This is a genomic window from Paenibacillus sp. FSL H8-0548 (assembly GCF_038630985.1).
Classification (GTDB): domain Bacteria; phylum Bacillota; class Bacilli; order Paenibacillales; family Paenibacillaceae; genus Pristimantibacillus.
The window spans coordinates 4790938-4906280 of the sequence record NZ_CP152049.1 but is presented as its reverse complement, the minus strand read 5'-3'; the positions used below and the strand labels follow the sequence as shown (position 1 = coordinate 4906280).

Sequence of the window (115343 nt, the reverse complement as noted above, 5' to 3'; positions counted from 1 at the left end):
AAAAGCTTCATCAAATGCTCGCAGGACAATTTGGATTGCCTCTTTATTGGAACAGGCCTGTAGAGCGAATTATGAACAAGCAGCCGCTGATCGTTGATGAACAGCTGCCCGTAGAGCTTGTATCTCAGCTGGCAATGGCCAGGGATTTCTCTCAGCTCTATGACGTAGTCCTGATTACCAAAGAAGGACAGATGGCAGGAGCGGCCTCCATCCGCTCGATACTGGAGTGTATGACAACGCTGCGGACAGAAGCGGCAAGAACAGCTAATCCACTCACAGGTTTGCCTGGCAATGAGGAGATTCAGCATGAGCTGCAGCGCCGCATTGGACAAAAAAAGCCGTTCGCAGTCATTTACGCGGATCTTGATTATTTTAAATGGTATAACGATTTTTTTGGCTTTGGTCTGGGTGATGATCTGATTCGCTATGTTGCAGATCTACTGCGCCGGGAAGTCGGTCCGCACGGCGTCGAAGGGGATTTTGTCGGGCATATCGGCGGTGATGATTTCATAATGGTGACATGCGCAAAATCGGCGGAGCGTCTATGCCAATCGTTAATCATCAGATTTGAAGAGGGAATTAAAGCTTTTTATGGCGGGGTTGAAGTAACGACAGTTGAAGATCGACATGGCAACCTCATTGAGCAGCAGGGCGTGACGCTCTCTTTGTCGCTCATGCTGTGGGACGGCGAGGTGCCGCTGGCAGCGGAGGATATTCCGAGATTAGCAGCTAAACTGAAGAAGCAAGCCAAGGCGCTCAAAGGAAGTGTCTATGTCATGGATCAAATAACAGGAATGCATCATGGAGGGGAACGAGCGTAACGTGAGACAACTTCAGGAATTAAAGCAGCTAAAGGACGAAGGAGACGGGTCTCCAAGCCATCTCGGCATGATTTATATGTCATGGGAGATTTCCACTGCCAATCAGAGGGGCAGCGTTGCTGCTTTCCAGCAGCAATGGCGCAGTTTTGTCGAGAGCGAAGTGGAAGCATTATTCAGAGACTCCGCTCTGTATGAAGGTATGGTTTGGATAAAAGGGGATCTGTTTATTCACATCAGCCTGCCGGCTGGATGCCCATCATTTCTAGAGGGATGGCTGCTTGAGTTTGCCCATAAGCATACAGAGGCGTGGGAACAGCAATTTATACATAGAGTAAATCACGAGGCTAAGCTTCAAGAAGAGGGATTGCTTCACGTTGGTGTTGCAGTCTCTGAAGCGGACGGGGCTATAGCAGATGAGCTGAGTCGGTATGGTGTGATGAAAAAGGCGGTTTTGCACGGTCAAACCGCTGGCGCGATGAAACGAAGCTTGAAGCGTCGGGCACTCGAGCGCATGATCAGGAAAAAGCTCATCTATCCTGTTTACCAGCCGATTGTGTCACTGCGCAGACCAGGTGAAATCTTTGGTTACGAGTCGCTGACGCGGACAGAGGATCGAGAGTGGTTTCCAGGACCTATGGAGCTGTTTCAATTTGCCGAGCAAGAAGGGTTAACCTACGCGCTCGACAGGCTGGCAAGAGAGAAAGCGATAGACGGCTGTATTCCGCTCAAGGAGGAGCAGAAGCTGTTTATAAACGTCATGGCGCAAATTATGGAGGATCCTAGCTTCTCTCCAGGGCAGACGCTTAGCCTGCTTGAGCAGCATCAACTATCGCCGCATAAAGTCGTATTTGAAATAACGGAACGAAGCTCGATTGCCGATTTTGGGTCGGTGAAGCGAGCACTGGAGCATTATCGAAGCCAAGGCTATCAAATTGCGATAGATGACGTAGGCGCAGGTTATTCGTCGCTGCAATCGATCATTGAGCTTCGTCCGGATTACTTGAAGGTTGATCGGTCTATTATTCAAAACATCGATCTCGACGAGATGAAGGAGCATATTCTGTATACCTTAATCCAGCTGGCAGCCAAAATGGATATTGCGATTATCGCTGAGGGGATCGAGCGCGAAGAGGAGCTTGCCAAATTGCGTGAAATGGGAATTGATTATGCACAAGGATATTTGTTAGGCAGACCGGCTGCATTTGGTTAAATGTCAGGATCATAAATGGAAAAGGGCTTTCCTTTTAGCGGCGATGCTTGGGAAAAGCCCTTTTTGTGGTATACTTAGCGGTATCAATGTTACATAAAGAAGGTGTTGATTCCCTATGGAAAAATGGATGCTAATTGATGGAAATAGTATTGCATATCGCGCGTTTTTCGCAATGCCGCCGCTCACTAATTCTACTGGCCAGCATACGAATGCGATATTTGGTTTTACAACGATGCTGCTTAAGCTGCTCGAGCAGGAGAAGCCGACCCATGTGCTTGTCGCGTTCGATGCAGGCAAAATCACATTTCGCCACGAAGGCTACACCGAATATAAAGGCGGAAGACAAAAGACGCCGTCCGAGCTGTCAGAGCAATTCCCAGTACTTAAGGAGCTGCTGCATGCGTTCAGCATTGCGCAGTTCGAGCTTTCCGGCTATGAGGCTGATGACATCATCGGCACATTGACAAAGGCAGCTGATGAGAAGGGCGTCGAGACGATCGTCGTTACTGGCGATAAGGACATGCTCCAGCTTGCTTCAGACAAGGTGACCATAGCCGTTACTAGGAAAGGCGTCAGCGAGGTCGATATTTATACACCAGCAGCGATTCAAGAAAAATATGGCCTTGTACCGATGCAAATCATTGATTTAAAAGGTCTAATGGGCGATACGTCCGATAATATTCCTGGAGTGCCGGGCGTAGGCGAGAAAACCGCGTTAAAGCTGCTGCATGAGCATGGCTCAGTGGAAAGTGTTCTAGAAAACTTGGACAAGCTGAAGGGCAAGCTGAGGGAAAATATCGAGAATCATAAGGATGACGCCACGATGAGCAAGAAGCTGGCGACGATATTCCGCGAGGTGCCCTTTGAGAAGAGCATGGAAGAGCTTCGTTACGATGGCTACGAGGACAAGAAGCTGGCGGATGCCTTCCGCAAGCTTGAATTTAAGTCTCTTATCGAACGGCTGCAGCTAGGCGAGGATGCAGGCGATATGGAGGAGCAGGCGCAGGCTGCGGCGGCGGAGCTGAATATCCAGCTCATTGAGTCAGAGCAGGATGCTGCTGTATTGGAGCAGCTGCTCGCGCTGCTTGCTCAGTCAGACAAAAATGGGCTGTATGTGGAAGCGATAGGTGAAAATCCTCATCATGCTGAGCTGATCGGCCTCGCGATTGCTACTGAATCTGCCGTATTTGCGTTTCCATACTCGGTATTGAAGCAGCCGTTCGCTGCTGGGCTCCGGAGCTGGCTGGAACAAGCGGACAAGCCGAAGTACGGCTTTGACCTACATAAAATTGAGCTTGCGCTCAAGTGGAGCGGGATCAGCTTTGAGGGTTCAGCTTTTGATGTTCAACTAGCAGCCTACTTGCTTGACCCAACTGAAGCGAGCCAGACGCTAAGCGGAATTAATGATAAACAAGGGCTGTCTATCTTGCCATCTGACGATTCGGTTTATGGCAAAGGCGCAAAATTCAAAGTGCCTGACGCTGAGACCTTATATCGGCATTTGGCGCTCAAAGCAGAAGCGGTTCGCCTGCTTGTTCCGTTATTAACGGAGGAGCTTAGCAAGACGGGAATGAGCAAGCTTTATTTTGACATGGAGCAGCCATTGTCCCGCATTCTTGCAGGTATGGAGTTTCTGGGCATTAAGGTTCAGAAGGAAGAGCTGGAGGCGCTAGGACGCGATCTTGAGCGGCAGCTAACGACCATCATTAGTGACGTATACAAGCATGCTGGCACAGAGTTTAATATTAGCTCGCCTAAGCAGCTTGGCGACATATTGTTCGATAAGCTCGGCTTGCCTGCCAAGAAAAAGACAAAAACAGGCTACTCCACAGACGCTGAGGTGTTGGAGGAGCTAGCACCCTATCATGAGATCATCCCGCTTATATTGCACTATCGCCAGCTCACTAAGCTGCAGTCCACCTATGTAGAGGGACTGCTCAAGGAGGTGCGCAAGGAGACGGGGAAGGTTCACACCTATTATCGGCAAACGATCGCGGTAACAGGCCGGTTAAGCAGTCAGTTTCCTAACCTGCAAAATATTCCGATTCGCCTTGAGGAAGGGCGTCAGATTAGAAAAGCTTTTGTTCCGTCTGAGCCAGGCTGGTTTATTCTTGCAGCCGACTACTCGCAGATCGAGCTTCGCGTACTGGCCCATATTGCTAATGATGAGAATATGAAGGAAGCGTTCATTCAGGATATGGATATCCATACGAAGACCGCGATGGATGTATTCGGCGTGACGGCTGATCAAGTAGATTCCAATATGCGGCGTTCCGCGAAGGCGGTTAACTTCGGTATTGTGTATGGCATCAGCGATTTCGGACTTTCTCAGAACCTCGGCATTACGCGCAAAGAGGCTGGCAAATTCATCGAGGACTACAAGGAAGTTTTCAAGGGCGTCCGTCAATATATGAGTGATATCGTTTTACAAGCTCGCCAAGATGGTTACGTGGCGACGATGCTGGAGCGAAGACGTTATTTGAATGATATTAATGCTTCCAACTTTAATCTGCGTTCCTTCGCAGAGCGTACGGCAATGAATACGCCGATTCAAGGAACTGCGGCAGATATTATTAAGCTAGCGATGGTGCATATGGATGCGGCGCTGCGCGAGAGAAATTTGAAGAGCCGCATGCTGCTGCAGGTACACGATGAGCTCGTGTTTGAAGTTCCTGCGGATGAGCTTGAGCTCATGAAGACGCTCGTGCCCGAGGTCATGGCCGGAGCGCTTAAGCTGGACGTTCCGCTGAAAGCGGATATGAGCTACGGTGACAATTGGTATGAAGCAAAGTAACCCATTTACGGGCGATTTCAGGTATAATGGTTGTTGAGGTGAGGAGAAATGCCTGAACTGCCAGAGGTAGAGACCGTAAAACGAACATTAATCGAACTTGTAGCGGGAAAACGAATTCAATCGGTATCCGTTAGACTCCCGCGTATTATACAGCGTCCAGTAGAGCCTGAACAATTTGCGGATGCCCTTGTCGGACATACGATCGAAACGGTTGAACGGCGCGGCAAATTTTTGAGAATTATTTTGGATGGATTGGTTCTTGTATCGCATTTGCGCATGGAAGGGCGCTATGGTGTATTTCCTTCTGAGGAGACGGTGGAGCGTCACACGCATGTGATCTTCCATTTTGAAGATGGGACGGATCTGCGTTATAAGGATGTGCGCCAGTTCGGCACGATGCATCTATTCAAAGTAGGAGAAGAGCTTGCGCTGCCTCCGTTAAACAAGCTGGGCATTGAACCGCTTGAGCCTGGCTTTACGGTGGATGTACTGCGCAGCAAGCTTGCGAAGCGAGCGTCTAAAATTAAGCCGCTGCTGCTCAATCAAGAATATATTGTCGGGCTTGGCAATATCTATGTCGATGAGGCTTTGTTCCAAGCGCGTATTCATCCGGAACGCACGCCGAATACACTTAAGCCAGCAGAATGGAAACGACTGTACGAAGCGATTCGTGCAACATTGGAGCATGCAGTAGAAGCGGGTGGATCATCCATTAAATCTTATGTGAACGGGCAAGGCGAGATGGGCATGTTCCAGCATCAGCTGCTCGTTTACGGCAAGAAGGATGAGCCGTGTCCAGCTTGTGCAAGACCGATCCAAAAGTTCACGGTCGGAGGCAGAGGAACGCATATTTGCAGTAAATGCCAACCGTTTGCAGACGCTAAGGCATTGAAAGCATAGCAGGAAAAAAAGGCAATTAAATCTCGACAAGCACAGACAAATACTCCCCGCATATGATAAGTGTGTTACGGTCATTAGGCGGATGACTACTCGCAGCGATTTTGGTGAGTGGTGCAGCCGCTGTGCGGGGAGGGACTTAATAATTGTTCGCGCATGTTGTTTCTCTATTAGTGCTTGCGTTTGCCGTTAGTTTAGATGGATTTGGTGTCGGTGTTACGTATGGATTGCGGCGAATACGAATTCCACTGCTCTCTGTTATCATTATCACTTTGTGCTCTGGTCTCATTATTTTTTTGTCGATGCAGGTTGGCGGCTGGCTGACTGGATTTCTTACCGAGTTCGTTGCGCGTCTTATTGGGGCATGCGTGCTCATCCTGATTGGTTGCTACGCACTGCTGCAGCTTAGACGCGGGAAGCAAAATAATGAGATCAAAGAGGGTACAGGGCAATCTGATCAACAAAGAACAGCGGAGCGGAGTACGAAGCCGCAGGCCCAAGAGATCGCCAGCACAGCGCTTGTTGTCATGGTAGAGCTGAAGCGTCTAGGGCTTGTCATTCAAATTCTTCGGACACCACAAGCGGCAGATGTCGACAAATCAGGTACGATATCCGCATCGGAAGCCGTTATGCTAGGAGTTGCGTTGTCGCTGGATGCGTTTGGAGCAGGTCTTGGAGCCGCATTGATTGGATTGCCTTCCTTATTGACTGCTTTGACGATCATGGCAGCCAGCGCATTGTTTCTCGTAGGAGGCATTCGATTTGGCTTTCGGTTCTCTGCTTGGCGAGGCATGCAAGCATTATCTATCGTGCCAGGTGTATTATTAATTGCGATGGGAATTATGAAGCTGTTATAAATTGAGGTGAAATGGATGATAATCGGATTAACCGGCGGTATTGCCAGCGGTAAAAGCACAATCGCACAAATGCTCGTAGAACGCGGTGCACTGCTGGTCGATGCCGATCAAGTTGCAAGGGAAGTCGTTCTTCCGGGTGAACCAGCATTAGAGGCGATTGCCTCTACGTTTGGACAAGCTGTATTGGAAGAGGACGGTTCGCTTAACCGAAAGGCACTTGGGGAGATCGTATTTAAGGACAAAGCCTCGTTAGCGAAGCTTGAAGCGATTACCCACCCTGCTATACGCTCAACTATGCAGAATCGATTACATAGCTATTCGGAGCAGTTTCCTAACCGTTTAGTCGTTGCGGATATACCGCTCTTGTATGAAACGAAGCAGGAGAACCTATATGAGGGTATAATGGTTGTATATGTTCCAGCTGAGGTACAGCATGCACGTTTAATGGAACGCAATCAATTGTCTGAGGAAGAAGCCCGCCGCCGGGTAGCACTGCAAATGAATATTGAGCAGAAGCGTCAAAAAGCGGATTGGGTGATTGATAATAGTGGGACTTTTGAACAGACAGAGATGCAGGTACAGCAATTTATGAAAAGCCAGAGCTTGCTATGAGAGTACTGCAGAAGAAAAGAGTTCTGCTCATACTGCTGCTCGGTCTTATGACTATTTTGTTTCTTAAATCAGATTGGCTCGCCGTTTGGATGTATCCTGTGCACTTTAAGGAAGACATTCGTGCAAGCGCCTCAAATTACGGCGTGGAGCCTCATTTGGTAGCTGCGATTATACGGAGTGAAACCAATTATAAGACAGGTAAGGATTCGAAAAAGGGCGCGCTTGGACTCATGCAAATAATGCCAGAAACGGCTGATTGGGTTGTGCAAAAGGCTGGCTTTAACGAGGTAAATGAGGACATGCTTCGAAATCGTGCGGATGTCAGCCTTCAGGTCGGCTCATGGTATTTGAAATCTTTGGATCAGCAGTTTGATCAAAATAAAGTTGCAGCTGTAGCTGCTTACAATGCTGGCCCTGGAAACGTTCGGAAATGGCTTGACTCGGGTGTATGGGACGGTAAAATGGAATCAGTAAAGCAAATTCCATTTGGAGAAACCAGACATTATGTAAAACGGGTATTCTACTACTATAATAAGTACAAGGATCTATATCCGAGCCTCTAATTTGCTGCTTTGCACCAACAACAACGAAAACAATATGAAGCCTTGGAAGCCCGCCACTTCGTGGGCGGGCGTACCAAAGCTTCCGTTATTCATACAACAAGTAATTAATCATTATTTGTATTGACCTGCAAGAGATTGCTCGGCAATTTGTACCAGGCGACGGGTAATAGATCCACCGATCGAGCCTGCGTCTCTTGTAGCCATGTTGCCGTAGTATCCGTCTTGCGGAATTGCGATGCCTAGCTCTTGAGCAACTTCATATTTCAATTGATCAAGGGCAGCTGTCGCTTGTGGCACTACCAGTTGGTTACTGCTGCGGGATGCGCTCATGTATGTTCACCTCCTTGCGGTTGGTAAAAGTATTATGTGCAAAAATCAAAACTTCATTACAGGAATTAGTTGGAAATCAAAAATATTTAAGAATGCCCGTTTTCAGAGGCTTTTGAAATATAGGTAAGTGTGAATTTTGCATTCATACTCCGCCTATACTTTGGGAAGAAATTTCTTGTCCTTAGATGAGGACGACGTAGTCGTTTCTTCTTACAACCCAGAAAGGAGGCTGACGCAGCATGAAATGTCCATATTGCGATTTTGCCGGAACAAAAGTATTGGATTCCAGACCTGCAAACGAAAACAAATCGATTCGTCGACGCCGTGAATGCGAAAAATGCAGTCGGCGCTTCACTACCTTTGAAATGATTGAAGAAACGCCTCTGATTGTGATCAAAAAAGATGGCAGCCGTGAAGAGTTTAGCCGAGACAAAATATTGCGTGGTCTTATCCGCGCCTGTGAGAAACGTCCTGTGCCAGTTGAGCGCTTGGAGGTAATCGTATCTGAGGTGGAGAAGGAGCTGCGCACAACGGCGCATGCCGAGGTAGACAGCAGCGATATCGGTTCGATTGTCATGAATGAGCTTTATCCGGTCGACGAGGTAGCTTACGTCCGTTTCGCATCCGTATATCGTCAATTCAAAGACATCGATATGTTCATGAAGGAGCTCAATAATCTGCTCTCCAAACACCCGCTGAACGGCATGATAGATAAAGATTGACAGTTCTAGCAACCTTGTGCTAAGATCAATCTTGTCGTCATTTAGTGCTTTAGCTCAGTTGGCGGTCCAGAGTGGTAGGTTACAATTCCCGATAAGAATTGACTACCGACATAAAGAATTACGGGGGCTTAGCTCAGCTGGGAGAGCGCTTGCATGGCATGCAAGAGGTCAGCGGTTCGATCCCGCTAGTCTCCACCAAATCGATGATAATACGCTACCTTCGGGTAGCTTTTTTTTGTGTGGAGATGTAGAGCTGGAATTGAACCGCTTTGCGGGGGCGCTCGTGCCGCGCGCACGGAGCTCTGAAAAGCTGGAACCTTTTAGAGTGATACTAAATGGATTTTATGTAGTTAGTTTGGACGTTTTATTGATTTATTAGGTTACTAAATGGAAAATCTACATTTAGATTTGAGTATTTCGAATGAAATGGTACATTTTGATCAAACTAGTTGGACAAAATCCATTTAGTTATAGGAATGTTCCGCCCAAGGATATACTAACTGTAGGAAATCCATTTAGTTATCTCCACCAAATCGATGATAAAACGCTACCTTCGGGTAGCTTTTTTTGATTTGTTGGAGATGTAGAGCAGGAATTGAACCGCTTTACGGGGGCGCTCGTGCCGCGCGCAGGGAGCTCTGAAAAGCTGGAACCTTTTAGAGTGATACTAAATGGATTTTATGTAGTTAGTTTGGACGTTTTATTGATTTATTAGGTTACTAAATGGAAAATCTACATTTAGATTTGAGTATTTCGAATGAAATGGTACATTTTGATCAAACTAGTTGGACAAAATCCATTTAGTTATAGGAATGTTCCGCCCAAGGATATACTAACTGTAGGAAATCCATTTAGTTATAGCGGGTAGAGTGGAAAACTAGAAAATCCCGCACCCGCACCCGCACCCGCACCCGCACCCGCACCCGCACCCGCACCCGCAACATTCTAATCTTCAATTAAACTGTAGGTTACCATAAGCCACTATCCAATCCTTGCCGTGTTAATTCATAATATAGAACTCGTTGCCCTGTCCCGTGATAAATCGGTAATAACCAACCCTTCTTACAAAGTCGTTGCAGATGCCCTAATGCTGTTCGATGATCGATTGAGAAATGTCTAGAGATATCGATGGGTCGAATCGGACGAGCTAGAAATATAGCGAATCGAATGATCTCTTGATCTGCGAAATATACTCGTTCTACCTTTGAATTCACTGATTCGAATCGACTGAGCACCGTGCGGAGTAGATAAATACAGAGCTCTGGTCGATGAGCTACATCATCGTAGGCAAACGAAATGACATGAAACCCCATGCCTTTAAGAAACGTTTCTCGATTTAGCTCATTACAATACTTTTTGCGATCCATATTAGTCACATGCTCTCCGAAGCCCTTAATTTCTATGAGAATTCTCCATGATTCCGGCATAATCAAATAATCTGCAAAGTAGGGTCTACCCCGCCAATCTAATACCTCATATTCCGGATGCAAATGATCGAAATGACCTTTCATTGGCCACCATATATTTTTTGCGAATAGTTCTTCTGCATGCTGATGTCCTCTTTCCAGTCTTCCCCTCCTTTCACCCGAGCGACGGTCCAAGTGATATTGGATAAATGCCGAATGCGCTTCAAGGAATCCTTTCATCCCCACCAACTCCTTATTAGAAATAAAAAAACGCCCCCAAACCATCAAAAGATGGATGAGGACGTTCTTCGTCACATGGAATTATTATACAATGGTCTTGGGAATTTTAACATCATATTTTTAAGTTGTAAGAAATCCATTTTTGTAGGAAATTCATTTAGATGAGCTTGCGGAAGGGTATCTTATAAATACCGTATCCGCATCGACACTATTGTCAATAAAGCATTGGTTGTTTTGAAATTCCCTATGTGTGGAAAGATTAAGATTTGATTTATCAAAAACAACAAATTAGTAATTTTATTACTTCCTTATATGTAGTAAGAGAACACTAATGGAAACGTTTCACATGCACGACCGTTGGCAATTGCTAATAAGGAAGCGCATCGCTAGCAGCGACTCATCTGTCCGTTAGTTTTTATTTTCAGCTGATATTGAAATGATCGAAACGGTAAGTTTTCTCCCGATACAAACAAGAATTGCTTTTCAATCAATGGATGCAGGATACAAGGACAAGTGAAAAGCACGTTCCACCTCTATTGATTTACATGGAATTCAACATGTTCGCACGCTGATGTGATGACAAAAAAATATTTTTTCGTCAATTGAAAAACCGCGAAGGCTCGATGCTTCGCGGTTTTTAGCTAATTAACGACAGAATCTTTCATTATTCATTTATTGGTCGTTGATACAATGTAAGACGGTGGCAAAAGTACAGAAAGGAGATAAAATATGAAAAAATCAGCTTTTTTCCCATTGCTTGCTTTGGTTATTTGTTGGACGTCCCTATCGCAGGTCCCATATGCGTATGCGCTCAAGGAGGGCAATTATACGTATACGACTGACGGCCAGCATGCAACAATTACGGATTTCCCTAGAGGTGCTGCCGTGGATATTATTATTCCGAATAAATTGGGAGGATTACCGGTCACTGCAATTGGAGAAACGGCATTTTATATTACCGATATCACAAGCGTGGTTTTTCCGAACAGTCTGACGAGTATTGGCAATGATGCATTTGGATATAACTTTCTCACGAGTGTGGACTTCCCGGAAAACTTAACAAGTATTGGCGAAAGAGCATTTCAAAAAAATATGCTTACCACCCTTGTTCTCCCTGATAGTGTCACAAGCTTAGGACAGGAAGTATTCAAAGATAATTTGCTCACAAGCGTGAACCTATCGAACAATTTGACAATGATTAGTGATTTTGCTTTTAGAAACAACCTGCTCACAAGCGTAGTGATCCCTGATAGTGTAACGAGTATTGGGGGTTACGCATTCCGTTATAACAATTTATCAAGCGTGTCGCTGCTAAGCAGATCGACAGTCATTGATCCACTCGCATTCAACAACAATCAAGCAATTCCGGCCGATTTAAAGATTTTTGGTTTCTCAGGTTCAGTCGTACAATCTTTTGCGCTCAGCAAAGGGTTCACATTTGTTGATAGTACAGCTTTATTCGATGCGATGACTACGTCAAAGCAGTTGCTAAAAAATCATTTGCCAGGCACAGATATCGGACAAGTGTCGTCGGAGTATTATCATGATTTGATGGATGCACTTGACAATGCTGAGCTATTTGTCGATTTGATCACTTTTGCAACTACAGTTTCCGATTTGAATGGCGCTGCCGCCGATTTGAACGCGATGATTCAGGCATTCTCCAATGAAATCGTTACTGCCGACGTAACCGCATTGGAAGCGCGGATTGCAGAGGCGAATCAGGTGTTGACAGATCATCCGGAAGGTACGGAAGTAGGAGAGACGTCGGGTGCGGCTAGAGCGATTTTGCAAGCGGCAATTTCGGCTGGGCAAGGCATAGCAGACGATTCGGCGAATCAAACTCAGAATCAGCTGGATACGGCTGCCGCTAGTTTGAGCGCTGCGGTAGAAGTATTCGAAGGAGCGATTATTCAAGCTGGCGATGCTGCCGCATTGGAAGCGCGGATTGCAGAGGCGAATCAGGCGTTGATGGATCATCCTGAAGGTACGGAAGTAGGAGAGACGTCCGGTGCGGCTAGAGCGATTTTGCAAGCGGCAATCTTGGCTGGGCAAGGCATAGCAGACGATTCGGCGAATCAAACCCAGAATCAGCTGGATACGGCTGCCGCAGCTTTATATGCCAGTCTGGAGCAGTTTGAAGCATCTTGGATCGAATTGGTGTTGATAGTGCCTGCTGAAGATCTTTATGGAAACAGCGGGGTATTACGCTTTACTTTGAAGTACGCTTATGATGTAATCGTTACTGGTACGCCAAGGGTTCCACTCATCATTGGTACTGGTGATGCGTCCGAAATCGTCTACGCCCTTTATTCGGGAGTACGCGGAGTGCCAATGAACGAGCTTTCCTTCTCATACGAAGTATCGGAAGGACTCGCGGACGAGGATGGCATTGACATCGCTCCGCGACTGGATCTCCCAACCGGCTCGAACATTGCGATGTTGAACGGTGACACTGCTTCACTTGCGTATACCGCTGTGGATACGAGTGGAATTCGCATTGTATCGATTTCGCCAATTCTTACTTTAGTCGCTGGAGAGAACGGCGGTTTGGGAAAAGACGTAACGGTAACTGAAAACATATTTGGGATTGCGGTAGGCAATACGTTGACGAATCTTGCTTGGATGAAGGAAAGTCATGGTATAAATGATTTTGTGGATGGTGCTGGAACTGCTATCTTAGCCGCGAAGAAATTCAGCGTCACCTCGAATGGCGTCTACACTGTCTATGCCAAGGATTTGGCAGGCAATGAATCGGTTAAAGAGATCGCCATTACTGACATCGGGCCTTCATCTCCCGGTTCGGTTTCTGGGAATCAAGGAACCGTTGCCCCGGACACGGCTACCATTATGCTCGGCGGCATCCGTACGGAGGTAAGTGTTACGACTGAGCTGACGGCTGACGGACAACTCGTGAATGTGCTTCACTTGACAACGGAGCAGTTGACCAAGTCGCTGAGCTCTGGCCAAACAAATGTCTTTATTGTCGTTGATGGACTTGGTCCAGCAGTTAAGGTGAGTATGCCAACTGAGTTTCTTCAGAGTGTGAGGTACGAACAACCTGATGCTGGCGTTCAGGTGACGGTGAACGGAAACCGCTTGTGGATTCCGTTCCGCGTAATCGGGAACATGCCTAAGGAAGGAAACCTTGCGACAACGATTATCCAGGTGTCCGATGCGGCAAATCTTTCCTTGCAGGAAACGATCAAAAAACAAGGTGCCGTTCCATTGCTTGAGCAGCCGATCCTGATTTCGCTGGACATTGACGGTCAGGCCGTTAGCGATTGGCGCGGTATCTACGTACAACGGAAGAGTGACCAGTTGGCTGCGGTCGATTCGGACAAAGCAACGGTCGTATGGATAGATGCGAAAAACAAGATGCATTTTGTGCCTTCATCATTTGCAAGCGATGGAACCGTGACCATCCATGTGGTTCAAGGCGGTGTATATACGGTCATTCAATCTGATCGAACGTTCTTGGATTTACGCGAACATTGGGCGCAAAAGGATATCGAGCTGCTGGCGAACAAGCTGATCATAGACGGTTTGCCTGATGGAAGGTTTTATCCGGAAAATACGATCACTCGCGCTGAATTCGCAGCGTTGCTTGTACGAGCGCTCGGATTATCCGAGGCAAGCGCAGGCGAACCGTTTACGGACGTGACAGCGGCGAATTGGTACGCCGGATCGGTAGGCACGGCGCAGCGAGCAGGCTTGATCACCGGTTATGAAGACGGCTCATTCCGTCCAAATGCCAGCATCACCCGAGAACAGATGGCTGTTATGATCATAAGAGCAATCTCGTTCGCTGGGAAAATGATACCGACAGAGAACACAGATACGCTGCTGTCATTTGCCGACGGAGCTGAAATTTCCAATTGGGCGACCGATGCGACGGAGCAGTTGGTCGGAATCGAAATCATTCAGGGAATGACGGGTACGACATTTGCTCCCAAAGCGAGTGCCTCCAGAGCGCAAAGCGCCGTGATGCTTAGGCGAATGCTTCTATACTTGCAATATATTAATCCATAAGGAATACAAATTTTTGCCGCCTGAGAGTTGATGTAGGTTGTTTTTGGTTGACAAGAGGCTTGGTATATTACAGGAGTACGCAGCAGTCTAAAGCTAAGTGGATCCGCTTGGTGCAGGAATGTATCTCATCGCTGCCAGTGGAGAGATGAGGTCGTCGGTTCGTTCCCCCCAGGTCCACTAAATAAACCATTCAAGTCCACGATTAATTTCGTGGACTGTTTTTTTGTTCATATCTACATGTTCAATAAACTTCTTTCAAAAGCTCAAAAACTTCTTCTATCGTGAGGCCAAAGGATTTGTAATATAAAGTGTCAATAACCATCTACTAATATAGAACGGGCTAGAAGAATGAAGGAAAAAAATGAGAAAGGAACGCGATGAATTAGCGTCTTTGCTTTATTAAGTTCATCTGAACAGGATCAGTCCTAGTCTAAAGCCTAGGTTCTGACACTTCCTAAGACGGTTATGTCACACAAATAAGGCAGATATAATGGAATTATAACTTAAAGCGTGACTTATGAAGCCAAAGGAAGTGTTTGAAGATGAAGGCAATAGAAGCGAATGCAAAAGCAACGACAGGTAAAGTGAATTGGGTGCTTTTTAATCCCAAAACCTATGCAACGATCCTCTATTTATTGCTATCCCTCCCGTTAGGGATTATCTATTTTACAGTAGCGATAACAGGGCTTGTACTATCAATCGGTTTAACTCCAATCTTTATCGGAATACCGTTATTTTTTGGAGTAGCTAAGCTGTTGAATGGGATTGTAAGTTTTGAACAAAGCATGATTAGACAAATTTTAGGTTTACCAACTCCTCCTTTTTCGAATACTTACAATCATCAGTCTGAAGCTGGGCAGAACTGGTTGATGCGAATGGTGAGAGGATTTGACGGTGGGCTGTTCATTCGAAATCTGCTGCTCATATTACTAAGGTTTGTAACAGGCATTGTATTCTTTGTTATTATGGTAACGGTGATTTCACTAGGACTAGGATTTATTGCTCTTCCAGTCGTGCACATCATTTTAATGAATGAAATACAGCTGGATATTTTAGAAAATAACTTGTTTAATTATTTTCATATCGATTGGACCTATAATCAGCAATATATGCTGTACGTAGGCGTTGGATTGGTGCTTTTCTGGATCGCGCTTCGCGTCGTAAATGGGCTTATGCAAATTCAGCGTAGAATTATGTATGTGGATGAGCCATATCAGCAGCAGCAGCAGCCAGTGCCAGCGGAATCACAAATACATGCGCAGGTTCAGTCATCGCAATATTTTAAGTACCAAGAGGATCAGCCCACTCAAGGGATGATACAGCCAGTCTTTAGAGAGCTTTTGTAGCTCTCTTTTTTTTGAAGTTAAATACTTTTCACTCAGGGCACTCAATCTTGTTACTACTTCGGATATGAAATTATTCACCAAAATAATGCGCCAAGTTACATACGTGCTATAATATGTAAAAGATTTTTGGCAAGGCTCATCTTTTATTCGATCGGAGGATTAATATGGACTATATACGTGACTATACGATGTATGCAGCGATTTTTGGGATGTTCAGCTTTAGCTGGTTCGGCTGGGCGCAGGAGAGGCCGAGGGCCAACTGGCGCATCTATATTGGCATCGCCTCAGGAATTGCGCTTCTCGTCTGCTTGCTCGGTGTTTATTTAAGTATCAATAATTGGAACGAACCGTCGGCCTTATCAGACAATACTTCATTTACTGTTTATTTGATTACCGTGTTTATCGAATTTTTTGTGGCTGGAGCAGGTGCTTTCATAATCATTAGAAAAAAAGTGAAAGAGTATGTCGCGCCTTGGATTGCTTTTATCGTCGGCATCCATTTTATAAGCTTGGTTAGCGTTTTTGATGATTCCAGCTTGTACGTGCTGGCTGCTCTGCTGGTCGCTGTATCCATCTTTGCGGTTATCGCTGCACCAAAGCTTCAGGTTGCAAGCAGCGCGATTACGGGAATTGGGTCAGGCACGGTTCTGCTTTGTTTCGCAATTCTAGGCCTGGTTCGGTATTTTTCCGTATAACAAATACACTGTATGTCTTTGGAAAATAGACTTTAAATAAACAAACGATTCTCTTTTCCTCCCACATGAACATCTTTTATACTTACGCCCCCCAGCATGTTAAACCGATTCCTAGTTATAGGGACTCGGTTTTTTTGCGACTTTTGGGGTGCAGTTCACCGGAGAGATAGTCTCCTTTTTGTGCTAGCTCGATGGGGTTCAGCGCTATAGAGGTAGTGGCTACGTTGTAGTTTGTACAACGTAATCGACGTTACTCGCCTAACTAGGGCACGTACACTGTAGTTTGTGCAATAGAATGCCTATTCTAGGGCGATATTCGTTGGATTGGAGCGAATTCTAGTGCAAAAGTACAATGTAGCGGTCTGAAACAGCTCTCATGTGAGGTTTTCATTGTAATAAGTGCAGTGTAGGCGCTTCTCCTGCATATAGTGGAGACTTGTACTGGAGAAACGAAGTGTACGCTTTTGGAATCCTTATTCTCGCCTGGAAATCTCTAGTTCAACTTATATATGTTTCATTCAAATCACTTCTCCGGAATGATGATTGCTAGTCTGAAGGACTCATGCCTATAATATATGTAATCGTTTGAGTGAATACATAATAGCTTTGCAGAAAGGTTGCCGTGCGAATGCGCAGAAAAAGCCTGCTTAACAAAATGATTCTTTTTGGAAGCGTAATCAGTATTTTGCCCGTGGTCATTATCGGGTTGTTCTCCTATATACAGTCCTCGAAACAAGTGCAGGAGCGGGTCAATCAGGCCGAGATGCAGTATGTCAGGCAGTTGAATGCGAATATCGAGCAAGTGCTCAAGACGGTTGATCATACCTTAACGAATCTCGCTGAATCCCGCGTGATGGAGGATGCGATGTATAGTGTGATGAGCGCTCCTAATTTTCAGCTGTATAACAATCTCAAAAGTGAAATTACCCATCTGCAGTCTTTTGATACTAAGGTGGAGGACGTTATCATCGTGAACAAGCAGCGAAATTGGCTGATCAAAAATTCGGGCATTAAGCGGCTTAACGAGCATCCCGATGAACAGGCGTATTTGGATAAATTTGAATTGACACAAAATACATCTTGGCTGCTGGTGGAAAAAAACAGCTACAAGGATGCCATCTCGAGTCGCAGCTGTCCGTATATGATCAGTCTGGTGAAGAAGCTGCCAAACATTACGATTAACAAATATGCGCTTGCGATCGCCAACATCCCGGCTTGCAGCATTGCCGAATTAATAACGGATGGGGAGGGCCAGGAAGAAATCATTGTCCTGAATGAGGAGCAGCGCATTGTATTACACAAGGACAGTGCTATGATTGGCAAGCCTCTGTCCTCGCATCCGATATTTGAGGCCAAGATGAGCTTTGATGATACGTCTGGGCAGCTGGTGACGATACATGAAAGCCGCCCCTACACGGTTACCTATTACAAATCAGCCTTTAATGGCTGGATCTATATGTCGGTCGTATCGATTGATCAACTGACCGAGGAATCACGGCAGATCGGCTGGTTAACGCTGGCGATTAGTTTATTCATCATGATATTGTCGATTCTCTTTGTCCTGCTGGGTACGAATAAGCTGTATACCCCATTGAAGCGTTTGGTCAAAGCGATCGAAGGAAGAGATGTGGGCAGTGAAGCTTCTCCGCGCAATGAAGTACAGGTGATCGAGGATCATATCAAGCATCTGTTCAATTCGAACTCCAAGCTGGAGAACGAGGTGCGGAGCCAGGTGCAGCAGGTGAGCTCGCTATTTTTCCACCGCATGCTCAGCGGCAGTTTGCGCGACGCGGAAATTCACGAAAAAATGAACTACTTTGGTTTCCAGCCCAATTGGCAGCAAATGGCGGTGCTGGCGATTCAGGTAGATACGCTGGAGAATACCCATTATGAATCCAAGGATTTGGAGCTGCTGCTGTTTGCTGTGCTAAATATTTCGGAAGAGGTTGTACCGATGGAAAACCGGCTGCCGGTTATTTTGATGGATCGCTCGGTGGTCGTTGTCGCCGGTTATGAGGAAGAAAGCTGGCAGCAAGTGGAGGAGCAGCTTTATCAGCTGACAGAATCGCTGAAAGATTTGATCACACGTTATTTGGGTTTGTCGACCAGCATTGGAATTAGTGCGCCGTTTCAGGAGATGAAGTATGCTTCGCGTGCGTACGAGGAATCTTTGGAGGCACTGACCCACCGGATTCGCCTTGGCAAAGGTATTATCGTGCCGTTCAGCAGCTTGCATTCAGGCAAGCCTTCGGTCGGTTTTGAATATCCGGCTCGCATTGAGAGTGATTTGATTCAAGCGATTAAGCTGGCTGAGCAGGAGGAAGCGCTTGTACTGCTGCGCAGTTGGATGTCCGAAGCGATTAACCAGATTGGGTTGCCGGATCATTATCAGCTGTCGCTGGTCCGGCTGCTCAATCGACTGCTCTTGCTGGGGCAGGAAGCAGGGATCGCTCTGGGCAAGAACGGCACCTACTGGATGTCGCTTTACGAGGAAGTATTGGCGATGCATGTCAGCGATGAAATTGAAGAATGGTTCAAGGATAAATTGATCATGCCGATGCTTCAGCAATTTGCTGAACGACGTCATTCGCAGGATCAGAAGCTTTCGGAACGCATTATCGATTTGATTCAAAATCACTATGATTTCGAATTTACACTCGAAGATTGTGCCGCACGATTGCACTATAATGCCAGCTATTTGAGCAGCGTCTTCAAGAAGGAGACTGGCCATACGTTTAGCGAATATTTGGCCAGCTACCGACTTCATATTGCCAAGCAGTGGCTGACGGAAACCGATATGACGGTTAAGGACATTGCTGATCGGCTGAAATACAACAATTCACATAATTTTATCCGTGCATTCCGCAAGCAGGAGGATATGACGCCTGGACAGTATCGATCGCAGTATAGCGGCAAGTAGCAAGGGCATGAAAAAGCAGTATATCAGGTATAATCATTTGGTTGGATGGAGGAGCGAAAACGCCAGAAACCTGCAAGCAGCAAGGGATCTAGCAAAATGAGTATAGGCGATATGCTTCTTAACCGTTTACGATGAGACTGCAACAGAAAATACAGGTTGGGGAGTTGAATAGCTTGAAACGAAGAGTTGCAATTAGTATGTTTATGGCACTGACACTGCTGCTTAGTGCATGTGGCAATGGAAACGGCAATGCTTCAACAGGGGGAAAAGAAAATGAAGGAACAGAAGGGAGTGGCGGTCAGGCGGCCCGCGCAAAAATTTCCATCATGACGCCGCTGCATATGGCAGAAACGCCGGATGCCAAGATTGAACAATTAATTGAGGAGAAGCTGAATGTGGATTTAGATATCCAGTGGATACCAGCTTCTACTTTTCCGGATCGAATGAGTGCAGCCTTTGCTACGAGCAGCTTGACTGACATCGTCAACATCTCGATTACAGGTGCCAACCGTGAAGCAATTCGTGATGGTCAGTTCTGGGACATTTCCTCTTATATTGATCAATACGAGAACTTGAAGAAGCTGAATCCAGAAGTGTTGAACAATACTAAAGTGGACGGTAAGCTGTATGCGCTCTATCAAGGACGGCCGCTATCCCGTCAAGGCATTATTTATCGCCAGGATTGGGCTGAGCAGCTTGGGTTGTCCGATCCGCAAAATCTGGACGAATTGTACACGATGCTTGAGAAGTTTACTAATGAAGATCCCGATCAAAATGGTCAAAAGGATACTGTTGGTCTGGCGGAGCGAGGGGATCTGGTTTCTGGCGCATTCAAAACGATTGCTTCATGGAATGGAACGCCTAATGAATGGGGGGTAATGGACGGTAAGCTTGCTCCAGCTTTTATGTTCCCTGAATATCAGGAAACGATGGAGTTTTTCAAAAAGCTTCGTTCAAACGGATACATTAATTCCGATTTTCCGGTTACAAGCAAGACCGAGCAGCAAAATCTCATCATGAACAGCAAAGCTGGCGCTTATATCGGCTGTATGTGCGATGTGCAGCAGCTGTACACTGGACTTGCGCAATTGCAGCCTGATGCGCAGCTCGAGGTGTTTAACCAGGTGAAGGGGCCAAGCGGCAAATTTACTGTATTCTCAGGCCCAGGCTTCAACCACCCGTATCTGTTCCCAAAATCAGCGATTAAGACGGAGGAGAAATTGAAGCAGGTGCTGGCTTTTATGGATGGCATGATGAGCCCAGAAATCGCAAATATGCTTTACTGGGGCATTGAGAATGAGCATTATACTGTTGTGGATGGAATGGCTGTACCTGTTAAGGAACAAGGGAAAATTGACCGTGATGTGAAACCGTACAATACGATTGAAGTCGGCGATTCGGCGACAAATAATCGTCTGGAAGGCAAATATGATTACGCGCCAATGCAGAAAGCGCAGGAATTGTTTGCCGACAATGAAGCGTATGTCGTACCCGATCCAACGCTTATGCTGGATTCCGATACCTTTACCAAGCACAAGGATCGTCTGGCTCAAATCATCACGGACGCTACCTATAATTATATGCTTGGCGAAATGGACGAGGCTGGATTTAACAAGGCAGTTGAGCGCTGGAAGTCTGAGGGCGGTACGCAAATGATCGAAGAGTTTAACGCTGCCTACGAGCAAAACAAATAAAGAAGAGGCAAGCGGCGTGTTCCTGCACATTACAAGCGGGAACAGCCGCTGCCCATAATGAAGCTTGTGTGTCTGCTCGACAGACAGCAGATTGGACAGAAGCACAAGCGTGCATCGAATTAAATCCTTGTTTTCCGCTGTTAAAACTAGTCTATAAACACTTTAGGAGGGCGGAAGAGATGAACAGCCAACTGACGTTGTCGTCAGGCAAGCGAGCCCACATCATGCGTAGTATTCTCAAAAACAAGTGGCTGTACCTGATGATTTTTCCGGGCCTGCTGTATATCCTTATTTACAAATATATTCCGATGTACGGCCTTATTATCTCATTTCAGAACTACAAATCCTATCACGGGATTCTTGGCAGCGAATGGGTAGGCTTTGAGCATTTTGAGCGATTGTTTGGCTCTCCTGACTTCTGGATGATCTTTTCCAACACGATTATTTTATTTGCTTTGCAGCTGCTCATCTTTTTTCCTATCCCAATCATTCTGGCTTTGATGCTTAATGAGCTTCGGTCGGAGAAATATAAACGGACGGTTCAGACGTTGATTTATTTGCCGCATTTTATGTCGTGGGTCATCGTTGTATCGCTCAGCTTTGTTATTTTTACGGTGGACGGCGGTATTTTTAATAGCTTGCTTGAGGTTCTCGGGTTTGAGAAAATCAATTTCTTGCTTAAAGAAGAGTGGTTCCGCCCGATGTATATTCTTCAGGTTATATGGCGTGAGGCTGGCTGGGGCACCATTATTTTTCTGGCGGCAATCGCATCGGTTGATCCACAGCTGTATGAAGCGGCTAAGATGGACGGTGCGGGCCGAATCAGACAAATGCTGAACATTACATTGCCGGCTATCAAAAGCGTGATCGTCGTTTTGTTGATTCTGAAAATTGGCGACGTGCTGGAGCTGGGATTCGAGCATGTGTATCTGCTGCTCAATTCTACTAACCGGCAGGTGGCAGAAATATTCGATACGTATGTATATGTGACGGGCATCCATCAGGGACAGCTCAGCTATTCGACGGCAGTCGGGTTCTTTAAAGGCTTCGTAGGGTTGGTTCTAGTCATTGGCGCAAATTGGCTTGCGAAAAAATACGGCGAGGACGGCATTTACTAGAAGCCAGAGGATGACCGGAGGGAGGAAAACATATGGTAGGCGACAAAGCATGGGGCGGACGGATTTTTAACGGAGTGAATATGGTACTGCTCGGCATTATTGGATTGGTGACGGTACTACCGTTTATACACGTATTTGGCAGCTCATTTGCCACGGCAGGCGAAATAGCTTCCAAAAAGTTTTTACTAATACCAACGGAATTTACGCTGGATGCGTACAGATATATTTTTTCCACCAGTACATTGACTCGGTCTATGCTCGTTTCGATAGGCGTTACAGCATTTGGCACCATTTGGAGCATGCTGATTTCGGTGTTGACGGCTTATGGACTATCACGCAAGGATCTGATGGGGCGCAATTGGATTATGTTTTTATTCGTATTTACGATGCTGTTCAACGGCGGCATGATCCCGACATTTCTGGCTGTTAAGGAAACGGGTTTGCTGAATTCATACCTGGCTTTGATTATTCCGGTATCCATTAACGTGTTTAATATGATCATTCTCAAAACCTTCTTTCAGGGGCTTCCGGATGCGCTCGAGGAATCGGCCAAAATCGACGGCTGCAACGATTTCGGCATATTATTCCGCATCATAATTCCTTGCTCGCTCCCGGCAATTGCGACAATTTCGCTATTTTACGCCGTGACTTATTGGAATACGTATATGCACGCTATTCTCTATTTAAGCGATGCGGCCAAGTGGCCGGCGCAAGTGCTGCTGCGGCAAATTATCGTACTCGCGAGCGGCTTGAGCTATGACAATGCTGTTTATACGGATGTACCGCCGCCTTCACAAGCGGTGAAAATGGCCGTTATCGTTGTGGCGACGGTACCGGTGCTGCTCGTATATCCGTTTTTACAAAAGCATTTTGCCAAAGGTGCGCTGCTCGGTTCAGTTAAAGCTTGATGAGGAGGAAGAGTCCGATGCCTACACAAAGCTGGTCGATTCGAACGGTTGATTCGCTGATCAGGCAATATCCGCTGCTGTCGGATCATCCCTATTTGAGTGATTGCTGGAATTATGAGAGCGGCTGCCTGCTGCTGGCAATCGCCCGCCTTTATGAGCGAACCGGATCGCAGGGATATTTGGCCTATATTCAAAAAAATATCGATGCTTATGTCGCCGATAACGGTTCAATTCGCAGCTATAATCTGGATGATTACAATCTGGATCAGGTCAATCAAGGCAAGGTGCTGCTGTTTCTTTATCAACAAACAGGAGCGGACAAATACATGAAGGCAGCCAAGCAGCTGATTAACCAGCTGGCAGGACAGCCTCGCACCGAGGAGGGCAGCTTCTGGCACAAAAAGGTATATCCTTACCAGGTATGGCTCGACGGCTTGTATATGGCTGCTCCTTTCCTGGCTGAATATTCGCGGATGCAGAATCAGCCAGAGCTGCTGGACGATGTAGCGAGCCAGCTCCTAATCGCCGAGCGCCGCACGCGCAATCCGCTGACGGGGCTGCTGCACCATGCCTACGATGAAAGCAAGGAGCAGGAGTGGGCACACCCGGAGCATGGCCGTTCTCCTCATGCTTGGGTGCGGGCGGTTGGCTGGTATGGCATGGCAATCGTCGATGTCCTTGATTTTATGCCGATCAACCATCGCTTGCGTGGGCAGCTTGTCGGCACGTATGAGCGGTTGTTTGCGGCATTGGCGCAGGTGCAGGACAAGGAGACCGGGCTGTGGCATCAAGTGCTGGGCCAGGAAGGGCGCTCCGGTAATTATCTGGAAAGCTCCGGCTCGGCCATGATCATATATGCGGCGCAAAAGGCGCTTAATCAGGGTTATCTTAGCGGGAGGTATCGTGCCGCGGCTGATCATGGATATGGTGGACTGCTGGAGCATGCAGCGGCTATTGATGAGGCTGGGAATGTGCATGTACACGGTATTAATCGTGTCGCGGGATTGGGCGGAGAGCCTTACCGTGATGGGTCCTTTACTTATTATATCAGTGAGCAGGTTGTCTCTAATGACTCTAAAGGCATGGCACCATTCATATTGGCATGCTTGGAGAAAGAAAAAGGCGAGGAAACCCTATAATAAAGAGTAAATACAGGCGTAAAGCCGAACAATCGGGAGGAGAAACCAACGATGAGTACGTATGCCCATACTGAGCTGGAACGTTTTCGGCAATCATTTGACGAGCTTGATGTGGCGCAGCAGGTGGGTGTGCTTGGCAAACCGTCCGACGAAGCTATTTTGCAACAATTTATCGAATCTGGTGTGAAATTCTCTGCTTCATCACCGGTGCTTACCAAGGTGTACTACCGGGCAGTGCGCAAGCTGCTGGATTGCATCGTTCCGAATGCGCAGCAAGCGCCGATTCTGCAGGAGGGAGGGGTTTATCTGGGATGCTGGCTGGAGAGTACCGGAACGATTAATGCCGAGCTTTGCTCCCGGTTTATCCCGTCTGTTGCGGAAGCGACCTACAGTCAATTTGCCGCGCTGCAGCGCGAAGACGGCTTGCTGCCCTACAAAATTACGGCAGAGGGTGCCGTATTTAAGCAAATCCAGCTCGTCACGCCGCCGGCCAGAAGTGTCTGGAACCATTATTCGCTGCATGGGGATAAGACAGCGTCAACCTTTTTACCGCAGATGTATGAGGCGCTGTCTCGATATGATGACTGGCTGGTACAGTATCGCAATACGAGGGGAACAGGCTGTGTTGAGGCATTTTGTGCATTTGATACCGGTCACGATTTGTCCCCAAGGTTCTGGCATGTGCCGGATACGCCGCATCTGAATGACCCGGCGCTCGTCCATCCCGATTCTCCCATTTTACCGTTTCTAGCACCTGATCTGACTGCCAGCGTATATTGCAGCCGTAAATATCTTGGCCGAATGGCGCTGGAGCTCGGACTGCCGGACGACCCGTGGAGGGAAAAGGCGGAGAGCGGGTTAGAGAGCCTGATGAAGCATTGTTTCGATCAGGCGGATCATTTCTTTTACGATGTAGATAAGCAGGGGCATTTTGTTCGCGTTCAGTCCGATGTGCTGCTTCGCGTGCTTGCAAGTGAAGTGGGAGATAGAGACTTTTTTGACGGGATGCTCAAGCGGTATTTGCTTAATACTTCTAAGTTTTTTGCAAAATATCCATTTACGTCGCTGTCGATGGACGATCCGCGGTTTGATCCTTTTTCAAGCTATAATACTTGGGCGGGTGCGACGAACTTTCTCAGCCTCATTCGTGCACCGCATGCTTTTGAATATCATCAGCGCTATGTGGAGCTCACTTGGGTGCTGCAGCCGATTATTTCTGCGTTGTCACGAATGACTCGGTTTGGTCAATGCCTTAGTCCGTGGACCGGGGAGGAAGGCTATACGGAAACGTATTCGCCCGCCATACTATGCCTGCTTGACTATATTGAACGGCTCAGCGGCATTTTTCCGACAACTGGAAGTGAGTTATGGTTTACAGGATTGCTTCCTTACCCACTGGATCATGGTATTCAATTGGCCGAGCATACCGCCTACAGCCGCACGGTTGATGGGATTGCCTATGAGCTGATTAATACGGAGGAGACGGCGAGCATTTTTGTCAGCGGCAAACTGCGGTACCGTTTTCCGTCAGGCGTCCGCCTGGTGACGGACCGCGCTGGCAAGCTAAAAGCAGTGATCGGGATGAGTGTACGAAGGGTGGAAGGTGTCATCGAATACGGCGAGACGCAAATTTCTTTTGCCGTGGACGGAAATGAGACGCTAGTTTATGAGAATGGCATTTTTTATTCAGCGTCCTCGCCAGGTGTCATTTATCCAACATATGGACAAAGGTGAGCATAGAAGCGAGGTCTGTCGTAAGTGACTAATAATACTGCCTCGCTCCACTGGAAGCGAGGCGGTTAGGGGCACTGAGCGTCACTTCCCCCAATACCTTAACCATAGACGGCAGAAATGTCGTTTTTTTGTTTTGGATTGTCAACAGTAGACTGAACAATAATTATAAGAGCATTTTGGCAATTAACACAAACAAGAGACATAAAATGATAATGGCTGCTGCCGCTTGCTTCAAGTTATCCTTTACGCGGACATGAGCCAAAATCGCTCCAATCATCGTTATTCCCAGCCATAAACTAGCAATTTCAGCCCAATCAGATTTCCAAAAACCTATGATAAACATGGCCGCCCCGATAAGCTGAACTATGCCCGTAACCACACGAAACCATTGAGGAAGTCGTAATCGGTTGAAATTATCTATATGCATGGGCAATCCATAAATTTTTCCGACACCAGAAAGGAGAAATATCGCAATAAGAATGACCTGAAGCAGTGTAGTTATAACGAGCATATTCATCAACCTCTCTTTATGACCTTTTTTTTATTTAGAAACAAAGTAGCAATGGCTGCGGTAGCAATAACCGTTCCCAAAAAGAGAGCAATGGTTAGTTCAATGCTTGTTAATCTATTCTCTATATTTACACGAAAGAAAAAGAATAAGGTAGCGGGAATAGAGATGGTGATTGCCGTTAACAATCCAGGAGAATACTCCTTAAAGACAATGGTCGTTATCACATGGAAAATTGCATTTAAACCAATATGCAATTGGAATGCTGCTGTTAGAACAACCCAACCGCCATGGTATCCCACAGAAGAAGCTTTATAGGAGGCCAAAAGTACGAGTAGAATCATGAGGCCCTGAGTCATTGCATGCTTGTAGGTCGTCATAGGAGCAAAGTAGCGTGTAGCCCATGCTGAAAAGCCAGGAAGCTCTTCAATGGTGTGAATGGTTAAAACAACATAAGGCAGCCAAAATATAAGATGCAAATCTTGAAACATCGTTATCCGCTCCTTGTTTTGAATTAAATTGATTGAACGTTCAATCAAATTTTAACGAAAAAAAATTATTTCTTTGTTGATAAATAAGTCTCTAACAGCTCGGCAAAAGTATGGTAAGCAGCGTCGATATCGAAATTTGGATCAGCCATTTGCTCAAGTGCTAAGCCATCAATCGTTACATTAATGATGGATGCCAGTGCCTTTTTATTAATGGTCTCTCTGATTGGCAGCATGTTCATCGTTTTTAACACTTGTTGTCGGCCAGCTTCAAGGCTTTTTTGAATCTCCATACGTCCTGCGTCACTTCTAAGACCAATTGCAAACAGTTCAAAACGAAGACGATGCCAATCCGGATACTCATTCACCATATTTTTCGGAACCTCTAACGCATTGCGCAAAAAGCTTTCATTCATTGGAATTTCCGAAATTTTATTCATTTCTTCAATATAACGGGAACTTTCCAAATGAAATATTTCGAACATTAAATCCTCTTTACTCGGGAAGTAATAATTAATCAGCCCCTGTGATATTCCAGCTTGCTTGGCAATCTCTTTCATTGAAGATTTATCATATCCCTGCTCAGCTAATACCTGATAAGCAGCATCGACGATTTTACTCTTTGTATCTCCATTTGGTCCTTTAATGATTATCATCACCTTTTGTATGAACGTTCAAACAAAATTATAACAAAATAAAGCGAACTGTCAATAGCTCATATTAGTGTACAAATGGTGGTGATACATGACAATGCTCTCTTCATTTTAAGGAAATTTCAATTTTGCTATAGTAAGGTGATTGCTAGTCGGACGGTCACATGTCTATAATATATATAACCTATTGTGGCAGTCCATAATAGGTTTGCAGAAAGATTGACGTTCAATATGCGCTTAAAAAAGTCGGATCAACAAGATGATAGTATGATAGTAGGCGGGGGGACAATGAAAATGAGCAATCAGACGGCAAATGAGGAAGTAAACAGCAAGGACGGTGAAATGACCGAGGAGAAATGGGTGGAGCTTCTAAAGGCTGTTCACCATAATGGCCTCGTATCCTTGAAAATGCACTTTGACGACGTTGAAGGACAAGTGTTGAATCTCGAAGCCTACGGCCCAGTTTTTGTATTTCATGTGAAGGATGAATTTGATAGTGTATATTCCTGCGGTTTTTTTCTGCGCGAGTTGATCGACAGATTCCAATCGGGCAATGATCCAGCAGTGTGGATGGCTTCATTCTTCGTTGATCTTATGAAGATTAAGGGAGGGAAACCCCTCTCGCAGCCTGCTTCAAGCGAAGAAGAGGCTAAAGCGATCATCGACAAGGTACTCGTTCCGCATTGTATAAAAACAGTACGTGAAGAATTTGCTCCGGAGCAAATTCATGCAGGTCTAGCGTGGAATGAAACACACGGTCCGGTCTTTGAAACTGGTTTTCCAGCGATTACAGAAGGAAATAATGTATGCGCTATCCCTTTGCATCTTATGTTGACACATCTGCAGTTGAACCGAGATCCCGGGGAGCTTCTGCTCCAAGGGTTGTACGATATCCGAAGCAATCATGGAATGGACTAGAATAGGAAATTCAGGATAATTTTAGGATTCGATTCACATAGGCTCCACTAAATAAGACATTTCACGCAACCTCATAAAGGTTGCGTTTTTCTATTTGATGGCATCCCGAAGAGGCTGCATAGTACGCCCCTTACTAATAATTTAACACGGAATCTCTTTGTTTATTGAGAGCGACAAATACAGCAAAGAGCAGCAGGACGATTCCTGTAAATATAAACCCTTCAATAATATTAAAAGGAAGCCAGCCTAATACGGAAGAGCCGGCTACGACACCTAGAGAAAAGCAGGCGTAGAAGTATCCGTAAGCTTTCCCGCGCAGCTCTGCGGGCGTCGCTTTAATGAGCATCGTATTAATGGAGGGGAATAAGAAGGCGAAGCCTACTCCATATAAGGCTAACACGATATAAAGCGATAAGGTCGTCGTTGACTGGCTAATAAGCAGCTGACTTAATCCCATTAAACCAATTCCGAGGGCCATCGTTGTAGATGGAGCTGCACGGTCAAAAATACGATTAGTAGGAAGTACGAAGATGAGAACAGCAACGATCCCGAAAGCGCTCATTAATGTGCCGCTTAAATTCGAATCATACCCAAGTGTCTGCACATGCAAGGGCAGCAAATAAGCGATCACGCCTTGTGAGAACATTAAGAAAAAGGCACCGCCGTAAGCTTTTATTACACCTGCATTAAAGAATGAGCCTTTAGATGCTTGGACAGCATCGACCTTTTCTTTTTTGGCTATCTTGTACTTGCTGAGAAAAATGGCGGACAAGACAGCAAGTGAAAATCCCAAAATAGCTACGCACATAAAGACGAAGGGTACAGACGTTTTGCTTGCCATAATTCCGCTGAAAGCAGGACCGATAATAGCAGCTAGTCCAACAAATGTACCGGTGAAGGCGACTTTTTTCCCTTGTTGAGCATTTACCGTAGTATTAGCAGAGAATGTAAACGCGGCTGGAACAATTAATCCGGCAACAAAACCATGAATAATTCGAACAATTATTAATAATAACGGCGAATCAACGAATTGATACAGCAGTAAAGCACTGCTTGTTAAAAGCAACCCGATCATTAATATTTTGAATGGGCCTACTTTATCAGTCATGATCCCCGATAAAATATTGCCAAACGTATTCGTTAATGAGTATAGGCCAACGACAATTCCAACAATAAATGAGCTTGCGCCGACGGAAGATGCGAATGTGCTCATGACCGGCAGCTGTACGAATAAGTCAATAAAGGAAAAAAACACGATACTGTACACGATCAAGGCATAGTTAAAAGGTTTTATACTATATTTAGCTTGTGCTTTTTTTAGCTTCCAGTCCAGGATGAAATTTCCTAAAGGTATAAAGGCTGCGATTAGAGCTGCTGCAGACCATAACAGGTTCCACTGAATTCGAATGGCAGCATAAAGGATGGCGAGTGCATATAAACAGAAAATCCCCCCGTGAATACTTCCTACAACCGTTACAGCTTGTCCGATTCCCCATATATATTTTAAGGGCATGGCGATACCTAGTAATACTAATAAAGAAATACCATCTAAAACACCTGTGATACGTAAAATGTAGATTGGATGTGTCCTCACTTGATATGCTCCTAATGTATATTTTGAACTGATTACTCTATATTACCATGTTATTAGAAGATTAAAATAGGATAGGTTAGATTGGGAAAGTTAGTCAATATTTTAAAACTCATCTGTAAGTTTTTTAAAATTTTCCGATCTATTGTGCAAGCTGTGTTTAATTCTGTGAAAATGTTAATCCTACGACCCTAATGAGTTATGTTATAATTTTGCCCAGAAGAGGAAAGTGGAAGTTTGCACCAACTAGAATTGCTGGGAGGTACGCATGATCAGAGAAGGTAAGAGGATTAAATGTCTTATTATCACTATTTTATTAGGAGTACTTCTGCTTAGTAACGGGCCGATGTCTATCGTCTCCGCTGGAGAAGCTGCAGCTATGAATGATTTGACCCTAAAGCTTGATGGCAAGATTATAAAGATGACAGAACCTGTAGTAACGCTTGATGGAAGAATGTATGTCCCTGCGGCTCGTATAGCTGAATTATTCGGTGCGAAGTCAAGCTGGGATAAAGATACGGATGAAGTAACGATACATACGGCATTAAATGATAAAATTGTGCTTGGAAACGGCGTGCCGGTTGTCTATTTCAACGAAGAACGCTATCTGATGGATGTTGCTCCATTCTTAAAGGATGGAAGGCTTTATGTGCCTTTGCGCCAATTGTCGGAAATGCTGCATGCCAAGCTGCAATTGAATACCGAACAAGACATTGTTGACCTCATAACGGTGCAGCCAGTCGTAATAACCGGTGAGAAAAGCTTGGATGAGATCGCTAAGGAGCTTGGGAGCAGCAAGTCCGAGCTATTGAAGCGGAATGGACTAAATGGCAAGGAAGCCCTTAAACCGGGAACGAAGCTTAATGTGGTTATTCCTTCAATATTTACTAAAGCAGCAAAGTCGTTCACAGAAGCGGACTACATGCTGCTAGCCAAGATTACGATGGTTGAAGCTGGATATGAAACGTATCAGGGCCAGCTCGCTTTAGCGAATGTGATATTAAACAGAGTGAAGGATGTTAGGTTTCCAGATTCGATAAAAGAGGTTATATATTCAGGGAAGCAGTTTCCACCAGCCCATAACGGGATGCTTGACAAGAGCAAGCCAAATGCAAGTGTTTTACGAGCTGTGAAGGATGCCTTGAACGGGAAAAATAACGTTGAGAACGCGGTCTATTTCTTCAATCCGAATATTTCCAAAGGATCGTTTTGGTCCAGCCTGGATGTTATTGCATCGATCGGTCATCATAGTTTTGCTAAATAGGAAGGTCCGTTATAGCCATAAGTGAAGTGCCCCCTGTCAAGTAGACAGTGTAAAAAACAAAAAAAGTTAATTTATTTCCCCTCAGTTCAATTAACAGAGCTGAGGGTTTTGTTTTCAGCTCTCGTGTTATGCAGTTCGTCGGTATTCCATAGGGGACAAGCCATTTAAACGCTCTGTATAGCGGTAACGGTTGTAGTAACGCATATAATTTCTCACATCATGAAGGACATCTTCATAGGTCTCGTATTTGGTGAGATAATAGCTTTCAGCTTTTAATGTACCCCAAAATCGTTCAATCGGTTGGTTATCCAAACATCGACTTACGCGAGACATGCTTTTAGTAAAATGGTGCTTAACCTGTAGTCGATTGTATGCATGTGAAGTATATTGGAAGCCCCTGTCGCTATGGAGAAGTGGGGCTACGCCCGGGTTTCTTTTGTAAGCCTTCTGTACGGTGTCTATGACGAGTTTATTGTTGTTAGAGTGGCTTAACACCCATGAAACAACGGAGTTATCGTAGAGATCAAGGATAGCGCTCAAATAGGCTTTACGACCATTCCCGTACTTTAATTCTGTAACATCTGTACACCACTTACGATTAGGAGAATCTGCGCAAAATTCACGGTTCATCACATTTTCAGCCACATGCATCTCGGAGGCTTTCAGGTAGTTTGGTCGCTTCCTGCGAATGACGGCTTTTAACCCAAGAGCACGCATGATTCGGTAATAACGTTTTTTGTTAAAATTCTTTTTGAGTTTTCGGTTCATTTGTATGCAGATTTGACGATAGCCAAGTATTCCTTTCCGCTTGTCATAGCGAAGTTTCACTTCTTTAGCGAGCGAAAGGATTTCAAGTTCCCTGATGGATGGTTTCCATTTGAGCCATTTATAATAGGCAGACCTGGCGACTCCTGCTAGCTTACACAGCATGGTGATGGCGTAGCCTTTCTCCGTGTGCAATTCTTGAATAACTCGATACAAGTCTGCATGCCGAACTAAGGTTAGCGTGTATTTCGTCGCCGGATCTCTGCCAACTTTTTTGCGAGGGCATTCTCCATTTCTAAGTACTCGTTGCGTGCTTCAAGTTCTTTGATTCTAAGCTGGAGTCGATCATGATCATCCAGCTCCCCTGCAGGCCTATTACGGCCCCGATTGTCATGAAGGGCTTCCACACCCCCGGATGTACATTTACGAACCCATGCATACACCTGTTGATAAGAAACATCATACTTCTCAATGGATTTCTGATAATCCAAATCATTGGCGATCGTATACTGTACGATTTCAATGCGTTCTTCGAAAGTGGTTCTACGTCCTTTGTTCATGCGGGATAGTCCTTTCCCTTTACGAGTAGGTTTTATTTCTATCCCTTTAGTATACTTGGAAATCCATCTCGTCAAAACGCTTTTACTCGAAATATGGTACTTCTTCGTTGCCTCTCGTATAGAATGATTACCGGATAGGACATCCCTAACTGCAGCCAGTTGCAGATCCTCTGAATAGGCCTTACACCCACTAGATTCCTTTAATCCTTCATTTCCATCTGCTTTATACTTCCTTATCCAATCCGTAAGCGTACTGCTGTCTACCCCTAGCCGTTTCGCCTCAAAACTGGGGGTTGTTTCATTCAGAAGGCATCGCTTTACGACGCGTAACTTTACCTCGAAAGAAATTGGACTCCTTTTGGACATCATAAAAACTCCCATCATTGTAGAAGTAGAAGTTTTTGTTTTTTCTACTGTCTACTATGATGGGAGCATATCATAAGGCTGTAGCGGGCTTTTTTTTTTGAAATATAGGAAAGTATACATTCTCTGCCCCTGTTGATAACGATGCTGCGCCAGCAGCCGGAGAACGGATAACGAAAGCTAAAGGGAACCAGAGATGCTATTACGCAGAAATGAAGCGAGACCGGGCAAGTAAGGTGCATATTCATTCCATTCCCGTTAACGAAGAGGTATCGAATTAATGTGAATGAAGCACAGTGGGCGAAACAAAACTTTTATATTTGGCTCCTTCATTTGTTTAAATTCAGTTTACAAAGGTGAGTTAATATCACTACATAACCGTTTCATATGGGAGGAATTGCAATGGAGCTTGTACGTAAAAAGAAAATAGAGCAAGGCGATGGGGGATGGGCCATCGAAGCGACCGGACTCGTTAAAACTTTTGGTGACAATCGCGCGGTGGATGGCGTGAATTTGAATGTACGTCCAGGTACAATCTACGGCGTGCTTGGACCAAATGGGGCAGGCAAGACCACAACAATCGGAATGCTGGCAACCTTACTTCGTCCGGACGCAGGCTCAGCACGAATCTTCGGGCATGATGTGGTGAAGGAGTCGCAGATTGTCCGACAGCTGATAGGGGTAACCGGCCAATATGCATCGGTCGACGAGTCGCTTAGCGCTACCGAAAACCTGATCATTTTCTCTAGGCTGCTAGGGCTGGGGCGGAAAGAGGCGAAGCAGAAGTCAGAGGAGCTGCTTGAGGAATTTGGTTTGACGGAAGCTGCAAAACGTCCGCTGAAAAACTTTTCCGGAGGTATGCGCCGGCGATTGGATTTGGCTGCAAGTTTAATTGCACAGCCACCGCTTATCTTTCTTGACGAGCCGACTACAGGGCTGGACCCGCGGACGCGTTCGCAGATGTGGGATACAATTCGTCGATTGGTGAAGACAGGATCAACCGTACTTCTAACCACACAATACCTCGAAGAGGCGGATCAACTGGCGGACCGGATTGCGGTTATTGATCGTGGCCGAGTAGTTGCTGAAGGAACTGTGGATGAGCTGAAAGCTTCAGTAGGTACTTCATCACTGCATTTAGGCGTCCAAAATCTAAAGGACATCGAGGCTGCGCGTCAGACCGTTGAACGGGTGCTTAGAATCCAGTCCAATGTCTCTTACGAAACGGGAAAGATAACTGCGCCAATGGCCAACGCTGATCTGGTTACAGATCTGCTTATCGCTCTTCGCGAAGCAAATATTCACTTGGCTGAAATGAGTGTACAGAAACCGACACTCGATGAGGTGTTTCTAACCATCACTGGGCATGGTGTTGAAGAGGACGTGTCACAGGCGTCTTATGAATCGAATGAAGCGGAGGTAGTAAAAGTATGAGAAGTACTTCTATAAAATCGGGATTCGACCGCCAGCTGAAAAATCACACGAGCTTCAGTCAAACGATACGCAATTCGTTGACGATGGCATATCGAGGATTGCTGAAGATACGTAGAACACCAGAGCAACTGTTCGATGTGACACTTCAGCCTATTATTTTCACCTTGATGTTTACGTATATCTTTGGCGGGGCCATCTCCGGCGATATCGTCAGTTATTTGCCCGTCATTATTCCTGGTATCCTCGTGCAGACGGTGATCACTACCTCAGTCGTAACCGGAGTTCAATTGCGTGAGGACATGGATAAAGGAGTATTTGACAGGTTCAAATCATTGCCTATTGCGAGGATTGCCCCGTTAGCTGGCGCCTTGTTAGCAGATACCGTTCGGTATACGATTGCGACTGTACTTACTTTAGTTATGGGATATATTATGGGCTACCGTCCTGATGGCGGGCTTGATCATGTCGCTATCGCAGCAGTTCTTGTCATTTTCTGCTCGTGGTCGATTAGTTGGATATTTGCCTTCTTTGGCGTGATTGCTCGTACAGCCTCAAGTGTACAGGGGATATCGATGATTATTCTATTTCCATTGACGTTCCTCTCCAACGCCTTCGTGCCAGTTGATACGATGCCGAACTGGCTTCAGTGGTTTGTTAATATCAATCCGATTTCGCATCTTGTGACTGCCGTGCGAGAGCTTATTAATTCAGGAACTGTAGGTTGGGATCTTGCTATTTCTTTGCTTGGGGCTGCGATCATTGTAGCGGTCTTTGCACCTCTCACGGTTCGTGCATATATGCGCCGGACGTAGAGTAGTTAATCATTGCACAGCGGAGGTTTGATCATCGGAATGTACTTATCATAGCAGGCCTTGCATCGTCGATATTTCTTGTAGTGCCCTTTCAACCATACTACCTTTTGCTTGGTGATGCAGTCTTTGTCAGATGCAATCAGCTTATTCAGACTTTTTTTGAGCATGTTTTGAATTTAATCTATCTCTGCCATCTCAAAACCTTGGGGCACTCTTATCTAGAACTGATATCTTCCTTGCGATTCAAGGATTGGCTGGCAGTGTTTGTCGTTGATCCTTTTGGCAGATCATATTGCTCGTCATCCGTGATCAACAAACGAAAGAGGCTAGAGGGTCGAAGCGCAAACAGCTGTTCATGCCAATTAAAGATCGGTGTAAGCGATAATTAAGCAGGCGACCGGAAAAGTTTCCGATCGCCTTTTATACTTACTGATCAATTTCAGTGAATGTCTTATAGGATTATTATAGCCTGTTGACGTGCTTTGCCATAAGCGCTGGGTGCATCACCGAAATGCTTGATATGAGGTGGATGAATTGTTATTTCTTATCATAGGGTTTGAGGATACTTTGGAAGCGTCATGGGTCATATCGTAAACATGCTATATATATTGCTGGCACTTGCGAGGAAGTGTGCAAATGGTCGTGGATATGTCAGATTGCTTGCTTATGATGTTGAAGCCGAATCCAAGCTGATTGACTCCTACGGTGCTCATGAGAGAATGGATGTTTGAGTACGCTTAAAATCTTGTTCAGAAAGGGCCTTGAAAGATGTGAATGGATTAAATGATGTCTAAAGTGGTAAAGTTAAATGTAGTAGTATACGATCAGAACAGATGATTTATCACGCCATTTTGTCTAGAAGTATATGATTATATTAAGATAAGTAGTGAATTTATTGGAGGATTGAATAGATGACAATATATGAAAAGATGCATTCTGGTGAATTATATAACTGCACCGATGAAGAACTGATGGTTGAGCAGGGCAAATGCCTTGAGAGACTATATGATTTTAATGCAACTCGCCCGTCCGAGGCCGAAAAACGTAAAAAGCTTATGAAGGAAATGTTCGCTGAAATGGGTGATAACTGCTATATTGAGCCGCCGTTTCATGCAAACTGGGGCGGCAAGCATGTACATTTTGGCAGCGGTATTTATGCTAATTTTAATCTGACTATGGTTGATGATACCCACATTTATGTGGGAGACCACACTATGTTTGGCCCCAATGTAACGGTTGCGACCGCAGGCCATCCAATTGTTCCCCATCTTCGCGAAAATGTAACACAATTCAATATACCGGTTCATATAGGTAGAAATGTTTGGATTGGTGCAGGTGTTATTATTGTTCCAGGAATTAAAATTGGTGATAATACCGTTATCGGCGCAGGTAGTGTCGTAACTAAAGATGTTCCTGCCAATGTGGTTGCTGTTGGAAATCCCTGCCGTGTACTACGAGAAATCAATGACCATGACAAGGAATACTATTACAAAGACAGAAAAATTGATTTTAAGTAAGAGTGTCAGCTCTCTTTGCATGTGGAGTGCTGTGTGTTAGTAGTGAAAATGCTTTGAATAAGTAGCTCATTTACCTGATTTATTATGAAGCTTAAGCAGAGATAATGCTTGAGCTTTTTTTGTTTTTTTTCAAATTTAAAATGATTCTATTATTGGAAGCGATGAGGTCAGGGGAGAGTCCTATTATAGACTGTGATTCTAAATCTACCGCTCGTAGAATGCAAATTCACTTTCTCGTTGGAATGATTATCTTTACAGGAAGATTTATGTCTGATAAACTAACCAAACCTATTGTTAACCAAAAATAAATATATCAGGTTAACAATAGAGCGTGTCAAACTAAAGGTGGTAATATCTTGTGACAGTACTGGATTATGAACGACTCTCTGCCATGAATAAGGAAAATTTATGGCATCCTTTTACTCAAATGAAAGACTACAATAACTCCGATCCTCTAATTATCGAACGCGGTGAAGGCATCAAATTATATGACGTTAGTGGGCGTGCATATTATGATGGATTCTCCTCGGTGTGGCTTAATGTCCATGGACACAACGTCCCTGAGCTAAATCAAGCGATCACAGATCAGTTAGGACGTATTGCACATTCTACCCTTCTCGGTATGGCTAATGTGCCTGCCATTGAACTTGCAGAGAAATTGGTAGAGATTTCTCCCAAAGGGTTAAATAAAGTGTTTTACTCTGATTCTGGAGCAACGGGTGTTGAAATTGCGGTCAAAATGGCATTTCAGTATTGGAAAAACCTAGGACAGGAGGGTAAGACGAAGTTTATTACGATGAATCAGGCGTATCATGGAGATACAATTGGAGCGGTTAGCGTAGGTGCGATTCCACTGTATCATGACGTGTTTCGCCCAATGCTGTTTCCTTCGTATGTCATTCCGTATCCTCATGCTTACCGCTGTGATGGCGGTGAACGGGAAGCAATGGAAGCTACGCTAATGACATTGCGTCTTTTACTCGAAACCAGCGCGGATGAAATCGCAGCGCTCATTGTAGAGCCGATTGTTCAAGGGGCTAGTAGCATCATTATTATGCCAGAAGGCTGTTTGCGTGAGATGGCAGCCATTTGCCGTAAGTATGGTGTACTGCTCATTGCGGATGAGGTGGCCACAGGTTTTGGGCGGACAGGTGCTATGTTTGCTTGTGATCTTGAAGATGTATCACCTGATTTGATGGTAGTCGGAAAAGGCCTTACTGGCGGCTATTTACCTGTCGCAGCAACGCTTGCGACAGACGAGGTGTACAATGCATTTTATGCGGATTATGAAGAGCAAAAAACATTTTTTCATGGTCATTCCTTCACAGGTAATCCGCTCGGCTGTGCCGTTGCTTTGGCTAGCTTAAAGCTGTTTGAAGAGCGTAACATCATTGAAGGAGTACGATCAAAAGCATCATTCGTAGAACATAAGCTCGCAGTTTTACATATTTCTCCGCATGTCGGTGACATAAGGCAAAAGGGACTGATGATTGGAATTGAGCTCGTACGCAATAAGGATACGCGTGAACCGTATGATTGGTCCGAACGAATCGGTGTTCGCGTAACCCAAAAGGCTAGAGAGCTTGGAATGCTTACGAGACCGCTAGGCAATGTTGTCGTATTCATGCCTCCACTAGCTAGTACAGAGGCCGAGCTTGATATTATGACGGATATTTTGATGGAGGCCATTCTCAGCGTCACTGAAGGAGAATCCATCCTATGAGGTCGATGCGTGGATTATTTGTGGTCGGGACAGACACTGGCGTTGGCAAGACCATTGTAACTGCGGCGCTTACTGCGGCTCTTCGCGCTGATAATAGGAATGTAGGTATTTGGAAGCCTGTGCAGTCTGGTGAACTGCTAGGTAGCGGAGCTACCGACGCTGAGCGTCTGCTACGATACGCCGGACTAAATGAGCAGCCGGAGGCGGTAGCCACATTCACATTCGAAGCTCCGCTTACGCCGTTGCTCGCAGCCAAACAATCTGGGGTAACCTTAACATTGCAGGGGCTAGCAGCCGCTGGTGAAGATCTATTACATCGTTATGAATCGTTACTTATCGAAGGGGCTGGGGGCGCAGCTGTTCCATTAACTGATGATTATCTCATGGTGGATTTGATTTCGGAGCTTCGGATCCCGGCTCTGATCGTAGCTCGTTCGGGTCTCGGAACGATTAATCACACGCTGCTTACGATGTCCTATTTACGGGAAAATGGGGTTCCGATTATAGGCTTTATTTTCAATGATGGACAATTAATTGACACGTCTGGCGATCCGAGTGTGGCAACTAATGCAGAGCTAATTGAACGTTATAGCGGCATCAAGTTTCTCGGGCATTTCCCCTACTTGAAGGACGAAATAAATACAGAATCGCTGATCCATGCAGTTCGAGAACAGATTCAATTGGAAACGATCGCACAGGCACTAACAATCCAAACAAATTGAGGGGTGAGCGAAATGACAGCTATAAAATCAAAAATAGAGTGGTCGTTACTTGCTGAGAAAGCGCTAATGGGTGAATGTTTAACAGCTGAAGAAGGGCTAGCTGTTCTTGAATCAGATAACGAAGACATATTGTCCTTGATGCACGCTGCTTTTCAGGTCAGACAACATTTTTACGGCAACAAAGTGAAACTGAACATGATCATAAATGCAAAAAGTGGATATTGCCCCGAAGATTGCGGTTACTGCTCACAGTCCATCATATCGACGGCGCCTGTTCAAAAATACACTTTGCTCGACAAAGAAACGCTGCTTGCTGGAGCACGTGAGGCTATGGCACGAAAAGCAGGAACCTACTGCATTGTGGCTTCGGGTAAAGGCCCAACGGAGAAGGAGCTGGACCAAGTCGTACATGCGGTTAAAGAAATACGTGCAACGATGCCGCTGAAAATATGCGCATGCCTCGGGATTTTGAAGGACGGTCAAGCCGAACGTTTAGCAGAAGCAGGTGTACACCGTTACAACCACAACTTGAACACAAGTAAGGATAATTACTCGTCTATTACGACTACGCATACTTATGAACAGCGTGTTGAAACCGTGGAAAAGGTAAAAGCACATGGCATGTCCCCCTGCTCCGGTGTAATTATCGGTATGGGTGAAAGTAATCAGGAAATAGTTGAGATGGCTCATGCGCTCCGTGAGCTCGATGCGGATTCGATTCCGATTAATTTTTTGAATGCTATTCCTGGAACCCCTTTGGAGGAAGCAGGACGCACCCCGGCTCTGAAAGGGCTTAAGGTACTGGCATTGTTTCGATTTATCTGTCCGTCTAAAGAGATTCGTGTTGCAGGCGGTCGCGAAGTTAGCCTCCGTACGTTGCAACCATTGTCGCTATATGCTGCCAACTCACTCTTTGTAGGTGACTATTTGACGACTGTAGGTCAAGAGATATCAGTTGATCATCAAATCATTGAAGATTTGGGCTTTGAGATTGAGTTAAATGCTCTTTAAAATTTATATGAACGTCCTTTAAGGTGGTACGGATGATGAACTGGATGGAAAAAGAACTTGAGTTATTACATGACGCTTCGTTAGAACGCTGTTTACGTGACAGTGCTCCAGCCCTGCACTCTCCTGGTTATACGGTGAGAGGAGGACGCTTGCTGCTCAATCTGGCCTCTAATGACTACCTTGGACTAGCTCAACATCCTGCTATTATTGAAACCATGTGCGAAACGCTACTTACCGAAGGAAGCGGCTCAGGAGCGTCACGTCTTGTGACAGGCAATCGATTGCCTTATAGAGGTCTTGAAGAAGAGCTGTCACATTGGCAGATGAGTGAAGCGGCACTAGTTTTTGCAAATGGATATATGGCTAATTCCGGTGTTATTAGTGCACTTGTGGGTCGTAACGATGTGGTTTTCAGCGACCAGTTAAACCATGCTAGTATTGTAGACGGTATTATATTGAGCCGTGCGGAGCATGCTCGGTATCGGCATAACGATATGGATCATTTGGAGGCTTTGCTCAATAAGCATCGTGATAAAAGGCGCAAGCTGATTGTTACGGATGCCATCTTCTCAATGGATGGCGATGCAGCTCCCTTATCTAAGCTGGCTGCACTCAAACGTAAATACGGAACGATGCTGATGGTGGACGAAGCGCATAGCGGGGGGATTTACGGAGAACAAGGTCAGGGACTGTGCTTTGAGCTCGGTCTGCAGCATGAGGTGGATGTACATATGGGAACATTCAGTAAATCGTTTGGTGTATATGGTGCATATGTCTGCGGTAGTCGTACATTAATTCGCTGGCTAATTAACAAGGCTAGACCTCTCATGTATTCGACGGCGTTGCCGCCTTCCTTGGTCACGGGTATATCAACATCGCTCGCCTTAGTCCAAGCAGATCAATGGCGCCGCGAACGACTCTTCTCGTTAAGCAGATTGTTTCGATCCTCGCTGCTTAACGCTGGTTTTAATGTCGGTAGGGGGGATTCTCCGATTGTGCCAATGATTGTTGGTGATAATGAGGCGACCCTTCGTTTCAGTGAAGCGCTTGAATGGAACGGGATAGAAGCGGTGGCCATTCGGCCACCTACGGTTCCTAATGGTACAGCGCGCATTCGCTTTTCCTTAACAGCTTCCCATATAGAAAAGGAATTGATTAATGCAGTGAAGATAATCTGTGCAATCGGACATCAGTTAGGAGTGATTCGTTCATGAATGCAGTGGACATGGATGGTGCGTCATCGAGTGGTGTTATATTGTGGCTGACTGGATGGAGTATGCCGGATACTGTTTTTGATCGACTTCGCGAGTTACTGCCAGAATACGTTCATGTCTCTGTAGAATACAATGATGCGGACTCGCCAGAGAACATGCTGCACCTCACGGAAACGATAGCTAGGAAGATCCGATTTGTGGATGAGGCGGGTTGCAGCATTAGGCGGTTTCAAGGCTCGATACTGATCGCAGGCTGGTCACTGGGAAGTTTGCTTGCGCTGCGACTAGCGGCTAATGGTTACGCTGATGGTCTTGTACTGTTCGGTGCGACGGCTCGTTTCACTCGTTCCAAAGAAGAAGGTATCTTCGGCTTAGCAGATGGCTACATTCGGCAAATGATCAGAGGAGTCTCAAAGGATCAGCAGGCTGTTGAAACGAAGTTCAGGAAATTTATGTTTACGGATATAGAATGGGAGAGCGGTCTCGCTGCAAGCCTTCCCCCAATTGGCAGTTGGACAGTTCCAGCATTAATCGCAGGCCTTCAAATTTTACGAAGCGAGGAATGTATGTCTAATTTACCGAATATTACTTGTCCTGTTCTTCTTATTCATGGGACAGGGGATAAAATTTGTTCTTATTCTGCTGTCCTGGAGTTAAGGGATCAGCTGCCTCATGCAAAGTTAGTAACATTACAAGACTGCGGGCATATGCCCTTTTTGGGAAGGGAAGTACACATAGCTGGAGAATTGAGGGGATGGTGGCATGACCAACAGCAGAATTAGTGCTATTGGGCGTCAATTTAATCGAAGTTCCAATTCATACGATACTCATGCCCATGTTCAACGAACAATGGCTCATCAGCTTGTAAGATCTCTCATAGGATGGAAAAACAAACGGTTCATAGTTGAGCCTAACATTCTTGAGATCGGTTGTGGCACCGGGTCACTAACCCAAATGGTAGTGAAGGAATGGCCTAGCGCGAAAATTACTGCACTTGATGTTGCACCCGAGATGATTGAAGTAGCTATGAAACGTGTCCAATTAGCAGATGATCTTCTTGGCACTATAAAGAGTTCATCTGGACGTATACGTTTTATTCATGCGGATATAGAAAATTGGGCGGCTGATGCTCCAGCCTCCTCTTACGATTACATCGTCTCGAACGCCTGCTTTCAATGGCTAAGCAATCCGGAGGATACGCTAGGACATCTTCAGCGAATGCTGCGGCCTGGAGGAATACTGCTATTTTCCACATTCGGTCCGGATACATTCAATGAGATGCATAGGTCATTTCATGAAGTTTATCGTGCATTCGGAATGGAACCGCAGCGTCACGGCCTGTCGTTTCATTCGACGCTCCAATGGCAGCATATGATTGAGGAATCAGGATATGCAAACTTCAATTATAAACGTTATATTCATATGGAAAAGTATGCATCCGCAAGGGATTTTCTTCATTCGGTTAAAGCAATGGGAGCTAGTACTTCAGAAGCCGTAACGATGAAGGGACAAAGCTTACGACGCTTGTTCACTAACATGTATAAGGAATACGAGGGGGAATTCAGTATAGAGGGAGGGGTTGCTGCCACTTATGATCTCCTAATAATCCAATCAATTAAAAATTATTAAATATGTAATATGCAGTTGAAAAGATAAGTTATCAAATGCCTCGGTTAAACCACTTGATTGGGCAACAGGTTACCTTTAACTTATGGTCTCGAAAATGAGAGAACAACATTTAATAAATCCGTGTTACCATTAATAGGTAGGTTCTTTGCAACCCCATTTGATTTGGAGGGATTATCAATATGAACGTGTATAATGCTGCTTCCGATGTTGCTAACCTGGGATCCGGTCATAAGCTGGCCGACATTCCGGCCCATGACCCATTCGTCGTTGCCGACGGAGCCACACAAACCTATTATTTGTATACCGGCGGAAGCCCAAGGCTAAATGGTATGGACCGATACGGTGTGCTTGCCTACAAAAGCCAAGACTTGCTGAATTGGGAAGGCCCCTACGTCGTATTTACCATTCCAGACGGCATATGGGCTAATCCGCAGCACGGAGCATGGGCGCCGGAAGTTCATACTTACAACGGGCGCTACTACTTATTTGTTACGCTGCATAACAACGATAGAAAGCTGGAAGGGGAGGGGCATGGCGGTTACCGGCTCCATTGGCGCGGTACAGTCATTGCTGTCTCGGATTCGCCTGAGGGACCGTTCGAATTAGTCAAGCAAGAGGCTCCGATTGTCCCGGCGCATTTGATGACGCTCGACGGCTCGCTGCATATTGATGAAGAAGGAAGCCCTTGGATGGTCTACTGCCATGAATGGGTCCAGACAGCAGACGGAACTGTGGCAGCGATCCGTTTGAAAGCGGATTTAACTGATTCTGATTCGGAACCGATTCATCTATTTAGTGGATCTGAAGCGCCGTGGGACAATGGGAATCATCCGCAGGATGAAGCAAAATCCATGTACGTGACAGATGGCTGCCAAGTATACCGGACTAGCGGTAATCGTCTGATCATGCTCTGGTCCACGTACGAAAAGGGAAGCTACGTACAGACGATTGCACGCTCCACAACCGGCAAGCTGGAAGGACCATGGGAGCAGCTGGAGCCGCTCGTTTTCGATGATAGCGGCCATGGCATGCTATTTCAAACGTTCCAAGGCGATTGGATGATGATTCTACATTCACCCTTTCGTATGCCCGAATCCAGGTGCAAGCTGTATGAGATGACTGATACGGGCAATTCCTTCATCGTTAAATCGGCGAGGACTGATCTTGATAGTGGTCAAATTGAAAACGCTATCGAATAGCCATTGTAGCTTTGTAGGATAGAAAAGAGGCTGTCTCCTAAGGTCATTGACCAGGGCGGGTTAGCCCCTTATTAAGTGGAATTATCGGCGGACAAGGTCACAGCGTTCAGCTGGAATTTTAAATAAATTCTAATTTTTCTGCACTAATAGAGAGCTCGGTTATCAGTGAGCATATCACTTTTTACTGCCTGCCAAAACATGACATATAGTAAGAAATAACCTATAATATTAAATTGATGTTAATAGATAGTATGGAGGGTTGTTTTTGAGGAAATTAGCTGCTTCATTGGTTTTGACCACAATATTATCTACTGGTGTATTAAGTATGACCAGTGCTGCATCGGAGTCCCGTATTGACGTAATCATCAATAATGAGACACAAAAATACAGCAATAGCCCGATCATCGTTAATGGATCTGTTGTGGTTCCTCTACGTGCGATTTTCGAATCGCTTGATGCAAATCTGCAATATGATGCGAAAACAAAAGTAATTACAGCAATGAAAGGCGACATGGAAATTATTCTTCAAATTGGCAGTCGCACGGCAACAGTCAACGGCAAGCAGGTTGCTTTGAATCAGCCCGGTGTAATCGTTGATAATTCCACCTATGTTCCTGTTCGTTTTGTGAGCGAAGCACTTGCAGCATCCGTAATCTGGGAGTCAAAAACAAGAACAGTAATTATTCAATATGTAACAGAAACGATGATTAATGAAGCGATAGCCTCTAATAATCTGACTTTATTTAAACAATTATTAACTTCGCGGCCTTGGTTATCCAATAAAGCATTGGAGCTCGTTATTCATCATTTAAAGAGTGCAGAATGGGCGAATGCAGCAGTTGAAGCAGGAGCGAATGCTAATCATGTTTTTGAAGATGCGGTTTCATTCAAATTAGTCGATGTTGTCGAGCTGTTTTTGGAGAAAGGGAAGGTCAATCCGCAGAATTACGTCAGTTATCGAGATGGATACTCCTATCTATCTGTAGCGGGATGGAAACATGAGTCTGAGCGACTGGTTGATATTGATAGTAAGAGACAAACGTTTAATATAGCAGCTGAACCATCCTATGAAATGGCAGAGCTATTGTACAAGCATGGTCTTAGAGCAAATGATATAGATGCTTTGGGCGCAATAAATTCATATCCGGAGTCAAATATTGCTTGGTTGGATTGGCTTCTGTCGCATGGTTCCAATCCGAATGGCGAGACGATAAAAATGGTCTATTTAACTAATGAGGAACGTGATATTCACTTTTATGCGTTACATTTAGTTCCGGACGCAGCTGTTAAAAACAAATTAGTGCAGGCTGCATACAACGTAACAAGCTGGAATCCGGACTGGTATAACCTAGATAAATTGGAAATATTGACCATAAAGTATGGTGCTAGCTTAGAGCCTCTTAGTCAAGCAGAGAAAGATCGTCTGCTGTATTTGGCAAAATCGGGCAACAGATCTTCTCTCATCAACATTCTTGTAGAAGCAGGAGCGAAGTAGCAGCAAGCAATATTCACGAGGAGGGAGGTTCGCCTCGCTTAAGACTTTACAAGCCGTTATAGCAGAGCAAGCTTTGCTATAACGGCTTGTTTCATACGTCTGTTTTTAAAGCCTTCCGAAGCACCAGCTCAACCTTGGATAAATGGTCAGTTATTAAGCTCTCAGCTAATTTCTTGTCCTGCTGCTCAATGGCTTCGTATATCATTTGATGCTCGTGAAGCAAACGAGAAGCAGTCGCCTTCTCACTGTAAAACCAAAGTTCTCTAGATTGACGGATGGACTCGTTAAACCGGTCAGACATGGATTCCATCAGCTGAATCAGTAGGGAATTTCCTGAAGCTTTCACTATCGCTATATGAAATTCAACATCGGCGCGTTCGCCCTCTGAAGTATCATTATGTTCAAGTCCAATCTCCATTGCAGCTATTAGTTCTCTTAATCGAAGCAAATCCGTAGAGTTGCGTCTTTCGGCAGCAAGGGATGCTGCTCTAATTTCCAGCGCCATACGGACTTCAAGGAGCTCAATTAATGAATCGGAGTTAGTAAATAAATGAGCTGCACCATGTCTGACATCTGTTGGAAGCACCGACTTTACAAAGGTTCCTCCTCCTTGTCGAACATCCAGCCAGCCCATTGCTTTGAGCGCACTCACTGCCTCCCTGATTGTAGAGCGTCCTACACCGTAATTTTCAGCCAATTCTACGACCGAGGGGATACGTTCCCCAGGCTGCCATTCACCATCCTGAATTTTGAATAAAATGTGGTCAGCTACCAGCTCATGGCCTTTTTGGGTATTTATTTTCATGGAAGCCTCCATTAATTAATATTGAACACGAAAAGATAAAAGGACTATACAATGTAATGAGTTTAGCATATAATCTGAGAAAAGTCATCAGATGACCTGACGATAAATTCATCAGATCACCTGACCTATAATGTGAAAAAGGGAGTGAATTCACTGATGCTGGATCAAGCTTTAACTCGAAAGCTTCGCCAGATTGTCGGAGAGAAATATTTTAGGGACGATAAAGAGGCCTTAGTTGCCCATTCTTATGATGGGACACCCATGCTTCAAAGCCTTCCTGACGGTGTGATTTATCCAGCGGATACATATCAAGTAACGGAAATCATGAAAAATTTAGCATCCTACAGCGTACCGATTGTACCTCGCGGCTCTGGTTCTAATCTATGTGGCGGCACTGTTCCCGTCCAAGGTGGGGTCGTGATGGTGATGCATCGAATGAATCAAATTTTAGAAGTCGATTTGGAAAATTTAACGGCAACGGTACAACCGGGGATCATCACGGCAGAATTCATCACACATATCGAATCGCTGGGACTATTTTATCCGCCCGACCCCAGCAGTATGCGAATATCGACGATAGGCGGCAATATCGCCGAGTGTTCAGGTGGACTTCGCGGTTTGAAATATGGCACGACGAAGGATTATGTTATCGGTCTTGAAGCCGTTTTGGCAAGCGGTGAAATTATTCGGACTGGCGGGAAGCTGATGAAGGATGTCGCGGGCTATGATCTAACCAAACTGTTGGTAGGTTCCGAGGGTACGCTCGCGATCATTACCGAGGCAACCTTGAAGCTGGTACCGCCTCCGAAGAGCAAGAAAACCATGCTTGCTATGTATAAAGATCTTTATGGGGCAGCTAGAACGGTATCTCGAATTATTGAAGCCAAAATTATTCCTGCTACGCTGGAATTTATGGATAATCCAACGATTCGGGTCGTAGATGATTTTGCTAAGCTGGGCCTTCCACGTGATATGGAGGCGATTCTTCTGATTGAACAGGACGGCGACTTGGAAGCGGTGGAACGTGATATTGAGCTTATTCGAAAAATCTGTGAATCGGAGAGTGCAGATAGAGTGGAGGTGGCGGAGAGTAGGGAGCATGCGGAGAAGCTGTTAACAGCAAGGCGCAGTGCTTTTACAGCGCTCGCACGCCTTCGCCCAACGACCATTCTGGAGGATGCAACGGTTCCGCGGTCCAAAATCGCCGATATGGTGCTGCGTATTAATGAAATTGCCCGAAAGTACAATGTTTCGATCGCCACATTCGGACACGCGGGGGATGGAAATCTTCATCCTACGGCTACAACGGATGCAAGGGATGTTGAAGAGGTGCATCGAGTGGAGCTGGCATTCGAAGAGATTTTTGAAGCGGCAATTGAATTGGGTGGGACCATAACCGGAGAACATGGTATCGGGATGGTCAAAGCTCCATTCCTGGAATGGAAAATCGGAAAAACAGGCATTGAAGTGATGCGTGGAATCAAACAAGCATTCGACCCGCAAAACTTACTTAATCCAGGCAAGATGTTTGCTAAAGAGACAAGAAAGAGAGTGGTGATTACACGTGGCTAATGGGAATGCCGAGACATCAATCCAGAATAAACCAGCCATTGCACTAAGTAATCCGATGTCCAAGACGCTGCAATTAAAGCTCGATTATGATCAATTGACGAACTGTATGCGATGTGGGTTTTGCTTGCCGGCTTGTCCTACCTTTAAGGAAACGGGTCTCGAGCAGGAGTCTCCTCGGGGACGAATCGCGCTGATGAAAGCGGTAGCCGACGGCATTATGGATCCGGATCAGGCGTTCCAGGACCAAATGAACCACTGTCTCGGCTGCAGAGCTTGCGAGCCGGCTTGCCCAGCTGATGTTAAATACGGACAGTTGATTGAGCAAGCTCGAGATGCGATCGAGGACCATGACGTACACAGCGTTCCTGTTAAAGGACTTCGCAAGGTTTTCTTCGATGGTGTCTTTCCACACCGTGGAAGGATGAAATGGCTGGGGAGATCGCTTTCGATATATCAAAAGTCAGGTTTGCGCAAGCTAGTCAGAGGAAGCGGCATGATGCAGTTGTTTCCGGCTCATATGCGCGAGATGGAACAAGTCTTGCCGGACGCGACCGCCAAAGGTGTAGTTGAACAGCTAGGCACCGTTTATCCAGCCAAAGGGGAAAGAATTGCCCGAGTCGCATTGTTTCGGGGGTGTATTATGGATGTATTATTCTCGGAAACGAATGTCAATACAGTGAAGCTGCTGTCCGAAGCTGGTTTTGAGGTAGTGATTCCGAATGAGCAGGTATGCTGCGGGGCGCTTCATGCGCACAGCGGCGAGATGGATAGGGCCAAAGATCTTGCTCGTACGAATTTGCAAGTGTTCAAAGATGCGGAGATCGAGTATATCGTCTCTAATGCTGGCGGCTGCGGTGCCTTGCTCGTGGAATACGATCATTTGCTGCATGAAGATTCCGAATATCGCGAGCTCGCCGAGTGGTTTGCCTCTCATGTGATAGATGTAAGCAAGCTGTTGTTCGAGCATGGAAGAATTCCGGCGTTCACCGAGCGGAATGCGGGAGCTGATGAGCCGGTCACGATCACCTATCAGGATTCCTGTCATCTACGCAACGTAATGAAAAGTTCGAATGCTCCTAGGCAGCTTATGAAGCAAGTAGGCAATGTCCGTTTCGTGGAGATGAAAGAGGCAGACCGCTGCTGTGGTTCGGCAGGCATCTATAACGTGACTCAACCCGAGATGGCAGGTCAAATCCTCGAGCATAAGATGGAGCATGTTAACCGAACAGGGGCTCACTATCTTCTCACCAGCAATCCGGGCTGCCTGCTGCAAATGAAGCTGGGAGTCCGGAAGCATGGTGCTCGCGACCAAATGGAAGTTAAACATGTCGTGGATTTCTTATACGAAAGAATGTCTAGCACACCATAATATAATCGATATGGTTAATCAACAAGAGCAGCGTAATGAGAATAGACGGGGAGAATCAATAGGATTCTTCCTTTTTTTGCGCTTGAAAAATAAGAATATAATCCATCATATGCAGGGGATTGTGAATGGTTAGTCTCCTTGTTTTGCTGTATGCTTGTAAAATTAGTATCCGGAGCTCTGATTGAGATCCGGAGTTTAACGTATCATTTGAAAGCGCAGCCTTACAAAATAGTTAAGTTGAACATAAGAATGATCTTCTCGCGCAGCGCCCAAAATGTAAATTTCTAGTTCAACATATATAGATGGATTGGAGCGATAACGAAATGAATGAAATGATGCGGAAATTACCGCGCAAATTAACGATTACGATGTGGGATTTTTCTTGGTATACGATGACGATGCCTGGCGAGCCTTATAGCGATTTGGGTGCGCGCTTCAAAGAGGCGGTGGATAGAGGCTATAACACGATTCGTATATGCGCGATGCCTTTTATGCTGTTTACAGCTGAGGGCAAGCGGCCGGGACCGCTGCGATTCGGTAATCTGGGCGAGGTCGGACAGCGGACTCGCTGGTATAATTGCCAAGGCGGTGCAGAGCTGGACGGACATGCGCATCTTCTGGAGCTGTTCAGACAAGCGAAGGCGCACGGCTGCTATATCATGCTCTCCTCTTGGGAATATCAGCAAAGCCCAAGCTTTCTGGCACATCCGGAGCTTCGGGATCTGCTCGCAGCTATCCCTCCAGAGAAACGCTTCATGGCGATAGCAGAGTCCATGGATCAATTGATCCGTTTTGTGAAAGCAAACGACTGCGGCGAGCAGATCGTTTATGCCGAGCTTCATAATGAGGTGGAGTTTGGACAATTAACAGCGGTAGGAACAAGCCAAGGCATAGCGGATACGAATACGCCAGCACTTGTAGAAGCGATGCAGCCTTATATAGAAGAGGCCGTTGACTATTTAAGGATGCAGCATCCTGACGTACTGATGACGGCCAGCTACACGCTGAATGAAGCGTACCCGAAGGCTTATGCAGCCCGCAATATGCAGGTGGCTCATTTTCATCTCTATATCAAAGGCGTGCTCAATGAGCTTATGGATGCTGCAGGTCTTTCGGATGAGACAGCACCATTTCCGAACGAGTTTGTGCAGTCGCTGCTGCGGGAGGATGCTTCGCCTTTTGAAGCTTGGACGCTTCCAGCAGGTCAGGAATGGAGAATGGAAGGTAACCCGGTCGGGATGAAGCTCATCTATTTGCATAATTGGGCAGATCCGGCTAAATGGGATTTATTTTTATATGACCGCTACGGCGCTCACAAGCAAGCAATGCTTCAAAAAGCAGATTTTCGATTTGAGGAAATCCATGACTGGGTGCGTCATACGAATATTCCAATTGTTATTGGAGAGGGTTATGTCGGTTATACGCCGCTCTATGCAGGCTTCGAGGAAGGGCCGGTTGGGAAGTTCATCGCAGAGTATTGCTTGTTAAAAGGGATGTCGCTCGGCTTTTGGGGCATGACGCTCTGCTCGAACTGTGCTCCGCATCATCCATTTTGGGATGATATCGCATGGCAGCGCAAATGGAATCAGTTTATTTTGGAAGGGGATCAGCATGAAACTTCTCATCCTAGACGATGAAGGACGGACAAGAGAGTTTCTTCATCATCGCATACAGTGGAACTCGACCGGAATTACGGAGGTCAGGTCTGTTAAAAATGGCTGCTTGGCGCTGGAGCTGTTGCTAGAATGGGTTCCAGACATTATTTTATGCGATATTCGGATGCCGAAGATGGACGGTATTGAGTTTGCCAAGCAGCTTCGCTTGCAGGATATGGATGCCAAGCTTATTTTTCTGAGCGGCTTCTCCGATAAAGAGTATTTGTTTTCCGCTATACAGCTGCAAGCGTTTCAATTTATTGAGAAGCCCATTAAGCCTGAGCTGCTTATTCAAGCCGTCGGTGAGGCTGTAAGTATTCGACAAGCGGAGCTTGCTAAGAAGAAGGTGGAGCTTCGCCTTCAAGCGAGCTTTGATGAGAATATACCCATTCTCAGGCGGGAAATGGTACGCAAGCTCATTACAGATCCGTATTCCCCTCACGTTGTTCCGGCCCTTGTGGACCGGGACACTTTTTTGCTATCTGATAAAGGGCCGTATACGGTAGCAGTCGCCCCTCTATTTTGGCGGACATCGGTGATCTCGAAGGAAACGAAGCTCGTGCAGGAGGATATTTTGAATGACCTGTTCAAGAGTGAGGAAATGCTGGAATGGGGGGCAATCGCCGGTTTTGATTTACAGAACTGGTTGGTCATTATTATGCCCGGCACCTATGGCTCATCCTATACGGAAGGCAGAGCGAGGCTGGAGCAGCTCATTCACATTTTGCATCGAAGTATGGGTCCTAATATTCAGTTTTATTTAGGTGTCGGGAGCACGTCAAATGCTTTATTCGATATTCCGCAGTCTTATCGCTCGGCGTTAGACGCTGGAAATCTAATGTTTTACCACGGGTACGACGGTATTGGCTTTCATACTGATTTGGTTGAAAATGAGCCGCTTGAGATGGACTGGGAGAACCTTAAGCAGTTTCGTGAATGTGTACGTAGAGGAGACATTACAGACGCTGCTGCTGTTATTGGGGAGCTGACCGAGCAAGCGATGAGAAGTAAGGATTTAGATATTATCCGAGTAAAAGATGTTTATTTTCAGTTTCTTCTTATTTTGCATGAGGTAGCACTGCAGCAAGGGCTGACTGATCGGGAGGAGGGCGGCGAGAGTCGCTATATTTGGAAGGAAATTGATTGTACGCCAAATCTAAACGCTCTACATCACTATGTGCTGTCTTTCCTAACGATCTTCGAGAAGGAGGAGGGAAATGCTGGCGCTGGGAAAATGAGAGAAATTGTACGCTTCATTCATGCCCATTTCCATGAAAAGGGCTTTGGCATACAGATGATTTCGGATCAGGTGGGGCTAAGCGAAACCTATTTATGCTCCTTCTTCAAGAAGCAGAGCGGACAAACCATTAAGCAATATATGACGAGTGTCCGGCTAGAGAAGGCGAAGGAGCTGCTGGCGGACCAAGCGCTTAAGCTCTACGCTATTGCACAGGCGGTAGGCTTTGCAGATGCTAACTATTTTACGACTTTCTTTAAAAAATATGCGGGCTGCACACCAACCGAATACCGAGAAAGGCTGGAAGCTTAAGATGCCGAATCGGATACGCCTTTGGTCAGACCTTAGTGTTCAATATAAGCTGTTTGCCGCGATTCTGTTTGCGGTATCGATCCCCTTTATTTTATTGTTATCTATTCATCTTAATATAAGTGCGAGTGAAAGCAGGGAGCAAGCAAGCTATAGCGCAGACAAGGTTATGGCCGAAACCAGATCATTTCTTGAATACAAAGCGGAATCCATCCACGAGATGCTTAACTTTATTGCTTTCAATGAGGTCATTCAGAATCAAGCCTCCAAGACGGCAGCGTATGAGGATGTGAATGTATGGGCGATGGATGCTAATCGTATTGATAGAGTGCTGAATCAATTTCCCCATAATCAAGATATTGAGAGCATACGATTGTATTTGCAAGCAGGACTGGCAGGCGAAGATGGCAACAGTGATTTCCTGCTCATAGACCAAATTTTAAATAAAGACTGGCTGGAGCAATTCAAGCAATCCAAGCAGTCCTTCACATGGATTTCTTCTGAGCTGCTGGGGCAGGACTCTGATGCTGGTCAAATTACCATTCTTCGCAAAATACCAGAGGAGCACAATATTTTAAGCTATTCTGGACTTGTTAGTGCGCAAATTTCCAAAGCCTCTATTCAGAAGGTGCTTGATCACTCGATTCTTACCCCGAATACGACAGCCTTCCTGATTAACAATCAAGGCGAGCTGCTCAGCGCAAGCTCGTCTTCCCAAATGAACGTTATGGAGTTAAGTGAAATATTGAATAGTGTTCCTTCTCTGATGTCGGATGAATACGGCTGGGTAGAGCATGTGGTCTTCCAGGACCATACGATGCTAATTGGAGCAACCGCGATTCAAAATAAGGCAATGAAATTGATTGTCGTTGTGCCAGAGTCTGATATTCTAGCAACGATCTATAAAACTCGCAATCAGTTGATCTCTATCTTTCTCATTATAATTCCATTCATTCTGCCTTTATCGTTTGTTGTTGCTGGCTCTTCGACCAAAAAGCTGCGTCAGCTCATTCGGCATATGAGAAAGGTTAGGGATGGCGATTTCAGCAAAATGCCTATTAGAGCGAATCGGGATGAGGTTGGAGATCTCATCGTTACGTACAATTCGATGGTAAACAGTATCGGCCGGCTTATGGATGAGACCTATCAGCTCGGGCAGGAAGTCAAGAATAAGGAGCTTAAGGCGCTGCAGGCGCAAATCAATCCCCATTTCCTATACAATACGCTGGATTTAATCAATATTATGGCTATTGAAAGTGAGGAAGACGATATATCTACGGTGGTGGGGGAACTGGCTGTATTTTACAAGCTAAGTCTTTCTGATGGGCTTGAGAAGATTATGCTTGCGAATGAGATCAAGCATGTCGAAGCATATATGCGGATTCAAAATATGCGTTTTGGAGGCGGGATCAAGCTTGAGGTCGAAGCTTCAGATGAGCTGCTTGGCTGCGAGGTGCCTAAAATTATTTTACAGCCATTAGTTGAAAACGCGATCTTGCATGGGATTAGAGAGAAGGATTCGGAAGAGGGCACGATTACGATTGGCATTTTTGCGGAAGAAGGCTGCCTGATCATAAGGATACGCGACGACGGTGTCGGCATGTCTGAAAAACAGCTTGCCAGCGCGATTGCAGGCAAGAGCAGCAAACGAACCGGCGGATTTGGCGTCCGCAATATTCAGGAAAGAATATCACTGCTATTCGGGCATGGCTACGGTTTAGCTTATGAGAGCAAGCTTGGGGTTGGAACGATGGTGACGGTGAAGCTGCCGATAGACAAGCGTGCTTAACAAGCAGCCAAGGTTTTCGAAGGATATCGTAACTTTGACCTGTATGTACTGCATTAGGTTTTCTATAAACTAAAGCTATAGCAGAGAGAATCTAACGGATGGTGATAGCATGAATAAAGTTTCAGCATTAGAGCCGGCAGGCAAAGCAAGGCGAGAAACAGGCAACCGTTTTATTGGTGAAATACGCAGACATTGGCCTTTGTACTCCATGTTTATTCCAATTGCCGTATATTTCTTAATTTTCGCTTATGCACCAATGGCTGGCGTTGTCATGGCGTTTAAGGATTTTAACTACAGAGATGGCATTTTCGGCAGCCCGTGGAACGGATTTCAAAACTTTGAGTATTTTTTCGTTTCAGGCAAGGCGTGGATCGTTACGCGCAACACCATCTTGTACAATGTTGTGTTTCTTAGCCTGTATACAGTATTTTCTATCGTGACCGCGATATTGCTGTCGGAAATTCAGAAGAAATTTTTCAAGAGAATTACCCAAACATTTTTGTTCCTGCCTTATTTTATATCGTGGGTAACGGTTTCGGCATTCGTCTATAACTTTCTCAATTATGAATACGGTATCGTCAATGTGCTTCTAAGACAGTTTGGTCTGGACGCCGTCGATATTTACTCGACATCATGGTACTGGTTTTTGCTTCTGCCTTTCTTATATGTTTGGAAATGGGTAGGCTACGGCAGTATTCTCTATCTGGCAGCCATTGTGGGCATCGATCAGGAAATATATGAGGCTGCTACGATTGATGGAGCAAACCGCTGGCAGAAAATTACGAGAATTACGATCCCTTTGCTGAAGCCAACGATGATTATTCTAATTTTGCTTGGGCTCGGACGTGTGATGAGGGGCGAGTTCGATATGTTCTATCAGTTGATAGGCAACAATGGCTCCCTGATGGATGCAACTGATATTATCGATACGCTCGTGTTCCGTTCGCTTGTGAATACACAGGATTTCGGCATGGCGGCATCGGTAGGCTTCTATCAATCCATTCTTACTTTGATCATTATTTTGACGGCGAACCACCTGGTCAGACGTTACGACAAAGATCATGCACTATTCTAGATTGCATTCCACAGACAAGCAGGTGATTAAGCAATGAATGCTAAAAAATTAAATACATCGCCATTATTCTCGGTTTTGGCTTATACGATTGTCGGTATTCTTTCACTCATCACATTTGCGCCATTCATCGTACTTATCGCGGGTTCATTTTCTTCCGAGAGTGCGGTATTGCGAGAAGGGTATTGGTTTTGGCCCAGAGATTTCTCATTTGATGCTTATGCCTTCATCTTCCGCTACCCAGCTGAAGTGCTGTCGGCTTACCGCGTATCTATTATTATTACGGTTGTCGGAACGGTTGTCGGATTGCTGGTTTCTACAATGGCTGCCTATGTGCTGTACCGCAAGGAAGTGAAATATCGGAATGCGCTAGCCTTCTTCCTGTTCTTCACGACCTTGTTTAACGGTGGACTTGCTCCGTTCTACATTATGATTACGAAATATTTGGAGCTGAAAAATACGCTCGGCGTATTGATTCTGCTTCCAATGTTCAACGTGATGTTTATACTCATTTTGCGCAGCTTCATTCGCGGCTCTATTCCAGAGCCGTTAATTGAATCAGCTAAAATCGACGGCGCCGGCGAGTATCGTATTTTCTTCCAAATGGTGCTCCCGCTATCTAAGCCTGCTTTAGCTTCCATAGGACTGTTCACCGCTTTGGCTTATTGGAATGACTGGTGGACGGCGATGATGTTCGTGGATAAGGATCATCTGATTCCTCTCCAATATATGCTCTACAAGATGTTGTCTTCTGTGAATATGTCTTCAGCAATGGCACAATATGCCGGTGCAATCGACCAGCCGAAGGAAACCTTCAAGCTTGCGATGACCGTTATTGCGACAGGGCCGATCTTGCTGCTGTTCCCATTTGTTCAGAAGTATTTTGTTAAGGGTGTAACGATCGGCGCAGTAAAAGGTTAAACGGGTTTAGCGATATGGATCTGTATGCTGGATTTATATAGAATTACAATTACTTTTCTAAGGGGGAAAAGAGATCGTGAAGAAAAAAATGAATTTTGGCATCATCAGCCTGCTATTGCTTTCGCTTGTATTATCAGCTTGCTCTAGCAATGGAAACAAGGGGGTAGAAAGCAGCGGTTCCAATGAATCATCAGGCAGCCAGTCTGCAAATGGGATTGATAATTCCAAGGAAGTTAAGCTAACGATGTATTTGCTTGGCGACGCGCCAAAAGGCATGCCTGAGGTTATGGACGAGGTCAACAAAAAACTAAAAGAAGACATTAACGCAACGCTTGACCTTAACTATATTGGTTGGGGTGAGGTTCAGTCGAAATATCCGCTTATTCTGGCATCTGGAGAAAATGTAGATATTATTTTCGCGGCGGACTGGAACTTCTATGTTCAAGAGGCGATGAAAGGTGCTTATTACGAGCTGAACACTGATTTGCTTAACAAATATATGCCTAAGCAAATGGCAAAGCTTGATCCAGCTGCTCTCAAAGCGGCTGAAATCAAAGGTGTGCCTTATATGGTCCCGACATCAACACCCGACCGTAAAGCAAGTGTTGCCGTTATCCGTAAAGATTTGCGCGAGAAGTATGGAATTGGCGAAATAACGAAATTTTCTGAGCTTGGGCCTTATTTAGAAGCGATTAAGAAAAATGAGCCGGAAATGGTCGGTCTGAACCTGGACAGCCAATTCGACTTGCCAACACCATTCCTATATCTGACAAATGAGAAAATTGCATATACACAGCCGCTTGATTCGGGTAATCCAATGGCACAAGGGCTTGCCTATGACTATGAGGATTCATCAGGTGAAATTTTCACAACCGTTGAAGAGCCGTTCCTAAGCGCTGCCAAGTATGCAGCGAACATTATGAAGGAATGGTATGACAAAGGTTATGTCAACAAAAATCCGTATGCGAACAAAACACGTTCGAAGGACAATTTCTGTGAAGGCAAATCTGGCGTTGCGCTAGGCAACTCTCTTGATGTTGCTGCTGTAACCGAGCTTTGTGCAAGTAAAGGCATTGAGGTAGAAATTATTACAGCAACATCTCCAGGCGGACACGCACCACAAAACACTTGGCTCAATAACGGCTTGGCTGTTGCAGCTAATTCGAAGTATCCAGAGCGTGCGCTGCAGGCGATGGATTTGATTATGCACGACCCTGAGTATGTGTATCTGCTTTCCTTCGGTATCGAAGGCAAAAACTATATTATAACCGAGGATGATAAAATTTCATTGCCAGAAGGTATAACTTCGGAAAACAATACATTCCCTGCGGATTCAAGCGGCTTCTGGTTTGTAAATAAGGATCTCATTAAGCCAATGGCAAATTGGCCGCAATCTTATGTTGACCATATCAACTCTGTTGGAGATAAGCTCATGCCGCTTAAGTATGCTGCTTTCACCTTTAATACAGAGAATGTGAAGAGTCAAATTGCGAATATTGCGAATGTATCCACGCAATACGGAAGCCCGATTTTTATCGGAGCCGTGAAGGATGTAGACGCAGCGTACGTTCAGTTGATTGAGAAGCTAAACGCTGCAGGAATTGACAAAGTGAAAGCGGAAATGGAAAGCCAAACACAGGCTTTCTTGGCTGCTAATCAATAGTATATATAGGTCGAAATAAAATTTACGTAGTATGCGCTGCGCAAGTAGATCATTCTTACGATCGCGGTTGCAGCCAGATTCTTTGATTTTGTAAAACATTTAAAGGTAAGAATATGGACTGCAAAGGCGAACACTTCGTTTCTCCAGAACGATCTTCTCGCTTCGCTTATACTTCATTTTTATGTTCAACTTATATAGAGAAGAAATAAGGGATTACTCTTTAAGGTCTATGACCTGTAAGAGCAATCCTTTATTTTGTGTTGCAAATCATATGGACGTAACGGAGATCGGACTCGCCATATCACCCAGAACGCTTGAACTGGCTGTTATACAGCTCGTAATAGAAGCCGCGCTTCGACAACAGCTCATCATGTGTGCCGCGCTCGGTTATGCCGCCCTGATTGATGACTAGTATTTGGTCAGCCTCGCGAATCGTACTGAGTCGATGGGCGATGACAAAGCTAGTGCGGCCCTCCATCAGCGTGTGCATAGCTGTCTGAATATGCATCTCTGTACGAGTATCAATGCTGCTGGTCGCCTCATCCAGGATGAGAATAGCTGGGTCAGCGAGCACCGCGCGGGCGATTGTCAGCAGCTGACGCTGACCTTGACTTAAATTACTGCCTCCGGAAGTCAGCACGGTGTCGTAGCCCTGCGGCAGCTTCTTGATGAAGCTGTGCGCGTTCGCAAGCCGGGCTGCAGCTTCAATCTCTGAATCGGTCGCAACGAGTCTGCCGTACCGGATATTTTCCCGAATCGTATCGGAGAACACGTAGGCGTCCTGTAGTACGATGCCAAGCTTGCTGCGCAAGCTGTCTTTGTCCAGCAGCCGAATATCGATACCGTCAATCGTGACGGAACCAGAGTCTATTTCATAGAAGCGAGTAAGAAGGTTGATGATCGTCGTTTTGCCAGCACCCGTCGGACCGACGAGAGCAATCGTCTGCCCTGGGCTTGCGGTAAGCGACACTTCGTTAAGAATGGGCACGCCTTCCTTATAGCTGAAGGAGACATGGTCGAAGCGGACCTCGCCCCGTACCTCACCGAGTAACTTGCTTTGAGAAGGATCATCATACTCTGTTTCTGTATCAATGGTTTCAAATACCCTCTCGGCGCCGGCCACTGCAGATTGTACGAGATTGAACTGGTTAGCGAGATCGCTGAGCGGTCGTTGAAACTGCTTGGAATAGTTGAGGAATGCGACGATTACACCAACGGTTGTCCAATCCTTGAAAGCCATCCAACCGCCTACAGCTGCGATAAGCGCAAAGCTTAAGTTATTAAGTACGTTCATTACAGGTCCTACGGTGCCTGAATAGATTTGGGCTTGAATGCTGGCGTTCGTCAGCTTGTGATTGATTTCAGAGAACTGCTCGCCAGTAATTTTCTCTCTTCGATAAACCTGCACAACCTTCTGACCAGAGATCGTCTCCTCGATGTAGCTGTTCAGCTCTCCGAGATTTTCCTGCTGCTTCGTAAAATATTTACGCGTGCGAGCCGTGATCATTTTTGTAAATAGCATGACAAGGGGTATGGTAACCATACTGAGCAAGGTCAGCCAAATGTTGAGGTAGAGCATAATGGCGAGTGAGCCGATTAGCGATAATACGCTGGAAATCAGCTGTGTGACACTCTGATTAAGTGTACCAGATACATTTTCAATATCGTTGGTCGTTCGGCTCATAAGCTCCCCGCGCGTCTTGCTGTCGAAGAAGCGGAGAGGAAGCAGCTGCAGCCTTGCAAAAATATCACGGCGCATCGCTTGTACCGTATGCTGCGATACTTTTACCATGACCTGCTGCTGCAGCCATGCCGTCAAAGCTGTACCTGCATAAACAGCGAGCAGAACGGAGCATAGAGCAAGCAGCCCCTCGTAATTTTGAGGAATGATGTAATTATCAACAGCGCTGCCGAGCAGATAAGGAGCAATTAATGATAGCAGTGTCGTCATTATAGTGAATAAGAAAACTGCGATGAGCCCGCGCCTATAAGTGCGAATGTAACCCCATATGCGGTTGATCGTCTGCATCGTATTTTTGGGCTTAACCTTCTTCATTGGCATGCCGCCGCGCGGACCGCCGCCCCGCATACTTAAGTCTGGTGCGCCGCTGCTAACTTCCTTCTGATTATCCTCTTGTTTAGCCATAGATTGGTTCTTCCTTCCCGAGCTGTGAACGATAGATTTCCTGATACAGCTCACAGGAAGCGAGCAGCTCGCTGTGTGTGCCTTCGGCAACCAATCTTCCATCGTCCAACAATAGAATCTTATCTGCATTCATGACAGAGGAAATACGCTGCGCGATGAGAAAGCTTGTGCGTCCCTTCATTAATTGTGCCAGTGCGAATTGAATCCGCGATTCCGTTCCCATGTCGATCGCACTGGTACTGTCGTCGAGGATGAGGATGGTTGGCTGAAGGATAAGCGCCCGCGCAATGGAGATTCGCTGCTTTTGCCCGCCAGAGAGATTAATTCCCCGTTGTCCGAGCAGCGTATCGTAACCGCTTGGCATTGCCTCGATGAAGTCATGCGCTTGCGCAGCTTCTGCGGCGGCAATAACCTCCTCGTCCGATGCATCTGGCTTGCCATAACGAATATTTTCGCGTATAGAGCCGGAAAAAAGGATCGATTCCTGCAGGACGATGCCAATTCTCTCTCTAAGAGATTGCAGCTCGTAGTCACGTACATCCACGCCGTCAACCAAAACCCGGCCAGTCGTTGCATCGTACAAACGTGGGATGAGTCCTACAAGAGAGGATTTTCCTGATCCTGTAGCACCGATAATTGCTACATTCTGTCCAGAATGAACGGTGAAGGACAATTCGCTAAGCACAGCTTCGTTTTCTGCTGAACGATAGCCAAAGCTGACATTATCGAATGTAACTTCGCCGCGCTGTTGAACATGTTGTACTGTTTGTGCCGCACTTTGAATTTCTGAATCAGTAGCCATTACCTCTTGAATACGGTCTGCCGATACTTTGGCGCTAGAGATGCGCACGAGCATCATTGCAACAGAGGAGACGGAGAACAGCACCTGCGTTACATAGTTAATGAAAGCAACTAGGCTGCCAACCTCGAATGAGCCGTTGATAGCATCCTTTCCTCCAAGCAAAAGAACAGCTACGATACAAACATTCAAAATAGTAGTCAAAATCGGCATATTAATCGCGACTAGACGCTGTGCTTTAATAGCTACCTTCGTATAGTCCTCATTGGCACGACCGAATCGCTTGTTCTCATAGTCTGCACGAACAAATGCTTTGGATAGGCGAATGCCAGCAAAATTTTCTTGCAGTACCGTATTAACCTTATCCATTTTCTTCTGCACACTGGAGAACAGCGGAAGGGTAGCACGGATGAGCAGGAACATAACGATGAACAGCAGCGGCACAGCAATAGCTAAAATGACAGCAAGCTTAGGGCTGATCACAACGGCCATGATCATGCTGCCGATGGCAAGCAAGGGGGACCGAACGAAAATTCGAAGCAGCATTTGCACCATCGTTTGCAGCTGCACGATATCGTTTGTAAGTCTAGTAATGAGTGAGCCTGTATTCAGCTTATCTAGATTTCTGAAAGAAAAGCTCTGTACCTTCGTAAAGAGATCATGACGCAGATCCTCCCCAAACCGCTGAGAAGCGATAGAGGAGTAAACCGTACAGCCGACCCCGCCGAGGAGTCCAACTAGAGCCGCGCCCAGCATTAGCATTCCGCTATTGCGAATGTGAATGATATCGCCCTTCATGACGCCTTGATCAATGATGCTCGCCATCAGCATAGGCTGCAGCAGATCCATACTAACCTCAAGCAGCATAAGGAGCGGAGCGAGCAGGGTGGCAGCCCAATGTGGACGTAAATAGGAGACTAGCTTGAGCATAGGTTCACCTCTGTTAATTAGTATCGTTAGCAGAATTAGGAAGAGGGAGAGTCTCGGACATGGTAGTGACGTTGTCATTCATTCGTGCCAGAAGACCTCTCAGCAGCTCCGTTTCTTCTTCGGAAAAATTGTCCAGCGCCCGCTGTTCTAACATATCGAGTGTTTCTCGGACTATCTTCAGCGTTGAGTGCCCTTTATCAGATAAATAAATGCGAGATACGCGCAGATCGCGAGCATCAGTCTCACGCCGGACGAGGCCGTTTTTCTCCATCCGATTCAACATAACCGTAAGCGTTGCTGCTTTAATATCGAGCTGGCGAGCCAGCTCGTTCTGGCTCTGTCCGCCTTCTCGCGCCAGTGCAAACATGAGAGGCGGTTGTCCGGGATATACATGATGCTCGTTCAGGAGCGTATGTATATTATGATGATGCCGTCTTACGAGATGGGACATTAACCGTGTAATATGTCCGTTGTTAATCGGTGGCCTCATAGCAAATGACCCCCTTCTTTAATTATATGTAGTCGACTAACTAATATTTTATTCTATGCGATTCAGTATTGTCAAAGAAAATATAGGAATAGCCGCTCAGCTAATTGCTGCCTGACAATTGTCCATACAGTAAGGGATGTCCTTCCGTGAATATACACGAAAACCAATAAAGAGTATATTTAACAAAGCCATTTAATTGATTATGATTATCACTATCATCAATGCGGTTAATGAGCAATTGGATGAAGTGGTTGAGAAGCTCTTGTCAATTAAATAAAAAATTAATAGATATAAGGTGGTAAAAATGAGTCGGCATCATGTTATTCATTCCTATAATGAGGTCAAGGAAAAGAAGGTTTATTCCAGACCTCGGGCAGCAGTCGTGCTTCTGGTCTCCAGTATCGCGGCCTTGCTGCTAAGCATTGCATGGTCTGCAGCTGTCGGAGCGGCCGACATCCGGTTGATAACGGTTTGGAATGCCATTGTGCACTTCAATCCTGATAATTTGGACCATCAAATTATCCAGACGATCCGTTTGCCCCGTGTAATAGCAGGCGCTCTGGTTGGGGCTTGCTTTGCTGTAGCAGGTGCGATTATGCAAGGAATAACACGCAACCCGCTAGCTGACTCAGGCTTGCTGGGAATTAATGCGGGGGCAGGTTTTGTCATAGCACTCAGCTTTGCGTTTTATCCAGGACTTTCATTTATTTATCTGATGTTTTATTCGTTTGTGGGCGCCGGTCTCGGCGCCACACTCGTTTATGACATTGGTTCATTGACGAGAGGCGGCTTGACGCCGATACGGCTTGTTCTCGCAGGGGCTGCGCTTAGCTCGCTCTTGGTCGCTTTAAGCGAAGCATTAGCTTTCTATTACAATGTAGATCAAGACATTGCCTTTTGGAATGCCGGCGGTACGGCGGGTACGAAATGGATGCATATCAAAATTATATTTCCTTGGATTGCAGCCGCAATGATCGGAGCTCTTGCCCTATCCCATTCTATAACGCTGCTAAGCCTTGGCAGCGATATTGCTAAAGGTCTTGGACAGCACACATCCTTAGTCAAGCTGCTTAGCGCTCTTGTTGTACTCATTTTGGCAGGAGCGTCGGTATCGGTGATTGGAGCTATCGGGTTTATTGGTCTTATCATTCCACATCTAGCAAGATATGTGGTTGGTGTCGATTACCGCTGGATTATTCCTTGCTCGGCGGTGCTTGGCAGTTTGCTGGTCGTATTATCCGATCTTGCGGCTAGAATGATCAATCCTCCTCATGAAGCTCCTGTAAATGCCGTTATTGCATTAATCGGAGTACCGTTCTTCCTCTACCTGGCTCGCAAGGAAAGGAGAGAGCTGTGACGTATGAATCATCATTTATTATCTAATTCAGAGGCTCGTAAGCGAAAAAGAGCTATTCAGGCAATGGTCATTTTAGGCCTGCTTATCCTCATTTCTTTTTTCATAAGTATGAACACAGGATATACACGATTGCCGCCGCTGGATTTATTAAAAGTCATATTTGGCTTTGGCGGTGATGAGCAAAATTTGATTTTGTTCGAATTCCGTCTTCCAAGAATTGTGATTTCAGTCCTTATTGGCGCTGGCTTAGCCGTGGCTGGCTGCGTTATGCAGGGAATCTCACGCAATGCGTTAGCTGATCCAGGTATTCTTGGCATTAATGCGGGGGCAGGGCTTATGGTTATGCTCTTTATTTCCTTCTATCCGACAACGAACGCTGCGCCTGTAGCTTTGCTTCCCCTATTGGCATTTGTTGGCGGCTCATTGATTGCTGCTTTAATTTATGGATTAGCTTATAAACGGTCGGAAGGCTTGATTCCGATTCGGCTGCTGATGTCAGGCATTGCCGTTTCCGCGGCCGTTAGCTCCGCGATGATTGTACTCACGATTAGATTAAGTCCGCAAAAGTTTCGATTCGTCGCGACTTGGCTTGCCGGAAGCATTTGGGGGGCGGATTGGACATTCGTACTGTCCCTGCTGCCTTGGATTGTTGTGCTGCTTCCATTTGTATTCTTCAAAGCGCGTACGATGAATGTGCTTAATTTAGGAGATCAGCTGGCGACAGGATTAGGAACCTCAGTAACTAGAGAACAGACAATATTATTGGCTGCAGCTGTTGGTCTTTCCGCTTCTTGTGTAGCGGTGAGCGGAGGGATCGGTTTTGTTGGCTTGATAGCGCCGCATCTCGGACGAAGGCTTGTTGGTTCGACGCATCAATTCTTGCTCCCGACATCGGCATTAATAGGCTCGCTGCTTGTTATTATCGCAGATACGATTGGGCGTTGGATTGTTCAGCCTCTTGAGATTCCTACGGGAATCGTTATAGCAGTAATCGGTGCGCCTTACTTTCTTTATTTGCTCAGCAGGACAAAGGTGTGAAATGGCATGTTGGAACAGCGGTTCTTATAGTCGAATTCACCAAGCGCAGTATGGTCTTTAATATGAAAACAAGGAATGCTAACTGGAGGTACAGAGATGAACGAGTCTATAGATATCTATGACGTCACCATCATTGGAGGTGGCCCTGCGGGCATGTACACAGCCTTTTACAGCGGGATGCGTGATTTGAAAACGAAGCTAATCGAAGCAAGTGATCAATTGGGCGGAAGAATGCTCCTTTATCCTGAGAAATTAATTTGGGATGTGGGAGGAATTACACCGATTCGCTGCGAAGTGCTGATTCGTCAATTGGAGCAGCAAGCAAAAACATTTGATCCGACGATCGTGCTCGGGCAGGAAATTATTAGTACGGAGAAGCAGCCGGATGGAACTTTTCTGTTAACTTCGGCGACTGGAGAACAGCATTATAGCCGTACGATTATTTTGACCGTAGGTTATGGCATCAATAAGCCGGTCAAGCTCGATATCGAAGGTGTTGAACGGTATGAAGTGGGTAATCTACATTACACCGTTCAAGAACTGAATATATTCCGAGGCAAGCATGTCCTTATTTCAGGCGGCGGTGATTCTGCTGTAGACTGGGCTAACGAGCTTGAGCCTTTAGCTGCAAGCGTGACGATTGTACATCGGCGAGAGAAGTTTAGCGGACATGAGAAAAGTGTTGCGACTATGAAACAGTCGTCTGTAACGATTGCTGCGCCATATGTCATTAAATCGCTTTACAGCAGCAATGGAGCTGAGATTAATAAGGTCGAGATTGCACATACGGAAACGAGTGAAAGTAAACTGATTGAGGTAGACGCCGTTATCGTGAATCACGGTATGGAAGCTGATTATAACGCGCTTACGCTATGGGGATTGAAAGCGGGAGAGTGGGAGATGAAGGTGGGTACAAGAATGGAGACAAGCATCCCTGGCATCTATGCGGCTGGAGATTTTGTCACCTACGAGAGCAAAGTGAAATTGATCGCGGGCGCATTCACTGACGGCGTGCTTGCCTTAAACAGTGTGAAGCTGTATCTTGATCCCGAAGCACCGAAGGTAGCTTATGTTTCCTCTCATAACGAGCGGTTTAAGGAAAAAAATAAAGCGCTCGGCGTTGTGGAGGAAGAATAAATTGGCAAGCTAAACATGGTAATCTCGTTCTGAACGGAGTTATTATTGGCAAGACGGTTTCCGCTGATCATTCAAAGAGGCTGTCCCTAAGGTCTATAACCTTTTGGGAGAGCCTCTTTTTTTGATTTTGGTAGAGAAATAACATAGAGCATAATGGCAAAATTGACGTTGATAGTTTTAGAATAAGGCTATGGCCAAAAGAGCAAATAGAGATAAAGCTAGAAGACCGCCACCGAACCATAGCGAGGTGTAGGCTTTTCGTGAATCTCGGTTTCCGCCTGTTGGCCGTAAATAAAGGTGATTATTTTCCATTTTAACGATAACGCCCTCGTAGTATCGCCCATCGCAAGTATGCACACGGACCCTGCAATTCATATGGTTCATTATAAAATGATGCATTTCATTCATACTAATTCTACCTCCCTCCACTATAAAGCTTTTCATTGTTTCGAAGCTTCGTAATAAAAATAGAATAGAAGCGGATTTCTCCGACTCCATTTCTATATTCTATGAAAAGAAATCTCCCTCAGATTGGACTGTATATGAAATGTGCAGTTTGTGCGGAGGATAACCATGAATCGTGTCGAATTCAATAAGCTTAGGAAATTTTAGCAGCAGAGGTGAATGTTATGAAAATGGTACGTTGGGGAATTATCGGATGCGGAGAAGTGACGGAAGTAAAAAGCGGGCCTGCTTTCCAAATAGCGGAGCATTCCGTGCTCCAAGCCGTCATGCGGCGCAGCGGAGAGCTTGCGAAGGATTATGCGGAACGTCACCAAGTTCCCGAATGGTTTGATAAGGCTGAAGCGATTATACATCATCCTGAAATAGATGCGGTTTATATTGCTACTCCGCCCTCCTCACATATGACCTATGCATTGATGTGCGCCCAAGCGGGGAAACCGGTATACGTAGAAAAGCCGATGGGGATGAATTCAGATGAGTGTACAGAGATGCTGCGCGCCTGCAAGGATGCCGGCACAGCTTTATTCGTTGCTTATTATCGAAGAGCGCTGCCGAAGTTCATTCAGATTAAGGAATGGGTCCAAGAAGGTCGAATTGGCGAGGTATGCTTCGTGAAGGCAACGCATTATGCTCCGCCATCAGAGGAAGAGAAAGCGGGAAAGGCAGTATCATGGAGAGTGGACCCTGCCTTGTCCGGTGGAGGCAAATTTGTCGATGTGGCTTCGCATACGCTGGACATTTTCGATTTCATTCTCGGCCCGATTAGCAAGGCGCAAGGAGTCGCGGCCAATCAAGGCGGGCTATACGCGGCCGACGATATCGTATCGGCTCAATTTACGTTTGAATCCGGCGTACACGGGACGGGGGTTTGGTGTTTCGCGTCGTTTGATTATTACGAAATGAACGAAATTGTTGGCAGCCAGGGACGCATTCTTTTTTCAACGTTTGGAAACGAGCCTGTTGTTCTTCAAACCGAATCCGAAAAGATCGAGGTCCAGTTTGAAATGCCCAAGCACATTCAGCAGCCTCTTATTCAAAGCGTGGTCGATGAGCTAATTGGCAAAGGATTATCACCTAGCACAGGAGAGTCTGCGATGCGAACAAATCGGGTTATGGATGCGATATACGGTTCGAGCAGTATCCTACATGATTAACATTACAAGAATGTTTCACTGCTTGTCGTACTATATTATTTAGGTATGAGTTGATAGCTGAAAAACAAAGTACTAAAGGAGAGAGGGATGGCGATGTGGGAGCGTAAAGAACTGAAACGAAAAGCCAAGGAGGTGCTGCGGACATCATATTGGAAGGCATTTTTGGTGAGTATTATACTCGCATTTGTCAGTGGAGGCGGCAGTCCTCCGAGCTTTAACTTTGGCTCATCTGGTTCCTCGGGAAATTCAGGCTCCTCCGGCATGGATGTGAATTGGGGGGCTCTCGGACCTTTCCTTGCTATCGGGATCATCATTTTTCTTGTTGTCTTTCTGTTAGCCCTCGCGTTTCGTGTTTTGCTTTGTTTTCCCCTTGAGGTCGGCTCGATGCGTTACTTCAAGCAAGCAGCGGAACAAGAGGTGAATTTGAACCATTTAGGCTATGCTTTTAACAAGCACAGGTATTTGGATATTGTGAAATCAATGCTGTGGAGAGCCTTTCTGAATTTCTTATGGTTTCTGCTGCTCATCATCCCCGGAATCGTGAAATCCTACGCATACAGCATGGTGCCGTTCATTTTGGCGGACAACCCCAACATTGGGTATAGGCGCGCGGTAGATTTAAGCAAGCAAATGACACGAGGACACAAAGCTCGCATATTCGTGCTTGATCTCAGCTTTCTCGGCTGGATCCTTCTCGGTCTGCTGGTATTCTTCGTCGGCGTTTTATTTGTAATGCCCTATATCAATGCCACGAAGGCGGAGCTTTACCTGACATTACGTCAACTGGCGTTGAAGGAAGGGCTGACAACGGAAGAAGAGCTGAGGCTAAACCAGACACCTGTCTTTTAAATCGAGAAAACCTTAAGGTAGAGTGATTGGAGCTCGGATAGTGGGAATCCGAGTGAAAGAGTAAGTGTCCAAAGGCTGCGCCTGACGCAGGTTTGGGGGCTGTGACAGGTCGTGCACAAGTGACCTGTTGCAGCCCCTCTTTGTTTTTTAGCCGTCGGAACTGAGTGAAGGAATGGTCCAATACATTTTTAGATGGAATTTCTCCTGCTAAAATAACGTAATTCGCTTGGTGTAGGAAATAGAAGGAGTTTGTCCTGTTAATTTTATCGATTCTCATGAATTCAGGCTGATTCCTTGGAATTAGAGGGAGAAATTCCAGTTAAATGCCAGAATAAGTAAAAACCAATCGGAATAACGGGAGAATTTCCATCTATATAAGTTGAACCTAAAAAATGAAGTTAAAGCGAAGCGAGAAGATCATTTCTCTAGAAACGAAGTGTTCGCCTTTGCAGCCGGATTCTTACCTTTAAATGTCTTAGGAAATCAATAAATCTGGCTGCAACCGCGACCCTTCAGAATGATCTACTCGCGAAGCGACCAAAACCATTCCTATGATCATAATAAAATGATTTCTTAGTTGAATGTTGAGTAGAATTACACGGGTTTAAATGGTCAAGTCCATATTTGTGTGTAAAATCTCATCTAGCTTAGCGGAAAGGATATCAACGGTTTTTTCGCCATTCATGGTGGGCAGTCATGTCCATGAATTTGCGGCTGGTTTCCCAGTGTTCTTCAATTTCCATGAGCACAGCCCCAATCATGCGTACCGCGGCTTCCCGGTTTGGAAAGATGCGAATTACGCTTGATGGTCTGCGTGAAAAGCTGTTCAATGATACGACTCGTGCAGGCAGACAGCTAGTTCTGGATAATACTATTGAGGATGCGTACATCTTCGACTTGCCGGAGATTCAGCGTGAAAGGGGAACCATTCTGGACGATATGGAGAAAGAGTTTAGAACGCTGGCGATTGTTTCTGCTGGGGATATAGATGCGCTATATGCAGATTTCAAGAAAAAGTACTTGGCTGAGGGCGGAAGCGATTGGATTAAACAAGCTACGGAAATTTACAACAAAGAGCAGGCTGCTAAATAATTGCAAATCATGTTGAAAAGTGTTGGATCAGGAGCTTTCCTAGTCCAACACTTTTTTTGTATTTGTGCACTCATTCGAGACCGCTCGTTTTCTTTTTCGTATAGAATGAGGAGAGAAGGATTTTGAAACGAATGGAGGAGCAGAAATTGCGTATGATCTTAGAGAATATCGTCAAGCGATTTGCGGATAAACAGGTGCTGCAAGGAGCGGGATTCACCTTTGAGAAAGGGAAGATATATGGGCTGCTAGGCCGCAACGGTGCAGGCAAGACGACGTTGTTCGACTGCCTGAGCGGAGAGAAGGGCATGGATGGAGGACAGGTGCTGCTGGAGGAGAATGGCCAAACTCGGAAGCTAAACGAGCAGGATGTCGGATATGTGTATTCCCTGCCGATTTTGCCTGAGTTTCTGACGGGCTTTGAGTTCGTGAAGTTTTTTATGGATATTAATCGGGACAAGCTTCAAATGGAGCAGACGATTGACGATTATTTTGACATGATGAGCATGACAGAGGAGGATCGTCACAGGCTGATTAAAGGCTACTCGCACGGAATGAAGAATAAGCTGCAGATGCTGCTATTTCTCATAACGAAGCCACCGATTATTTTGCTGGATGAGCCGCTCACCTCCTTCGATGTCATTGTTGCACTGGAGATGAAGAATATGTTGAGGGAGATGAAGAGCGATCATATTTTAATTTTTTCCACGCATATTCTGCAATTGGCCTCCGATCTGTGTGATGAGCTGGTTGTATTGAACAAAGGGAAATTGTCTGCCGTGCCGTCAGAGCTGCTGCATAGCGCGGAATTCGAGCAATCCGTCATTAATCTGCTGAAGGATGAAGCCCATGATGAGAACGCTTAGTACACTGCTAGCTATTCGCACATCTATTACGGCCAATCTGTTCATTTATTACATTCAGAAGCTGCCGCTGATCGGCAAGCTAGTCAGGGACAGCTTCTATGCCAATTTGGAACTCAAAAAGGTTGTTTCTGTCATTGCGCTGCTGTTCACCCTGCTATGGGGATTCTTGCTCCGATTTATGTATCTGGGGATACTTGTATATCTTCCTGTAATCGGATTAGGAGAGGGATTGTCAGAGGAGAATCAGCTGCGGCAGTTTATACATATCTTTGCCATTATTAGCTTTGTGGTGGCAGGTGTTAGCAGCGCGACTGTGCTTGAACCAAAGCGGGAGAAATACGTAGCGGTCAAGTTGATGAGATTGTCTCCAGCTACCTATATGCAGGCTTCGCTTGGCTATCGTTACGCGACTTTTTTCGTGTATCTGCTGCCTGCTATGCTTGTGTTTGGCACACTCATGGGAGCCTCCATAATAGAAGCTGTTCTGCTGACGTTATTGATCTTGCTGTGGCGAATTCTAGTGGAGTATGCGCATCTTAAGCTTTTTGAGAAAACCGGCATTGTACTAATTAAACAAACCGCCCTCGTGTGGAGCGTGATTTTTCTGGGCTATGCCGCTGCGTATTTGCCGCTACTGCTGGGGAAGGTTCTGTTAACAGAATCGTTTCTTCTGAGTCTGCCTGTCTTTATTGTGATTACGGCGGGAGGTTTGTTCGCAGCCATTCGGTTGGCCCATTATTCCGATTACAGAGGAGTGGTTGATGCCGCAAGCAAAAGAGATGATCCTCTGCTTGATGTAGGTCGAATGATGACGGATGCGCAGAAGAAGAGCGTCAAGTCGAAGGATAGTGACGATAATATAAATCTGAGCCAGCAGGACAAGCTTAAATCAAAGGATGGTTATGCTTATCTGAACGCAATCTTCTTCCTCAGGCATCGCAGCCTATTGAACGGCCCTGTTAACAAACGATTAACGATTATCGGCGCTTTTGGAGTGATAGGTGTAATCCTCATGCTTCTATTTCGGGCGCAGATACAGGAACTGAAATGGAGCTTGGAAATGATTTTCCCCTTCTTGGTTCTGATTATGTACTTCATGTCCATAGGTGAGAAGATATGCAAAGCGATGTTCTATAACTGCGATCTTAGCTTGCTGCGGTACAGCTTCTATCGAAACGCGGCGTATGGTCATTTTTTGATCCGACTTGGAAAAGTGATGAGCTTGAATCTGCGGATTGCCGCCGCTCTTGGTGTGTCATTGACAGCAGTCACAGCTGCAGCGGGAGGAGAGTGGCTGAATAGAGAACTGCTTATGCTTTGGATCTGTATTATTTCATTGGCCATTTTTTTCACTGTGTATCATTTGTTTACGTATTATATTTTTCAACCTTATTCTACGGAGTTGAATATTAAAAATCCGCTGTATTTTATCGTGAACATGGTCGTGTCATCCGCGTGCGGAATTAGCATTATTTTGAGAGTGCCAGCAGATTCTTTCACTGTTATTATTTTTTCTGCGACGCTCATTTACCTGGCTGTTGCCCTTGTTCTTGTGAAGAAGTATGGGCCGAGAACGTTTCGGGTGAAATAAAGACAGCTGGAGTGACTGGAGTTCTGATCTATCTGTTCGTTATCTGCAAACCATGCATATTTTTTTGGCTTTTTTACAAAACTATGGTGTAGACAATATTATCAGATCGACAGGGAGGTAAGAAGCACACTTGGCTAAGCATACAGAAACAAGCTGGAAACAGGATCATCCAAGCACGTTGTTAAGCAACTCTGTCGAGAAGGCTAATCACGCGGTGAAGCAAGCGATGTCACACCCGGCAGAGCAAACGGTAGAGCAAGCTTATGATTCCATCTCTCATGCAGAAAATGCGCTTAATAATGCAATTCAACAGCATGAGCATATGGACATTGTCGAGCAAAATAAAGAGCAGCTAGAGCTATCCAAGCAGCAATTGTCCGCGGTACAAGAGATATTGGAAGATCGGTAATATAAAAATAATAACCTCCTTCTGTTTTACAAAACGGAAGGAGGTTATTTTAATTGTGCGCGTTTGCCATTTTATTATTTCACAGTCATGGCAGGACATTTCTTTCCGAGTCATCTAGTATAGCGCTACAAGAACGGCTATAACGCTATGAGCATACGCGCTGCATGGTTTTAGAGGCAGACATAACTTTCAATTTAGAAGGGCCGGTGTCTAGCACCGGTCCTCTTCAAGTTTTGTCCGTAGTATGCCTTCGGCTGCGAGCCTACAATAAAATCTATAACCTGCGATTCACATCTAAGAAGGAGAGGTGCAAGACCGATGCAAAAGCCCGACATGGCAACTAACGTTTATGCCGCAAAGGGATACTGGTCCCGATTGGGCGCCCAAATGTATCAGTACAGAGCTATGTATTTACTCGCGTTACCCGGAATTTTATTTTTCTTATTGTTCAAATTGACGCCATTATGGGGGCTGATGTTCGCGTTTAAGGATTACAATCCCTACCTAGGATTCTTTGGCAGCGAGTGGGTGGGCTTCAAGCATTTTAATGCCTTATTTGGAGATCGGAACTTCTATATGATGCTGCGAAATACGTTCGCAATTAATGTGTTCGGCATCGTATTTATGTTTCCGCTGCCTATCCTGCTAGCCCTTATGCTTAATGAGGTTCGACATGAAGCATTTAAGCGGATCAATCAATCGATTGTCTATTTACCCCACTTCTTATCATGGGTAGTCGTTGCGAGTATGACGTTTTTTGTTCTATCCACTGATGTAGGAATCGTGAACAAGCTCATTGCAGAAGCCGGCTATGAGACGATTTCCTTCTTGTCACAGCCCAAATACTTCTGGGGGCTAATTACGGCACAAAGCATGTGGAAAGAGGTAGGCTGGGGGACAATCATCTTTCTAGCTGCCATGGCGGGTGTTGATCCGCAGCGCTATGAGGCAGCTGTTGTAGATGGTGCCAACCGCTTCCGACAAATCTGGCATATTACGCTGCCTGCGATTCGACCAACGATTATCATTTTGCTTATCCTAAGGCTTGGCCAAATGGCGGATGTTGGCTTTGAGCAAATGCTTCTCATGATGAATCCGCTCGTCATGCAGGTTGCTGAAGTATTCGATACGTATTCTTATACACAGGGGATACTGCGGGGACAAATCAGCTCTGGAATTACGGTAGGCATGTTTAAAGGTGTGGTCGGCTTCATACTTGTCATGGGCTCCAACTATATTGTGAAAAAATCTGGTCATGAAGGCATTTATTAAGAAGGAGGAGAGTAAAGATGAGCTTTGTATCCCGCAAAAAATTAACGGTATTTGATTGGATTAACTACAGCCTGCTCGCGATCATTTCCTTGGTCTGTTTGATCCCTTTTCTATATGTATTCAGCGTATCCTTTACAGACCCGTCGGTGTATGTGCCGCTTCGCTTTTATTTATTTCCAGAGAAGTGGTCGCTGGCCGCTTATTCCTATATACTCTCGACAGACAGCTTCATTAATGCACTTAAGAGTACGACCTTCATCACTGTGGTCGGTACTGCGCTGAACCTGATCGTATCCTTCTCAATGGCTTATGCGTTGACCAAGAAAGCGATGCCTGGCCGCAGCATGATGATGGGCTTTATCATTTTCACACTCGTGTTTAATGCGGGGCTTGTACCCAATTACTTGCTCGTTAAGGAGCTAGGTTTGCTAAACTCATATTGGGCACTCATTTGGCCAGCTTTAACGAATGCTTGGAGTCTCATTATTATTAAAAGCTTTTTGGAATCGCTGCCTTCAGAGCTTGAGGATGCAGCGAAAATTGACGGCTGCTCAGATATCGGTGTTTTTCTGCGCATTGTCATTCCGCTTTCCATGCCGGCGATTGCGACATTTACGCTGTTCTTCGCAGTCGCTCACTGGAACACTTATTTTAATGCCTTTATTTATCTTTCTGATTCCAGTAAATGGACGCTTCAAGTGTTAGTCAAAACGTTAGTTATCGACTCCGACAATGCCGGAATGGCAGGATCAGGCGGGGACGAGCGGTCGGTGCCGCAGGAAACGATTCGTATGGCATCGATTGTGCTTGCGATGGTACCAATTCTGGTGATTTACCCATTTCTTCAGAAGCATTTTGCCAAAGGGGTCATGCTCGGATCGGTCAAAGGATAACAAATTACTAATTTGAAGGAGGCAATACGACAATGTCTGAAAACAAAAAAGCTTGGTGGCAGAAGCCGCAGCGAATTATTCAAACGAATCTGCAGGTGAAGGACACGCATCTCATCGATCCACGAAAATTAGCAGGGCAGATGAAGGAAATGGGGGCTACTACTCTTGTCTTCAATGTTGGCGGCATCTATGCGTGGTACCCGTCCAAAGTCGATGGACATAAAGTTAATGAATATCTTCCGCAAGATTTTGATTTGCTGAAGGAAGTGATCGCAGCCTGCCATGAACAGGGTATCCGTTTCATCGCGCGATTGGATTTCAGCAAGACGGAGGATATCGTATTTCTTCGCAAGCCGCAATGGTTTGTCAGGCAGCCCTCCGGCCAGCCGGAAATTATTGGCGCTCATCGGCCTGGAAGCTGGTCGCTGCTCATGAGCACTTGTATTAATGGAGCGTACCGCAATGAGGAGGTTGCGATTCCCGTTCTTGAGGAGCTGCTTAACAACTACGATATCGACGGCATTTTCTTTAATGCACCACATTATGTTCCGTGCTATTGCGAGATATGCAAGAAAAAGTACAATACCCTTTACGGGACAGATATTCCGCTTGATCGCAACGACTTTGCGGAGGATTGGTCCTCCACTTGTATTCGGGACAATATGGAGAAGATGTACCGTTTTATTAAGAACAAACGGGCAGATGTGCCGATGATTCTCTATTACAATCTATACAAAGACAATCTATACGCTCGTCTAGAGACGACTGATATGTTATGTACGGAGCCGCAGGACGTATTGTCGGATGGCCATCAACGTATTCCTGAGTTTTGGAAGCCTGCACTGAGCATTAAGCTCGGCCGCTCGATTCCTGGAAATCCTGCTCCATTTGGCATTGTCCATTCAAGTCCGGGCATGGAGTGGAGGCATACGGGGCTTCCGCCTGCCGAGTACCGCTTCTGGCTGTCCCAAATTCCAGCTCATGGCGGCAGCATATGGCATTCTCTAACGGGAATTCCGGATACGATAACAGATAAACGAATCTTAGAGACCGTAACGACCTTTAACAAAAATGTCAGCAAAGTTGAGAGCTATATGGATGAAGCTCATACGCTGGCGCAAGTAGCGTTAATGTGGACGGCAGATGCTGCAGCAGAAGGCTGGGCTGATGGATTGATCAACCGTCAAATCCCGTTTGATGTGCTGCTGCGTGAACAAGCAACGAAGGAGCGTCTGGCAAGATACAAAGCGTTAATTATTCCCGAAAATATGAAGCTTACGGATGAATTCATTGGCGTGATAAGCAAATATGCAGAAGAAGGCGGGTATGTCATTGTCGAGGGAGAGGTTTCCCAGCAGCAGAAGCTGCGCAGCTTGCTTGGAATAGCGGCTGAATCAACGGTTAGTGAGCCGCTCACCGCTGCTTATCTTCGCTTTGAGGGGCTGAATAATCCGCTTCAGGCTGAACTGGAAATGACCGAGCTTATCGCCTTTAGAGGGAAGGTTCAGTATACGAAGGCGACAGGCTCGGAAGCGAGTATACTCGCAACGCTAGTACCGCCCTTCTCACCGCTGGAGAGTGTAGGTGCGCCGCCAGAGCGTGCGTCCTTGCCTGTCAGTCATACCGATATTCCTCTTTGTGTTCATCATCAATTCGGAACTGGAGGCGCCATCTATTTATCCTTTTCATTAAGCGGGCTAATTAATGAATTCAAGCTGGGGGAGCATTATCAGCTGTTATCCAATATGATAGATTTGACGCTTGGAGAGAAGAAAATAGTACAGGTAAGCCACTATCAGGGGCTGCAGCTGTCGCTGTTCGAGAAAGACGGCGCGCTGCTCATCCATCTAGTTAACGGGGCGGGAAGAAGGCCGCTCGCAATGAACATCCCGCTTTCCGATATCGAAGTGAAGGTTGCGCTTAATGGCCGCAGGATCGCTGATGTGCAGCCATTGATTTCCGGTGAACCGCTGTCGTATGAAGCAGATGAGCAGTATGCTGCGCTGACGCTGCCGAAGCTGGACATTTGGGAATGCCTGCGTGTTACCTTTCAATAGCGCGGAATAGAATTGCATGGGAGGAACCCGCGCGGATGCTTACGCGGGTTCCTCTCTATTTAGCGCAGCGACAGCCGGTACTGGTTAGGCGACATCATGACATGCCTTTGAAACGCTCGATTCAAATTCCGCTCTGAATAGCCAATGATTTCAGCTATTTCGGTAATGCTGCAATCGGTCTCTGCTAATAATTTCTTCGCGCGATCAACCTTGTATTTCATCAAATATTCGATAAACGTCATACCGGCCTCTTGCTTGAACATGCGGCTTAAATAGGAGGGACTCATTTGGACGAGCACAGCGCATTCGATCAACGAAGGCATACCCTGATTAGCTTCAATGTGCTGGCAGACCAATTGTACCGCTTTACGAGTTGAGTTTGTACGGTTTTGAACGGTCATTTGCTTATGCATAGGGAAGAGAGTCTCAACGAACCATTCCTGCACCTCATGATAGGTTTGTCTTGCCTTGAGCTGCTCAAATAAATTATCGCCAAGATTATCGAGCACGCCATAACCCATTTCCTCAAGCGATTGAATGATGGAGGACAAGAGAATATGATAACAATGCATGGCGGTATTGTAAGATTCGGTAACTCGTATGCGTTCGTAAAACTGGTGAAGCGACTGTGTAGCCAGCTCATGCTCGCCTTGGAGCAGGTATTCCGTAATCGATAATTCAACATCCTTCGGGTAATTAAATACGCTAAGCTTCTCTGTCGTCTTCGATGTCTCGTCATAGTGAAAAATACGGCGATTATCATTAAATAGCCGTTGCTGCAAAGCAAGTGAGGCTTCTTTAAAGGATGCAGCAAGTCCTGCAATGCCAGAGCGTCTGCCTCCAATACCGATCGAAACGGTAAAGGATAAATGCGTGCTGAGCGCTTCGCTTACATTAACCGCATAAGCAAGCAGAGCATCAGAAGCTTCTGAATCATTCACTTCATCTTTAAAATGAATAACCGCGATGGCTTCCTTCCCGTCTTCTCCGAGCACAAATCCTTCCGAAATAAGCTCATGCCGCAGCAGCTCCTGCATGACGTTTTTTACTGCAAATGCAATAATCGGTCCTTCGTTCGGGAAAAAACGTGTTTCCTTGAATAAATTTTCCGGCCTGACAAGGAGTACAGCAAAAGATCCATTCATCGGAAGCTGATAGGCAAGGCAATCACTAGCAATAGCTTCGTTCTTGATTACGGTAGAAGAATGAAGCAGTTTCATTATAAATTGATCGCGCAGACCGGGCTTTATTTTCTCAACGTAGGTTTGGAGCGATACCGCCTGCTCGTTCAAATAGGTTAAGCTTGAGCGTATAAAATCAAGCTCGTTCGCTGAACCCGGGATACGTCCCGATTTATTATGCCGCAGCTGTCCGCCATATCGAATTAATTGATCGATTGGACTATAAGCAAATTTAGAGGATGCGACCGTAAGCACGATGCCAAACAGAAGAATAATGAGAACAGAGCCTGCAACGAGCATGCGAAGCCAGTTTAATTGCGCGGTCATCGCTTCTTCTGGCAGGAGCGATATATAGGTTCTGCCTAGCGCTGTTTGATTAATAGCTGTTAAAATCCGATTGCCTGACTCGTCTTTCGTTATGAACTGCCGCTCGTTGTCGGCACGCTGCACAATATTTTCATATAAGGGCAGCGTATCCGCTGACTGTCCGAGTAAAGATGGGTCTGATGAATGCATGAGAATCGTGTGATCCGAATCTAATACAATGAATGATTCTACAGGCTTATCCGCACGTGCTTGGAACACGCTGCTCGCGATATCACTGGCCTTTACTTGGAACAAGACGATGCCCTGCAAAGCATCAGCGCTCATGACAGGAAGCTGGCGGACATAAGAGATATATCCATCCTGCTTAAAGGTAGGCAGATAAACCCAGCCTGCGCTTTTCTTCATCTTCATAGCCGCAGCAATATTGGCGGTTTGAGGTGAGTTTTCAAACGTTGACTTTCCATAAAAGTTGGATAGGACAGTATCCGATAAGCTGCTATAAAATACAATGTCTTGCACAAGATCGCTGGCATTTTTCTGCAGCGTCATGTAATCAAGCAATTCCAGCTGCTTCACATATTGCTCAGAGTAGCCAGTTCTTCCGAGCGCATAGCGCAGGCTAGGATTGTTTACGAGCTGCATCGATTGGTACTCGATACGCGTCATCACATTTTCCATCCGATCCTTAAGCTGAACGAGAGAGCTCCGACTGTCCTCGTGGAACTGCTGCTTCAGCTTATCCACAGAGATGTGATAGTAAGCATATCCAAGTACGATCAGCGGCAAAGATACAGAAATACAGCCAAGCCATACCAGACGTCTAAAATAATTCGTCCGAGGCAAAGCAAAACGGAATATATGTTGAATTTTCTTTAGCCACGGTTTCATGGTAACCCCCTGCAAATCGTTAGAATGATTCGAGATAAACAAGGAAGGCAATCGGAATAAGCTCCGATTACCTTCACGGTCTTCATACAGAATGTAGTTTACGGATTCAATGCTTTGTACTGCGCAGCGAATTCTTGATAAGCTTTTTTCGCATCAGGCAGATTATTCACTTTATCGATAAACTTTCCGTAATCCTCCATCGTAATTTGTCCTACAATGGCTTGTGTTACCATCGATTTCCATTCGTTTTCATATTTCGCCCACAAATCATTCCATGTATCGGAGATGAGATAGTTAAACGGATCTACACTGCCGACTTCATCATAGGTAGCCACCTCGGCAATTTTGGCATCATTATAGGCTTTGTCGCCTGATGCGCTTATTACTTTACCCCACTTCATAGCAGCAAGCACACCGACATTTTTACTAGTCGTATTCACTTCTTTAACGCCTTGCTCATTAAGTACCTTTTGACCGTCTACTACGGTATGATGCACGTTTTCGATGCCATAGTAAGCGAGATCGGTTAATTCAGTGGAGGCGCTTTTCTCAAAATAATCAAGCAGCTTCCATACTTTTTCTTCAGGCACCTCTTTGGAAATAAGGAAGCTTCCGAAGCCTCCGATCGTTAGGTTGACCGCATAATCCTTTGGACCCTTCAACGTTAAATTCAAGATTTTGGCATCGGGCTGACCGTTCTTCTTCATGAGGTCTTCCCACTCTTTGTCCCACCAGATGCTGCGTGTGTAAGAGGCAGCGCGGCCTGTGGTGAACAAATCCTGAGCTTGCGTACGCTTCGTTACAGAAAACTCTTTAGACAATGCGCCTGACTCGTACAGCTTTTTGAAATAAGCAATCGTTTCGGTGTATTGCGGGTTAAGATTCGTGTAGATGAGCCCGCCCTCGTCATTGTAAGTAGGCTCCATGGCGCCAAAGCCTGAGGCAAACGAAGCGTCGCCATCGCTGATGATAACGCCGCCGCCAATTAAGCCAAGTGTATCTTCACGGTTGTTTCCGTCCGGATCGCCTTTGGCGAGCTTGACTAGTGCATCTGCATATTCATCAAGTGTAGTCGGAATTGGTATGTTCAGCTTTTCCAGCCAATCCTGACGAATTTTAATACCTGGATCGATCTCAGCTCGGGAGCCGGGAAGGGAATAAATTTTGCCATCCACCGTTCTATATTTGTAGGCATCCTTTACGACATTGTTTTTCAAGTTCGGATATTTGCTGAAATCGCCGAGGAAAGGCGCTAGGTCCCAGAATGCGCCGTTCTTCATGGCACTGATTAATGTCGCCCGTTTGAAATTGGGAGCTGAGATCACCTCTGGCAGCTGTCCTGAAGCAAGCAAGAGATCCAGCTTCGTATCGAGATCGCCTGAAGGAACCCACTCAACATTCAGCTTAGCATTCGTTAGCTTTTGCCATTCGGTCCAGAATGCATCACTCATATCGGGAACTTCATTATACAGACCCGCGAACATTTGAATGGAAAGCGGCTCTTCTACGCTTGCCGGATTGTCGGTACCCGCTGCGTTGTTCTTCACGTTGCTGCCGGTATTCGTTGTTCTGCCCCCGTTTGATGCACATGCTGCGATTAGTGTAATCGCTGTCAAAATGGTAATGACAAATGGTAATCGTTTCGCTACATTCATCTTTCTTGAACCTCCCTGTGATGGTGTGATACGCAGCGCTGCAAATATGCTGCTGCTTGATTCACATCATAAAGCCCATGCAAGGGGCAGGATAGAGACATTACTTGCAGAGCCCGCCAAAGAATAAATGTCCGTTCGAAAATGCAGCAAACACTAGGGAAACTAGCCTCTGGCCGCTGCATGGTGTAAGAAAAGTCTGCTAGGCTAAGTCGGTCATTTCACGCATCCGTACGATGAATTCTTTGGGTGAGCATTGGTTATAACGTTTAAACAGCTTATAAAATTGAGCGGTGCTGGGTATGCCAGCCTCGAGGGCAACATCCGTAATGCTCAGGCTCTGTGTGAGCAGAAGCCGCTCTGCTTTCTTAATGCGCTTGTGATTGACGAACGTAATAAACGAGCAGCCCATGGTTTGCTGAAAATAACGAATAAAATAATGGTAACTGAAATTTAGGAGCTTGCATACATCCTCTACGACTATTTTGTCCTGCAGATGCTGCTCGACATAATCGAATACAGGCTTTAACCGAATCATCTCAAAGCTATCGTTGTGCTGCAAAATCTGCCGCGTATCATAGCGGATAAGCAGCCAAAGCAACCGCTTAATGGCAGCACCGATCAGCAGCTCATAGCCGCGCTCTTGCCGTAAGGTTTCGTTATAAATGTCTAGAATGAGCGAATAAGCCTCCTGCCTCACCTGCGGCTGCTGCTGGAATAAATAGTTCAAATCGCTGAGCGGCCTGGTCCTCTCAGAGAAGCCATGCAAATAGGGCAGATCGCTTTGGTCAAAATGCCGATACAAATCAACCTGAAAAACGACAAATTTGAGTGGTGTTGTGTTCGTTCTATGTGTGCGATGCAGCTCGGAGGAACCAAGCAAAACAAGCTCACCGCGATCAAGTGAAAAATAGTTGTCCTTGGTTTGAATACTGATAGAGCCTTCCGTAACCGCTAGAAACTCAACCTCCTTGTGATAATGCCAAGGCCCAAATATTTCTGTGCCGGACGCAGCTGGAGGCGCATCGATTTCCCAAACCTTCAAATAAAGGAAGGGATGAGGATAGACGACGACTTCTTCCTTGATAGGCTGAGCATATGCTTCAGTTTGAATAGTCAATGGAGGAGCACCTCACTTATAGGATAGGGTAAGCCTTAAGAGGGCAAGTATAGCATGAATGTCAGTTTTGGAGAAGAAGAGGGCAGGTTTGATCGTATCTTTTACAAGCAGAGGTACCTATAATCGGAAGTATTACACGGACTGCCATTATAGGAGGGTGACAAGAATGAATAATAAAAAACATGTGTTGATATGGAATGAATTTCGTCATGAGCAAATCAATGAGAAGGTGCGTGCGATTTATCCAGACGGTATTCACCGTGCCATAGGTGAAGGCCTTGGCAGTGAGCTGGAAATTAGCTATGCCACTTTAGAGGAAGAGGAGCACGGACTGACCGAGCAGCGTCTGAATGAAACCGATGTACTCATATGGTGGGGTCACAAGGCGCATCGTGAGGTTGCGGATGAGATCGTAGAGCGTGTTCATAAACGAGTATTAGAAGGAATGGGGCTCATCGTTCTTCACTCCGGACATTTCTCCAAAATATTCAAGAAGCTGATGGGCACGACCTGCAATCTGAAATGGCGCGAGGCTGACGAGAAGGAACGGCTTTGGGTAGTTTCTCCGGGACATCCTATCGTAGAAGGTATTGGGGAATACATCGAGCTAGCGGAAGAAGAAATGTATGGCGAAAGCTTTGAAATTCCGACCCCGGATGAGCTCATATTCGTTAGTTGGTTCGAGGGCGGAGAGGTCTTTCGAAGCGGCTGCACCTTTACGCGCGGACAAGGGAAAATCTTTTATTTCAGACCTGGGCATGAAACTTACCCGACCTATTATAATGAACAAATTCGCACTGTTATTCGCAATGCCGTACACTGGGCGGCACCGACGACTAGGGAGACCCCGCAATTCGGCAATCGTAAGCCGTTAGAGACATTGAAGCCGAAGCAGGAGGTATAAGTCATCATGTCTTTGAATGAGAAAACCTTTAAGCTTGTGCAGGTCGGCTGCGGCAATATGGCCAAGCGATGGGTCAAGTATGCATTGTCTCGACCCGATATTGAAATTGTCGCGCTTGTTGATATTAATCAAACGGCCGCAGAGGCGATGGCGAAGGAGTTTGGAATTGACTGTTTATGCAGCGTCGATTTGGAACAGGCGATCCGCGAAACCGGAGCAGATTTGGTGTTTGACGTTACGATTCCCGAGGTTCACAAAAAAATCGTAATGAAAGCAGTAGAATGGGGCTGCGATGTACTTGGCGAGAAGCCGATGGCTGCAAATTTGGCTGATGCGATCGAGATGGAGCAGTTTGTGAAGCAGCAGGGCAGAAGCTACTCGGTCATGCAGAACCGTCGGTTTACGAAGCAAATTAGGGAAGCTCGCGGTATGATTGACGAGGGGAGGATCGGAGAGCCAGGGCAGACAACTGCTGACTTTTTTCTAGGGCCGCATTTTGGCGGATTCCGCGATATGATGGACAATCCGCTGCTGCTGGATATGGCGATTCATACTTTCGATCAAGCAAGATATCTGCTTCAAGCTGATCCGGTCTCTGTTTATTGTCATGAATTTAATCCACCCTATTCCTGGTATAAAGGAAACGCGTCGGCGATTTGTATTTTCGAGCTGGCAGACGGATCGGTGTTTTCGTACAATGGCTCATGGTGTGCGGAGGGTGAACCGACCTCATGGCATGGCAGCTGGAGAGTCGTCGGTTCAAAAGGCACATTAATATGGGATGGGGAAAATGATCCCTACTGCAGCACAGTACAAGGAGAAATTGGTGCAGGCTCGCGTATGCAGCAGTTTGAACGCATTGCTCCAACTTCGATCTGGACAGGGAAGGAAGGGCATGACGCCTGCTTCGATGAGATGATGGCGGCACTCAAAGAGGGACGCAAAGCGGAAACCGATTGCTCGGATAATTTGATGAGTATGGCCATGGTGTTCGCAGCGATAGAAAGTGCCAAGCGGAGAGAGGTAATTCCGATTTCGATCAAATAGAATGAACGGACATTTTTTGTTCAAAGCAGAGATGGAAGTGACGTTTGGTCACGGCTTTCCCCCTTAAAACAGACTTTTCTTTGAGATGTGCTCGCGGTAATTAATTGTCCGTATACGGTCTCTCAAGCGTGCTTTACAATAAGAGTATTCATGGATTATGTATAGTGTTGTTTAGCTGCGAGGAAGGGAAGGATTAGGATGAAGGTTGGATTTATTGGGCTCGGCAATATGGGTCTGCCTATGGCAAAGAACTTAATAAAAGCGGGCTTCGAGGTGTACGGTGTGAACCGCAGTCAAGCTGCGGAAGAGAAATTGGAAGAAGCAGGCGGGCGTAGAGGACCTGCAATTGCAGAGCTGGCGGCAAAGATGGACATCATCCTTACTTGTCTGCCAATGCCGGCAGATGTAGAGAAGGTATACTTAGGCGAAGAAGGCTTAATTGAAAATGGGCGTTCGGGACTAGTTTTGGTAGATTGCAGCACGGTGAATCCAGAGCTCAATCGTAAATTATACGAAGCTGCAGCAAAGCGTGGACTTGCCTTTCTTGATGCTCCGGTTAGCGGTGGTACAACAGGAGCAGCTGCTGGAACGCTTAGCATCATGGTCGGCGGCAAAAGTGAGACTTTCAAGCAAGCGCTGCCTGTATTTGAAGCGCTGGGCAAGCAAATTGATCATGTAGGCGGAAGCGGAAGCGGCTCAGTCGTGAAGCTGATTAATCAGCTCATGGTCGGTATCCATACTCAAGCGGTGAGCGAGGGGCTTGCGCTTGGCAGAAAATCGGATGTGGATGAAGAGCAGCTTGTACGTATTTTGACATCAAGCTTCGCAGGAAGCCGAATGCTGGAGCGTCACTACGGAAATCATATCGTGAAAAATGATTACAAGCCAGGTTTTGCGATTAAGCTGCTCGGCAAGGATCTTGATCTAGCAGTGGAAATGGCAGAGCAAAGCGGTGTTGGGCTTGCCGTGGGAACTCGTGTAAGAAGCCTGCTAAGAAGCGCCATTCGAAACGGGTTTGCAGGGCAGGATATGTCTGGTATGCTGGAATACCAGCTGCAGCGTGATGAGCAGAAGTTTGCCGAGCCCGAGCCTATCAAGCATTTTGCGGTATTTCTGCCAATGAAGGATGCTGACAAAAGCGTGACCTTCCGCGAGCAGCATTTGCAGTTTCTAGCGAGCCGCCGAGAGGAAGGCAAGCTGCTGGCAAATGGACGTTTTACGGACGGAGCCGGGGGACTAGTTATCTACAAGGGACAGTCGCTGGAGGAAGTAGAAGGCTGGGTGAAGGAAGACCCTTATATTATTGAGGGCGCACGCCATTATGAAATTCATGAGTGGGATATCGTACTCGCGGAGTAGCCTAATCACGGAGAAAGCAGGGAATGCCATGAAAATTATAATTTCCCCTGACTCGTTCAAAGGCAGTATTCAGGCAATAGATGCAGCGCAAGCCATTAATCGAGGCATAAAACGGTTTTTACCCGATGCCGAAACGATTCTTATTCCGGTAGCCGATGGCGGGGAAGGGACGATCGATTGCCTGATTGCTGGCAGTGGCGGTAAAATAATCTCCGCTGCTGCAACGGGACCGCTTGGCACTAAGCTGGAAGCCGGATATGGCGTGCTTGAGCCGGATTCTACTGTCGTTATAGAGATGGCCCGGACTTCAGGCATTTGCTTGCTGAGTGCTGATGAGAGGAACCCGCTTCACACAACGACCTATGGAACTGGGCAATTAATATCCGATGCTCTTGATGCAGGCTATCGAAAGTTTATTTTGGCCATTGGCGGGAGCGCTACCAATGATGGCGGTGCAGGAATGCTGCAAGCGCTTGGGATGCGGCTATTAGATGAGGCGGGTGAAACGGTACCATGGGGCGGCGGTTTCTTGGGTCGTATTGCAGCAATTGACGATAGCGGCTGGGACTCGCGAATTGCCGAATCTGAGTTTCTGCTTGCCTTAGATGTGCAAAATCCGATGATTGGACCTCAGGGTGCTTCACATGTGTTTGGACCGCAGAAGGGTGCGACACCGGAGATGGCCGAGCAATTGGATCAGAATATGACAAGCTGGGCCAATTTAATTGAAGCTAAAACCGGCATTCATCTGCATGATCAGCCAGGGGCTGGTGCAGCAGGAGGCCTCGGCGGCGCATTCCTCGCCTTCTTTGAAGCCAAGCTCAAACGAGGAATTGATGTGGTCATTGAGCATTCCTCTTTGCGCCAGCATCTAACGGATGCTAACCTCGTCATTACGGGTGAAGGACAGATTGATTATCAGACGGCTTCTGGCAAAACACCTATGGGCATTGCGGAGGAAGCCCGAAAATTCAACGTGCCTACTATAGCTTTTGCAGGATCAATTGGCAAAGGCATTGAGCAGCTATACGAGGTAGGGATCGAAAGCGTTCATAGTATTGTTAACGGGCCTATGTCTTTAGAGGAGGCAATGGAACGCGCACCTGAGCTGCTGGAGCAAGCAAGTGAGCAGCTTATGCGGAGCATGTTCGTTAAGGGCGGAAGATTCTCATAATAAGTCGGCTTAGTACCCGTTCATTCTAAAAAGCGCTATGAAAAAGGCTGTAAGCACACGAATAATGCTTACAGCTTTTTTTTGTTTTACAATGAAAGGAGAGCATTGTTTTAATGTATTTTGATTAATAATTGGAGTATAGCTGACAATTAGGTGTATGATAAATGAAATGCTTCGTTCATATCAGCTTATTGTCATGCTGCTGAATTTTATTTTAACAAAATACATAATAAGAAGTGATACATGGATGGGAACGATAAAAAACACCCTTTGGAAACAAAAGCTTGATCAACTGCTGCATAAATTTTTTAGCGGCGAAACGATGAATTATAAGCAAATCATTGCGATTATCATACCAATTGTAGTGGATCAAGGCTTTTTGGTCATTATGAGCTTATTAAACACCGCTATGATTAGCTCGTCAGGTGTAGCTGCTGTCAGTGCGGTCAGTATGGTCGATTCACTTAATATTTTTTTGATAAACGTATTTGTTGCGATAGCAACGGGTGGCACGGTCATTGTAGCTCAGTATAAAGGGAGCGGGAATCAGGAGAGGGTTGCTCGTTCGGCGTCACAGACGATATCGGCGGTAACTGGTTTATCGCTTATTATTACGGCATGTATTCTAGCGTTTCACACCCCAATCTTAAATGGATTATTTGGACAAGCTGAGGAAGCTGTATTTCAAAATGCGAAGCTCTATCTCATCGGAAGCTGTTTGTCTTATCCGCTTATTGCGATGTTTCAAGCGATCAATGGTGTTTTACGCGGCATGGCAGAAACGAAAACCTGTCTTGCTTTATCGCTTATTATGAATATTACTTATTTATTATTGAACGTATTGCTTGTCGTTTGGCTGGATATGGGGGTTATGGGCCTTATTATTTCAATGTTGATTTCACGCGCTTTAGGGATGGCGACATCGCTGTACTATTTAACGAGAATCAATCATTCACTACAATTTAAGCTTAAGCAATTGCTGCATTTGGATCGATCCATATTGGCGAAAATCATGTTTATTGGTTTTCCTTTTGCGCTGGAGCAAATGTTTTTTAACGGGGGCAAGCTGCTGACCCAAACCTTTATTGTGAAACTGGGGACAGCGGCAATGACCATTAATGCGATAAGCGGCTCCATTTCGATGGTTTTCCAAATTGTAGGAAGTGCACTAAGCATTGCAATCGTTACCGTAGTTGGTCAGTGCATTGGCAGGAAAAATATTAAAGACGCACGAAAATTCATCAAATCACTCCTCGGCTTATCGACGGTCGTGTTTATTCTGGTAGGAATTGTCCTTATGCCATTCTTTTCGTATATTGTGGCGATCTTCTCGCCGCCGAAGGAGATCATTTCATCTATCTATGCATTAACCTTATTAATTGTTTTCGCGCAGCCGTTTTTGTGGTCGCTAAGCTTTGTTTTGCCAGCAGCGCTAAGGGCAGCGGGTGATTCTCGATTTACATCCGTTACCTCACTCATATCGATGTGGCTGTTCCGTATTATATTTGGGTATATTTTAGGGATAACACTGGGCTTTGGACTTATGGGTGTATGGATTGCGATGGTAGCCGAATGGGGGATAAGAGGCGCTATATTCGGCTGGCGTTTTAGAGGGGAAAAGTGGTACCAGCACAAAATTATTTAAATGATCGTATCTTAATGATAGTTCACATACATAAGGGACTGCCTAAGGGCAGTTCCTTATGTATTGCAGAGGTCAATTATGGTTGGAATCAGCCATAATTGGCCTGTTTTGTTTACTTTATATTCATTGGACGGCCAAACATGGGAGAAAAGTATATGTTTTTAAACTTAATCACGTGTTAAAATATAACAAATTAAAATAGTTTTTGGGAGTTGAATGATTATTCCGCTAACGCTTAGGTTAGGATGCGCTGCTAAGGTGGGGATCTTTAGAAATTGTCTTGGTGCATGTGCTTCGAGCTCCAACGCATATTTCCTATCCTGCACTGTGGCAGTAACTTTGTGTTTTTAGCTCACTCAGAGCTGCCTATCCTGCACATATGCATTAGAATGGTCGGTTATCAGCTGAATGTGCTCCTCTTACGTCGTCTATCTTGTACGGGGTACAAGATAGACATGGTTGTGAGCAGGAAAACAGCTTCTATCCTGCAGCAGTGCAAGATAGCATATAAGTGGTCTTAGTTTTAATAACTATAGATGTAAGGCCTTACAAAGTTTTAGGGATTAACTTATCAAAGGGCTACATCCGAATTGCAAAGACAATTAATCGTGCTGGGAGGCAAAGGATATGAAGAAGATCATCAATAAGCCAGAAAACATGGTCATCGAAATGTGCAGCGGGATTGTGATGGCTCATCCCGAGCTCGAGTTTGTGAAGAAGTATAAAATTGTTAAGAAAAAAGAAATCAATGAAAACAAGGTTAGTTTAATTAGTGGCGGCGGCAGCGGTCATGAGCCTGCGCATGCGGGATATGTCGGTAAAGGTATGCTTGATGCAGCGGTATGCGGTGATATTTTCGCCTCTCCTTCTCAAATTCAGATTTACCAAGCGATTAAAGCGACTGTTAGCAAAAAAGGAACGTTGATGATTATTAAAAATTACAGTGGTGATGTGATGAACTTCAAGAATGCTGCTAATATGGCACGCGAAGATGGCATTGAAGTGGATTATGTTCGAGTGGATGATGATATTTCAGTACAAGACAGCTTATACACGGTAGGACGCCGAGGCGTAGCGGGAACGATATTTGTACATAAAATTGCCGGGGCGGCAGCAGAGGAAGGGCGGAGCTTGGCAGAGGTGAAGGCTGCTGCGGAGAAAGCAGCTGCCAATGTTCGAAGCATCGGATTCGCCTTAACCTCATGTACAGTTCCTGCAAAAGGAACTCCAACCTTCGAGATCGCCGAAGATGAGATGGAATATGGCGTTGGCATTCATGGAGAGCCGGGTATTCGACGTGAAAAAATGATCACAGCGGATATGCTGGCAAGCCGAATGGTGGAAGCACTTTTAGCGGATTTGAGCGTTGATTTACATCATCCTGCTGAGATTTCATTGCTGATCAATGGATTTGGAGGAACTCCACTGCAAGAGCTCTATCTCTTAAATAATGCTGTAACTCGGGAGCTTGCTAGGAGAGGGCATATACAAATTTGTAAAACCTTTGTTGGAAATTATATGACCAGCATAGATATGGTTGGAGCCTCCGTTACGATTATGAAATTGGACGAGGAGCTGAAAACACTTTTATTCAAGGAAAGCGATACACCTGCCTTTAAAGTTTCAGGATTTATGGAAAGCCCCGCCTATATTGATATTTCCGAGGAAATGACAGAAGAGGCTTTGGTTTCCTATGAAACAGAAACATCCAACGACTATGCCCAAATCAACGGCAATACGATGACATTAAATAATATCGTTTACTTAGTAGATAAAATGAGCGAAATTATTATTAAAAATGAAGTAGCATTTTGTGAGCTGGATTCCTATGTTGGTGACGGAGATTTCGGCATGAGCATCGCCAAAGGATTCCGACAGTTGAAGCGAGAATGGAAACATATTTTGGAACACAGCAGTACGGATATTGGAACCTTTCTGGATGCTTGTTCTTTAATCATAATGGAATATTGCGGCGGTGCTTCCGGTCCCATCTGGGGATCAGCGTTCCGCTCGGCGAGTAAGGCTGTTGCTGCGAAAAAAGAATTAACGATAGCTGACTTTGCTGAAATGATGCAAGCAGCGGTAGACGGCATACAAGCTACAGGCGAGCGTTCTTTTGGGCGAGGAGCTGTGGTCGGCGATAAAACGTTGATTGATGCACTTGTGCCATGTGCGGATTCCTGGTCGGAGAATGCTCTTGCAGGAGCGAATTTTAAAACTGTCTTTGCGGATGGGGCCAAAGCAGCAATTGAAGGAGCAGACAAGACAAAGGATATCGTGGCAAGGATGGGACGAGCGGGTAACGTAGGCGAGCGAAGCCTTGGTTATCCGGATGCAGGAGCGTACGGCTTGGCTGTTATTTTCAAAGAGCTTTCGGATCATATGAAATAAAGCCCGCAAGCTAATGCTGATTGAGATGAATTGCGTACATTATCTTGTTCGTTCTGGTCATGTTTATTATGAAAAGGGGGAGAGGTAATGAATCGAATTTTCGCAATTTTGGTCATGTCAGCAATGTTTTTAGTTGGATGTACAAAGTCAACGGAGTCTTTCCAGGGTGTAATATTGGAAGTTAAAGGAAGCAGTATGATAGTGGACTGTTCGGCTGAAGTGAACAAAGGCAAGCAAGGTCCAATCGACTCCATTGGGTACGGTTGTTCTATTGAAGATATAAGCAGCAAAGCTCTTCAAGACGTAAACGGAAAGTCGTTAACTATTAACGACTTTTTACCAGGAGCGGAAGTAAAGGTTATTCTTTCTAAACCGTTCAATATTAGACGAAACGTCGAAAGTAATAATCCTAAATCGCTTACCGCAAAGAAGATTGTATTAGAGAAACAACCGGATGTTTCATCGATAGGTCGTTTGAACTTTTTTCAACTATTCAAGTAACGGGAAACGATAGCGGAGGAGCTTGCAGCGATGCAGTTCCTCTTTTTTATGTGCGCCCAGCATGGGCGCTATCTCTAGGGTTCAAGTCCCGAATGGTGAAGGCAGTAGTAGCCATAGCTTAAGGCAAGGGTGTCCATCGCGAGGTGGAATCTGAAGGAAGCCGACGGCAAATCTCCGGTCTGAGGAACACGAACTTCATACAAGGCTAGCGTACGTTGGATGAGACTGCATAACAAGTCAAAGTCCTTACTGCCGAAGGCGTACGAGAGTAAATGAAGCAGATAGATGGAGAGGAAGATAGCGTTCTTACCTGGGGAGATCTGTACGGAAGGCGGAGCAAACTCCGTAACCTTGCTCATGAGGGCAAGCTGAACGTACAGAAGTCAGCAGACGCCATAGTACGCAGATGGTTGCAACCGTCTGCGGAAGGGCTGAACATGGAATAGGAATGAGGAAACTTGGCGTTCGAGGATGGATGATGAAAGCAGACAATCCGAAAGGACTTATCTGGGGAAAATAGCGGTGAATACGTGAGGGTACCCAGAAGGGCGGAGTCCATCAGCGGCACAAAGAGAAAGAATCGTTCACGCAAGGGAGTGTATCGAAGGATGATTGAGAAAGTGCTGTCACGAGAAAATATGCTGTCGGCGCTAGCAAGGGTTGAGGCGAATAAAGGAAGCCATGGTGTAGATGGTATGTCGGTAAAAGACTTACGCAGACACATCGTACAAAACTGGCAAACCATTCGCGAAAGCATCGAGAACGGAACCTATGAACCGAGTCCAGCGAGGCGGGTCGAAATCCCGAAACCGAACGGTGGAACTCGGCTCTTAGGCATACCGACCGTGACAGACCGCCTCATACAACAGGCGATCACGCAAGTATTGACCCCTGTATTCGACCCGACGTTCTCCGAACACAGCTATGGATTTCGCCCGAAAAGGCGAGGACATGATGCGGTAAGGAAAGCACGTACGTACATGCAAGAAGGACATCGCCTTGTGGTGGACATTGACATGGAGAAATTTTTCGACCGCATCCATCATGACCGCTTAATGGCAAAAGTGGCGCAGCGAGTACCAGATAAGGCGGTACTGAGGCTGATCCGCTCTTACCTAAAGGCGGGAGTCATGGAAGGTGGTCTCGTCCAAGCAACAACAGAAGGAGCACCGCAAGGGGGTCCACTCAGTCCGTTATTATCGAATATCGTATTAGACGAACTAGATAAAGAACTGGAGAAGAGGAACCTTCGCTTCGTGAGATACGCCGATGACTGTAACATTTACGTGAAAACGTGGAAGGCAGGAGATCGGGTGATGAGATCCATAACCACATTCATTGAGGATAAACTGAAACTGAAAGTTAACCGAAGGAAAAGTGCGGTAGACCGTCCGTGGAAACGCAAATTTCTGGGGTTCACGTTCAGCTGGGATAAGCAGAACCCGCGAATCAAGATGGCAAAGACATCCCTGCAACGAGTGAAAGCCAAGATCAAGGCGATCACCTCCCGCAGCAAACCGATCCCAATCGAAATGCGGATTAAAGAACTCAATCCGTATCTAACAGGTTGGTGCGGTTATTACGCACTAACCGACACGAAGAGTGTATTTCGAGAGTTGGATGCATGGACGAGAAGAAGACTTCGAATGTGTGTCTGGAAACAATGGAAACAACCTAAGACAAAGGTTAGAAAACTACAGTCTCTGGGAGTTCCGAAACAGAAGGCGTACGAGTGGGGGAATTCAAGGAAGAAATACTGGCGAATCGCAAGTAGTCCAATTCTCGACCGATCATTAAATAACCAATACTGGTCATCTCTTGGTCTAAAGAGTCTAACGGACAGATACAACCAATTGCGGAATATGACATGAACCGCCGTATACCGAACGGTACGTACGGTGGTGTGAGAGGACGGGGGCTAGTCACCCCCTCCTACTCGATTGAAATTGGAACCAAAAAAAGATGCCGCCTGTAAAGTACAGACAGCATCTTCTTCAAGTTGACTAGCTTTATAATAATGTTCTTTATGTAGGGTGAAGTTTAGATTCTATAGGCTATTTTGTATGACTATTTTTTTCAAGACCTTATTCAACATCATAACAGAGCATAAAGAAACAGTCTATACTTTCGGTGGAATTTCTTATACAGTTGAGTTGCCGGCAAAAAAAGAAAAATGGAGTGCTGTATCATGGAATATAATTGTCACCTTCATTCATATGATTTGCAGGAATATATGCGAAAGGTTTTTGGTACTGGTTATTCAGTTTCGAATGTAACGAAAATGCATGGTGGTGCTCAAAAGGTGGTCTACAAGATAGACTGCACCAATAAATTTTCCTGCATACTGTATGTATGGGATATTACTATGAATTATTTTCAAGAGGAAATAGCAAACGAAGCTATAAATGAACGATCCTATGGCAGCGATTTATTCGAAATAAACAACAAATATTTATTGGAAAATGAAATTAAAACCCCGATTCTTTATAATTTGAATAAAGATAGAAGCCGGTATACTTTTGATTTTGCCTTTGTTGAATATATAAACGGACATAAGGCTGAAGTTTATTTTCACAATCCCGATCCAAGAGTTAAAGACCAAATATTTGAAAAGGTTGGAGATATGCTTACAGGCATGCACGCCAAAGAAAGACCTATCTACGGGAAACCAAATCAGCTCGGAAGTCATATGGAGGGCTGTCATCTTTTGCAATTGGAAAATGCAATAATGCAGTTATCCTATGTATCCCAACATATTGAAAGCATCAGAGCAAACCAAAGCAAGCTGCTCGAAACATTGTATGAGCTTGAATCAAAAATTGAACCTAGAAGTCGGTATGGATTTATACACGGGGAGCTAGGTCCGGATCATATATTGGTTAATGACAATTTCGAACCTTATTTAATCGATATCGAGGGAGCTGAGTTCTTTGATATTGAGCACGAACATAGTTTTTTAGAATTGCGTTTTGGGGATTTTTATCGGTATTTGAAGAATGATAATCTTGACCGTAACAGGATGTTATTCTATCGATTCCATCACCACATATCCTTAACCTCAGGCGGTTTGAAGCTGCTTCATAGAGGATTTCCAGATCAACAATTTGCCAAAGGTCTTGCCGAACATCATGGCATACGTACAATGCAATTTATCGAAGACTAAAACTACAAGCAGTTCGCAATGTTGCTTAATAAAACAGCGGCAGTCTAGGACCTTTACTCGTCCATGGCAGCCGCTGTTTCTTTATTGGGGTCAGTATACTAATACAAGAAAATGGACTCGATAGCTCAAGAAGTAGTGCTGCTTGATTCAACATCCTTTTCACTATCTAAATAATCCTGAAGATCATCCTGAACGCTAATATCAGCAAGTGCGACCTTTGAGCGATGTGCGGAACGAATAATGAGATGTCCGGCGACAGGAGCCGTCAAAAAGACGAATACAATTCCGAGCAACAGGCGTATGCTGGAGACGCCATGCGTATAGAAAAAATAGAGGAACGCTCCTAATAAAATACATAGAATGCCAAGCGTTGCGCTTTTCGTTGAGGCATGGGCCCGATTATACACATCTGGAAGACGAATAATACCGAGTGAGCTTAACAGACTCATGACAGTGCCGCTCATGATTAAGATACCGACTACAATTTCAATCGTCACTTTTGCGTTCAATTACAGCACCTCTTTCCATGTATTTGCTTAAGGCAATCGTACTTAGAAAAGCCAGTATACCGATCAGCAGTATCGTTTCTAGATAAGCATGGGAATCCAGCATGATGGAGAGTACGGCAACAATTCCAATAACAATGTATCCGATGGAATCCAGAGCTAGTATGCGGTCATGAATGGATGGTCCTTTGATGACACGATACAAGGCGATTACAACTGAGATCGAGAGCAGGAACATGGCAAGAAGCATAATTTTCTCAAACATTATCGCATCACCTCAATAATCGCCTGTTCAAACTTGCGTTTTGTTTTGGAAATACTATTGCGGAATTCCGTCACATCCATAGCATGAATGAACATGACCCCTGCTTTAGGATCAATTTCCATTACGACAGAGCCAGGTGTTAAAGTTAACAGCGTTGATAAAAGTGTAATTTCCAAATCGGTTTTCAGCACGGTTTCTGAACGGAAAATACCAGGTTCAATGCTAAGCTTAGGACGTGTAACTTGCATAATGACCACGATGCTGGACTTAAAAAGCTCCATGATGAAGAGAGAAAATAATTTGAAAATCGCTACTATTTTCCTGCCATAGAATGGTTCAGGGAAAAATCGTCTTGTCGCGAAAACAATAAAAAATCCAATAACGTAGCCTACTCCCAAGATGACGATGTTAAACGATTCATTGAGCAGCATCCACACGAAGGCGATCAATAAATTTAATAAAATTTGAGTTGTCATTTCCGTCACATCCTTTACTTCTTAAGTTGAATCATTAATTGATTCTTCTGAAGACAGCATCCACGTACAATGAAGGGTTCGCCATAACCTCAGCCGCCTGCTGAACATAAAACAACACCCACTCCGCGCCGAGTCCCATTCCGATAATTAATGCAGTTAGTATGGAGCCAGGCAATAAGGAACTGGTGCCGGTCGCCTTCTGATCTCCTTCACTGAGGAGAGTTTCACCCCAAAAGCTGTGAATAAAGATTTTCATGACAGAGTAGAGCACTAAAAGACTCGTAGCAATTCCGATGACCGACATAATTAAATGGCCTTCGGTAATGCCTTCCTTAAGTATGATGACTTTGCCCACGAAACCACTCAGCGGCGGTACACCGGCAAGTGCGAGTGCTGCGATAAAGAACAGCCAGCCAAGTGACGGCCGGAACAAAATCAGTCCGCTGATGCTGCGCAGCTTATCCGTTCCAAAGATTGAAATAATCGCTCCGCCAAGAATGAAAATAAGCGCTTTTGCGAACATATCATGAATTAAATAAAACAGAGCGCCAGTCAAAGAGTCGAAGCTTCCCACGCCAACACCAAAGAGAATGAAGCCAACGGCAACGATGACGTTGTAGGCTAGAATTTTTTTGATTTCCCAATGAGAGATAGCCCCTAACGCGCCTAATATCATTGTCAGGGCGGCCATGATAATGATGACGGTGTGAGTAATCTCCGGCTGATGATAGAATATTAACGTAAATGTGCGCATGATGGCATAAATACCGACTTTGGTAAGCAGCGCTGCGAATAATGCTGCAATTGCAGGAGGTGGAGCACTGTAGGAGCCTGGCAACCAGAAGAATAGCAATAAACCTGATTTAAGACCAAACACTGCTAGAAACAAGAAGCTTACAGTCGTAAGCAGACCGTCCTGACCGATGATTGCGATTCTCTCAGAGAGATGAGCCATACTAAGCGTTCCGGTTATGGAATATAAGTAGGCAATCGCGATTACGAACAATGTTGATGAGATGACATTAATAATGACATATTTAATAGATTCACGAAGCTGAAGCTTTTTCCCGCCAAGACTGAGCAAAACATAGGAAGAGATCAGCATGACTTCGAAGAAGACGAACAGGTTGAAAAGGTCGCCTGTCAGAAAGGAGCCATTCACACCGCAGGTTAGCAAGAGAATGAATGGATAGACGAAGTAAACCTTATGATCGTTGTCAACGGAACCGAATGCGAACAGCGTACACATTAGGCAAATGAATGTTGCAACGAGTACGAGCAGGGCCGACAGCATATCTCCGACTAAAGAAATGCCATAGGGTGCTTGCCAACCGCCGACATCAAGCACGATGATGCCCTGCTGTGAAACGCGGTGTACGATGAAGATGTTAATTCCAGTCATAAGCAGCAAGCTTACGACCGCTAATATTTGCTGTAAACGTACACGCCGACGGAAGAAGATCATCGTCATTGCGGTTAGTAATGGAATGATGATCGGCAAAACCAATATATTACTCATGTGGATTACCTCTCAGTTGCTTCATATTATCGGTACCTAGCTCTACATAAGTGCGGTAGCCAAGCACAAGAAGAAAGGCAGTCAGCGCAAAGCTGATGACGATCGAAGTTAAAATCAATGCCTGCGGCACAGGATCAGTATAGCTGGCTGCATTTTCCCCGAGAAGGGGCGCTGCTCCTTTTTTTAAGCCGTTTATGGACAGCAGCATGAGATGCGTAGCATGAGAAAAAATCGTTATGCCAAGAATGATCCGGAGCAGGTTTTTGTTTAGGATGAGATAGGTTCCGACTGTAAAGAGTACCCCGGCTATTATAGTAATGAATGTCTCCATTATTTTTCATCCTCGCTTATACTCGTAATTATCGTCATTGTCGTTCCAACAACGGTCATATATACGCCTAAATCGAAAATGACAGCTGTAGCAAGCTCCGTTTTTCCTAATATGGGAAGCTCCACATAAGTAAACGTTTGTGTTAGAAAGGGGACATCGAAGATGAATGATGCCGTTCCCGTTAGTACAGCGACTATAACGCCTGCTGCGGCCAGCTGCTTGAAGTCGACAGGAATAATATCGCGCACAGATTGTAGATCGAAAGCAATATAAAGCAGAACAAGGGCAGAAGCTGTAATGAGTCCGCCGATAAAGCCGCCCCCAGGATTATGATGTCCTGCAAATAAGATATAAATCGAGAAGGTCATGATAATGAACACTAATATTTTGGTTGCGGTTTGCAAATATACATCGGTGAATTTCAATGTTCCTTCCTCCTTGCGTGGCGCAGCTTAATTAAGGTATAAATTCCTAAGCCTGCAACGAAAAGAACGACGATTTCCAGCATCGTATCGAAGGCACGGAAGTCAACCAAAATAGCATTAACCATATTTTTTGCCCCGGCAAGTTTGTACGAATCCTTGTAATAATCTGAAATCGGTTCGAACAAATGATGTCCTTGCGCGGATAGACCGATTACAGTTAGCGTAAGCCCGACACCAATGGCAATAATGGCATTAGAAATGCGGAATCTCACGTTGGTCACATACTTGTTCACCTTCGGCAAGAAGTAGAAGCAAAGAAGGAACAAAGCAGTTGAAATCGTTTCAACGACAAGCTGCGTGAGCGCCAGGTCGGGTGCACGGAAGATAACGAAAAACAATGAAACAATATAGCCGATAACACTTACGGCTATAATCGAGATCAGTCTCGATTTCGTAAATAACATATAGATGGCTGCTGCGACCATCGTGAATCCGAGCATATACTCATAAAGCTCGATAGGAGAATTGTCCGAAAAGTCGAGGTAGATCGCGTCTTGAAAAATTAGCGAGCCTCCTACCATAACGATTACAAATACGAAGAGGTAGGACAAGTAATGTGTTGTCGATCCAGTCATGTAAAATTTTGTGATCAGGCCGGCAATACGTTCCATCTCTATAAGCCCGCGGTCATAGACTTTATTCAAGCTGAATTTTAATGGAATACTGTCGTATATATTGCGGAATTTGGTTAAATAGATATATAGCAGCGATCCGATAACGACAATTCCTATCGTCATAAGAAGCTCTGTGTTGAAGCCGTGCCATACGGAAATATGAACATGCCATTCCTCACCGTTTGCGAAGGCCTGAGGCAAAATTTCTTTTACGATCGGCTCTAGTAGCGATGTCGCAATGAGGTTCGGAAAGAAGAACAAGGTGATGACAAGTGCAGCTAAGATCATGGGGGAGATAAGCATACCAAGTGGTGCTTCATGCGGCTTACGCTCCAGCTGCTTAGGCTGATAAGGGCCTGTAAAGGCTTTGAAAATTAGAATCATACAATATACGAAAGTAAATATACTAGCTATCCACGCGATAATTGGAATAAAGACGACCCATGAATCCATTGAGCGGGAGGCTGTGAGTACACCTGTAAAGAACATTTCTTTACTAATAAAGCCGCTAAACGGTGGAAGTCCCGCCATGGAAAATGCACCGATCATTGTCAAGGTGAACGAGATGGGCATAAGATGCATCAAACCACCTAAACGCCGTATATCCCGTGTTCCGGTTTCATGATCGAGAATACCAATCATCATGAACAAACAGCCTTTGAAGATGGAATGGTTGATTAAATGAAAGATACCCGCAAGTGCAGCACCTGCAAACATTAAAGAGCTTTCACTATAATTGCTGTTCAGTGCCATGGAGCCGATCCCGAGCAAGCTCATGATTAAGCCAATTTGGCTGATGGTCGAGTAGGCAAGCAGTGCCTTAAGATCACTTTGCTTTATGGCTAAGGAGGAGCCGATGAACAAAGTAATGAGGCCAACAATCGTGATGGTCCAGAACCATTCCAAATGACCGCCGAAAATTGGCGTTAGACGCGCGACGAGGTACACGCCGGATTTCACCATCGTAGCAGAGTGCAAATAAGCACTGACTGGAGTAGGCGCCTCCATTGCGTCTGGCAGCCAAATGTGAAATGGGAATTGCGCTGATTTCGTAAATGCGCCAATGAGTATAAAAAACATAGCTGGAATAAATAGCGAATGCTGCGATACTTGATCGCTCATTGCAATCAGCTCGCGGATGCTGAATGTACCTGAGGCAACGTACAGGATAATGAAGCCGAGGAGCATTGAGAATCCACCAGTCATCGTAATGAACATAGCCTTCTGAGCCCCATAACGTGATCTTTTCCGATGAAACCAGAACGCGATCAGTAAAAATGAGGATACGCTAGTAAGCTCCCAGAACGCATACAGAACAATGAGATTGTCAGATAGAACTGACCCGAGCATTGCACCCATGAATAGCATGAGGTATGCATAAAAGAAATTTAGCTTTTCACGATCTTTAGACATATAGAAGATGGAATAAAGCACGACGAGCGTACCAATGCCTGTAATGAGCAGTGCGAATAGTAAGGACAGGCTGTCCATATATAATGAAAAATGGACTTTAAGTGTTGGAATCCAAGGCACGGATTGAATGACGGGCTCTAACGGCTGGTGAATAGGATAATAGCCAGCGAAATAAATTAATAGCATGAGGGGGATGAGCATGACGAACCAACCCGTATGTATTCGATGCAAAAATTTGTAAAGAAGTGGAATGAAAGGTACAGAGAAAAATGGTATCAGGATAGCAATGTGTAATAATGTCATAGGGACCCCTCCTTTTTTCTTTAGTATAAGTTTAAATATAAGTATAAACGTAGGTTTTATGGGGTATTGGATAATAGAAACGAGCTGCCTTATGAAGTAATAGTAGTCCTCATCTTTCTTTTTACTCCAACCCAAAATCAATACCCTTTATATTATTCGCAATAACAATTATACACTATGCAAGTTGACAACACCAAACTTTATAGGTAGGCTAAGTCTATCATTGCACAGGGGTGTGACAAGAACTATGAAGACAGGAAGCATGGATGAAAGCATACTCGTCTGTGTATATTATGGTCCTAACGGTGAACGACTCATTCGCAGAGGCGGGAAAATTGCTAAAATGCTTAATTGTCCTCTGTATGTTTTAACAGTCGATCGCCAGCCGGAAGACGAGTGGGATATCGAAAAAAATCACTATATTTCAGCTTGGAAAACAATTGCAGATGACTTCGGAGCGGATCAGTTCATTGTAAAATATAATGAAACACGTCCAGTTGCGAAAGTGATCAGTGATGTTGCAAAACAAAAAAATGTAACACAAATCGTTTTGGGTCAGACTGCACAAAGCCGCTGGGAAGAAATTACGAAAGGCTCCATTATTAATGTCCTTTTGAATGAAATTCCATTCGTAGATTTGCACATTGTTTCGGTGTCTCGAGAACTGAAACATCAAGAGGGCTTTTATGAAAAAGGAATTCGTGCCTATTTGCTGGAGGAAGCCGGAGGCTATAAGCTTTGCTTCAACCATACGCATTTAGATAAGTACGAAGGAATTTTCTACAAAGAAGTCGGGACAGATTTCAACAATGGTGTTTTCAAGTTCATGAAGGGCAAAGAGATGATTGAAGTTGCCGTCTATGACGATTACATCAAGGACATTAATAATGGAAAAAAATAACCGAATGTTTTTTTGAATAGGCCACTCCAATCGAATTGGAGTGGTTTTGTCTGTCTTAGGTCACATAAGAATAAAAAATGATGCATGCAAGCGTAAACGGTTGTTGATGTCCTTGTCTAAGGACGAGATATTTGTTCTTATCGGCATGCTGAGCGCATCTCCAACCACTAATTCTACCTGATAAGCACGTATACGTGCTTAACACCCTCGAATCCCCGCAGCTGCCCCGCGATAAGCACCTATGTGTGCTTATCGGCAAGCTGAGCGCGTCTCTAACCACTAAATCCAGGTGATAAGCACGTATACGTGCTTATCACCTCCGAATCCCCGCAGCTGCCCCGTGATAAGCACCTATGTGTTCTTATCGGCAAGCTGAGCGCGTCTCCAACCACCAATTCAACCTAATAAGCACGTATACGTGCTTAACACCCCCGAATCCCCGCAGCTGCCCCGCGATAAGCACCTATGTGTGCTTATCGGCACGCTGAGCGCGTCTCTAACCACTAAATCCACCTAATAAGCACGTATACGTGCTTAACACCCCCGAATCCCCGCAGCTTAACCACGATAAGCACCTATGTGTTCTTATCGGCACGCAGAGCGCATCTCCAACCACTAATTCTACCTGATAAGCACGTATACGTGCTTATCACCCCCGAATCCCCGCAGCTGCCCCGCTATAAGCACCTATGTGTTCTTATCGGCACGCAGAGCGCATCTCCAACCACCAATTCAACCTGATAAGCACGTATACGTGCTTATCACCCCCGAATCCCCGCAGCTGCCCCGCGATAAGCACCTATGTGTTCTTATCAGCAAGCTGAGCGCGTCTCCAACCACCAATTCAACCTGATAAGCACGCATACGTGCTTACCACCCCCGAATCCCCGTGGCTTGACCGTGATAAGCACCTATGTGTTCTTATCGGCAAGCTGAGCGCATCTCCTACCACTAAATTCACCTGATAAGCACGTATCCCGCCGTGGTTAATGGTCTTATGGGACAGATTGTTCTTTCTAATTAATATGCTCTTAAGATTTGTAGAGCTGCTGCATGTACGAGGAGGGTGATTGACCCAGTATTTTCTTGAACACGCGGCTGAAGTAATACGGATTGCGGTAGCCTAGCTTCTCACTGATCTCAGAGACGTTCAGCGTGCTGTTTCTCATCCACTCGATAGCCTTCCCCATACGCAAGCGTGCGTGTGCCTCAACGATCGTTTGCCCGGTTTGCTCCTTGAACATCGAGGACAGGTAGCTGTAATTCAGGTTCATATGGGCTGAGATGCTGAGGGAATCAAAGTCCCCTTCTGCATGCTCCAATAAAAAGCTCATCACTCGGCTGGAAATAGTGTCTGTTTTACTCTTTAGAGGTCCATTGCCTTGCTGCGCGACTTCCTTCTGCAGTTCGAGAAACAGCTGACAGACGCGAAGGCTGACATGCACCATGCGGTGCTCCGCAGGTTTGAAATAATCAGCAGTCAACGCTCGCAGCCTTGGTTCCAGATCGGAATGAAACGCAGACGATCCATATTTCGGCATCGGAATGAGATATTGATAATGATCCCGCTGATAATATTCGATTTCTGGCAGAGGCGCATGCTCTCGATAGTTCATTTGTTCGTCTAATGGCAGGTCGAAGTGAATCCAGTACCAGGTTGTACCTGGTAGCGTTGCGGGAAGACCCCAGTGATGTATTCCTTTTTTCAAAAATAAATGCTCGTTCTCCTTCACAAAATACTCCGTGCCTTCTTCAATGACTTGCATGCACCCATGAACAACAAAGAGAAATACGTCAAAATCAGCGACTCGGTTGGGGTGAGTATAAAGAGACTCTGTACGGTTCACACCGATATCGCGAACGAGCGGGAAGTGGTCGGCACTCAAAAAAACTTCGTTAGGCAATCAAATGACCTCCTAAAAAAAGTATATGTAATCTGTGGATTTGTGTATTTTCCTATATCTTTATAGAGTATACGATAAGTATACCGTACAAAAAAAGGGAGGGTACTATTTTGATACATAATACATTCAAAGAATTTTCCGCTGGAAGCGTGCAGCTGTCCCCGGGACCGCTTCAAGCGCGGTTTCAATTAAATAAACAATATATCATGAGTTTGACGAACGATAATTTGCTCCGCAATTTTTATCTGGAAGCGGGACTTTGGAGCTATAGCGGCAATGGAGGGACGACTAGCGCGACTACAACGACTATGGATGGTCCGGAAAATTGGCATTGGGGCTGGGAGTCCCCGACCTGTGAGCTGCGTGGTCATATGATGGGGCACTGGCTGTCTGCAGCTGCTCGCATTTACATGCAAACAGGTGACCTGCTCGTTAAAGCGAAGGCTGATTTTATCGTCGCTGAATTAGGCAGATGTCAGGCGTCGATCGGCAGCGGCTGGCTTGCTGCATTTCCAGAATCCTATATGCAACGCGTGATGCAGGGGAAATGGGTATGGGCGCCGCATTATACGATTCATAAGCTGCTGATGGGGCTTCATGAAATGTATAAATTTACTGGGAACGAGCAAGCACTTGCGATTATGGCTCAAATGGCGGATTGGTTCCACCAGTGGACCGATACGTTTACTCGTGAGCAAATGGATGAGCTGCTCGATTTGGAAACAGGAGGAATGCTGGAGACTTGGGCTGACCTCTATGCAATTACTGGAGAAACGAAGCATCGAGACTTAATCGAGCGTTACGATCGGCGTCGTTTTTTTGATGCGCTTCTCGCCGGTAGGGACGTTCTTACGAATAAGCATGCAAATACTCAAATTCCGGAAATTTTAGGAGCTGCCAAGGCGTGGGAAGTAACGGGTGACGTGCGTTACCGCCAAGTAGTAGAAGCGTTCTGGCAGATTGCCGTGGATGAGCGTGGTTATCTAGCAACAGGCGCGAGTGATGATGCAGAGCTATGGCTGCCGGGCGGCGATATGACGCGTTTGGGCGTTGGGCAGGAGCATTGTGTAAATTACAATATGATGCGCCTTGCCCATGTATTGCTTCAGTGGACAGGCAATCCGAAATATGCAGATTACTGGGAGCGCAGGTTCATTAATGGCGTATTAGCGCATCAGCATAATGAAACGGGCATGATTGCTTATTTCTTAAGCTTGGGCGCGGGCAGCAAGAAGAAATGGGGCACAGCTACTCAGCATTTTTGGTGCTGTCACGGCACGCTCGTGCAAGCGAATGCAGCTTATCACGAGCAAATCTTTATGAAGGAGGATGCGGGCATTGCTATTATGCAATGGCTGCCGTCGTCGCTAACAACGAAGCTTGGTGATAGGCCAATCGGAGTAACGATTCGTCAGGATGGACAAAATGGGCTGTATCCGCTCCAATCCTGGAATTTGGATGGGATGACGGCGATTACGAAGGTGGATATGCCGTCTATTCCGACTCATCGCCCGGATCGCTTTATTTATGAAATTGAAATTTCACTTTCTTTAAAAGAGCAGTTCTGCCTAAAGCTGAGACTTCCGTGGTGGCTGCAAGAGAAAGCCGTGATCTCGATCAACGGTGTGGAGCAGGAGGGTGATTGGCAGCCTACCTCCTATGTGATGCTTGAGCGTGAATGGGAGGATGGAGACATTGTACGTGTCGAGCTTCCGAAGGCACTGAGGGCTGAACAGCTGCCAGGCGAAGCGGGAACTTATGCCTTTATGGATGGTCCGATCGTACTCGCAGGGCTGGTGGATGAGCAGCGGCGGCTGATTGGAAATGCTGAGCAGCTGGAAACTCTGCTCGTCCCAGATCGGGAACGTAACCATAGCTGGTGGAACTCTGGCTATTACCGTACGAGAGGGCAGGAGAGGGGCATTCGGTTTGTTCCTCTGTATGAAATAAAGGATGAAAGCTATACCGTATATTTTCCGCTTATGACAGAAAACCATTTACCGAATTAAGAAAATAGCGTATTCTTGTCCGTGTGTGAGCCGTAATCGAAAAGGAGAATGGATAACATGAGCATATTGGGTACAAAGGATAATCCTTGGAAATTAAAAACTCCACCGCAGTCGTCAGAATACGAAATGTACAAAGACGAAAAAGATGGTATTGAAATTTTAGTGTGCACGGTAGGGAAAACGGTTTTGCATTATGATTATCGTTGTATTGCGGATTTAACTGCCATGCTAAAGGGGCATAACGACTGGATAGAGCTAGGCAGTGCAGATGAGCAAAAGCCTGCAAAAGAAGGGACTGTCGAGGCGTGGGGACGTTCGCCTGAAAATCCGCTTGGCGGCTGGTATGGCTTGAAAAAAGGCTTCCGAGGTAGATTTGGCATGTACATACCGCCATTGATGGAGGAATTAGGACTTGCAGAAGTAGAGCATAAGCCAAGAAGCAATCGTATGAAATCAATATAAAAGCAGCGGCCAAGGATGCTATTTTAGAATCCTTGGCTGTTGTTTTTACATAGACAAAAGGTCCATAATTCGATATGATGAGCAAGAAAATTGAATAGGAGAAAAAGGTGCCAATGATGTTTTATTTTGAGTGAAAGCATCCATTGGTTAAAAGGGAAGAGGGTGAAAATCCCACACGGTCCCGCCACTGTGAAAGAGGAGTCCTTGCAAGCATGCCACTGAGAAGCGGTGGAAAGCTGTAAGGGTGATGATTCTAAGTCAGAATACCTGCCTGTTTCTCATACACCGTTAACTCTACGATGGATAGGAAGGTGTTTATTAGTGCATGAATCCTTTAATTGCACCCGCTAGTAAACCTCTTAACTATTCCTGTTGTGAGGTTTTTTTTGATGCTCTGATGTCATAACAATATAGGACTAGATAGGGAAGGAAGATTTTATGATGAGAAAAAATAGGTTTGTGGCGTGGGCTTTAGTTATAAGTTTGCTTCTTTCAACGGGCTTTTGGAGCAGGGATGCAGCGAGTGCTGCAAGCCGTGTTGATTTACACCATTTGTATACGGATGCAGATGCCTTCTCTGATTGGGCATACAGCGCGATCGGCGATGCTACGCAAAATGGCTTCGTGCAAGGCAGCAATGGGAAATTTAATCCGAAGGCTGCGGTTACAAGAGCAGAGTTTGCTAAAATGCTAGTCTCTGTTCTTAAGCTGGATATGACCTTGGACAGGGCTGGGAATTTTACTGATGTTGCGAAAAAGGATTGGTTTTATCCTTATGTGACGGCGGCTGATCATGCGGGATATATGTCCGGCTTTAATGAAAGGTTTAATCCGAATGAGAGTATTACCCGTGAGCAATTGGCAGCAACTCTCGTGAGGGCATTGGCGATCGAGCCCATTAAGTCACCAGCAGTCATTAAAGATATAGATGCGGCCGCCGCTTGGGCGAAGGCAGATATTGAAACAATTGTTGCTTTTGAATTAATGACGGGCGATCAATCAGGCTTCCAGCCAAAGGCTTCTGTAACGAGAGAAATGGCGGCCGTTGTAGCGATGAGAGCCTACGATTACAAGCTAGCAGAAAAGCCTGCTGAGAACGAGACAGATCCTGACAAAATAGATGCGATAACGAAGCAGATCATTCAAACGGCAGCCTTTATGCAGAAGGCTGTAACTGATCCGGCTATTGCAAGTGTCGGCGGTGATTGGACTATCGTAGCACTGGCACGTTCAAGTGCAGCGGTTCCAGATGCCTATTTTGCTAACTATTTATCGAATGTAGAAAAAACGATGAAGGAAAAAGCAGGCAAGCTTCATAGCGTGAAATATACGGAATACGATAGAGTTATTTTGGCGCTGACCGCACTTGGGAAAAACATTGACGACGTTGCAGGCTACAGCCTAAGAGAACCTCTTGCCGACTATGAAACGTTAATCAAGCAGGGCATTAACGGTCCGATTTTCGCGCTTATTGCGCTCGACAGCAAGCACTATGAAATTCCAGTTGTTGCAGGCGTGAAGACGCAGACCACGAGAGAGCTTCTGATTGATTTTATTTTGAACAGGGAGCTTCAGGACGGTGGATGGGCGTTAGGCGCAAATGCTGATGCGGCAGATGCAGATGTTACAGCTATGGTCATTCAGGGGCTTACACCTTATTACGAAACAAAGGATAACGTAAAAGCGGCCGTAGATCGTGCCATTACCTGGCTGTCGAAGGCACAAAGTGCAGATGGAGGGTTTGCAAGCGGGGACTCTGTTAGCTCGGAGAGCGTTGCTCAAGTTATCGTAGCTTTGTCGGGCCTAGGCATTCATCCACATCAGGATTCGAGATTTGTTAAAAATGGATATTCCACCATCGATGCTTTATTAAGCTTCGCTGCACCAAACGGAGGATTTTATCATGTGAAGCAGGGTGGAACGGATAATGGCGGAGCGAAGCCCGGAGAAGTGGATTTGATGGCATCGGATCAAGCCTTGTACAGTCTTGTTGCTTATGAGCGAATGGTTAAAGGACAAACGGGTCTATATGATATGACGGATGTAAAAGGATGAGGGTGCAGGGAGCGAATGGGTGAATGAATAACAAAAAAATGAATAACAAAAAATGGTTGACAGCTTTATTGATCATTGGCGTGCTCGCTATTGCGTTTTTCTGGGGCGGAAATTATCCGAAGAGCTCGGAGAAGCTGGCGAATAGCAGCATAGAGGCTGAGGTCGCTCTTGAGACGACTGATTCGGCGATTTCTGATGATCTGCAGCAGGATGATCCGATAAGCACAGCAGATAACGCTGAAGCGGCGACGCCAATGCCTGCAGATGCTGCAAAGCCTGAGGCAACACCGCTGCCATCACCATCGGCAGACCCGGTTAAGCCAGCAGAAACTGCTGCTTCAACCCATGTGGATAAAGTGACGCAGACTGAGGCGCCAAGCAAAGACAAAAGCACTCCAAAAAAAGAAGTGGATAAGAAACCAGCTGCAAGCAAGGATAAATTTCTGACGGAGCCAGCGCCAGAGGGACAACCGAGCCCAGTAGAATGGCAGGATACCGAGGTCGATAAGGCGCAGAAATTAACGGTTACCTTATCCGTAAGCGCAGAAACGGTATTAGACCATTTGGATACGTTCAATAAAGATAAGCTTGAAGTATTGCCGAAGGACGGCATCATCTATAAAGCGCAGAAGGTAACCTTTTATGAAGGGGAGTCTGTGTTTGATGTATTGCTTAGAGAAATGAAAAATAACAAGATTCATATGGAGTTTAACATGACGCCTCTCTATAACAGCAACTACGTAGAAGGCATTAGCAATATATATGAGTTCGACGGCGGCGAGCTGAGCGGATGGATGTTCAAGGTGAATGAATGGTATCCTAATTACGGCAGCAGCCGTTATTTACTGAAGGACGGCGATGTCGTTGAATGGGTGTATACGTTTGATTTAGGGCGGGACATTGGCGGATATAACGCGTCTGCGGGGGATAAGGAATGATGAAGGATCGCTTCGCTTCCTTCCATCCCATCGTTAATTTTGTGTTTTTTGTTGCTGTGCTGCTGTTTAGCATGGTCTTTATGCACCCGATTCTTCAGGTGCTTTCTTTATTAAGTGCGGTTATTTATTCGATTCTGTTGAATGGAAAAAAGGCTGTTAAATTTAATTTGCTTTATATGCTTCCATTGCTGCTCATAACAGCAGTTTTGAATCCTTTATTTAATCATGCAGGCATAACGATTTTGTTTTATTTGAAAAATGGCAATCCGATTACGCTCGAATCCATTCTTTATGGTATTTCTGCAGCTTGTATGTTTGTGACCGTCATGGTCTGGTTTTCCTGCTACAACGCAGTTATGACCTCGGATAAATTCATCTATCTTTTTGGTAAAATAATGCCTGCGCTCTCGTTGGTTTTTTCGATGGTGCTGCGTTTTGTCCCTCGTTATTTAACGCAAATAAAGGTTATATCGAATGCGCAAAAATGTATCGGCAGGGATGTATCCCAGGGCAGTATGCTGACTAGAGCTAAAAATGGAATGACGATTCTCTCGATTATGACGACATGGGCGCTGGAAAATGCAATCGAAACGGCGGATTCAATGAAATCAAGAGGTTATGGGCTGCCAGGGCGCACGAGCTTCTCTTTATTTCGGTTCGATAACCGGGATAAAGTAGTGCTTCTCATTGTGCTCGGATTTATTGTGCTCGTATTGCTTGGCGCTGCAATGGGCGAGAATACGATACGATTTTTTCCTTCTATTAAAGCACAAGCAATGACGCCGTTTAGTATCGCCGTTTATATCGCCTATTTTGGACTCTGTATGATGCCAGTCATAATCAACGTGGTGGAGGATAGAAAATGGAAACGTATCGAATCGAGGATCTAGTTTTTACTTTCCCTGATCAGGAGAAAGAGACGCTCTCTCATATCAATCTGACGATCCAAAGCGGAGAATTTATTACGATATGCGGAAAATCAGGCTGTGGAAAGAGCACGCTGCTCAGGCAACTAAAAACGATTCTTACACCGCATGGAGAGCGGAGCGGAAATGTTTTTTTCTGCGGCAAGAAAGTGGAAGAAATAGATCAGCGTACGCAAGCATCGGAGATTGGCTTTGTGCTCCAAAATCCGGACAATCAAATTGTTACGGATAAGGTATGGCATGAGCTTGCCTTTGGCCTCGAGAGCTTAGGCTATGACAAGTCTACGATTCGGCTGCGCGTGGCAGAGATGGCCAGCTTTTTCGGCATTCACACCTGGTTTCACAAAAATGTAGCAGAGCTCTCCGGCGGACAAAAGCAGCTGCTCAATTTGGCATCCATTATGGCGATGCACCCATCCGTGCTCATTCTTGATGAGCCGACTTCTCAGCTTGATCCGATCGCAGCTTCGGATTTTCTAGAAACCGTGAAAAAAATAAATCGCGAGCTTGGTACAACGATCATTATGACCGAGCATCGGCTGGAAGATATATTACCGATTTCCGATCGTCTATACGTCCTAGATAAGGGAGCGATTCTTGCCGAAGGCTCGCCGCAGCAGGTTGGAGCAGCCCTAAACAGCATGAATCATCCGATGTTTCTCTCGATGCCGTCACCGATGCAGATTCATGCAGGAGTCAGCAATAGTTTAGCTGCACCCGTTACGGTAAAGGAAGGCCGTCAGTGGCTTAATGCCTACCTTGCGGACAAAACAGCAGCGGAGATGATCGAACCAAAGGAGAAGCTTGAGGAGGCCGCGGCTTCTATCGCGATCCAGCTCAAGGACGTCTGGTTTAAGCACGACAAGAGCGGGCCGGACATTATTAAGGATTTGTCTTTTACGGTAAGGGAAGGACAGTTCTATTGTATCGTGGGCGGCAACGGAACTGGCAAGACTACGACATTATCGCTCATTAGCAGCATCCTGCAGCCCTATCGGGGGAAGGTGCTTATCGGAGGTAAGAACCCTTCGAAAATGAGTACGAAAGAGCTGTTCACTAAAAATGTAGGCATCCTTCCGCAAAATCCGCAAACGCTGTTTGTGAAAAAAACAGTCGAGCTGGATTTATATGAAATGCTGTCTCAAGCACCGTTAACGAAAGCGGAAAAAGAGGAAAAGGTGGAGGCTGTCGTTAGGTTTGCTGAGCTTGAGCATTTGCTTGCCATGCATCCGTACGACTTAAGCGGCGGTGAGCAGCAGCGGGCAGCACTTGCTAAGGTGTTGTTGTTGGAGCCCAAAATATTGCTGCTTGATGAGCCTACCAAGGGCTTGGACGGTTTTTTCAAGGAAAAGCTAGCCGCATTTCTGCAAAAGCTTAATGACAATGGCGTGACCATTGTTATGGTCTCTCATGATATCGAGTTTTGTGCAAAATACGGTGAGGTATGCTCCATGTTTTTTGATGGAAGCATTATTACAACGAACAAAACAAACAAGTTTTTTGCAGGAAACAGCTTTTATACGACGGCTGCAAACCGGATGGCCCGGCATATATGGAAAGATGGAGTAACAATAGAAGGTGTGATTGAGCTATGTCAGAGAAGCCGTTAGCAGCAAATCATCGTCTTAGCCGCCGAACATGGCTGTCTGCTGTACTTATTTTGATTGTCATTCCGGCGACCATTCTGTTAGGGATATTTGTACTGGATGACCGGAAATATTATTTTATTAGTCTATTAATTGTCTTCTATACGATGCTTCCCTTTGCACTCGTGTTTGAGCAACGAAAGCCGCAGGCACGTGAGCTAATCGTTATAGCGGTGCTCGCTGCTATTGCTGTAGCTGGCCGATCGGCGTTTTTTATGCTGCCGCAGTTCAAGCCTGTTATCGCCATCGTTATTATTGCGGGTGTCAGCTTTGGTGCGGAGGCAGGTTTTCTTGTAGGCGCGACCGCCGGGTTTGTATCTAATTTTTTCTTTGGACAAGGTCCATGGACGCCATGGCAAATGTTCTGCTTTGGCATCATAGGTTTTTTGGCAGGTATTTTATTTAAAAAGGGCTTGCTGAGGAAGACCAGGCTTTCACTTTGTATATTCGGCGGATTATCAACCTTTTTGATTTATGGCGGAATTATTAATTTTGGCTCTAGTATGATGTTTACTTCACAGTCCTCTTGGCAAGCACTGCTAGCCATCTATATTTCTGGATTTTGGTTTGATATGGTGCATGCTGCTGCAACGGTTGTATTCCTCTTTATACTCGCGCGGCCGATGCTTGAGAAGCTAGACCGGATAAAAACGAAGTATGGACTTATTGAGCCAGGCGCTAAAAAGGGCTGATTTGTATTATAATTGCTCGTAGCACTATAATAAAATATAGTCAGGAAACTGCGCAGCAAAAGAGAGGGATTGGAAAAATAGAATGATCTATCGAAATTTAGAAGAATGCATCATTGATTTAGAGAAGAATGGTCATTTGGTTCGTATACATGAAGAAGTAGATCCTCATCTGGAAATGGCAGCGATCCATATGAAGGTGTATGAGGCAGGCGGTCCGGCTTTATTATTTGAGAATGTTAAAGGCTCAAGCTTTCGTGCGGTATCCAATCTCTTCGGAACGATTGATCGCAGCAAGTTTATTTTTCGGCGTACGTGGAATTCCGTCCAAAACGTAATCGGTCTGCGAAATGATCCAATGAAGGCTTTGAAGAGCCCATTTAAACATATCGGAACTGGGCTGGCAGCTGTCACAGCTCTGCCCCTAAAGAAGTCCAGCAGCATGCCCGTAGCTATGCATGAGATCAGCATCACAGACCTTCCGCTTATTAAGCATTGGCAGGAGGATGGTGGAGCCTTTGTTACACTGCCTCAAGTGTATACGGAGGACCCGGAAAACCCCGGTATCATGAATTCTAACCTAGGCATGTACCGCGTCCAGTTGGACGGAAATGAGTATGAGCTGAATGAAGAGGTAGGCGTTCATTACCAAATACACCGCGGCATTGGCATTCATCAGCATAAGGCGAACAAGAAGGGAGAGCCACTTAAGGTTAGTATTTTTATAGGCGGACCTCCAGCACATACTTTATCTGCTGTTATGCCCTTGCCGGAAGGCATGAGTGAACTTACCTTTGCCGGATTGCTAGCCGGACGCCGTTTCCGCTACAGCTATCTCGATGGATTTTGTGTCAGCAATGATGCTGATTTTGTCATAACCGGTGAAATCCATGAGGGCGAGACGAAGCCTGAGGGTCCTTTTGGCGATCACCTCGGATATTATAGTCTGACACATCCATTCCCTGTTATGAGAGTGCATAAGGTTTATGCCAAATCCAATGCAATTTTTCCATTTACAGTTGTAGGCCGGCCTCCGCAAGAGGATACGGCATTTGGCGATTTGATTCATGAGCTGACTGGCAGTGCCATTAAACAAGAGATTCCAGGTGTGAAAGAGGTTCATGCCGTTGATGCCGCTGGGGTGCATCCGCTTCTCTTTGCCATTGGGAGCGAGCGTTATACGCCTTATCAGAAGGTGAAGCAGCCAGCGGAGATTCTGACCATTGCCAATCGTATTTTAGGAACGGGCCAGCTAAGTTTAGCCAAGTTTTTGTTTATTGCGGCAGAAGAGAGCGAGCCGCTGGATACGCATCATGTCGAGCATTTTTTAACCTATATTTTAGAGCGCTTGGATCTGCGCCGCGACATCCATTTTTATACGAATACGACTATGGATACGCTGGATTATTCAGGGACCGGATTAAACAGCGGAAGTAAGGTTGTTATTGCTGCGGCAGGTGATCAAAAAAGAAAGTTATGCAAAGAGGTTCCACATGAATTCGGCGGATTGGCAGGTTTTGATCATGCTCGTTTGGTCATGCCGGGTATTGTCGTACTCCAAGGCTCCGCGTTTACGAATTACGAGGATGCACAGCGCGAGATGAGCAGCTTAAGCAAGGCTCTTCGTGATAAGGGGACGCTTAGCGCTTGTCCGATGATTATCATCTGCGACGATAGTGCATTTATGAGTGCAACCATTAACAATTTTCTGTGGGCTACGTTTACACGCAGCAATCCTTCACATGATATTTATGGTGTAAACAGCTCTTATGAGAATAAGCATTGGGCTTGCGACAATCTCATTATCGATGCCCGCATTAAGCCGCATCAGGCGCCGCCATTGATACCAGACCCGGATGTTGAACAAAACATCAGGCGGTTGTTTGCTAAAGGGGCAAGCTTGAGCGGTGTTCAGATTTCTTAATTTAGAGGAATAGAAGTGCAGAACAAGCTCCGCGGCAGCGGGGCTTGTTTAGTTTAAAATACAGGGAAATATGGATTCTCCGAAACTGTTGATAACGATGCTGCGCCAGAAGCCGGAGAGCGTATAACGAAAGCTAACGGAAACCAGAGACGCTAAAGTTCCATTTTGGGTTAGCGTCACATTTTAACGGAAACCAGAGACTCTATTCCGCAGAAATAAAGCGAAATGCGGCAGATATGTTACAAATAGAGGCTCGTGTTTCCGTTACAATCTTGAAACGAAAAATAAAGGCGATTTAGCGTCTCTGGTTTCCGTTAGAAGTGTGAGCTGACGCGTCTGCCGTTTCATCTTGTTGCATAATAATTTTTACTCTATAAGCATCATGGGTTCCGAAGAATCCTGAAATCACGCGTTTAGATAAAATGATAGTGAGCGAATGGTCATTGTATCAGTGGAACAGAGTGATATAATTAGCTTTGAACGAAATGATAATGATAATCATTACTATATAGATTTAAACTTTAAAAATGAAGTGTTAGCGAAGCGAGAAGATCGTTCTACTCGCGCAGCGCCCACAACGTAAATTTCTAGTTTAATTTATATATTATATTATATATTTTATTTCGTTACTTCAACGCTTACATAGGAGTGTGTAGAAAATGGAAAGACTCGCAAGATCACGTAATATCGTATTGAAGGGGATAATTACTCTTCTAATTGTCATGACAGCGCTCATTGGATGCGGTAATGCTCAAGAGGAGCAGCCGGCAGCAGAATCGACGAATCAAGGGGATACAGTAAAAACTGAAACAGTCACAACGGATAAAGAGAGCGAACAGCCCGGCACGAGTGAAACTCGAATCGTTGAGGATCATTTTGGCGAAGTAGTGATCCCGGTCAAGCCGAAACGAATAGCAGCTATTTATCTTGAGGATTATCTTGTCGCTCTAGGTGTGGAACCGATCGTACAGTGGTATCATCCGAACTGGGGCAAACAGGATTACTTAAATTTAAGCGCTCCCCAATTCGATATTACAGGTGATATAGAAGCGCTGCTTGCAGCAGAACCCGATCTCATTATTTCTGATGGCTTCGCGGATGCGGCCATATACGAGAAATACTCCAAGGTCGCTCCAACCTATCGATTAACGGACGATATTCAAAATGGCAGCTCTACAGAAATCCTTCGTAAGATTGCGGATCTCATCGGTGAGCCTGAGAAGGCAGAGGAATTGCTGAAGGATTACGATTCTAAAATTACCGATATGAAAACCAAACTGCAAGCAGCAATCGGGAAGGAAACCGTTGCCGTTCTGCGACTTAATATCGGTGAGAATGATATAAATCTACTAGGAATCAAAAATAGATTTGTTGGTTCCATTTTGTACAAGGAATTGGGATTGAGCGCGCCGAAGCTGGTTGCAGATATGGACAAGTTTATCGATAGCCTTTCTATGGAGGTACTGCCGGAGCTTGGAGCGGATCATATCATTATTCTTACTTCGAATGGCACGTGGTCATCCGCCGAGAATAAAGAAACGATAGATGGTTTAATGAACAATCCGATCTGGAAAAGCGTCCCGGCCGTTAAGAATGGTCATGTATATCAAGTGGATCGTTCTTACTGGCAAACGGGAGCTTTCACAGCCAATCAGCTCAAGCTGAAAGATTTGGAGAGGTTTCTGCCGCAATAAATGATATATGCTTCTTTATTAAACTCGGAGAGAGAGTATTTCAACTGTATAGTTGAAGTGCTCTCTCTCTTTTCGCTATAATAGTTAAATGAT

The 115343-nt window shown here is 45.6% G+C and carries 93 protein-coding genes, 1 tRNA gene, 1 pseudogene and 1 riboswitch (1 of these 96 running past the window's edge); of the genes and pseudogenes, 70 read left to right on the top strand and 25 right to left on the bottom strand.

What is annotated here, in order from left to right; genetic code table 11:
- From MHI37_RS21405 to MHI37_RS21375, 7 genes are all read left to right on the top strand, one after another.
- Positions 1–821, top strand: the 3' portion of a protein-coding gene (locus MHI37_RS21405) for a GGDEF domain-containing protein (RefSeq protein WP_179090327.1). The gene continues 721 nt to the left of window position 1, outside the view; only the last 821 of its 1542 coding nucleotides appear in the window; its start codon lies off the left edge, out of view; its stop codon occupies positions 819–821.
- A gap of 1 nt (position 822) precedes the next feature.
- Positions 823–2031: an EAL domain-containing protein gene (locus MHI37_RS21400; RefSeq protein ID WP_076339724.1), complete on the top strand. Its 1209-nt coding sequence runs from the start codon at positions 823–825 to the stop codon at positions 2029–2031.
- Between the two features lie 115 nt (positions 2032–2146).
- Complete coding sequence (gene polA / locus MHI37_RS21395; RefSeq protein WP_076339725.1) at positions 2147–4825, top strand: DNA polymerase I; 2679 nt, start codon at positions 2147–2149, stop codon at positions 4823–4825.
- 48 nt (positions 4826–4873) lie between these two features.
- On the top strand, positions 4874–5725 hold the full coding sequence (gene mutM / locus MHI37_RS21390; RefSeq protein WP_076339726.1) for a DNA-formamidopyrimidine glycosylase: 852 nt from the start codon (positions 4874–4876) through the stop codon (positions 5723–5725).
- 143 nt (positions 5726–5868) lie between these two features.
- On the top strand, positions 5869–6579 hold the full coding sequence (locus MHI37_RS21385) for an MntP/YtaF family protein (protein ID WP_076339727.1): 711 nt from the start codon (positions 5869–5871) through the stop codon (positions 6577–6579).
- 15 nt (positions 6580–6594) lie between these two features.
- A complete protein-coding gene (gene coaE, locus MHI37_RS21380; RefSeq protein ID WP_076339728.1) occupies positions 6595–7191 on the top strand; it encodes a dephospho-CoA kinase in 597 nt (198 codons plus the stop codon).
- Positions 7188–7754: a lytic transglycosylase domain-containing protein gene (locus MHI37_RS21375; RefSeq protein ID WP_076339729.1), complete on the top strand. Its 567-nt coding sequence runs from the start codon at positions 7188–7190 to the stop codon at positions 7752–7754. Before coaE ends, MHI37_RS21375 begins: the two co-directional genes overlap by 4 nt.
- A gap of 111 nt (positions 7755–7865) precedes the next feature.
- On the opposite strand, the gene MHI37_RS21370 is transcribed toward MHI37_RS21375, so the two are convergent.
- Positions 7866–8084 carry an alpha/beta-type small acid-soluble spore protein gene (locus tag MHI37_RS21370; RefSeq protein ID WP_076339730.1) on the bottom strand — a complete coding sequence of 73 codons (219 nt, stop codon included), beginning with the start codon at positions 8082–8084 and terminating at the stop codon, positions 7866–7868.
- A 239-nt stretch (positions 8085–8323) separates the two neighbouring features.
- Here MHI37_RS21370 and nrdR point away from each other — a divergent pair, with 239 nt between their 5' ends.
- A complete protein-coding gene (gene nrdR, locus MHI37_RS21365; RefSeq protein ID WP_076339731.1) occupies positions 8324–8806 on the top strand; it encodes a transcriptional regulator NrdR in 483 nt (160 codons plus the stop codon).
- 122 nt (positions 8807–8928) lie between these two features.
- A tRNA-Ala gene (locus MHI37_RS21360) sits at positions 8929–9004 on the top strand.
- A gap of 770 nt (positions 9005–9774) precedes the next feature.
- Here the strand turns inward: MHI37_RS21360 and MHI37_RS21355 are convergent.
- A complete protein-coding gene (locus MHI37_RS21355; protein ID WP_076339863.1) occupies positions 9775–10452 on the bottom strand; it encodes a hypothetical protein in 678 nt (225 codons plus the stop codon).
- Positions 10453–11181: 729 nt separating this feature from the next.
- On the opposite strand from MHI37_RS21355, the gene MHI37_RS21350 reads away from it, so the two are divergent.
- The 9 genes from MHI37_RS21350 to MHI37_RS21310 all read left to right on the top strand — a co-directional run bounded on the left by MHI37_RS21350 (position 11182) and on the right by MHI37_RS21310 (position 26038).
- Positions 11182–14484, top strand: a complete 3303-nt coding sequence (locus MHI37_RS21350; RefSeq protein WP_076339864.1) for a leucine-rich repeat protein — start codon at positions 11182–11184, stop codon at positions 14482–14484.
- Between the two features lie 542 nt (positions 14485–15026).
- Positions 15027–15830, top strand: coding sequence for a sensor domain-containing protein (locus MHI37_RS21345; protein ID WP_076339865.1), 804 nt, complete (start codon positions 15027–15029; stop codon positions 15828–15830).
- Between the two features lie 164 nt (positions 15831–15994).
- Positions 15995–16525: a hypothetical protein gene (locus tag MHI37_RS21340; protein WP_076339866.1), complete on the top strand. Its 531-nt coding sequence runs from the start codon at positions 15995–15997 to the stop codon at positions 16523–16525.
- 628 nt (positions 16526–17153) lie between these two features.
- On the top strand, positions 17154–19445 hold the full coding sequence (locus MHI37_RS21335; protein WP_076339867.1) for a helix-turn-helix domain-containing protein: 2292 nt from the start codon (positions 17154–17156) through the stop codon (positions 19443–19445).
- A gap of 173 nt (positions 19446–19618) precedes the next feature.
- On the top strand, positions 19619–21139 hold the full coding sequence (locus MHI37_RS21330) for an extracellular solute-binding protein (protein ID WP_306010687.1): 1521 nt from the start codon (positions 19619–19621) through the stop codon (positions 21137–21139).
- A 179-nt stretch (positions 21140–21318) separates the two neighbouring features.
- Positions 21319–22257, top strand: coding sequence for a sugar ABC transporter permease (locus MHI37_RS21325; RefSeq protein WP_076339869.1), 939 nt, complete (start codon positions 21319–21321; stop codon positions 22255–22257).
- Between the two features lie 32 nt (positions 22258–22289).
- Positions 22290–23165, top strand: coding sequence for a carbohydrate ABC transporter permease (locus MHI37_RS21320; RefSeq protein WP_076339870.1), 876 nt, complete (start codon positions 22290–22292; stop codon positions 23163–23165).
- 17 nt (positions 23166–23182) lie between these two features.
- The gene (locus MHI37_RS21315; protein ID WP_076339871.1) at positions 23183–24304 is read left to right on the top strand and encodes a glycoside hydrolase family 88 protein; all 1122 of its coding nucleotides are present in this window, start codon (positions 23183–23185) and stop codon (positions 24302–24304) included.
- 51 nt (positions 24305–24355) lie between these two features.
- On the top strand, positions 24356–26038 hold the full coding sequence (locus MHI37_RS21310; protein WP_076339872.1) for a hypothetical protein: 1683 nt from the start codon (positions 24356–24358) through the stop codon (positions 26036–26038).
- A gap of 163 nt (positions 26039–26201) precedes the next feature.
- On the opposite strand, the gene MHI37_RS21305 is transcribed toward MHI37_RS21310, so the two are convergent.
- From MHI37_RS21305 to MHI37_RS21295, 3 genes are all read right to left on the bottom strand, one after another.
- On the bottom strand, positions 26202–26549 hold the full coding sequence (locus tag MHI37_RS21305; protein WP_076339877.1) for a DoxX family protein: 348 nt from the start codon (positions 26547–26549) through the stop codon (positions 26202–26204).
- Between the two features lie 5 nt (positions 26550–26554).
- The gene (locus MHI37_RS21300; RefSeq protein ID WP_076339873.1) at positions 26555–27037 is read right to left on the bottom strand and encodes an HXXEE domain-containing protein; all 483 of its coding nucleotides are present in this window, start codon (positions 27035–27037) and stop codon (positions 26555–26557) included.
- Positions 27038–27102: 65 nt separating this feature from the next.
- Positions 27103–27690 carry a TetR/AcrR family transcriptional regulator gene (locus tag MHI37_RS21295; protein WP_076339874.1) on the bottom strand — a complete coding sequence of 196 codons (588 nt, stop codon included), beginning with the start codon at positions 27688–27690 and terminating at the stop codon, positions 27103–27105.
- A gap of 285 nt (positions 27691–27975) precedes the next feature.
- Between MHI37_RS21295 and MHI37_RS21290 the strand changes: the two genes are divergently transcribed.
- Positions 27976–28605, top strand: a complete 630-nt coding sequence (locus tag MHI37_RS21290; protein WP_342556509.1) for a hypothetical protein — start codon at positions 27976–27978, stop codon at positions 28603–28605.
- 133 nt (positions 28606–28738) lie between these two features.
- On the opposite strand, the gene MHI37_RS21285 is transcribed toward MHI37_RS21290, so the two are convergent.
- On the bottom strand, positions 28739–30199 hold the full coding sequence (locus MHI37_RS21285) for an MFS transporter (RefSeq protein WP_076339875.1): 1461 nt from the start codon (positions 30197–30199) through the stop codon (positions 28739–28741).
- Positions 30200–30464: 265 nt separating this feature from the next.
- Between MHI37_RS21285 and MHI37_RS21280 the strand changes: the two genes are divergently transcribed.
- Complete coding sequence (locus MHI37_RS21280) at positions 30465–31460, top strand: stalk domain-containing protein (RefSeq protein ID WP_076339876.1); 996 nt, start codon at positions 30465–30467, stop codon at positions 31458–31460.
- A gap of 126 nt (positions 31461–31586) precedes the next feature.
- Here MHI37_RS21280 and MHI37_RS21275 read toward each other — a convergent pair.
- Together MHI37_RS21275 and MHI37_RS21270 are read right to left on the bottom strand one after the other, a co-directional pair.
- Positions 31587–32444 (bottom strand): annotated as a pseudogene (locus MHI37_RS21275) (IS3 family transposase); the annotation flags it as partial.
- 17 nt (positions 32445–32461) lie between these two features.
- Positions 32462–33154 carry a transposase gene (locus MHI37_RS21270; RefSeq protein ID WP_342556508.1) on the bottom strand — a complete coding sequence of 231 codons (693 nt, stop codon included), beginning with the start codon at positions 33152–33154 and terminating at the stop codon, positions 32462–32464.
- A gap of 396 nt (positions 33155–33550) precedes the next feature.
- On the opposite strand from MHI37_RS21270, the gene MHI37_RS21265 reads away from it, so the two are divergent.
- The 11 genes from MHI37_RS21265 to MHI37_RS21215 all read left to right on the top strand — a co-directional run bounded on the left by MHI37_RS21265 (position 33551) and on the right by MHI37_RS21215 (position 45904).
- Complete coding sequence (locus MHI37_RS21265) at positions 33551–34582, top strand: ATP-binding cassette domain-containing protein (protein ID WP_076339071.1); 1032 nt, start codon at positions 33551–33553, stop codon at positions 34580–34582.
- Complete coding sequence (locus MHI37_RS21260) at positions 34579–35394, top strand: ABC transporter permease (protein WP_076339070.1); 816 nt, start codon at positions 34579–34581, stop codon at positions 35392–35394. The genes MHI37_RS21265 and MHI37_RS21260 overlap by 4 nt, the downstream gene beginning before the upstream one ends.
- 911 nt (positions 35395–36305) lie before the next feature.
- On the top strand, positions 36306–36911 hold the full coding sequence (locus MHI37_RS21255) for a sugar O-acetyltransferase (protein WP_076339069.1): 606 nt from the start codon (positions 36306–36308) through the stop codon (positions 36909–36911).
- A 391-nt stretch (positions 36912–37302) separates the two neighbouring features.
- Positions 37303–38634 carry an adenosylmethionine--8-amino-7-oxononanoate transaminase gene (gene bioA / locus MHI37_RS21250; RefSeq protein WP_076339079.1) on the top strand — a complete coding sequence of 444 codons (1332 nt, stop codon included), beginning with the start codon at positions 37303–37305 and terminating at the stop codon, positions 38632–38634.
- Positions 38631–39356, top strand: a complete 726-nt coding sequence (bioD, locus tag MHI37_RS21245) for a dethiobiotin synthase (protein WP_076339067.1) — start codon at positions 38631–38633, stop codon at positions 39354–39356. Before bioA ends, bioD begins: the two co-directional genes overlap by 4 nt.
- A 12-nt stretch (positions 39357–39368) precedes the next feature.
- Positions 39369–40367 carry a biotin synthase BioB gene (gene bioB / locus MHI37_RS21240; RefSeq protein ID WP_076339066.1) on the top strand — a complete coding sequence of 333 codons (999 nt, stop codon included), beginning with the start codon at positions 39369–39371 and terminating at the stop codon, positions 40365–40367.
- A 35-nt stretch (positions 40368–40402) separates the two neighbouring features.
- Positions 40403–41581: an 8-amino-7-oxononanoate synthase gene (gene bioF / locus MHI37_RS21235; RefSeq protein WP_076339065.1), complete on the top strand. Its 1179-nt coding sequence runs from the start codon at positions 40403–40405 to the stop codon at positions 41579–41581.
- Positions 41578–42363: an alpha/beta hydrolase gene (locus MHI37_RS21230; protein ID WP_256710665.1), complete on the top strand. Its 786-nt coding sequence runs from the start codon at positions 41578–41580 to the stop codon at positions 42361–42363. Before bioF ends, MHI37_RS21230 begins: the two co-directional genes overlap by 4 nt.
- Positions 42344–43210, top strand: a complete 867-nt coding sequence (gene bioC / locus MHI37_RS21225) for a malonyl-ACP O-methyltransferase BioC (RefSeq protein ID WP_076339064.1) — start codon at positions 42344–42346, stop codon at positions 43208–43210. Before MHI37_RS21230 ends, bioC begins: the two co-directional genes overlap by 20 nt.
- Before the next feature lie 179 nt (positions 43211–43389).
- The gene (locus MHI37_RS21220) at positions 43390–44409 is read left to right on the top strand and encodes a glycoside hydrolase family 43 protein (RefSeq protein WP_076339063.1); all 1020 of its coding nucleotides are present in this window, start codon (positions 43390–43392) and stop codon (positions 44407–44409) included.
- 265 nt (positions 44410–44674) lie between these two features.
- Entirely contained in the window at positions 44675–45904 is a 1230-nt protein-coding gene (locus MHI37_RS21215) for a copper amine oxidase N-terminal domain-containing protein (RefSeq protein WP_076339062.1), read from the top strand.
- A gap of 91 nt (positions 45905–45995) precedes the next feature.
- Here the strand turns inward: MHI37_RS21215 and MHI37_RS21210 are convergent, their stop codons facing one another.
- A complete protein-coding gene (locus MHI37_RS21210) occupies positions 45996–46709 on the bottom strand; it encodes a FadR/GntR family transcriptional regulator (protein WP_076339061.1) in 714 nt (237 codons plus the stop codon).
- Between the two features lie 156 nt (positions 46710–46865).
- Between MHI37_RS21210 and MHI37_RS21205 the strand changes: the two genes are divergently transcribed.
- From MHI37_RS21205 to MHI37_RS21170, 8 genes are all read left to right on the top strand, one after another.
- On the top strand, positions 46866–48281 hold the full coding sequence (locus tag MHI37_RS21205; RefSeq protein ID WP_076339060.1) for an FAD-linked oxidase C-terminal domain-containing protein: 1416 nt from the start codon (positions 46866–46868) through the stop codon (positions 48279–48281).
- Positions 48282–48336: 55 nt separating this feature from the next.
- Positions 48337–49650, top strand: coding sequence for a (Fe-S)-binding protein (locus tag MHI37_RS21200; protein ID WP_083676485.1), 1314 nt, complete (start codon positions 48337–48339; stop codon positions 49648–49650).
- A 323-nt stretch (positions 49651–49973) separates the two neighbouring features.
- Positions 49974–51287, top strand: a complete 1314-nt coding sequence (locus tag MHI37_RS21195) for a cellulase-like family protein (protein ID WP_076339058.1) — start codon at positions 49974–49976, stop codon at positions 51285–51287.
- The gene (locus tag MHI37_RS21190; protein ID WP_076339057.1) at positions 51262–52854 is read left to right on the top strand and encodes a response regulator; all 1593 of its coding nucleotides are present in this window, start codon (positions 51262–51264) and stop codon (positions 52852–52854) included. The genes MHI37_RS21195 and MHI37_RS21190 overlap by 26 nt, the downstream gene beginning before the upstream one ends.
- A 1-nt stretch (position 52855) precedes the next feature.
- Positions 52856–54640 carry a sensor histidine kinase gene (locus MHI37_RS21185; RefSeq protein ID WP_076339056.1) on the top strand — a complete coding sequence of 595 codons (1785 nt, stop codon included), beginning with the start codon at positions 52856–52858 and terminating at the stop codon, positions 54638–54640.
- A 208-nt stretch (positions 54641–54848) separates the two neighbouring features.
- Positions 54849–55715, top strand: coding sequence for an ABC transporter permease subunit (locus MHI37_RS21180; RefSeq protein WP_256710667.1), 867 nt, complete (start codon positions 54849–54851; stop codon positions 55713–55715).
- 33 nt (positions 55716–55748) lie between these two features.
- Positions 55749–56633 carry a carbohydrate ABC transporter permease gene (locus tag MHI37_RS21175; RefSeq protein WP_076339054.1) on the top strand — a complete coding sequence of 295 codons (885 nt, stop codon included), beginning with the start codon at positions 55749–55751 and terminating at the stop codon, positions 56631–56633.
- Between the two features lie 76 nt (positions 56634–56709).
- Entirely contained in the window at positions 56710–58296 is a 1587-nt protein-coding gene (locus MHI37_RS21170; RefSeq protein WP_256710664.1) for an ABC transporter substrate-binding protein, read from the top strand.
- Positions 58297–58597: 301 nt separating this feature from the next.
- Here the strand turns inward: MHI37_RS21170 and MHI37_RS21165 are convergent, their stop codons facing one another.
- From MHI37_RS21165 to MHI37_RS21155, 3 genes are read right to left on the bottom strand one after another with little or no spacing between them, the layout of a single operon-like run.
- Complete coding sequence (locus MHI37_RS21165) at positions 58598–60442, bottom strand: ABC transporter ATP-binding protein (protein WP_076339053.1); 1845 nt, start codon at positions 60440–60442, stop codon at positions 58598–58600.
- The gene (locus MHI37_RS21160) at positions 60435–62171 is read right to left on the bottom strand and encodes an ABC transporter ATP-binding protein (RefSeq protein WP_076339052.1); all 1737 of its coding nucleotides are present in this window, start codon (positions 62169–62171) and stop codon (positions 60435–60437) included. Before MHI37_RS21160 ends, MHI37_RS21165 begins: the two co-directional genes overlap by 8 nt.
- A gap of 13 nt (positions 62172–62184) precedes the next feature.
- Positions 62185–62661: a MarR family transcriptional regulator gene (locus MHI37_RS21155; protein WP_076339051.1), complete on the bottom strand. Its 477-nt coding sequence runs from the start codon at positions 62659–62661 to the stop codon at positions 62185–62187.
- A gap of 304 nt (positions 62662–62965) precedes the next feature.
- Here MHI37_RS21155 and MHI37_RS21150 point away from each other — a divergent pair, with 304 nt between their 5' ends.
- From MHI37_RS21150 to MHI37_RS21130, 5 genes are all read left to right on the top strand, one after another.
- Positions 62966–64018, top strand: coding sequence for an iron ABC transporter permease (locus MHI37_RS21150; RefSeq protein ID WP_076339050.1), 1053 nt, complete (start codon positions 62966–62968; stop codon positions 64016–64018).
- Positions 64019–64021: 3 nt separating this feature from the next.
- Entirely contained in the window at positions 64022–65056 is a 1035-nt protein-coding gene (locus MHI37_RS21145) for an iron ABC transporter permease (RefSeq protein ID WP_076339049.1), read from the top strand.
- A gap of 96 nt (positions 65057–65152) precedes the next feature.
- Complete coding sequence (locus tag MHI37_RS21140; protein ID WP_076339048.1) at positions 65153–66193, top strand: NAD(P)/FAD-dependent oxidoreductase; 1041 nt, start codon at positions 65153–65155, stop codon at positions 66191–66193.
- A gap of 629 nt (positions 66194–66822) precedes the next feature.
- Positions 66823–67812 (top strand): Gfo/Idh/MocA family oxidoreductase, encoded by a 990-nt coding sequence (locus MHI37_RS21135; RefSeq protein ID WP_076339046.1) that lies wholly within the window; start codon positions 66823–66825, stop codon positions 67810–67812.
- 93 nt (positions 67813–67905) lie between these two features.
- Positions 67906–68661, top strand: coding sequence for a DUF975 family protein (locus tag MHI37_RS21130; protein WP_076339076.1), 756 nt, complete (start codon positions 67906–67908; stop codon positions 68659–68661).
- 662 nt (positions 68662–69323) lie between these two features.
- On the opposite strand, the gene MHI37_RS21125 is transcribed toward MHI37_RS21130, so the two are convergent.
- Complete coding sequence (locus tag MHI37_RS21125) at positions 69324–69551, bottom strand: transposase (RefSeq protein WP_144023779.1); 228 nt, start codon at positions 69549–69551, stop codon at positions 69324–69326.
- Positions 69552–69558: 7 nt separating this feature from the next.
- Here MHI37_RS21125 and MHI37_RS21120 point away from each other — a divergent pair, with 7 nt between their 5' ends.
- The 7 genes from MHI37_RS21120 (at position 69559) to MHI37_RS21090 (ending at position 76838) form a co-directional block, all read left to right on the top strand.
- Positions 69559–69753 (top strand): hypothetical protein, encoded by a 195-nt coding sequence (locus MHI37_RS21120; RefSeq protein ID WP_144023778.1) that lies wholly within the window; start codon positions 69559–69561, stop codon positions 69751–69753.
- Between the two features lie 131 nt (positions 69754–69884).
- Positions 69885–70616, top strand: coding sequence for an ABC transporter ATP-binding protein (locus MHI37_RS21115; RefSeq protein WP_256710666.1), 732 nt, complete (start codon positions 69885–69887; stop codon positions 70614–70616).
- Positions 70600–72207, top strand: coding sequence for a hypothetical protein (locus tag MHI37_RS21110; RefSeq protein ID WP_076339044.1), 1608 nt, complete (start codon positions 70600–70602; stop codon positions 72205–72207). Before MHI37_RS21115 ends, MHI37_RS21110 begins: the two co-directional genes overlap by 17 nt.
- 130 nt (positions 72208–72337) lie before the next feature.
- Entirely contained in the window at positions 72338–72616 is a 279-nt protein-coding gene (locus MHI37_RS21105; protein WP_076339043.1) for a hypothetical protein, read from the top strand.
- A 318-nt stretch (positions 72617–72934) separates the two neighbouring features.
- Positions 72935–73888, top strand: a complete 954-nt coding sequence (locus MHI37_RS21100) for an ABC transporter permease subunit (RefSeq protein ID WP_256710663.1) — start codon at positions 72935–72937, stop codon at positions 73886–73888.
- A 17-nt stretch (positions 73889–73905) separates the two neighbouring features.
- Positions 73906–74781 (top strand): carbohydrate ABC transporter permease, encoded by an 876-nt coding sequence (locus MHI37_RS21095; protein WP_076339042.1) that lies wholly within the window; start codon positions 73906–73908, stop codon positions 74779–74781.
- Between the two features lie 32 nt (positions 74782–74813).
- Complete coding sequence (locus MHI37_RS21090) at positions 74814–76838, top strand: alpha-amylase family protein (protein ID WP_076339041.1); 2025 nt, start codon at positions 74814–74816, stop codon at positions 76836–76838.
- Between the two features lie 59 nt (positions 76839–76897).
- Here the strand turns inward: MHI37_RS21090 and MHI37_RS21085 are convergent, their stop codons facing one another.
- From MHI37_RS21085 to MHI37_RS21075, 3 genes are all read right to left on the bottom strand, one after another.
- Complete coding sequence (locus MHI37_RS21085; RefSeq protein ID WP_076339040.1) at positions 76898–79234, bottom strand: helix-turn-helix domain-containing protein; 2337 nt, start codon at positions 79232–79234, stop codon at positions 76898–76900.
- 98 nt (positions 79235–79332) lie between these two features.
- Positions 79333–80889: an extracellular solute-binding protein gene (locus MHI37_RS21080; RefSeq protein WP_076339039.1), complete on the bottom strand. Its 1557-nt coding sequence runs from the start codon at positions 80887–80889 to the stop codon at positions 79333–79335.
- A gap of 199 nt (positions 80890–81088) precedes the next feature.
- Positions 81089–82006 (bottom strand): AraC family transcriptional regulator, encoded by a 918-nt coding sequence (locus tag MHI37_RS21075; RefSeq protein ID WP_083676480.1) that lies wholly within the window; start codon positions 82004–82006, stop codon positions 81089–81091.
- Between the two features lie 166 nt (positions 82007–82172).
- On the opposite strand from MHI37_RS21075, the gene MHI37_RS21070 reads away from it, so the two are divergent.
- The 7 genes from MHI37_RS21070 (at position 82173) to MHI37_RS21040 (ending at position 91027) form a co-directional block, all read left to right on the top strand.
- Positions 82173–82910 (top strand): ThuA domain-containing protein, encoded by a 738-nt coding sequence (locus MHI37_RS21070; RefSeq protein ID WP_076339038.1) that lies wholly within the window; start codon positions 82173–82175, stop codon positions 82908–82910.
- 6 nt (positions 82911–82916) lie between these two features.
- The gene (locus MHI37_RS21065) at positions 82917–83957 is read left to right on the top strand and encodes a Gfo/Idh/MocA family oxidoreductase (RefSeq protein WP_076339037.1); all 1041 of its coding nucleotides are present in this window, start codon (positions 82917–82919) and stop codon (positions 83955–83957) included.
- Positions 83958–84155: 198 nt separating this feature from the next.
- Positions 84156–85316: an NAD(P)-binding domain-containing protein gene (locus tag MHI37_RS21060; RefSeq protein ID WP_076339036.1), complete on the top strand. Its 1161-nt coding sequence runs from the start codon at positions 84156–84158 to the stop codon at positions 85314–85316.
- A 28-nt stretch (positions 85317–85344) separates the two neighbouring features.
- Positions 85345–86490: a glycerate kinase gene (locus MHI37_RS21055; protein ID WP_076339035.1), complete on the top strand. Its 1146-nt coding sequence runs from the start codon at positions 85345–85347 to the stop codon at positions 86488–86490.
- Between the two features lie 247 nt (positions 86491–86737).
- Positions 86738–88135: an MATE family efflux transporter gene (locus MHI37_RS21050; RefSeq protein ID WP_076339072.1), complete on the top strand. Its 1398-nt coding sequence runs from the start codon at positions 86738–86740 to the stop codon at positions 88133–88135.
- Positions 88136–88762: 627 nt separating this feature from the next.
- Positions 88763–90526 (top strand): dihydroxyacetone kinase subunit DhaK, encoded by a 1764-nt coding sequence (dhaK, locus tag MHI37_RS21045; RefSeq protein ID WP_076339034.1) that lies wholly within the window; start codon positions 88763–88765, stop codon positions 90524–90526.
- A gap of 87 nt (positions 90527–90613) precedes the next feature.
- Positions 90614–91027 (top strand): hypothetical protein, encoded by a 414-nt coding sequence (locus MHI37_RS21040; protein WP_076339033.1) that lies wholly within the window; start codon positions 90614–90616, stop codon positions 91025–91027.
- Between the two features lie 74 nt (positions 91028–91101).
- On the opposite strand, the gene MHI37_RS21035 is transcribed toward MHI37_RS21040, so the two are convergent.
- Positions 91102–91386, bottom strand: coding sequence for a hypothetical protein (locus MHI37_RS21035; protein WP_179090146.1), 285 nt, complete (start codon positions 91384–91386; stop codon positions 91102–91104).
- Between the two features lie 249 nt (positions 91387–91635).
- Here MHI37_RS21035 and ltrA point away from each other — a divergent pair, with 249 nt between their 5' ends.
- Together ltrA and MHI37_RS21025 are read left to right on the top strand one after the other, a co-directional pair.
- Positions 91636–92898, top strand: coding sequence for a group II intron reverse transcriptase/maturase (gene ltrA, locus MHI37_RS21030; protein ID WP_342556507.1), 1263 nt, complete (start codon positions 91636–91638; stop codon positions 92896–92898).
- A gap of 362 nt (positions 92899–93260) precedes the next feature.
- Positions 93261–94190: a phosphotransferase gene (locus MHI37_RS21025; protein ID WP_076338348.1), complete on the top strand. Its 930-nt coding sequence runs from the start codon at positions 93261–93263 to the stop codon at positions 94188–94190.
- Positions 94191–94315: 125 nt separating this feature from the next.
- Here MHI37_RS21025 and mnhG read toward each other — a convergent pair whose 3' ends face one another.
- From mnhG to MHI37_RS20990, 7 genes are read right to left on the bottom strand one after another with little or no spacing between them, the layout of a single operon-like run.
- Positions 94316–94699 (bottom strand): monovalent cation/H(+) antiporter subunit G, encoded by a 384-nt coding sequence (gene mnhG, locus MHI37_RS21020; protein ID WP_076338293.1) that lies wholly within the window; start codon positions 94697–94699, stop codon positions 94316–94318.
- Entirely contained in the window at positions 94677–94961 is a 285-nt protein-coding gene (locus tag MHI37_RS21015; protein ID WP_076338294.1) for a Na(+)/H(+) antiporter subunit F1, read from the bottom strand. Before MHI37_RS21015 ends, mnhG begins: the two co-directional genes overlap by 23 nt.
- On the bottom strand, positions 94961–95437 hold the full coding sequence (locus MHI37_RS21010; protein WP_076338295.1) for a Na+/H+ antiporter subunit E: 477 nt from the start codon (positions 95435–95437) through the stop codon (positions 94961–94963). The genes MHI37_RS21015 and MHI37_RS21010 overlap by 1 nt, the downstream gene beginning before the upstream one ends.
- A gap of 34 nt (positions 95438–95471) precedes the next feature.
- Positions 95472–96956, bottom strand: coding sequence for a Na+/H+ antiporter subunit D (locus tag MHI37_RS21005; protein WP_076338296.1), 1485 nt, complete (start codon positions 96954–96956; stop codon positions 95472–95474).
- Complete coding sequence (locus MHI37_RS21000; protein ID WP_076338297.1) at positions 96949–97287, bottom strand: Na(+)/H(+) antiporter subunit C; 339 nt, start codon at positions 97285–97287, stop codon at positions 96949–96951. Before MHI37_RS21000 ends, MHI37_RS21005 begins: the two co-directional genes overlap by 8 nt.
- The gene (locus MHI37_RS20995; protein ID WP_256710623.1) at positions 97287–97655 is read right to left on the bottom strand and encodes a Na(+)/H(+) antiporter subunit B; all 369 of its coding nucleotides are present in this window, start codon (positions 97653–97655) and stop codon (positions 97287–97289) included. The genes MHI37_RS21000 and MHI37_RS20995 overlap by 1 nt, the downstream gene beginning before the upstream one ends.
- Before the next feature lie 53 nt (positions 97656–97708).
- Entirely contained in the window at positions 97709–100102 is a 2394-nt protein-coding gene (locus tag MHI37_RS20990; protein WP_076338299.1) for a Na+/H+ antiporter subunit A, read from the bottom strand.
- A 247-nt stretch (positions 100103–100349) separates the two neighbouring features.
- Between MHI37_RS20990 and MHI37_RS20985 the strand changes: the two genes are divergently transcribed.
- Positions 100350–101003: a universal stress protein gene (locus MHI37_RS20985; RefSeq protein ID WP_076338300.1), complete on the top strand. Its 654-nt coding sequence runs from the start codon at positions 100350–100352 to the stop codon at positions 101001–101003.
- Between the two features lie 1031 nt (positions 101004–102034).
- Here the strand turns inward: MHI37_RS20985 and MHI37_RS20980 are convergent.
- Entirely contained in the window at positions 102035–102907 is an 873-nt protein-coding gene (locus MHI37_RS20980; protein WP_076338301.1) for an AraC family transcriptional regulator, read from the bottom strand.
- A gap of 110 nt (positions 102908–103017) precedes the next feature.
- Between MHI37_RS20980 and MHI37_RS20975 the strand changes: the two genes are divergently transcribed.
- The 9 genes from MHI37_RS20975 (at position 103018) to MHI37_RS20935 (ending at position 115250) form a co-directional block, all read left to right on the top strand.
- Positions 103018–104916 carry a beta-L-arabinofuranosidase domain-containing protein gene (locus tag MHI37_RS20975; RefSeq protein WP_256710619.1) on the top strand — a complete coding sequence of 633 codons (1899 nt, stop codon included), beginning with the start codon at positions 103018–103020 and terminating at the stop codon, positions 104914–104916.
- Positions 104917–104973: 57 nt separating this feature from the next.
- Positions 104974–105378 carry a DUF6855 family protein gene (locus tag MHI37_RS20970; protein ID WP_076338302.1) on the top strand — a complete coding sequence of 135 codons (405 nt, stop codon included), beginning with the start codon at positions 104974–104976 and terminating at the stop codon, positions 105376–105378.
- An 88-nt stretch (positions 105379–105466) separates the two neighbouring features.
- A riboswitch (cobalamin riboswitch) is annotated at positions 105467–105668 on the top strand.
- 148 nt (positions 105669–105816) lie between these two features.
- A complete protein-coding gene (locus MHI37_RS20965; RefSeq protein WP_083676414.1) occupies positions 105817–107433 on the top strand; it encodes an S-layer homology domain-containing protein in 1617 nt (538 codons plus the stop codon).
- 23 nt (positions 107434–107456) lie between these two features.
- Positions 107457–108371: a DUF4430 domain-containing protein gene (locus MHI37_RS20960; protein ID WP_076338304.1), complete on the top strand. Its 915-nt coding sequence runs from the start codon at positions 107457–107459 to the stop codon at positions 108369–108371.
- The gene (locus MHI37_RS20955) at positions 108368–109261 is read left to right on the top strand and encodes an energy-coupling factor transporter transmembrane component T (protein ID WP_076338305.1); all 894 of its coding nucleotides are present in this window, start codon (positions 108368–108370) and stop codon (positions 109259–109261) included. The genes MHI37_RS20960 and MHI37_RS20955 overlap by 4 nt, the downstream gene beginning before the upstream one ends.
- Positions 109234–110907, top strand: a complete 1674-nt coding sequence (locus MHI37_RS20950) for an ATP-binding cassette domain-containing protein (RefSeq protein ID WP_076338306.1) — start codon at positions 109234–109236, stop codon at positions 110905–110907. The genes MHI37_RS20955 and MHI37_RS20950 overlap by 28 nt, the downstream gene beginning before the upstream one ends.
- Positions 110889–111635, top strand: a complete 747-nt coding sequence (locus MHI37_RS20945) for an ECF transporter S component (RefSeq protein ID WP_076338307.1) — start codon at positions 110889–110891, stop codon at positions 111633–111635. The genes MHI37_RS20950 and MHI37_RS20945 overlap by 19 nt, the downstream gene beginning before the upstream one ends.
- An 82-nt stretch (positions 111636–111717) precedes the next feature.
- Entirely contained in the window at positions 111718–113556 is a 1839-nt protein-coding gene (locus MHI37_RS20940) for a UbiD family decarboxylase (protein WP_179090264.1), read from the top strand.
- A 659-nt stretch (positions 113557–114215) separates the two neighbouring features.
- Complete coding sequence (locus tag MHI37_RS20935; protein WP_076338308.1) at positions 114216–115250, top strand: ABC transporter substrate-binding protein; 1035 nt, start codon at positions 114216–114218, stop codon at positions 115248–115250.
- The last annotated feature ends 93 nt before the right edge of the window (positions 115251–115343 follow it).

Bases quoted from the DNA above. Each gene is read 5' to 3' on its own strand.
- MHI37_RS21005 (WP_076338296.1), bottom strand. From the start codon at position 96,956: ATGAGTAATATATTGGTTTTGCCGATCATCATTCCATTACTAACCGCA.
- nrdR (WP_076339731.1), top strand. From the start codon at position 8,324: ATGAAATGTCCATATTGCGATTTTGCCGGAACAAAAGTATTGGATTCC.
- MHI37_RS21375 (WP_076339729.1), top strand. From the start codon at position 7,188: ATGAGAGTACTGCAGAAGAAAAGAGTTCTGCTCATACTGCTGCTCGGT.
- MHI37_RS21160 (WP_076339052.1), bottom strand. From the start codon at position 62,171: ATGCTCAAGCTAGTCTCCTATTTACGTCCACATTGGGCTGCCACCCTG.
- MHI37_RS21315 (WP_076339871.1), top strand. From the start codon at position 23,183: ATGCCTACACAAAGCTGGTCGATTCGAACGGTTGATTCGCTGATCAGG.
- MHI37_RS21165 (WP_076339053.1), bottom strand. From the start codon at position 60,442: ATGGCTAAACAAGAGGATAATCAGAAGGAAGTTAGCAGCGGCGCACCA.
- MHI37_RS21025 (WP_076338348.1), top strand. From the start codon at position 93,261: ATGCGAAAGGTTTTTGGTACTGGTTATTCAGTTTCGAATGTAACGAAA.
- MHI37_RS20970 (WP_076338302.1), top strand. From the start codon at position 104,974: ATGAGCATATTGGGTACAAAGGATAATCCTTGGAAATTAAAAACTCCA.
- MHI37_RS21095 (WP_076339042.1), top strand. From the start codon at position 73,906: ATGAGCTTTGTATCCCGCAAAAAATTAACGGTATTTGATTGGATTAAC.
- MHI37_RS21035 (WP_179090146.1), bottom strand. From the start codon at position 91,386: ATGAGCAAGGTTACGGAGTTTGCTCCGCCTTCCGTACAGATCTCCCCA.
- MHI37_RS21135 (WP_076339046.1), top strand. From the start codon at position 66,823: ATGAAAATGGTACGTTGGGGAATTATCGGATGCGGAGAAGTGACGGAA.
- MHI37_RS21185 (WP_076339056.1), top strand. From the start codon at position 52,856: ATGCCGAATCGGATACGCCTTTGGTCAGACCTTAGTGTTCAATATAAG.
- MHI37_RS21110 (WP_076339044.1), top strand. From the start codon at position 70,600: ATGATGAGAACGCTTAGTACACTGCTAGCTATTCGCACATCTATTACG.
- MHI37_RS21050 (WP_076339072.1), top strand. From the start codon at position 86,738: ATGGGAACGATAAAAAACACCCTTTGGAAACAAAAGCTTGATCAACTG.
- MHI37_RS21300 (WP_076339873.1), bottom strand. From the start codon at position 27,037: ATGTTTCAAGATTTGCATCTTATATTTTGGCTGCCTTATGTTGTTTTA.
- MHI37_RS21190 (WP_076339057.1), top strand. From the start codon at position 51,262: ATGAAACTTCTCATCCTAGACGATGAAGGACGGACAAGAGAGTTTCTT.
- bioA (WP_076339079.1), top strand. From the start codon at position 37,303: ATGAATAAGGAAAATTTATGGCATCCTTTTACTCAAATGAAAGACTAC.
- bioB (WP_076339066.1), top strand. From the start codon at position 39,369: ATGACAGCTATAAAATCAAAAATAGAGTGGTCGTTACTTGCTGAGAAA.
- MHI37_RS21205 (WP_076339060.1), top strand. From the start codon at position 46,866: ATGCTGGATCAAGCTTTAACTCGAAAGCTTCGCCAGATTGTCGGAGAG.
- MHI37_RS21085 (WP_076339040.1), bottom strand. From the start codon at position 79,234: ATGAAACCGTGGCTAAAGAAAATTCAACATATATTCCGTTTTGCTTTG.
- MHI37_RS20995 (WP_256710623.1), bottom strand. From the start codon at position 97,655: ATGACCTTCTCGATTTATATCTTATTTGCAGGACATCATAATCCTGGG.
- coaE (WP_076339728.1), top strand. From the start codon at position 6,595: ATGATAATCGGATTAACCGGCGGTATTGCCAGCGGTAAAAGCACAATC.
- MHI37_RS21230 (WP_256710665.1), top strand. From the start codon at position 41,578: ATGAATGCAGTGGACATGGATGGTGCGTCATCGAGTGGTGTTATATTG.
- MHI37_RS21090 (WP_076339041.1), top strand. From the start codon at position 74,814: ATGTCTGAAAACAAAAAAGCTTGGTGGCAGAAGCCGCAGCGAATTATT.
- MHI37_RS20985 (WP_076338300.1), top strand. From the start codon at position 100,350: ATGAAGACAGGAAGCATGGATGAAAGCATACTCGTCTGTGTATATTAT.
- MHI37_RS21015 (WP_076338294.1), bottom strand. From the start codon at position 94,961: ATGTTTGAGAAAATTATGCTTCTTGCCATGTTCCTGCTCTCGATCTCA.
- dhaK (WP_076339034.1), top strand. From the start codon at position 88,763: ATGAAGAAGATCATCAATAAGCCAGAAAACATGGTCATCGAAATGTGC.
- MHI37_RS20955 (WP_076338305.1), top strand. From the start codon at position 108,368: ATGATGAAGGATCGCTTCGCTTCCTTCCATCCCATCGTTAATTTTGTG.
- MHI37_RS20990 (WP_076338299.1), bottom strand. From the start codon at position 100,102: ATGACATTATTACACATTGCTATCCTGATACCATTTTTCTCTGTACCT.
- MHI37_RS21175 (WP_076339054.1), top strand. From the start codon at position 55,749: ATGAATGCTAAAAAATTAAATACATCGCCATTATTCTCGGTTTTGGCT.
- MHI37_RS21295 (WP_076339874.1), bottom strand. From the start codon at position 27,690: ATGATAATCATTAAAGGACCAAATGGAGATACAAAGAGTAAAATCGTC.
- MHI37_RS20950 (WP_076338306.1), top strand. From the start codon at position 109,234: ATGGAAACGTATCGAATCGAGGATCTAGTTTTTACTTTCCCTGATCAG.
- MHI37_RS21195 (WP_076339058.1), top strand. From the start codon at position 49,974: ATGAATGAAATGATGCGGAAATTACCGCGCAAATTAACGATTACGATG.
- mutM (WP_076339726.1), top strand. From the start codon at position 4,874: ATGCCTGAACTGCCAGAGGTAGAGACCGTAAAACGAACATTAATCGAA.
- MHI37_RS21125 (WP_144023779.1), bottom strand. From the start codon at position 69,551: ATGTACGCATCCTCAATAGTATTATCCAGAACTAGCTGTCTGCCTGCA.
- MHI37_RS21065 (WP_076339037.1), top strand. From the start codon at position 82,917: ATGTCTTTGAATGAGAAAACCTTTAAGCTTGTGCAGGTCGGCTGCGGC.
- MHI37_RS21100 (WP_256710663.1), top strand. From the start codon at position 72,935: ATGCAAAAGCCCGACATGGCAACTAACGTTTATGCCGCAAAGGGATAC.
- MHI37_RS21070 (WP_076339038.1), top strand. From the start codon at position 82,173: ATGAATAATAAAAAACATGTGTTGATATGGAATGAATTTCGTCATGAG.
- MHI37_RS21150 (WP_076339050.1), top strand. From the start codon at position 62,966: ATGAGTCGGCATCATGTTATTCATTCCTATAATGAGGTCAAGGAAAAG.
- MHI37_RS21310 (WP_076339872.1), top strand. From the start codon at position 24,356: ATGAGTACGTATGCCCATACTGAGCTGGAACGTTTTCGGCAATCATTT.
- MHI37_RS21340 (WP_076339866.1), top strand. From the start codon at position 15,995: ATGGACTATATACGTGACTATACGATGTATGCAGCGATTTTTGGGATG.
- MHI37_RS21265 (WP_076339071.1), top strand. From the start codon at position 33,551: ATGGAGCTTGTACGTAAAAAGAAAATAGAGCAAGGCGATGGGGGATGG.
- MHI37_RS21040 (WP_076339033.1), top strand. From the start codon at position 90,614: ATGAATCGAATTTTCGCAATTTTGGTCATGTCAGCAATGTTTTTAGTT.
- MHI37_RS21345 (WP_076339865.1), top strand. From the start codon at position 15,027: ATGAAGGCAATAGAAGCGAATGCAAAAGCAACGACAGGTAAAGTGAAT.
- MHI37_RS20940 (WP_179090264.1), top strand. From the start codon at position 111,718: ATGATCTATCGAAATTTAGAAGAATGCATCATTGATTTAGAGAAGAAT.
- MHI37_RS20965 (WP_083676414.1), top strand. From the start codon at position 105,817: ATGATGAGAAAAAATAGGTTTGTGGCGTGGGCTTTAGTTATAAGTTTG.
- MHI37_RS21055 (WP_076339035.1), top strand. From the start codon at position 85,345: ATGAAAATTATAATTTCCCCTGACTCGTTCAAAGGCAGTATTCAGGCA.
- polA (WP_076339725.1), top strand. From the start codon at position 2,147: ATGGAAAAATGGATGCTAATTGATGGAAATAGTATTGCATATCGCGCG.
- bioF (WP_076339065.1), top strand. From the start codon at position 40,403: ATGAACTGGATGGAAAAAGAACTTGAGTTATTACATGACGCTTCGTTA.
- MHI37_RS21320 (WP_076339870.1), top strand. From the start codon at position 22,290: ATGGTAGGCGACAAAGCATGGGGCGGACGGATTTTTAACGGAGTGAAT.
- MHI37_RS21325 (WP_076339869.1), top strand. From the start codon at position 21,319: ATGAACAGCCAACTGACGTTGTCGTCAGGCAAGCGAGCCCACATCATG.
- MHI37_RS21155 (WP_076339051.1), bottom strand. From the start codon at position 62,661: ATGAGGCCACCGATTAACAACGGACATATTACACGGTTAATGTCCCAT.
- MHI37_RS21220 (WP_076339063.1), top strand. From the start codon at position 43,390: ATGAACGTGTATAATGCTGCTTCCGATGTTGCTAACCTGGGATCCGGT.
- MHI37_RS21145 (WP_076339049.1), top strand. From the start codon at position 64,022: ATGAATCATCATTTATTATCTAATTCAGAGGCTCGTAAGCGAAAAAGA.
- MHI37_RS21260 (WP_076339070.1), top strand. From the start codon at position 34,579: ATGAGAAGTACTTCTATAAAATCGGGATTCGACCGCCAGCTGAAAAAT.
- MHI37_RS21140 (WP_076339048.1), top strand. From the start codon at position 65,153: ATGAACGAGTCTATAGATATCTATGACGTCACCATCATTGGAGGTGGC.
- MHI37_RS20945 (WP_076338307.1), top strand. From the start codon at position 110,889: ATGTCAGAGAAGCCGTTAGCAGCAAATCATCGTCTTAGCCGCCGAACA.
- MHI37_RS21000 (WP_076338297.1), bottom strand. From the start codon at position 97,287: ATGGAGACATTCATTACTATAATAGCCGGGGTACTCTTTACAGTCGGA.
- bioC (WP_076339064.1), top strand. From the start codon at position 42,344: ATGACCAACAGCAGAATTAGTGCTATTGGGCGTCAATTTAATCGAAGT.
- MHI37_RS21130 (WP_076339076.1), top strand. From the start codon at position 67,906: ATGTGGGAGCGTAAAGAACTGAAACGAAAAGCCAAGGAGGTGCTGCGG.
- MHI37_RS21270 (WP_342556508.1), bottom strand. From the start codon at position 33,154: ATGATGTCCAAAAGGAGTCCAATTTCTTTCGAGGTAAAGTTACGCGTC.
- MHI37_RS21200 (WP_083676485.1), top strand. From the start codon at position 48,337: ATGTCCAAGACGCTGCAATTAAAGCTCGATTATGATCAATTGACGAAC.
- bioD (WP_076339067.1), top strand. From the start codon at position 38,631: ATGAGGTCGATGCGTGGATTATTTGTGGTCGGGACAGACACTGGCGTT.
- MHI37_RS21355 (WP_076339863.1), bottom strand. From the start codon at position 10,452: ATGAAAGGATTCCTTGAAGCGCATTCGGCATTTATCCAATATCACTTG.
- MHI37_RS21280 (WP_076339876.1), top strand. From the start codon at position 30,465: ATGATCAGAGAAGGTAAGAGGATTAAATGTCTTATTATCACTATTTTA.
- MHI37_RS20935 (WP_076338308.1), top strand. From the start codon at position 114,216: ATGGAAAGACTCGCAAGATCACGTAATATCGTATTGAAGGGGATAATT.
- MHI37_RS21305 (WP_076339877.1), bottom strand. From the start codon at position 26,549: ATGCTCGTTATAACTACACTGCTTCAGGTCATTCTTATTGCGATATTT.
- MHI37_RS21350 (WP_076339864.1), top strand. From the start codon at position 11,182: ATGAAAAAATCAGCTTTTTTCCCATTGCTTGCTTTGGTTATTTGTTGG.
- MHI37_RS21060 (WP_076339036.1), top strand. From the start codon at position 84,156: ATGAAGGTTGGATTTATTGGGCTCGGCAATATGGGTCTGCCTATGGCA.
- MHI37_RS21115 (WP_256710666.1), top strand. From the start codon at position 69,885: ATGGAGGAGCAGAAATTGCGTATGATCTTAGAGAATATCGTCAAGCGA.
- MHI37_RS21010 (WP_076338295.1), bottom strand. From the start codon at position 95,437: ATGACAACTCAAATTTTATTAAATTTATTGATCGCCTTCGTGTGGATG.
- MHI37_RS20960 (WP_076338304.1), top strand. From the start codon at position 107,457: ATGAATAACAAAAAAATGAATAACAAAAAATGGTTGACAGCTTTATTG.
- MHI37_RS21210 (WP_076339061.1), bottom strand. From the start codon at position 46,709: ATGAAAATAAATACCCAAAAAGGCCATGAGCTGGTAGCTGACCACATT.
- MHI37_RS21180 (WP_256710667.1), top strand. From the start codon at position 54,849: ATGTTTATTCCAATTGCCGTATATTTCTTAATTTTCGCTTATGCACCA.
- MHI37_RS21080 (WP_076339039.1), bottom strand. From the start codon at position 80,889: ATGAATGTAGCGAAACGATTACCATTTGTCATTACCATTTTGACAGCG.
- MHI37_RS21290 (WP_342556509.1), top strand. From the start codon at position 27,976: ATGAAAATGAGCAATCAGACGGCAAATGAGGAAGTAAACAGCAAGGAC.
- MHI37_RS21255 (WP_076339069.1), top strand. From the start codon at position 36,306: ATGACAATATATGAAAAGATGCATTCTGGTGAATTATATAACTGCACC.
- MHI37_RS21335 (WP_076339867.1), top strand. From the start codon at position 17,154: ATGCGCAGAAAAAGCCTGCTTAACAAAATGATTCTTTTTGGAAGCGTA.
- ltrA (WP_342556507.1), top strand. From the start codon at position 91,636: ATGATTGAGAAAGTGCTGTCACGAGAAAATATGCTGTCGGCGCTAGCA.
- MHI37_RS21370 (WP_076339730.1), bottom strand. From the start codon at position 8,084: ATGAGCGCATCCCGCAGCAGTAACCAACTGGTAGTGCCACAAGCGACA.